The sequence below is a fragment of the Rubrobacter tropicus genome, assembly GCF_011492945.1.
Classification (GTDB): Bacteria; Actinomycetota; Rubrobacteria; order Rubrobacterales; family Rubrobacteraceae; genus Rubrobacter_D; species Rubrobacter_D tropicus.
Window position 1 is genome coordinate 57672 of sequence record NZ_CP045119.1, and the last position, 112066, is coordinate 169737.

Sequence of the window (112066 nt, forward strand, 5' to 3'; positions counted from 1 at the left end):
TCCTCCTCGCGGTCCTCGGCGCGGCCGATCTTGACGGTCCGGATCGCCCGTATCGCCCGCTCTAGCGCCGCGCCCAGGGTGCCCACCCTCTCCTGCGCCTCTTCCGTCGCCTCCCTGACTCTCGTGGCTACCACGAGGACCACCGCCGTCGCGACCGCGACGCAGGCCAGCGCCACGGCCAGCAACAGGGGATCTATCAAGGCCATCAAGAGGATCGCGCCAACGAAGACGACCACCCCGACCACGATGTTCGTCAGGCTCTGGGCGAGCGCGGCCTTGAGCAGGGTGGTATCGGTGCCCACGCGCGACAGCAGGTCTCCGGTTCGCCGCCTGTCGTGCTCGGCAACCGTCATCCTGAGCAGCCGGCCGACGAGCGCCCGCCGAACGCCAAAGACCACGCCCTCCCCGGTCCTGCCCATCAGGTAGCCCTGAAAACCCGAGAAGGCCGCGTCGAGGACGAAGAGGGCGACGAGCAACGCGGCCGGTTGGAATACCGACCCGCCGGTCCTCACCGACTTCAAGACCTCGCCCACGAGGAGCGGCTGGGCCAGCGCCGCCAGGGCGCCCACCAGGCCGAGCGCCGTCGCCAGGATTATGGTCCCCCTGTGCGGCCCTGCGAAGGAGAGCAAGTCCCTGAGCCCGGCGCCCCTCTCGCGTTCTTCAGGCACCGGCGTCCTCCTTTTCTCCGGCTTCGGCCCATTCGCCGATCAGGGCCATGACGCGCTGCTGGGCCGGGGACATGCTCGAGAGCATGAGCTCGATCATCGTCCGTCCTGTCGGATCGTCCGCCGTCCAAGGCGGATTCCCCAGGTACTCCGGCGGCGGGTACTTCTCGAAGTAGGCCACGAGTTCCTCAGCCACCTCCACTACCCTCGGGTCGTCTTCGGGCAGGTCCGCGAGCGAGGAGAGCCGTTCGCCGACGACGAGGAGGTCCCGGTACTCTCCGGGGTGATCCGCGTAGTATCTGAAGAGCCTTTCGTTGCCCTGGTCGTAGTCCTCGGGCCACTCGAAGGCATCGAGTATGGACCAGAGCTTCTTCTCCTGTTCGAGCGTCTTCTCGTCCAGGCCGACGAGGTGTTTCCCGAGAAGCTCCATCGCCCTCTCGAAGGTGGGGGAGGGGCCCGCGGTCTCCAACTCGTCGCGTGAGAGCATCTCGTCCAGGAGCCTCCGGCGTTCCTTCAGACTTCCTATCTCCGAGTCCACCCCTGCCCGCAGCGCTTTCAGAATGTCTCTGAGAGAGGCTTCGCTACGCCCTTCGCCGAGCACGGAGCCGACCTGGCGTAACGAGAGGCCGAGCGACTGCAGCTTCCTAACGCGTTGCAGGCGGAGCAGGTCGTCGGCCGAGTAGAGCCTGTAGCCTGACCCGGAGCGGTCGACCTCCTTCAGGAGCCCGATCTTTTCGTAGTAACGCACCGTCTTGGGCGTCACCCCGACAAGCCGGGCAACCTCCCCTATCCTTAACCGCTCTCTCAAGCCTCGACCTCCGACCCGAGTGTAAACGTTGCCGTAAGGACAGGGTCAAGCGTGTTTGGTCTCGCGCCAGGCAAGGTAAGGACGGCGAAGAACGGGAACCACCGGCACGGAGCGGTGTAGACTGTCGGAACGGGCCGCGAAGCCGGTCCCACTCAAAGCTCCACGACGAGGAGGCGGAAGTGAACGAGCGTTTGGGGAAGATGAGAGAGTTGGGGCAGGCGCCCTGGGTCGACGAGCTCTCCAGGGACGACACTAGAAACGGCGGCCTGCAGGCCATGATCGAAGACGGCATCGTCGGCGTCACTTCGAACCCGGCCATCTTCCAGAAGGCCGTTGGAAACTCGGACCTCTACGACGACCAGCTCCAGGAGCTCGCCGGTAACACCGACGATCCCAAAGAGATGTTCTGGGGCATCGCCGGAACCGACATCCAGGAGGCCTGCGACGTCCTGGCGCCCGTCTACGAGAGCTCCGGCGGCGTCGACGGTTTCGTCTCCCTCGAAGTCCAGCCCGACATCGCCTACGACACCCAGGCCACCATAGACGAGGCGGAGAAGCTGCACGGCATGGTCGACAGGCCAAACCTCTTCATCAAGATACCGGCTACGTTGCCAGGTCTCGTGGCGATAGAGGAGATGATCTCGCGCGGCAAGAGCATTAACGTCACCCTGATCTTCTCCCTGGAACGCTACCGCGAGGTGGCCCGCGCCTACGTCCGCGGCATACAGAGGCTGGTAGAGAACGGCGGCGACCCATCCGGTGTCCGCTCCGTGGCCAGCTTCTTCGTCTCCCGCATAGACGCCGAGGCCGACGACCGCCTCGAAAAGCTCGGCCGCGAAGACCTCAAGGGCAAGCTGGCCATCGCAAACGCCAAGCTCGCCTACAGGGTCTACGGCCAGATCTTCTCCGGCTCCCGCTGGCGCTCCCTCGAAGAACGGGGCGCCACCCGCCAACGCCTCCTCTGGGCCTCCACCTCGACAAAGAACCCCGACTACCCAGATACCGTCTACGTCGACAACCTGGTAGGCCCCGAGACCGTCAACACCATGCCCAAGAAGACCATAGAAGCCGTAAAAGACCACGGCGACATCCGGCCAACCCTCACAGAAGGCATAGAAGACGCAGTCCGCCTCCTGGACGACCTCCGCGAGGCCGGCCTCGACTACGAGGACGTAACCGACGTCCTGGAGCGCGAAGGCATCCAGAAATTCGCCGACCCCTTCAACGAGATGCTGGACGAGATAAAGAACAAAGGGAGACAGCTAGTCAGTTAGCTATCAGCGGTCAGCTTTTGGCTGATGGCTGATAGCTGAAAGCTGACAGCGCCGACCAAAGGGAGGCCAATGGACATCGGTATTTACGGCATGGGGCGCATGGGGTTCAACATGGTCCGCCGGTTGGTGGACAAGGGGGACCACCGTGTTGTCGCGGGCAACCGCTCGTCGGGGAAGGTGGACGATGCGGTCGCGGCCGGGGCCGAGGGGGCCTACAGCGTCGAGGAGTTCGTCTCGATGCAGGAGTCGCCGCGGGTGTTGTGGAGCATGTTGCCGGCGGGGGACACGACGGACGACATGATCCAGCAGTTCATGAAGCTCGCCGACGAGGGCGACATCATCGTCGACGGGGCGAACTCTTACTTCAGGGACTCGGTCGCCAGGGCCAGGGAGGTCAGGAACGCGGGCTTCAGGTGGCTGGACGCCGGGGTGTCGGGCGGCGTGTGGGGGTACGACGTCGGGTACTGCACCATGATCGGGGGCGATGCCGACGCCTTCGAGCACGTCGAGCCGGCCTTCCGGACGCTCGCGCCGGCCAACGGGTACGCCTACCTCGGGGACGCGGGGGCCGGGCACTTCGCCAAGATGGTCCACAACGGGGTCGAGTACGGGATGATGCAGGCCTACGCCGAGGGGTTCGAGATCCTCCAGAAGTCCCGCTACGACTACGACCTGCGCGCCCTGTCGAGCCTCTGGAACCAGGGCAGCGTCGTCAGGAGCTGGCTCCTCGAATTGGCCGAGAACGCCTTCGAGCAGGACGCGAACCTCGACAGCGTCAGGGGCTACGTCGAGGACTCCGGCGAGGGGCGCTGGACGGTGATGGAAGCCATAGACGAGAGCGTGCCGGCCAACGCCATAGCAGGCTCCCTCTTCGCCCGCTTCGCCTCCCGCCAGGACGACTCGTTCGCGATGAAGGTGCTCGCCGCGTTGCGGGGGCAGTTCGGCGGGCACGCGATACAGGAGGCGAGCACGAGATACCCGGAGCAGGAGCAGAAGTGAAGGAGGGGTTTCAGGCTTCAGGTTTCAGGTTTCAGGTAAACGGCCGCGGAGCTGATTACCTGGAGTCGGAGGTCTGGTGCGCGGGATTTCAGGAAGCTGAAAGTGTGGGAGAGGGGGCATCGTCTGACGCTGGACGTCTACGAGGTCACCGCCTCGTTTCCCCGAGAAGAGATGTACGGGCTTACTACGAGTCAGGCGCGACGTTCTTGCGCCGCCATCCCGGCCAATATCGCCTAAGGGTGCGGCAGAGGAAGCAACGCCGACCTCGCACGCTTCTTGCAGATTGCCCTCGGCTCCGCCAGCGAACTCGAGAACCATCTACTGCTGGCCCGGGAGCTCTCAATCCTTCAGCAAGCCGATTGCGCACGCTTGACGGGAGAAGTAACGGAACTCAAACGCATGCTCACCTCGTTCGTCAAGAACCTGGAGACCTTCGCCGACAAAACCCGAAACCTGTAACCTGTAACCTGAAGCCTCCCCGAAAGCCGAGCGCTGAATGCTGACGGCTGACAGCTTGAGGGATGAGCAACGGCTTCCGCGCGTGCCCGATCCGGGCGTCGTGGTCATCTTCGGGGCTTCCGGCGACCTGACCTCGCGCAAGCTCGTGCCCGCTTTGTACGAGCTCGCCTCGCAGCGGCGGTTGCCGATGGAGATCGCGGTGGTCGGCCTCTCCCGGACGGAGATGAGCCACGAGGAGTTCCGCAAGAAGCTGCGCGAGACGCTGGAGGAGCACGTCTCGGGCGGGGTCAGCGACGACGTGTGGGATTCCTTCGCCGGCGGCATCTTCTACCTGCCGGGCGACTCGAAGAAGCCGGAGACCTACGAGGAGTTGAAGGGCTTCCTGAAGAAGCTGGACGAGGAGCGGGGGACGCAGGGGAACCGGGCCTTCTACCTCTCCACCTCTCCTTCGCTCGTCCCAACCATCGTGGAGCGGCTCGGCGAGGCCGGGATGAACGAGGGGGAGAACGGCGGGTGGTCGCGGCTCGTGATCGAGAAGCCTTTTGGGCGGGACCTCGGGAGCGCAAAAGAGTTGAACGAGGAGATCCGGCGCCACTTCGACGAGGGCCAGATCTACCGCATAGACCACTACCTCGGCAAGGAGACGGTCCAGAACATCCTTGCCCTGCGCTTCGCTAACGGGATCTTCGAGCCGATCTGGAACCAGCACTACGTGGACCACGTCCAGATCACGGTCGCCGAGGACATAGGCGTCGGGACCCGCGGCGCCTTCTACGAGGAGGCCGGCGCCCTGCGCGACATCGTCCAGAACCACGTGATGCAGGTCCTCTGCCTCACCGCGATGGAGCCGCCGGTGTCCTTCGACGCCGAATCGCTGCGCGAGGAGAAGGTGAAGGTCCTGAAAGCGGTCCGTCCCATCCCCGATGAGGAGGCTGACGACTACGCCGTGCGCGGCCAGTACACCCGCGGCTGGGTCTTCGGCGAGGAGGTGATCGGCTACCGCGAGGAAGAGAACGTGGACCCCGACTCCGTCACCGAGACCTTCGTGGGCTTGAGGCTCTTCGTGGACAACTGGCGGTGGGCCGGGGTCCCGTTCTTTCTGCGGGCAGGGAAGAGGATGCCGAAGAAGGCGACGGAGGTCGCCATCCAGTTCCACTCCTCGCCCCACACGCCTTTCGCCCACGACGACACCGAGGGCCTGGAGCCGAACGTCCTCGTCGTCCGCGTCCAGCCGGAGGAGGGGTTGTCGCTGAAGATAGGCGCCAAGGTCCCCGGCTCCGGCTTCGAGGTGAGCTCCGTGAACATGGACCTCTTATACGGGACGGCGTTCCTAGAGGAGGCGCCCGACGCCTACCAGCGCCTGTTGCTCGACCTGATGCTAGGCGACCCCACGCTCTTTATCCGGGCCGACGAGGCGGAGGGGGCGTGGCGCATCCTCGACCCCGTGATGCGACACTGGGCGCGGAAGAAGGAGGTCTCTCCCTACCCGGCGGGGACCTGGGGGCCGGAGGACGCCGACGCGCTGCTCGAGCGGGACGGGCGGGAGTGGAGGAGGCCGTGAAGAAAGCTTTCAGCCTTCAGCTTTCGGCTTTCGGCGATGTAGGGCGGAGCGGCCCGTGATCGGGGAGGCCAGGCAGTCGCCGGGCGGCGGGGCCATGAGCGTCGCGGAGATAGAGCACGAGCTGGGAAAGCTGCGGGCCAACGACGACGGCACGCTCGCGCTCCGGTCCAGCGTCTTGAACCTGATCGTGGTGACCGACGAGGACTCGGCCCCGGACGTGACCCGCGCCGTCTCGAACCTGGCCGGCCGCCACCCGGCCCGTGCCATCGTCCTGATCTCCGACCCGGACGGCGAGAGGAACGTGGACGTCCGGATCTCCGCCTTCTGCAACGTTAGGGGCGGGGGCGCCCAGGTCTGCGCCGAGCAGATAACCGTCCACGCCGAAGGACCGCCAGCCAACCACCTCGAAAGCCTGGCCGGGCCGTTGCTCCTCCCCGACTTGCCCGTCTTTCTCTGGTATCCGGGCGCCTTCTCGCCCCTCTCCCCCGAGTTCGCCGCGATGGCGGACCTGGCCGACCGCGTGGTCGTGGACTCCGCGGCCCGCGAAGACCGAGAGGAGACCCTGCGCGAGATGGCGGCCATGGTGGGCGAGAAGGAGATGCCGGCCGTGGGCGACCTGCAGTGGGTGGGCCTCTCCCCCTGGCGCTCCCTGCTGGCCGACGCCTTCGGCTCTCCGGAGCGCTCGGACGAGTTGGAGAAGATAGAGAGCGTCGAGATCCTATACGCCCCCGGCGGCGAGTGCCGCGCCCTGCTCCTGCTTGGCTGGCTCGCCTCGACCCTCGGATGGAGCCCCGAGAACGCGACCCGCGACGGGAGCCACCGCCGGGTGGAGTTCTCCGGCCCGTCCGGGAAAGTCTCCGCAGAGCTCTCTCCCGATTCTCCCGACGCCAGGCTCAGGCGCGTCCGGCTCCGCTCGCCCGGCTACAGCTTCCAGGTCTCGCGCCACCGCGAACGCGCCGAAGTCCGCACCACCGTCCTGCGCGGCGAGGATCTTGCCGCGGAGCGGACCGTCCGCCTCGGCTCGTTCGACCTCGGCGTCCTGGTCGGGGAAGAGCTCCGCTACCGCGGTTGCGACGAGGCCTACGAAGCCGCCCTCCGCACGGCCGTCGAGGTACTGGACCTGTGAGCGTCAAGGTCTTTGATACCCCAGAAGACCTCGCCGCCGCCGCCGCCGGCGCCTTCGCGGAGAAGGCGGCCGAAGCGATAGCGCGGCGCGGGCGCTTCGCCGTCGCCCTCGCCGGCGGCTCGACCCCGAGGAGCACGTACGAGATCCTGGCCCGCGATTACGCGGGCGCCGTGGATTGGCCCCGCGTCCACGTCTTTTTCGGCGACGAGCGGACCGTGCCCCCTGACCACGAGGACTCCAACTACCGGACGGCCAGGGAGGCGCTCCTCGACCACGTCCCCGTGGGCTCCGTCCACCCCATGCGCGGAGAGCTGCCCCCGGAAGAAGCAGCCGCCCTCTACGTGCGGGACCTGCGAACTTTCTTCGAAGAAGAACTGCCGGCCTTCGACCTCATCATGCTCGGCATAGGGGGCGACGGCCACACGGCCAGCCTCTTCCCGGAGACCTCCGCGCTCGGAGTGACCGACCGCATGGTCGTCGCCAATCCCGTGCCCAAGCTCGACACCACCCGCATCACGCTGACGGCGCCGGTCCTGAACGCGGCGCGGGAGGTCTTATTCCTCGTCGCCGGGGAGGGCAAGGCAGAGGCCCTGAAGGAGATCCTGGAAGGCGACGCCGACCCGCGCGAGTACCCGGCGAAACTCGTCCAACCCCCCGGCGGACCAGGGTGGATGGCAGACCGCGCGGCGGCGAGCCGTATTAAAGAATCTTAAAAATCGTAACAAAAGGTTTACATCCGTGTAGGACCGGGTAGCCTTTCGGGGACGTGAAAGCGACCTCTCAGGAGGTACACAAGTGAAGAGCGAAGCTAGCTTCGCGCTGCCCGCGCGTGCCCTGGCGTTTCTGCTGGCGGCCGTGCTGATGGCGGTGACCCTGTTCGCGAGCGCGACGAGCGCCCAGGCCGCGAAGCCGGGTAGTGGTACGGGCTCCCTGCCTGTCAGCGGCACGCTGGCCGACGGCGGCACGTTCGAGGGTACGATCTCGAACCTGGATGCCTCGACCAACGGCGCGGGCGACCTGGTCGTCAGCGGTGTCCTCAACGGCACGGCCACCGACGCGGCCGGGGATGCCACCCGGATCACCGACCAGGCGTTCACGACCACCGCGGCCCTGCAGCCGGGCGGCGCGTGCGACATACTGTTCCTGGACATCGGGCCGATCTTCCTCGACCTGCTGGGTCTGCAGGTGGATCTCTCGCAAATCACGCTCGACATCAACGCCGTTCCGGGCGCCGGTAACCTGCTCGGCAACCTGCTCTGCGCGATCACCGGCCTGCTCGACAACCCGGGCAACCCGACAAACGCCATCGCCGGCCTGCTGGATAGGGTCTTCGCCCTTCTCGGCTAGGACGGCCTCGTAAGGCTCAAAGACAGAGGCGGGGGATTCTTTCCCCGCCTCTTTTCGTACGCCGCCATCCGGGAGGGGACCGTAACGAACCGGCATGGTGCCGGGTCATAAGGTGGCGGGCCGGTTGACGTGAAAGCAGCTGAAGAACGAAAAGTCGCAGCTCTGCCGGCCCGCCTTGCACATTTTACGCATATAACGTCTGGTGTGGATCACCCGTTTGGGCTAGATATGGGCAAAATTTGCTTCCTCGTGGGCACGGGGTGGTCTACGGGGGATCAGCGCCCCGCGAACCGCAAGTTCGACTATCGGGCTTCGGTCGCTAATCGGGACGGTGAGCCGATAGCCGAACGCGGAGAGGGTGTTCCTAGAAGAACCGTTTGAGCAGGCCGATGGCGCCCTGCTTCCACGGCACCCGGTGGGAGACGCCCGAGGCGTTCTCGAACTGCTTGAGGTTCGCCAGGTACCAGCGGAAGTTGCGGAGCAGGGCCTCCTTGTTGGAGAACTTGGGGGCGTAGCCGAGCTGCGCTTGCGCCTTCTCGATCGAGACGAAGGAGTCCTTGGAGGCGGTCTCGTAGACCCACTTGTAGAGGGGGGAAACGCCCAGCTTGTCGAGGACGCGGAGGCCGACGATGGCGGGGGCTGCGGGGAAGCCCCGGATCTTCTTTCCGTGTCCGGCCTCGTCGAGGACCGCCTGGTAGTCCTCCTTCATGGTGGTGAACTCGGCGGCACCGATGTTGAAGGTGTCGTCCACCTGCTCTTCCGGGAGGGTGAGGGTGAGGGCTATGGCGTCGCAGAGGTCCTCGACGTCAAGGAGCTGGTAGCGGTTGTTGCCCGAGCCGATCATCGGGAAGTCGTGCCCCGTGTGCGCCCAGTCGTAGAAGAGGGCGAAGACCCCGAGCCGCTCCGGTCCGACAAAGGACTTGGGGCGGATGATCGGGACCGTCAGGCCCCTGGCGCGGTACTCCAGGCAGACCATCTCGGCCTGGATCTTGGCCTGCCCGTAAGGACCCACGCCCTCCAGCTTGTCCGTCTCGTAGAGGGGATGGTGGTCCGGTATCCCGTAGACGGCCGTCGAGGAGACGTGGACGAAGCGCTTCACGCCGTGGCGTAAAGCGGCGTCCAGCATGTTGCGGGTGCCTTCGACGTCCGTCGTGTAGATGTCCTCTGCCGAGTAGAGGGGGAGGGCGGCGGCCGTGTGGACCACGAAGTCCGCGCCCTCGACGGCGCGGTCCACGAACGCCCTGTCCCTGATGTCGCCGGTTAGCTCCTCGACCTGGCCGCGTTCCGGGTAGTCGAAAGGTTCGAGGTCGAGGGAGGCCACCTCGTAGCCGCGGGAGAGCAAGTGTCTCGCGAGGTTGATACCGAGAAACCCGGCCCCGCCGGTGATAAGCACTTTCCCCTGTCGTTCCATAAGAATAGCTCCTTCGGATAAAAGGCGGAGTGGGCCGCGCCGGCCCCTAAACGGCGCGCATTGTAGCACGCGACGCCCCCGGCTTCGGCCCGGGAGACGGACCGGTCACGACATCCCCTTGCGGATTGTTGTAAAACACGATCCGGAAAGCAGAGACGCGTGGGCTTTTGCGGGTTGGCCGCACGCCCCGGAGGGAGGCATCCACTGTCCGGTACAGGCGGAGGTAACGAGCAGGGACGGGGGGCCGGGCGGCTGTGGCCGCTCTTCGTGGGGCTGCCCCTGATCGCGCTTCTGGCAGTCGGCGCTATCGTGCTGTCGGGAGGCGGTGGGGAGGACCCTCAGGCGGCATCGGACGACCGGCGACAGGCCCAGAAGGAGCCCGCCGGCGAAGGCCGGACCGCAAAGCTCGGGACCCCCACGCTCGGGTCCGCGGACGCGCCTGTGGTCCTTACCGAGTACTCGGACTATCAGTGACCGTTCTGCGGCAAGTTCGCCCGTGAGGTGGAACCGGAACTGTACGAAAAGTACGTGAAGAGCGGGACGTTGAGGCTGGAGTGGAAAGACTTTCCCTACCAGGGTCGGGAGTCCGTGGACGCGGCCATCGCCGCCAGGGCCGCCCAGGCCCAGGGAAAGTTCTGGGAGTACCACGACCTCGTGTACGAGAACCAGTCCTCGGGCAACAGCGGCGGCTACAACGACGAGAGCCTCACCGCGCTCGCCGAGGAAGCCGGCCTCGACACGCGGAGGTTCGAGGAAGACTTGAAGAGCGCCCGCTACGAGGGCGTGGTCCAGGCCGACTTCGAGGAGGGACAGGGGCTCGGCATCAGCGGCACGCCCACGTTCTTTATAAACGGCAAGGTGCTAGTCGGCCTGCAGCCGCTGGAGACTTTCGAGCGGGCTATAGAAGAGGCCGAGAGGGAGGCCGAGGGTGGTTGAGGTCTCCCTCCTCGCCTCTTTCCTTGGGGGACTTCTCTCGCTCTTGAGTCCTTGCAGCGCCTTGCTGTTGCCGGCGTTCTTCGCCTACGCCTTCCAGTCGCGCTTCGAGCTGGTGTGGAGGACCGGGGTCTTCTTCTGGGGGCTCGTGGTTACGCTCGTCCCTTTGGGTATGGGACTCGCGGCCGTAAGCCGGCTCGTCTACGGTTACAGGGGGACCCTGATCCTGGTCTCGGGGCTTATCATCATCGCCCTCGGCATACTCCAGATAGCGGGCCGCGGCTTCTCGTTCGTGCCTTCCCGGTTCGGAGGGGCCCACGGCGACTCCGTCATCTCCACCTTCGCCCTCGGGGCGGTCTACGGCTTCGCCGGCTTCTGCTCCGGGCCCATCCTTGGCGCGGTCCTTACCGTCGCCGCCTCATCCGGCTCGCCCATCTACGGCGCCGGGCTGCTCGCCACCTACGCGGCCGGCATGGCCGCCCCTCTGTTCGGGATAGCGCTTCTCTGGGACCGCTTCGACCTCGGGCGTCGCCGCTGGCTGCGGGGACGCGAGATAACGCTGCCGGGCGGGGTGGGCGTACACTCCACCAACCTCGTCTCCGGCGTCATGTTCATCCTGCTGGGGACCCTCTTTATAGCGTTTCAGGGGACTTCGGCGCTCGAAGGCTTCTACGCCGCCAACGGCGCCACCGACCTCGCCTTCGCCGCGGAGCGCTGGGTGAACGGCCTCGCCGAGAGCATACCCCTCGCGGTGATGCTGGCCCTCGCCGCCATACTCTTTGCCGCGGTCGTGCTCTACAAGGCCTTGCGCCGCCTGCCCCGCCGGGGCAAGAAGCGCCCCGCTGATCACAAAGGGTAGGGATTTGGACCTCCTGTTGCCTGGGCGCTTCCGGGACCCGGTGACGGCCTCGGGCTACTTTCGGACCGTCTTCGAGCAAGTCGCAGCCGGAGAGAGGCCCGCAACCGTCTCGATCACGCCCTCCACCCGCCACGTCGGCGTCACCCGCCGCGACACGTTCAGGCCCGGCTTCGAGAGCGCCGTGAAGGCGGCCAACGACGACGGGTACCCAGTCCTGGTAAGGTCCTCCGGCGGCGGCGCCACGGCCGCGGACGCGGGAACGTTCGGATTCTCCATAATCCGCCCGGCGCAAGAAGAGGTGGGCCGCGGCATCGGAGAACGTTACGACGAGGCGGCGGCGCTGGTCCTCGGCGCGTTCTCGCGCGTGGGGCTGCGAGACGCCGAGGTCGGCGAAGTGCGAGACGAGTTCTGCCCCGGCGACCACAGCATCCGCGTCGGCGGGTGGGAGGGCGGCATGAAGCTCTGCGGCATCGCCCAGCGGGTGACGCGCAGGGCGACGAGCGTCGGCGGCATCGTGCTGGTAGAGGGAGAAGAAGAGCTCGCCCGGGTCCTCGCGAAGTTCTACGGCGCCCTCGGTCTACCCTTCCGTCCAGAGAGCGTCGGCAGCGCCCGCCGCGCCGGAAACGGGGCCCCCGTCGAAGACTTCCTCGAAGCCTTCGCCGCCGAAGCCGAGGCCCGCTACGGGGCCGAGCGCGTTCCCCTCGACGACGAGACGCTCGCGTTGGCCCGGCAAAACGGGGCCGCGCACCTGGCCTGAGCCAGGGTACCAGCGGTGCGATCCTGGCCCCGGTGGCTAACAATCTTTAGCCGTTTCCCTATAGATTCCGCCCCGCCGGTTGGCGACAATGCGGGTGGCCTACGCCCTGGAGCAGATACCCGAAAGCGCAGCCGGAAACCGTGTTTGCGGGCCCGGTAGGGTCCGAGAGGGGTGTAGTCATGGGCAGAGGAGGGGGCAAGTAGTGTCGGCGAAGGTCTTGCGTGTGAAGTCGGGGGCGACGGTGTTTGCGGTCCTGGCGTTGATCCTGGCGGTCTGTATCGCCGCTCTAGCCGGGCCGGGAGCGGGGCGCGCCTCCTCCCAGGAGGCCTGCGACCCGGGGTACGACACGGGGCACATACTCGTCAGGATGGAGCCCGACGCGTCCGCAGAGGCGCTGGACGCCATGAAGGCCCTCAACGGCGAGGGCGGCGAGTACGAGAGCCGCGGCCTCGAGCGCCTCTGGATAGTGACCCTACCCGCCGGCCTAACCGTTCCCGAGGCGGTGGCGCTCTACGGGGCTTCGGAGGGCGTTGCCTACGCCGAGCCCGACCATAAGGTCTACCTGCCGGAGGATGACCCGGCCCAGGCTTGCCAGGAGACCGGGGCGGCGGTGAGGTTGACCCTCTCCGACCAGCCCGACCCCGTCTTCGTTGGGGGCACGCTCCTCTACGAGTCCACCGTGCGCAACGGTGGACCCGAAACCGCCAGGGACGTGGAGCTCACAACCGGCGTGGAAGCAGGCTCGACGTTCATCTCCGCCGGGTTCGTGAACGGTGACGCGAAGGGCTCCTGCGAACCGGGAACGGATCGCCTGATCCGCTGCTCTCTGGGCGAGGTGGCCGCGGGCAAGTCGGCCACCTTCACCCTGAAGGTCCGTCCGACCGAGGCCGGAATCCTGTCCGGCCTCGTCAGCGTTCATTCGAGCAACTCGGGGTACGCACCCGAGGTGCTCGCCTCGGCGAGAACCGGGGTCCTCCCGGCGCCGGAGACCTGGCTCGGGACCTGCACCATCTCGGGCACCGCGGGCAGGGACGTCATAAAAGGAACGTCGGGCCGGGACGTGATCTGCGGCTTCGGGGGAGACGATGTCCTCTCGGGCGAGGGCGGTAACGACGTGATCCTCGGCTTCGTCGGCAACGACACCCTCGCAGGGGGCGAAGGGGCCGACAAGCTCGTCGGCAACGCCGGCCTCGACACGCTTCGCGCCCGCGACGGCGTAAAGGGCAACGACTTTGCCCGCGGCGGTGACGGCGACGACGCGGTGTTCGCCGATCCCGGCGACGACATGATGGACTGACGATGGTCAAGTCAGGACCTGCAAAAAGCAATCGGGAGGCGCCTGTGCGACGGATGGGTTCGGCGTTGGCGGCGATGGCATTGGCGCTGCTACTCGCAAGCGGGGCGGCTTCTGCGGCCGTGTTCGATGGAACGGAAGGGAACGATACCCTCAAGGGCGCGGTCCTCGCGGACACGCTCCGCGGCTTCGGCGGGGACGACGCCATGTTCGGCCTCGGCGGGCCCGACCGGCTGGTCGGCGGCCCGGGGGTGGACACCATGAGGGGGAACGCCGCGGCGGACAGCATGTACGGCGGCGAAGACGGCGACTTCATGATCGGCGGCGCCGGACGCGACCACGTGTACGGCGGCCCGGGGGATGACTCCATCAGCACCATCAAAGACGACGCGGTTGACTTCGTCGATTGCGGGCCCGGCTTAGATTACTACGACCAGTCCCTGAGCGTAGGGGGCCCCGACCAGAATGACGTCTACGTCAACTGCGAGATAGAGATCTCCTAGAGCGGCCCGCGCTCTCGGCGGGCTCGATGGTGCGATCGAACGACCGGCAAGCCCGGTTCCCGAAAATCGGGTGCGTGAGTCTCCCGCGGCACGGGTGGAGTCGCTGTCGGAGATAATCGGGCTTCCCTCATTCGTCTACGGGATCCGAGTAGCGTCAAATGTTGCCGGGTTTGGACGCCCACACACGCGTAGAATGGGGGTGTGATCTCGTACCGGGAGAGCCGGGAAAGATGAAGCGGGGCGGTATGTTCGGGGCTTTGCGGAGGGCGCTGGGGCGCGGCGCGAGGACGCGTCCGGCCGCTGCGGAGCGTCCGACAGGGGGTGAGCCCACCCCGATCTACGTCTCGGCGCGGGTGCTCGTCGGTATCATCGCGCTGGCCGTCGTGGCGCTAGCGCTGGTGCTGTACGCGGCGCCCACCGTGCCCATCGTCGCGCTCGGGGGGATGGCGCTCGCCATCGTGCTCTCGTTCCCGGTGCGGGCGCTCTCCCACCTGATGCCCAGGCCGGCCGCGATCCTCGTGACCGTGCTCGGCCTGCTCGGCCTGTTCGCGCTCGGCCTGTTCTACCTGGTGCCGCTGCTGATCGAGCAGCTCAGGGAGCTCGTGGTCCGGGTGCCGACCATCGCCAACCAGGCCAACCGTCTCCTGCTCGACGTTATCGGTTTCCTGGACGAACGCCAGTTGCTCCCGAGCTCCAACCCGGAGGAGTTTGGCGAGAGGATCGTCAACGACCTCTTCGACCGCGTGCAGAGCCTCACGGAGAACGTGCTTCGGGGCCTGTTCGGCCTCATCCCGCGGGCCTTCGGCTTCGGGGTCGCCCTCTTCGGGGTGCTCTTCGTGGGGGTCTACCTGCTGGCCGACGTGCGCAAGGTGAAGGCCGCCTACCTGCGGGCCACCCCAAGGGCCTACAGGCGCGACTTCCGCGACCTTTGGAACGCCTTCGGCGAGTCGCTCTCGCGCTACCTCGGCGGGCTGGCGGTGGTCGTCGTCATCCAGGGCGCCCTCGCCTCGTTCGCCCTCTACATGCTCGACGTCCCCTACGCCATCCTGCTCGGCGCCTGGGTCTCGGCCACCGCGATCATCCCCTACCTCGGGGCTTTTCTGGGCGGAATACCGGCCGTTATAGTGGCCGCCGTCTTCGAAGACGCGACGCCCACTATAGAGTCGACGACGACGCGCGTGATCCTGGTGATAGTCGTCTACACCCTGATCCAGCAGCTAGAAGGCAACTTCCTTACCCCCCGCATCCAGGGCAACGCCCTCCACGTCCACCCCGTCCTCGTCCTCCTCGCCGTTATAGGCGGAGGCGAACTCGCGGGCCTGGCCGGCGTGGTCTTCGCAGTCCCGGCCGTAGCCGTCCTCCGCGTCTTCTTCGATTTCCTGAGAGTTCGTCTGAAGACGAACTAGCTTTCAGCCGTCAGCCGTCAGCAAAAACAGCGGCCGCCGAGCACCCACGCGGCAAGACGCGGCCCTGTGAGACGGACACCCGCCCGGACGAAGTGCTCCGCAGAGAAAAGCCAAAAGCCGACCGCTGATAGCCGAAAGCGGCGGTTCGCGTAGCGAACCGCCCTAACCCGCCGCCTCGCCCTGCTTGACTAGGCTCGACAACTCCTCCTGGAGGGCCGAGACGGCGTCTTCGGGGGACATTTCGCCCGCGAGGGAGGCGTTGAACTTCTCCGCCATCTCCAGCGAGACGTCCGAGTAGACGGGGGAGACGGGCCTCGGGCGGGAGTTCTGGATGATGACGTCCTTGCCGAGCCTGGCGACGGGGACTTTGTTCAGGATCTCCTGGTCCTCGTACAGCTCGCGCCGGACCGGCAGCCTGGAGCCTTCGAGGGCGTTCTTCTTGAGCTGCTCCGGCTGCGTCATCCACTGGATGAATTCCCAGGCCTGGTCCTGCTTCTCCGAGGCGGCGTTCACGAAGAAGTTCCAGCCTCCCAGGGCGCTCGCGCTCTGCCCGCCCGATACAGGCAGCGGGGCGACGCCCACCTGGCCTGGCTTGATCTCGGACTCGTCCGGGTTGGAGAGGAGGGCGTAGACGTAGGGCCAGTTGCGCAGGAACACGGAGTCCCCGCGCACGAAGGTGCCGTGGGACTCGTCCTCCTGGTACTGGAGCACGGCGCGGGTGGTGGCGCCGTCCTCGATCAGGCTCCGCTGGGTCGTGAGGCCGGCCACGGACTCGGGGCTGTCTACCACGACCTTGCTCGGGTCGTTCGGGTCGAGAACGTCGCCGCCGTGGGTCCAGATGTACTCCAGGCCGTTGCACACGCCGCCCTCGTACTCCCCGCCCTGGAAGACGAACCCGAACGGCAGGCCCTCGTCTTGCCGAGTCTTTTTGGCCTGCTCGACGAGCTCATCCCAACTCCCGGGCGGTTCGGAGAAGCCGCTCTTCTCAAGGAGGTCCTGGCGGTAGTAGAGGAGGCCCGCGTCGGTGTACCAGGGGACGCCGAAGATCCCGTCCTCGAACCTCATGGCCTCCATCGGGCCCGGCAGGAACTGGTCGCTGTCGGTGAAGCGGTCGGAGAGGTCGGCGATGTAGCCGTTGCCCGCGAACTGGGCTGGCCAGATGACGTCCCCCCCGATCACGTCTATGTCGCTTGCCCCGGCCTGGAACTGCGTTCTGAGCTGGTCGAAGTACTCGCCGGTGTCGGAAGGCATCTCCCGGTACTGGACCTTGAAGCCGCTGCTCTGCTTGTTGAACGCCTCGATCAGCTTCGGCAACACCCCCGTGTCGTCGGGACCCCAGGAGAAGACTATGTCGTCGCCGCCCGCCTCGGAACCGCCGCCGCAACCGGCCAGCGCCCCGCTCCCGAGCAACGCCGCACCCGCGAGCCCGGTCCCGCCCGCCTTCAGGAACTCCCTGCGGCTAAACCTCGTGCGTCTCATGCATCCCCCTTGCTATCGGTTTTCCCCGGAAGGAGTATATAGGCATCAGGCATCAGCTTTCAGGTCTGCGGTTCCGGTGCGTGGGCGCGGTGAGCGTGGCCCCCGGTGCGGGTCCGCGCACCTACCGTCGTGGCAAGGCGGCTTCTCCACTAGAAGCAAGGCGGCTCCCTGAAGCCTGATGCCTGTAGCCTGAAACCTCTAGCCGACGAACTTCTCCAGCCGACCGTAGCACGCTTCCAGCAACGGCAGCTCGGCGTGTTCGGCGTCCTGGTGGGCCTGGGAGGGCGAGCCGGGGCCGAAGTTGACGGCGGCGACGCCGCGTTCGGTGAAGCGGGCCACGTCCGTCCAGGCCTGCTTGGGACGCACTTCCAGGCCGGTCGAGATCAACTCCCGGAGGAGCGGGTTGTCCAGGTCGACAGAGCCGCTGGGGGCGAAGTCCGGGACCTCGTAGGTCGCCTCGTCGCCGAGCAGATCGTCGAAGAGGCGCCTTACGTCCTCTATGTCCTTGCCCGGGGCGAAGCGGTGGTTGACGTTGATCCAGAACGAGTCGGGGACGACGTTCTTGGCCCGCCCGCCTCTCGCCGTGGTCGGCGTGAGGACTTCGTAGAAGGGGAGGCCCTCCACCATCACCTCCTCGGCCGGCCTCTCGTGGAGCATCGCCAGGAACGCCCCTGCTTTCGTGATCGCGTTCTCCCCCTGCCAGGGCCTGGCAGCGTGCGAGGACTTGCCCCGGAACGTGACCTCGATCTGCGCCGTCCCGACGCTCCCGACTTCCAGGGCGCCGTCCGTCGGCTCCGGCACGATGGCGAGGTCCGCCTCCAGCACCCACGGGCTCCCCGCGAAGACGGCCTCTAGCCCGTTCTCGGCGTAGGGGCCCTCCTCCCGCTCGTAGAAGACGAACATCGGCTCGAACCGGGCCGCGCCCCAGTCCACGTCTTCCAGCAGCGCCAGCATCACGGCGTCCCCGGCCTTCATGTCCGACGCCCCCCTGCCGTAGACCCGGTCCCCCTCGACGCGGACCTCGATGGGCTCATCCGGCTGCGGCACGGTGTCGAGGTGGCCGGCGAAGACCACCTTCTGACGCGAGGCGTCCGGCTCCGGGCGGCGCACCATCAGGTTGTTGGAGATGCGCTGCACCTCCCAGCCCGGAGATTCCCGTATCCGCGCTTCGAGGTCGTCGCACAGGGCCTTCTCTTCACCGATCACGCTCGGGCGCTCCAGAAAGAAGAGGAGCGATTCGAGCAGCCGCTCCCTCAAGCGCCGACCCCGAACTCGCGCAGGGCCTCGTTCAGGGAGGTCTTCCTGTCGGTCGACTCGCGGCGCTGGCCGACGATCAGGGCCGTCTGGACCCCGTAGGACCCGGCGGGGAACTCGCGGGTGCGGGTGCCCGCGATGACCACCGAGCGGGCCGGGACGCGGCCCTTGTGGACCACCTCTTCCTCGCCCGTTACGTCTATGATCCTGGTGGAGCCCGTCAGGACCACGTTCGCCCCGAGCACGGCCCCCTCCTCGACCCGCACCCCCTCGACGACCACGCACCTCGAACCTATGAACGCGTCGTCCTCGACCACCACGGGCATCGCCCCCGGCGGCTCGAGAACGCCCCCTATCCCGACCCCGCCCGCGAGGTGCACGTTCCGGCCTATCTGGGCCCCAGAGCCGACAGTCGCCCACGTGTCGACCATCGTGCCGCTCCCCACGTAGGCCCCGATGTTGACGTAGCCTGGCATCACGACGACGCCCGGCTCCACGAAGGCCCCGTAGCGGACCGTCCCCGGCGGGACCACGCGGATGCCCGCCTCGTTCAGGTTCTTTTTCGTCGGGATCTTGTCGTGGTACTCGAACGGGCCCGCCTCCACGGTCTCCATCTCGGCGACCGTGAAGTACAGGTTGATCGCCTTCATCACCCAGGCGTTGGAGCTCCACTCGTCACCACGCTTCTCGGCGACCCGCAACTCCCCCCGGTCCAGCGCCGCGACCGTCCCGAAGACGGCCTCGCGGTGTTCCTCGTCTTTTAATAGGTCCCTGTCATCGAACGCGGCTTCTATCTTCTCTCTCATAGCCCGGCAGTTTAGCAAGGGGCGAAGAAAGGATTCTGCATGGAGCTTTCAGCGATCGGCTTTCGGCAAGAACAAGAAGCTGAACGCTGAAAGCTGAGGCGAAGCCGAAGCGTGCTGACGGCTGATAGCTCTAAACGGTCTTCGCGTCGTCGAGGACGAGGCCGAACTCGATGGCCCGGCGGGCGGCCTGGGTCCGATTCTCGACGCCGAGCTTGACGATGATGCTCGCCACGTGGGACCGGACCGTGTTGTAGCTGATAAAGAGCCTGTCCGAGATCTGGCGGCTCGTCTCGCCCCGCGCGAGGCGCAAAAGTACCTCCTTCTCCCGCAGCGTGAGCGAGCCGAGCGCGAGCTCGGCCTTCTTGCGCGCGTCTATGTCCTCCACGACGAGGATGAAGTAGGCGGGCCCGCCCGAATCGTCCCGCACCAGCGAGACGTTGGACTGGACCCATACGGGACTGCCGCTCTCTCGCAGGTACCGCACCTCCGCCGAGTAGTCCGGGGTTTCGCCCGCCGCCACGCGCAGGCGGCGTTCTTCGTCTCCGGGCGCGTCCTCGGGGTGGATGGTGTCGCGGAAGTCCTCGCCGACGAGTTCTCCGTCCCGGTGGCCCGTGATCGTGCAGAACCGGCGGTTTGCCCGCAGGTAGCGTCCTTCCGTGGAGAGGAGCGCTATGCCCGTCGCCGCGCCCTCGAAGGTGGCCCTGAACAGCTCCTCGTTCTCCTTGAGCTTCGTGACGGCTGCCTGGAGCTCAGCGGTGCGCTCGGCCACCCGCCGCTCCAGCTCCGAGTTAAGGCGCCTGACCTCCTCCTCGGCCCGCACGCGTTCGGTAACGTCCCTGATGATGACGACCACGCCGCCGACGCGCTCGTCTTCGAGGAGGTTGTTCATGGCGAACTCCAGGTGCGCCCAGGAGCCGTCCTTGCGCCTCAGGCGGAAGATAAAGGGCGGGGCTATGCCGGGGGAGTCCCAGATCTCGACGCTCTCGGCGACCACCATCTCGAGGTCCTCCGGGTGGATCACGTCGAGCATCACGAACCCCACGAGCTCCTCCGGCGCGTACCCGGTCAACCGCTCCAGCGCCGGGCTGACGTAGCGTAAAGACCCGTCGATCTCGAAGACCACCACGGCGTCCCCGACGTAGCTCGCTATCGAGAGGAACGTCTCCTCCGCGCCCCTGCTGACCTCCGGGTCGGGGCGTCTCTGCTCTTCTGTGTCGCGCACGACTATCACTAGCCGGTTCTCTCCCGCACCGTCCACGTACCCCGCCACCGTCACGGAGGCCTCGAACGTCCCGACCTCGCCGCCGGGGTGACCCCGCAGCACGCGCAGGTGGCCCCGGAAGGAGCCCGTCAGGTCTTGCTCCCCGCGGGCCGCCGCGAGCCGCGGGTCGGAGGGGTCGAAGATCTCACCTCCCCCCGGCGCCAGCAATTCCTCCCGCCCGCGCCCCAACAGCCGGCAAGCCTCCTCGTTGGCGTCCAGGATGCCGCCGCCCGCGTCCGCGAAGAGCACGCCGTCCGGCCCCGCCCGGAAGAAGGCCCGGTAAAGATGCTCCTCGCCCCCGAAGGACGACGCGCTGCGATCCCGTCCCCCCGTGAACCCGGCCTCTTCCGCTCTGTCCAAGCTTTCCTCTGGCTTCTTTTCGTCCCCGTCCATCGCGGGAAATTCTACAGTACGGTTCCGCCCCGAACGGGGATCATGCAGCGGTCCCGGCTACTGGAGCTCGGCAAGTACGGCCGTGACCGCGAGCGGGACGGCAACCGCGGCGAACACGATGCTCAGGACGCGCACGACCTTCCTGACCCGACTCGGGCCGTCCGGTCGGCCCGGGCGATAAAGAAACCCACCAATATACGAAGCGCCCGGCTAAGAGACGGAGCATCGCCTGGTCGGGGTTGCGCTCCACTATCGGAAGAGATCCGAGACGGCGCAACGGAAGCCGGGCAGGGCCTCGAACCCTTCCAGCACGCCCTCCTCTTCGTGCGTCCTCGCCAGGCCGTCCGGGGTGTGGGCGACCACCTCCCGCGTGCGCGGGTAGACGACCCACACGAGCGGGGTGCCCGCGGCCAGGTAGTCGCGAACCTTCTCGCGCACGTCGCCGGCCTTCTCTCCGGGCGAAACCACCTCGACCGCGAGGTCGGGCGCCACGTTCCAGAACGCTTCGGGAACGCCTGCGTCCGGCACATGGTCTGGTCTAACGTAGAAGATATCGGGTCCGCGCACCGTGGCCGGGTCCCGGCTGAGCACGAACCCCGATTCGACACCGACGGATCCCCCGGGACCTCTCTCGGACCATCGCTCCAGCCTGGAGCCCAACCTCAACGCCACTATCCCGTGCAGGCCTCCGGGCGGCATCTCCTCGACCACCTCACCCCGCACCAGGGAACGCCACTTGCCGTCGCCCGGCAAGTTCCAGAATTCCTCTACGGTCATCGGCCTCGACCTTAGAGCACCCAAAGCGCCTTCTCCTCGAAGAGACAATCGCCCGATAAAACCATGCTAGCACACCGCATATGCCCGGCAGAACGCGGAGTTTGCTTTAGACGGGGAGCTTCTCCCACCGCCCTATGGCACCCTTGCACTCTTCGAGTCCCGGCACGAGCGCGACCCTGACGTAGCCCTCGCCGCCGGCCCCGAACGAGCGGCCAGGGGCAACGACTATGCCCTCGTCGAGCAGGCGCATGGCGTAGGCTTCGTCGTCACCGGCGAACGCCTGGGGCACGGTCACCCAGAGGTAGAAGCTCGCGTCCGTGGGGAGGTACTGGAGACCGATCCTGTCGAAGAAGTCTTCGAAGAGCGCCCGCTTCTCGCCGAAGATTCTACGTCGCTTCTCCACGTGTTCATCGTCTCTCCACGCTGTGGTGGCGGCGTCTTGCACGAAAGACTGGGTGGCGACGCCGACGGAGGGACGGAGCTTCTTGAGGGCGGAGATCAACTCAGGGTCGCCGGCCATCATCGCAGAGCGGTAGCCGGTCATGCCGCTGCGTTTGGAGAGGGAGCAGAACGCCAGGGTTCGCTCCTTCGTGATCTCCAGAATAGAGGGCGGCGGTTCGCCCGAGTAGAGGTCGTTGTAGCACTCGTCCGAGAAGAGGAGGATGTCGTGCTCGCGGCAGAAGGCGGATACCTCTTCGAGGTAATCGTATGACGCTTTGGCTCCGGTCGGGTTGTGGGGGTGGTTGATCCAGATTATCCGGACCTTTTCCGGGTCCACGGATCTCGTCGGTAGCCGGAAGCCTTCTTCCCGCGTCAACTCCACGGGCGAAGCCTCGCCGCCGGCGAAGAGCGTCCCCCTCTCGTAGACCGGATAGCCCGGCGTGCCGTAGGCGACGCCGCGCCTCTCGTGCGAGGGGTGCAGGAAGGCGAGCGGGGCGTGGAAGATGGCCTCCTTGGAACCCGTGGCCGGCAGGACTTCCGTCTCGGGGTCGAGCGCTACGCCGTGGCGTCGTCCCATCCAGCCTGTGAAAGCCTCTCGCAGCTCCTTTTTTCCGGCCGTGGTCGGGTAGCGGCTGTTCTCGGTGACGCCGTCTTTCAGGGCCTGCCTTATAGGCGTGTCCGTCGGTTCGCGGGGGTCGCCGGTGCCGAAATCGAAGGTCTCCCGTCCGTTCTCTTCGAGCTCCTTGCGGCGTTCGTCGAGGCGCAGGAGGGGGTAGGCGCCCTGGCCCTCCAGGACGGGGTTCAGGAGCAGGGGGCGTGGTCTCCCGGTGGTCGAGGTATCTTCGGTCGGTGGTGTCGCGCGGGGTGTCGGCACGGGGTATATTCTCCCCTACGGCTCCGGTAACAGGAGCGAAGAATATAGCACTTCCACTGCGGAGCGAGGAGGAGGGTCTTGGACGACTTCTACTACGAGGGGGACGGCCTCCGCTGCGAGGGGGTCGCGCTCGAGGAGATCGCGCACGCGGTCGGAACACCTACCTACGTCTACAGCCACGCCGCCATCGAGAAAGCCTACAACGAACTCGACGAGGCCTTCTCGGGCCTCGACCACCTGGTCTGCTACGCGGTCAAGGCGAACGGGAACCTCGCGGTGCTGCGGGCTCTCGCCTCTCTCGGGGCCGGGGCGGACATAGTCTCTGGGGGGGAGCTCTACCGGGCGATGCGGGCCGGGTTCGACCCCAAGAAGGTGGTCTTCGCGGGCGTGGGCAAGACCGAGCAGGAGCTCATGGCCGGTCTCGGGGAGCGCATCCTGCTCTTCAACGTCGAGTCGGCCTCCGAGTTGGAGCGACTGGAGCAGATCGCGGCCCGCTTCGGCAAGCGCGCCCGCGTCTCGTTGCGGGTCAACCCCGACGTGGACGCCGGCAGCCACGACCACATCACGACAGGGAGGGAGCGAGACAAGTTCGGCATCCCGGTGGACCAGGCGCTGGCGCTCGCCGAGAGGGCCAAAGAGTACGGTTGCGTGGACATCATCGGGGTGCACCAGCACATAGGGTCCCAGATCACCAAGCTGGACCCCTTCAAGGACTCCGTCGAGAGGTCGGCCGGCCTGGTCGACGAGCTGAAAGCCCGTCACTTCGACATCCGGTACTTCAACATCGGGGGCGGCCTCGGCATCCGGTACAAGGACGAGGAGACGCCGACGCCCGGGGAGTTGGTCGAAGCCATCCGCCCGACGCTGGAGGCCTCGGGGACGAAGATCCTATGCGAGATGGGCCGCTTTATCTCGGGCGCCGCCGGCGTGTTGCTGACGGGCGTCGTCTACCGCAAGAAGAGCGGCGAGAAGGACTTCATAGTCGCCGACGCCGGGATGAACGACCTGTTGCGACCGAGCCTCTACGACGCCCACCACGAGATCCGGGCCGTAAAACAGAACGGCTCCGTGACGGGCGCCGACCTCGTGGGCCCCGTCTGCGAGTCCGGCGACTACCTGGCCCGCGACCGCGAGCTTCCCGATGCCCAAGAAGGCGACCTCCTCGCCGTCATGGGCGCCGGCGCCTACGGCTTCTCGATGGCCTCGAACTACAACTCCCGTCCCCGGCCGGCGGAGGTCATGGTAAGCGGCGACCGCTGGGCCGTGGTGAGGGAGCGCGAGCACTACGCGGACCTGGTAAAGGGCGAGCTGGTGCCGGCGTTTTTGTAGTTGTAGCTTGCCAGCCGGTCAGCATTTCAGCCTGTCGGCTTTGAGTTGGCGCGTCTATACGCTGGGGGAGAGGTCCGATCTCGAGGCGGCCGTCCGGTCTATGAGCTCGGCCGTGTTGCCCGAGTTCATGCACCACGACGCGGCGGTGAACCGTTGTTGGGGCAGGCTCTTCGCTGACTTCGCCGGGTTTCAGGTTGCGGTCTGCGATGACGATGACCACGTCGTCGCGGCCGGGAACTCTATTCCTTTTGTCTGGAATGGGCGCCTCTATGGGTTGCCTGGCGGGGTGGGGGAGACCGTTGGGCGGGGTGTGGGAGACCTCGAAGCGGGGCGGGGTCCGACGGTGGCTTCGACGCTGCTGGCCATGGTTACGCCCGGTCATCAGGGGCGGGGGTTGAGCGCGGTAGTCCTGCGCGCGATGAAGGAGGAGGCCGCCGGGCGGGGGCTCGCGGCGATGATCGCGCCGGTAAGGCCGACGTTGAAGGACCGTTACCCGCTCACCCCCATGGAGCGCTACGCCCGCTGGAAGCGGGACGATGGGTTGCCGTTCGACCCGTGGCTGCGGGTGCATCGGAGGCTCGGTGCTGAGATCCTGCGCGTCGCGCCCCGGGCCATGAGGATCTCGGGCACGGTGGGGGAGTGGGAAGCCTGGACGGGGATGCGGTTCCCTGAGAGCGGCCCCTATGTGGTGCCGGGTGCCCTCTGCCCCGTCCGGATGGACCTCGAACTGGACCTCGGCACCTACGAGGAGCCGAACGTCTGGATGCGACACCCGATCGGGACCAAAAGATAGTGCTGCGGGGAGAGAAGGTGACGCTCAGGGCCGTTACGCGGGACGACTTGCCCCGCCTGCTAGGGTTCGCGAACGACCTGGAGGTCGAGCTCGCGGGCGGCGACCCGCCGGTCCCGCGGACGCTCGAGGGTTTGCAGAAGGACTTCGAGAGGGAGGCCTCGGACCCGCCGCGCGACAGGACCAACTTCGTCATCGAGGCCGACGGTGGGTGCATCGGCACCTGCGGCCTCTTCAACATCGACGCGAACGCCAGGCACGCCGAGCTCGGCATCGGTATTGGAGATAAAGAGTACTGGGGGCGGGGTTACGGGCGGGAGGCCGTGGGCCTGCTGCTTGGCTACGCTTTTCGGTTGAGGAACTTGAGGCGGGTCTGGCTCGAGGTCCATGCCGCGAACGGGCGCGCGATCCGCTCCTATCGCTCCTGTGGTTTCGTGGAGGAGGGCAGGATGAGGGAGCACGTCTGGCTCGGCGGGCGGTACGTGGACAACGTCATCATGGGCGTGCTGCGCGAGGAGTGGGAAGGGTAGTAGTTAAAGAAGGCCGCACGCCCGCATCGTCTTATCCCGGAGGGAGAACCCCGCTCTCTGGCATACTCCGGGCTAGAGCTTTGCCAGGGAGTCGAGGTGCCCGGCCAGTTCCCCTGGTGCGGCGAAGAACGGCAGGTGGCCCGTCGCCATCGAGACTACCTTCTCGCAGGGCAACTCGGTGTACATCTTCTCCTGGGCGGCGGGGCTGACGGCCCTATCCTGGGTGGTGCGTACGTAGGTTCTCCGCACGCTCCCGAAGCTACCCTCCGTCACTTCCACAGGTGTTGCCAACGGGGCGAGTGGTTGGGGGGTGATCAGACGCCGGGCCCGCTCGAAGTCTTCCTCCGGACAGTCGTGGTAGAGGGCCTTTCTCATCCCCTCTTCGGACAGGATGATCCGGCCCCGGTCCTCGTCCACCTCGGCGCTCTGCAGCACCACCGAATCGCCATCTTCCTGCGACGCCTCTATGGCGCTCTTTCCACCGGGCAGCAGCAACGCGCACAGGTAGACGAGCTTCCCTATCTTCTCGGGGCGCCGCTCGGCGGCCTGGCTGATGACGGTGCCGCTCAAGCTGTGCCCCACGAGCACCCCGGGCCCGGACAGGGCATCGAGCGCCTCGACGACGCGATCCGTGTAGCCCTCCAACGTGACCTCCGCGGCCGGGGTCCGGTCCTCGCCGTGTCCCGGCAGATCGAACCTCACGACCTCGTGACCGGACCGCTCCAGAAGGGGGGCGACCCCATCCCAGCACCACGCGCCGTGCCACGCGCCGTGGATCAATACGAATGTACTCATTCCTGAACCTTTCCTGGCTTGCCCTCGTCAGAGTTCCCCCGGGATCATACGTGCTCCTCGTTCGTCTTATCGTAAAGCCTTTCGCCCGTGCCCCCGGCCTGCCCGGGCGCCGTGATGGACACCAGGCCGGGGTCGGTTTACGAAACGGGGAGGGACGGCCCGGCAACCTTTGGGACCGTTTTTCGTAACGTCTGGATAGCCGCTCCGTAAACCGCTCTGTAAAACGACCACCCCGCACGGCGTGGGTTAGAATCGGCGGGAGATGAAGGTCAGGGTCCATTTTCCTCTAGCCTCAGAAGGCCACCTCGGGCGGGCAGCCGCCGCGGCGGCCGGCCACGCCTCGTACGGGGTCTCGGGGACGAACGGCCGGGCGCGGGTCTCCGTCGAGCTCGACCTGCCGGCCGATTGGCGGCTGCTAGACGACTTCGCCGGCCTCCTGCGCGGCGAGAGAGAGGCCGGGTACGCGGCGGACGGCGCCCCGATCTCGGGCGAGGAGCTCTTCGCGGGGATGCGGTGTTTCTTGCGCAAGCAGCGATCCGGGGCGGCGGCCAGGGAGTGGTGCACGCCCAGGCACCTTGAGGACAAGCAGCTCTTCCCTTGCCGTCAGATCCACCTCTACGACAACGACCACCTGACGAACAACTCCTGGTACGCCTACGGGCGGATGGAAGAGGACGCCGTCTTCCGGGTGGACAAGGAAGCCATAACGGACCGAGTCCTCTCCGACCTCGGCCCGTGCGTCCACTGCCCCATCCTCGACCTCGACGCGACGGCCGAGCTCGTCGCCCGCCTCCCCGAGAAGATCGAACCCGGCAAAGATAGCGCCTGGTCTTACCGCGAGAAGGGCCCCCTATCAGAATGGAAGGTCGCGAAGACGCGCGAAGGCCGCGACCCGGCCAGGGCGCCCATTTCAGAGGATAGGGAGGGCATCTTCGAGCGGCTGGCGCGGAGCGTGAGGAGCGGCGGGGCGAACGTGGCGGCGGCGAGCGGGGCGGCGCCCGGTAGCCGCAACGTGCCGCCCACCCGCTACGAGGACGTCGGCGGGATGCGCGAGACCATAGAGATGGTCAGGGAGGCCGTCGAGCTCCCCATAACGCACCCCGAGATCTTCAAGAAGATGGGCATCAGGCCGCACAAGGGCATCCTGTTTTATGGTCCTCCGGGGACGGGGAAGACGTTGCTCGCCCGGGCCGTCGCGCACGAGAGCGGGGCGCACTTCATAGCGGTCTCGGGGCCCGAGATCCTCAACAAGTTCTGGGGCCAGAGCGAGGCGAAGCTCCGCTCCATCTTCGGCGAGGCCCGCGCCAAGGCGCCGGCGATAGTCCTCTTCGACGAGATCGACTCCTTCGCCTCGTCCCGCGACGCGATGAGCGAGAGCTTCGAGGCCACCCTCGTCTCCCAACTCCTCTCGCTGATGGACGGCCTCAACGACCTCGGGAGGGTCTGCGTCATAGCGACCACCAACCGCCCGTCCGCCCTCGACTCGGCCCTCAGGCGCCCCGGCCGCTTCGACCACGAGATAGAGGTCGGCCTGCCAGACGCTGAAGCGCGATTGCACATCCTCAAGATCCATGCCAGAGGAATGCCCACGGACCCGGATCTCGACCTGGAGCAGATCGCCCGGGCGACGGGCGGCTACTCGGGCGCCGACCTCGAAGCCCTCTGTCGGGAGGCCGCCCTCGTCTGCATGAGGCGCACCATAAACCTCCGCGACTTCGAGAAGCGCATAGCCCCGCACCAGCTCTCCGCCCTCTCCGTTACCACCTACGACTTCCGCACCGCCACCAAACGCGTCGGCGCCTCCATCCGGCGCTAGGCCGGAACTTCTAGCCCATTTGGGTGAGCCTTTTCGGGCTACCCAAAGATCCCCCATGCAAGCGAAGTAACGATTCAGGCGATGGTCGATCATGCCCTCATTGCGAAAGACGACCGAGGAGATCGCGATGGAGCAACACGTTTTTGGCAGGATCGTCACGCTTAGGGCGTCGGTCATGGTGGTTGTAGGACTGTTGTTGGCTTTAATGGCCGTGGCCCCGCAGGTTGGGGCGCAGACGGCTCCCCCGGATCAGAGGGCCGTCTCGGCCGAGGAAGAGGCCAACGGCTTCCCGGTCTCCTACACGGACGCCAAGGGCAAGAACGCGTTCCAGTGCCTCGGGGACCAGGAGCTGTGCGCCATAGAGGACCCGGCCAACATACAAGAGGTGGTCTACTGGTCCGCCGAGGCGAACATGCCGGTGGGCCGGCCCGACGCCCAGGGACGGCGGGGTCAGGCCAGCCTTCTTATGTCCGTCGAGGGCGCTTTTGATCCCGACGCCGGGAACGCCCCGACCACCGCGGGCCTCATCCTGATCCAGGCCGACGGCCTCAGGCCCAACACGGCATACACGGTGATCTTCCCGTACGGTAAGTTCCGGGTCACCACCGACGACAGGGGACAGTTCCCGAGGAACGCCCAGACGCTCCGCGAGGCCGGTTGCGACCTCGAGCCGGGCGAGACTTGCGACTTCTCGCTCGCCCTCAGGAGCCAGGTCTTCAACAACTTCCTGAGGTGGGACCCCGCGGTCGCCCCCGCGGCACCGGCCGGCTACCACGGCAACCCCGACGTGCTCCACACGGTCGTGGGAAGCCTGATCCGGGACTCCAGGGGTAACTTCCAGAACTACTTCAGGATAGAGGGTCCGAACGCCGGCAACACGAGGCCCGCCGCGCAGGCGAACAGGTTCTCCGTCATCGGCCAGAGGACCAGGGACACCCAGACCGACCCCGCCCCCCCGGAGCTGGCAGGCCTCGCCCGCTAAACCAAAAAACGGGGAGAAGACTCCCCAAACCACCGTTCACCTGCCCCCTTCCGCCATGGAAGGGGGCAGGTGCCGTTACGTGCCCCGACGGTCTCGTATGCTGGCGGATCGAACGCCCGTCGAGTACGCTGCGCCCCAGGATGCGAAAGACTCTGCCGTGGATCGCCGTCGTCGCGGTGCTGGCCGGCACCACGTACCTGCTCCGCAGCCAGGGGCGCCTGTGGGTGTGCTCCTGCGACTACGTCCTCCTGTGGTCTGGCGACGCGTGGAGCTCGGACAACTCGCAGCACCTGCTTGACCCTTACAGCTTCACGCACGTGCTGCACGGCTTCGTCTTGTGCGGTCTGCTGGCGCTCGTCGTCCCGCGTGTGCCGGCGGTCTGGCGGCTCTGGCTCGCGGTCTCGGTCGAGGCCTTGTGGGAGGTGGTGGAGAACTCGGAGTTCGTCATCAGGCGCTACCGCGAGGAGACGGCCGCGCTTGGATACACCGGCGATACCGTACTGAACTCGCTCGCCGACATCGTCCTTTGCGGGATCGGGTTCGCGCTTGCCGATCGCCTGGGGTTTCGTCTCACGGCCGCGCTCTTCGTGTTGACGGAGGCCGTTTTGGCGGTCTGGATCAGGGACGGCCTGATCCTCAATATCATCATGCTGATTCACCCGATAGAAGCCGTTAGAGAGTGGCAGGCCGCGGGCCACTAGGGCGGTTTGCAAAGAGGTTGGGCCTCTTTGGAGGGCTTTCAGCTATCAGCTTTCAGCAAGAACAAAAAAGCCGACCGCTGAAAGCGTAGGCGAAGCCGGAGCGGGCTGACTGCCGACCGCGCGGATTGCGGTGGCTCAATGCTGCCGCAATCCGCTTCAGGGCGGTCGGATCACTTCGCGCGCGGGGCCGTTTGGGAGACCCGCCAGCGCAGGCCTTCGACGAGCCAGCGGTGGGCCTCGGCGAGGGACGGATCGTACTCGATGTCCTTCAGGGTGGAGATCAGGTGCCAGTAGCGCTCCATGCGCGGGTCCGACGTTTCGTCGTAGTGGCGCAGGAGCCAGCCCTCGAAGTCCGGGTCACCGGCCCTGTTCAGGGCGCGCGCGTTCGCGTCGATCAGGCCTTGCACCACGCGCTGCCCGCGTTCGCCTGTCGGCGGATGGCCCTCTCGCACGGCCTCGGCCGCTTCGCGAAAGGTCTCGTTCGTCGCCCGGCCGAACTCGGCCCGATCCAGGCGTCCTCCCGCCGCTTCCCAGAAGGGACCCGTCTGCTCCCGCAGCTTCCGGATAAAGCCGTCGTCGGAGGCCAGCTCCGAGAGCTCGACCCAGGACGCGAGTTGCTCGTCCGTGAGGTCTTCCGGAAGGTCCTCGACCATCATCCGCCTGAACCACTCCTTCGTTTCCGGGTCCACGGGAATGCCTTCGAGCCCGCGCTCGAAATGTTCTTCGAGGAACGCCCTTCTCTCCCGGGCCGTCAGCACGGCCAGGGCGCGTGCCCGATCCGGGTACCTCAGGGCCGCGCCCTCACCTTTTTCCCGGGTCGCCCGCAGCAGAGCTCGCTGGCGTTCGAGCGTCCGTAGTTGGAGGTTCACCGCCTCCAACTGGAGTTCGACGGCCTCCGAGGGACGCACCTCGCGCGAGAAGAGGCGCTTTATCGTCGGGAGCCCGAAACCGGCGGCCCGGAAGGTCCGGATCATCTCCAGCCGCGAGCGGTCGGCCTCGGAGTACATTCGGTAGCCCGCGTCGCTGAACGCGGAAGGCGGCAGCACGCCGAAGTCGGAGTAGTGCCGGATCGTCTTTACCGGCACCCCGCTCCGTCGCGCCATCTCCCCGATGGTGAGTAGCTTATCCCCCAAAACCCCTTGACCCTCCAGCAACAGGAGACATTACCGTATCCCGGCAGTGGTCTTCGATCAAGGAGTTTCGAGATGGGAAGAGGCAGGAAGAGGGAGATCCGGACGGTCAAGCTGGAGCTCGAAGCGGGCCGGGCGACGCCGGCGCCGCCGGTTGGCCGGGATCTCGGGCCGCACGGGGTCAACCTCGCGGAGTTTTGCGGGAGGTACAACGAAGCGACGGCGGGACAGGCGGGCAGGGTCGTGCCGGTCCTGGTGAGGATCTTCGAGGACCGCTCGTTCTCCATAGTACTCAAGACGCCCCTGACCTCGGCCCTTCTGCGAGAGGCTGCCGGCATCGAGAAGGGCTCCGGCTCGCCAAACGGACGGCCGGTTGGGACCGTCTCCCGAGAGCAGTTGCGTCAGATAGCCGAGACCAAGATGCCCGACCTGAACGCCGCTTGCGTGGAAGGGGCCATGAAGATCGTCGAGGGCACGGCGAGGAGCATGGGCGTGAAGGTGGTCGGTTAGGTCGGCCCGGCCCGTCGCACGGAGGTATCCTCACAAACCGGAGAGAACCGAAAGGATCGCGTCGCGGCCGGCCGTTCGTGTCCCGTTCCGGGAGCCGCAAACGCCGCCGCCATCCTTGCCCGTAAAAATGGGTACAATCGTACAGGCGGAATTGCCCAAATGGGCTGTCCCCAATGGTCGTGCCGGTCGAACAGCGTAGAAGAGGAGCGTAACTTGGGCGTGAGAAGATCGCTCTACGTATGGTTATCCGTCTTGATTGCCGTGTCGCCGTTGCTGCTCGCCTTGCCTCCCCGGGAGGCCGAGGCCGCCGTGGGGGCCCAGATCGTCGGCCCGACCTACGCCTCCGGGGTGCGCTACTCAGGACAGGCCGCAGCCTCGACCCTGCAGGTCAAGAACTCCGGCACCGCGGCCGACACCCTCTGGGTGAGGTATACGGTGACCGACAAGGCCGGGAAGGAGCGCAACCTGCCGGCGGTCTCGGTCTCGTTGGGCGCGGGGCAGCTCTCGGGGACTATCACGAGGACGTGGACGGTGCCCGATCCCGTAGACCCCTCGGTGCTCACGACCGGCTTCTACGCGGCCGGTTTCTCCGTCTACGACGCGAACCCGGACACCAACGCCGCCGCCAGGCTGCTCGACAGCGACGAGCAGCCGAACGCCTTCCGGGCCTTCAATTTTCTCGACCAGTTCTCCACCTTCGACACGACCAGATGGTTCAGGGGCGACCACGGCCTGGGCTTTATACGGGAGCAGGGGCCGGATGAGCCGGGCTGCGGCACCATAGGACCGGCCACGAACGTCCTTTACGCCAGCTACCTCAACCCCGCCAACGTCGCCCTGAGCGGCACCGGGCAGCTGCAAATGAGGCTCCCGGCCGGGCCGTCGAGCAACCCGTGCGCGAACGTTGAGGGCGCCGAGATCGAGTCTGCCGACTACTACAGGTACGGGACGTACGAGATCCGGATGCAACTGCCGGACGCCCCCTCCTCCATAACGGGCTTCTTCCTCTACGGGGGCGACGGCGTCGCCGAGATAGACATAGAGGCGTTCAACGAGAAGACCACCGACCCCGACACGGGCGCCCAGAAGGGCAAGGTCATGTTCACCACCTACTCCAAGAACCCCGACGGCTCGCCCAACTACACTCCGACCCACACGACCAACGGCGAGCCGGGCAACGAGCCGCCCCTGTCGCTCCCCTTCGACCCGACGGCGGGGATGCACATCTACCGCTTCGACCTCTACCCGGGGAGCGTCAGGTTCTACGTCGACGGGGTGATGATGAAGGAGTGGACCGACGGCCTGCCCTCGGACAAGATGAAGCTGCTCCTCAACTCCTGGTACCCGCGCTGGATGTCCCAGACCGCCCCGCCCGAGGACCGCTTCCTGAACGTGGAGTGGATCAGGCACTAGAGCGGGTTTCGGAAGCTGATTGCTTCCGAAACCCGCGCCGTCAGCGATCAGCCCGCTTGGCCTTCGGCCATCGCTTTCAGCTGTCAGCTCTTTGTCTTTGGCCGAGGGCTGACGGCCGATGGCCTTACGAACGGGTTCACCCTCTTTGTGAATCGCCTTGGCCCCGCCGTCGGCGGAGCGTCGATCGCGTACCCGGGCGTTTTTTCCGGGCGGCACGGGTACAGGGTTACGGGAGAGGCACGATACTCGGCGAAGGGAGATCGATAACGTATATGGCATACTTGTACGCGATCGCGGCGGCGCATTCCGAGGTGGTCCTCTACGCCCTATCGGTCCTTACCGGCGCCCTGCCGAGGGTGCTCGCGCTGCTTCAGAGGAGGGGCTTCGGCAGGGGATTCAGTGGCAGGAGGCGCAGGCGGGGCGGCATCTTCGGGGCGCTCGGCACGCTGCTCTTCCTCCTCGTGCTCGGCCCCATAGTCCTCCTGGCCCTGGTCGCCTACTTCGTCTACGGGATGCTCGCGGGGCGGCGCCGGCGGTAATTCGGTGCTTCCCGCCGTCTTGGTTGATCGGGGCCCCCTGGTTACGTCTGGCCCCGATCCTCCCTCATGAGGCGCCGGCGGGCCGTCTCCCTCCCTCCGATGGCGGGGACGCGCTCGGTGGCCTTTGCCAGCCCGAACTCGGGCATGTTGGCGTAGATCGCCTCGTACGCCCCCGGCTCCACGAGGTAGGTCTCGTGCCAGATGCCGACGGCCCCGCTGCTCCTGGCCTCCCGGTTGAACCTCTGCCACGCCGGCATGTGAGGATCGTCGGGATTCCGGGCGAACCTCTCCAGGTCCTCGAACGATCGCCAGTACTGGACCAGCGCCGGTCCCCGACCGTAGAAGAAGAACTCGCCGCCCAAGAACCCCTTCTCCGGGTGCTTGTATAGTTCTCTTAGCATCGGCCCCATGGCGCGTGCCGTCGGGAGCCACTTCCCGATGGCCAGGGGCCGGTTTATGCGCATCCCTATAAGGAAGACGACGAAGGGGTCGTCCATCTTGGCGGTGAACCTGCCGTTGATCACGCCCATAGGTTCAGGCTCCTTCCGTCTCTACCGGGCTTACTTCCAGGGTCACCTGTCCGACGTTTCTGGGGCCGAAGATCCGGAACAGCGTGAGCCCCAGCCCGTACTTTTCGCGCAGGGCCGTCTCCGCCCCCTCTGGCGCCGCGCCGTCGATGACGCGGGCCTTGCCCCCGACGCCCGCGCCAAGCGTTCTGCCCCGGGCGTTGGACGGGGCCAGCACGACCCGAGGGTCGTTACGGATTCGCTTCATCTTGCCCGAGTCCGGAGGGGTCGTGGCGTAGATGTTGTCGCCGACCCGGACGAACCAGATGGTCGTCGTCACAGCCTCGCCGCCCCGGCGGAAGGTCGTCAGGTTGACGTATCTGTGGCCGTCCAGGACCTCGAAGGGACGCGGGGCGCTCCGTTGCTCCTCGACGACGAGCTCGCGGACCCGCAGGCGGCCTACCTCCAGATCTTCTATGGAGAGGTGGCCGATCTTGCCGCGCCTTATGGCGAGGCGGCGTATCGCCAGCGCCCCGATCGCGACGGCCCCGAACGCCCCGGCCCCCACCGCCGCCGCCCCCAGGCTCGCGCTTCCGAGGGCCGTAGCCCCCCGCGCTGATGCCGCCCGCGCCTCGAAGGGCGTCTTTATAGTCTTCCTCATCGATTACCTCCCGTCGTCGTGCCGGAGACCAGGGCCGCGAAGCACGAGGCGACTATCCTGGCCGGCTTGATCGCGCCGGGCCCGCAAGCGCTCCGATGGCCTCGTCCTCTCCGGCGCCGGATGCACCGCCGCCCGCGTCCCGATCTTCCCATACACCACGGCTCATCCTCCTTCCGCGGCCCGGTACTTCGCCCTGACCGTCGCCAGGGCGACGGCCGCGAGCGCCGCCACGTTTGCTATCAACCCGACCAGTATGCCGAGCGCGAGCAGCCCGGCCGACGTGCTGCCGTAAGCCGCGTAGATGTCCCCGATCGGCGCCTCGTGGCCTCCCACCGGCACGAAATGGACGAAGCCTATGAGCGCCAATCCCCCGACCGCGACGAACAGGTGGTAGCCGGCCACGTCATGCCCGCGGGCCGTCAGGTAGATCGCCGGCAGGATGAGCGCGTAGATCAGCAAACTGTACGTGAACGGCGTGACCTCCGCCTCGAACGGCCATCCCGAGTGGCTCCCCCGTATGACGTGGTCCGCGTGGTGCAGAATGCTGAAAACTAACGCGGCCGACGCAAAGATCAGCAAAAGCCGCCGCCCGTCCCGAACGGCCAGGCCCATCGCGCCTCCGGTCCCCGCGCTCATCGCACGCCCTCGATCTGTCGCCCTTCGGCCTCCCAAAGCGCGTAAAAGAGGCCGCCGCCCCGCACCCGCATCTCCAGGTGCCCGGCCTCAGCAAGCCCCCTGAGCCTCCGGTCGGCCTCGTCAACGGAGAGCGAGGTCTCCGCCGCGACCCCGGCGGCCGTCATCTCGCCGTGGGAGAGAAGCGCCACGAGCAGATCCCTCTCAGGATCACCGGCCGCGGCTTGCCCCACCCGTTCGACCCGCTCACCACCCATCCCCGCAAGGCCGCTACCGAGCAGCCCGAGGGCGGGGAAGGCGACCCAGAAGTACGTGGTGAAGATCCACCACAGACCCGGAACGAACAGCACCAGAAAGACCCCGGACAGGGCCACGGGCGACAACACGGCCAGCGCCACCCCGACCTTCGCCCTCGGCCCGAGCCCCTCCGCGTCGATCCCAAAAAACTCCGCGTGATGATGCCGCCTCTTGTGAAACCCAGCCCCCCGTACCATAACCGACCTTCCGCACATCTCCAGCCCCTTCCGTCGTTCCTTTATGTAAATCACGACATATGGCACTCTACGATCTGCTAACCTATATGTCAAGAGTGACATAAAAAAATTGGAGGAAGATGACGACGTTGGGGTTTGCGATCCTGGGTTTGTTGGCGCGGGAGTCGCTGAGTGGGTACGACGTGACGCAGAGGATGAAGGGGAGGGTCGGGTTTTTCTGGGGGGCCGGGCACAGCCAGGTCTATCCGGAGCTCGCGCGGCTCGAAGGGGGCGGCTTCGTGGCGCACAGCGTCGTCGAGCAGCGCGAGCGTCCGGACAAGAAGGTGTACGAGATCACGGCCGCGGGCCTCGATGCTTTGAAGGAGTGGGTGACGCAGCCGCCGCCGCGGAAGCCGCCCAAGGACGAGTTGACCTTGAAGGCGTACTCCGTCTGGCTCGCGGACGGGGAGGATGCGGCGCGGCTCTTCCGGGAGGAGGGGCGCCGATACGAAGAACAGCTTGCCCGGTACGAGGAGATAAGGGCCTGGATGGAAGAAGAGTGGGCCGAGCATCTCGGCCGGCCGGAGACGCCGCAGTTTGCCTCCTACGCGACGCTGCGCCGCGGCATCCTGTACGAGCAGGGAAACGCGGAGTGGTGCCGCTGGCTGGCCGGGGCCGTCGAAGGAAAGCCCGAGGGCGCGGGCAAGCCCAAGAGAGCCAAAAAGAAAGGGAAGGAGAAAAAGGGCAAGAAAAAGAAGGGGGCCTGATTCCGCCGGGTCACTTCCGTTAGAATCCTGGTCGGAGGCGAGGGTTCGGAGGTCCATGAAGCTACGCGCTTACCAGGACGGAGACGGCGGGACGCTCAGGCGGCTCCTTTGGATGGCATTCGGGGACGACATGTCGGGGACCTGGGACTATTACGATCCGCGGCAGAACCCGCGGCTGGACCCGGAGCAGGTGCACGTGATCGAGGAGGACGGCGAAGCCCGCGCGAGCGCCACCGTGCTGCCGATGGAGGTCTTCGTGGACGGGAAGCCGGCGGCGATGGGGGGTGTTGCCGCCGTCATGGTCCACCCGGCTTACAGAAGGAGGCGCTACGCCGGGGAGTTGATGAAGGCCGCCCTGTACGATCTGCGCGACCGCGGCGTCGGCCTGTCCATGCTCTCGCCCTTCGCGCACGCCTTCTACCGGTCCTTCGGCTACGAGCTCGCCAGCGAGGCCGTCGAGTACACGCTAAAGCCGACTGACCTTCCCACGGATCCCGGTCAGGCCAACCTGCGGGCGTACCGCGAAGGGGACCTGCCCCGGATGATGGAGTTGCATGAGGCGGAGGCGCGGGAGCACCAGCTCTGCGCGCTCAGGAGCGAGGCGTTCTGGCGCAGAGTACTCGGCCGCAAGGACTTCGAGGCCGCCGTCCACGACGCGGGGGACGGGGTGGACGGGTACATGATCTACAAGATGACCGGATACAGGGAGGGTCGCGAGCCCGAACGCCGCCTCGAAGTGCAGGAACTCGTGGTCGCCACGCCCGAGGCGCGGCGGGCCCTCCTCTCCTTCCTCGGCGCCCTCGACCCCGACGCCTTCGACATCAGGCACTGGACCAGCCGCGAAGACCCGCTCCACCCGTACCTGCGAAGCTCCTACGTCGAAGCCAAAGTAGAGCCCGACCAGATGCTGCGCCTGGTGGACGTCGAAGGCTCTTTAGGCCACCTGAACAGAGAGGCGGGCCCCCTCGTCCTCGAAGTCTCCGACGACGCGATCCCCGAGAACGCGGGCGAGTACACCATCGTGGGCGGCGAGGTCGTGCGGGGGGCCGAGGCCGAAGATCGGGTGGCGTTGGACGTGCGCCAGTTGGCGCAGCTCTACGCTGGATACCTTCCCGTCCGCCGGCTGGCCCGGCACGGTCTCGTCAAAGCCAGTTCGTCCGCGGCCCTAGATCTCCTCGAACAATCCTTCCCGACAGGAGATCCCATGCTCTTCGCGCCGGATCATTTTTAGCTTTCAGCGGTCGGCTATCAGCCTTCAGCTTCCGGGTCTTGGGCCAAACTCCTTCGCGGACTCGAACCTTCAACCGATGCGCGGCTGTAAACTACGAACGACTTGGCGCAAAGCACTCGATCCGAGGAAAAAAGCTGACCGCTGAAAGCTGACCGCTGAAAGCGGCCGACCAAAGGGAGGCCACATGAAAACCACGGGCACCGTAGGCTACGCGGCGATGTTCGAGCAGTTCCATCCGACGGACCTGTTGAAGTGGTGCAAGACGGCGGAGGATTCGGGTTTCTCGTCCGTGATGGCCTCGGACCACTTCCACCCGTGGACGCCCGAGCAGGGCGAGAGCGCCTTCGTGTGGAGCTGGATGGGCGCCCTGGGTGCTACGACGAACCTGCGCTTCGGGACGGGCGTTACGCCACCGGGCTTCCGCTACCACCCGGCCATCATCGCCCAGGGCGCGGCGACGCTCGAGGCGATGTACCCGGGGCGTTTCTGGCTCGGGCTCGGGGCCGGCGAGGCGCTCAACGAGCACGTCGTCGGCGAGTACTGGCCCGAGGCGCCTACAAGGCTGCGCATCCTCATGGAGTCGATCGAGGTCATAAGAAGGCTGTTCACGGGCAAGGTCGTTAAGTACCGGGGGGATCACATCCGGCTGGAGAGCGCGAGGCTCTACACCATGCCCCAGACGCCGCCCCCGATCTACGTCGCAACCGCGGGCCCCTTGCAGAGCCGCAGGACGGGCGAGTTCTGCGACGGGATCATCACCGTGGGCGCCGCGGACGAGAAGATAAAGATGCTCATGGAGAAGTTCGAGGAGGGTGCCCGCCGGGCGGACAAGGATCCGTCCACGATGCCGCGCATGATCCAACTCCACGTCTCCTGGGCCGACAGCCAGCGGGAGGCCGAAGACCAGGCCGTGAAGGAATGGCCCAACGGCGGGATGCCCTTCCCCAAAGGCGACATCCGCAACCCCGAGGACTTCGCCGCGATGGCCAAGCAGGTCTCCATCGAGAACTTCAAGAACCGCGTCTTGACATCGGCCGACCTCGACGAGCACCTCGACCACGTCCAGCACTACGTGGACCTGGGCTTCGACGAGGTCTACGTCCACAACGTCGGGCGCAACCAGGACGAGTTCATCCGGGCCTACGGCGAGCGCGTCATCCCCAAGCTGCGCTGGCCTGAATAGGAGTCCAGCCCCACGAGCCGTTGCTTTTTGGCTTGCTGACAGCTGACAGCTGAAAGCTGACCGCTCTAATCAGGCAGGTGACGCTTGGGGCATCGGGCCACGAGGGAGTAGACGGTGTCGACCATGTTGCCCACGTAGAGTTCGCCGACCTGGGTGAGCAGCTGGTAGGCGTCGAACTTCTCGAAACCGTGGTCTTCTGTGAGCCACCCGACCAGCTCCGCGTAGGCTATGCGGGCGGCGTCCTCCATGGGGCGGGCGCTGCCCACGGTCATTATGTGCTCGTCGGACTCGATGCGCGGCCAGAGGATGTCCCTTCCTTTTATGATCCGGAAGGTGACCGTGACCTTCGCCGAGACTTCGAGGGCGACGCCGCAGAGCTCGCCCTGGCCCTGGGCCACGTGGCAGTCGCCGGTGTAGAACAGGGCGCCGTCGGCCCGCACCGGCAGGTAGACCGTGTTGCCTGGCCTGGTGTCCGGCACGTCCATGTTGCCACCGTGGTCGCCGGGGGAGAGGGCCGAGCGCGCCTCGATGGCCGGCGCGGTGCCGATGGTCCCTACGAAGGGGCGGACCGGTATCTCCCAGTCGCCCTTGCGGGCCACGTCGCCGTCTATCTGGTACTTCCACACCCTCTCCGGCAGCGGCTCCTGCAGGGTGGCGGTGAGGTTCGTGGAGGTGAGGCCGCCGAAGAAGGGCACGAGGCAGCTCGCCGCCCAGTCGCGGGTGAATTCTATGTCCTCTATCTTGACGGCCAAAGTGTCGCCGGGCTCGGCGCCCTCGACGAAGATCGGGCCCGTCTGCGGGTTGAGGTAAGGCCCGAGAGATTCGCTCGGAACGTCGTCCTCTGAGGTGATGGAGCCGCCGAAGGCGTCCTCGGTATATATGGTTACCGTCTCCCCGTCCGCGACCCTCGCCACGGGCTCGGCGTAAGGGCCCATCGTGAACTGGTGGTCGCCCTCCTGGACTATCTCCCGAATCTCCGCCATGAGTTCTCCCCTCTCGCAGGCCAGCCCCGGGACTCTAGCAAGACGAAACCCCACGCTCAACGGGGGAGACGAGGTCGCCCCGCGGGGCTTCGTGGGCGAGGGTGGGAAGGGGCCCTCGCCCGCGCAGAAGGCAACGGGGAGAAATTCTGGAAATTTATGCGTTTTTGCTATGGCTTAACGCGCCACCGTCTGCCAATATGTGGCACTTTTTGTGGAGATCCGAGACGAAGGGAGAACGGGCTTGGAGGGTAGTAACGAGGGAGGGTTGAGGGGCGGGGCCCTCTCCACGCTGGAGGCGATGGTCGTCTCGATGGGTTTCATGGCGCCTTCGGTGGCGATGTTCTTCAACACGCCGTTCATAGCCGGGTTCGCGGGTGCCGCGATGCCGCTTGCCATGCTGTTCTCGTTCGCGGCGGTCTTTCTCGTCGCCCTGGGGTTCTCGCAGCTCGCCAGCAGGACGGCGTCCGCGGGGAGCGTCTACGCGTTCGTCTCCAACGCCATAAACCCGAAGACGGGCTTCATGGGGATGTGGTTCTTCATAATCGGGTACGGCATCTTCGAGGCGGCGACGTACTCTATCTTCGCCTCCTTCACCAGCGAGCTCATGGAGCGCACCTTCGGCCTCGCGGTGCCCTGGATCATCCCCTTCCTCGTCATCGCCGGGCTGGTCTACACGCTCTCGGTGCTCGGCGTCACGCAGTCCGTGCGGGGGGGACTCGTCTTTCTGGTGTACGAGATCGTCATCGTCACTATCTTGCTGCTCGCGGTGATCTTCCAGGGCGGAGCCGAGGGGAACACGCTCGCGGTCTTCAACCCGGCGACGGGCAGCGGGATCGGCGGCGTCTTTCTTGGCATGATCTTCGGGATAATGTCCTTTGTCGGGTGGAAGGCCGCGGCCTCTCTGGGCGAGGAGACGCGCGACCCGCACACGAGCATCCCGCGGGCCCTTCTCGGGGCGGTGGCCGTGATCGGGCTCTACTACGTCTTCGTTACCTACGCGGCTACCATCGGCTTCGGCCCCACCAACATGGACCGCTTCGCCGGGGACACCGCCTGGTTCGACACCCTGACCCGCGAGTACCTGGGGGCCGGTTGGGCGCCTTTCGTCGGCATCGCCGCCCTCACCGGCGCGATAGCCTCGGCTATAGGCATCCACAACTCCACGGTCAGGCTCATCTACTCCCTCGGGCGCGACGGGGTGCTGCCGCGGGCGCTCGCGAAGGTGCACCCGACCCGCCAGTCGCCCTACGTGGCCGCTTCGGTCCAGGCCGGTTTCTCCGTGGTGCTCGGCATAGTCTTCAGCGCCTTCATCTTTCCGGATCCGGCGACCACCTACGGGTACTTCGGGGGGCTGGGGACGCTGGCCGTGCTCTTCGTCTATATCTTCATAAACGCCTCGGTCTTCCTGTACTTCTTCAGGAAGGAGCGCGAGAACTTCTCGGTGTTGCGTCACGCGGTCATACCGCTCGTCGCGACGGCGGCGGTGTGCTTGCCGATCTACGGGCTCATCTATCCCGTGCCCGACCCGCCGTTCAACCTGTGGCCGTACCTGATCGCGCTCTGGGCCCTGATCGGCCTACTCTTCCTGTTCGTCATCTCCCGCCGCCGCCCCCAGCTGGTCGAGGTCATGGGCCGCGCCTTCTCGGAGTCCGGCGACGAGCCGGATACGGCGCAGGAGGACGTACTCGGGGCCAGGGAACGCCGGGAGCGGCCCGCCGCGGACCCCGCGGACAGGTGAGGGAGGCTCGGGCGTATGTATGACCTGATCTTGCGCGGGGCCCGGCTCGACGGCGACCTCGTGGACGTCGCTGTTACCGGGGGACGGATCGAGCGCGTGGCGCCAGGCATCGGCGGGACCGCGGCGCGCGAAATAGACGCAGGGGGCCGGCTCCTCTCGCCGCCGTTCGTCGAGTCGCACGTGCATCTGGACACCACGCTCACGGCCGGGCAGCCGCGGTGGAACGGTTCGGGGACGCTCTTCGAGGGGATCCAGATCTGGTCCGAGCGCAAGAAGGAGATCTCGCGCGAGGACGTGATCGGGCGCGCCACCCAACTTCTCCGCTGGCAGGCGGCCCAGGGCGTCCTCCACGTCCGCACCCACGCCGACGTAACCGACCCGGAGCTCACAGGCCTGAAGGCGCTTCTGGAGCTGCGCGAGCAGGTCAGATCCTGGATCGAGGTCCAGGTCGTCGCCTTTCCGCAGGAGGGACTCCTCTCCTACCCGAAGGGGGCGGAGCTCATGGAGGAGGCGATGAAGCTCGGGGCCGACGCCGTCGGGGGCATCCCGCATTTCGAGCACACCCGCGAGATGGGCGCCGAGTCCGTCAAGGAGACCTTCCGCCTCGCCGAAAAATACGACAGGCCCGTGGACGTCCACTGCGACGAGACCGACGACCCCGAGTCCCGCTTTCTCGAAGTGATGGCGGCGGAGGCCATAAGGACCGGGATGGGTGACCGCGTCACCGCGAGCCACACGACGGCGTTCGGCTCATACGACAACGCCTACGCCTTCAAGCTGATGGGTTTCCTGGTGAAGGGCGGGATTAACTTCGTCGCGAACCCGCTCATCAACATAACCCTGCAGGGGCGCTACGACGCCTACCCGAAGCGGCGCGGCATCACCCGCGTCAAGGAACTCTGGCAGAACGGCCTGAACGTCTCTTTGGGCTACGACGACGTGATGGACCCGTGGTACCCGCTCGGCACCGGCGGGATGCTGCAGCCGGCCCACATGGCCGTCCACGCCTGCCACATGACGGCCCGCGAGGAGGTCGTCGCCTGCTTCGACATGGTGACCGAAGGCGGCGCGAGGACGCTGGGCCTGGAAGGGTACGGGCTCGCGGAGGGAAGCCCGGCCGACTTCGTCCTCGTGGACGCGCCCGGGAAGTGGGAGGCGGTGAGGCGGCTCGCCGCGACGACGCTGGTGGTCAGGGGGGGAGAAGTAATCTCCGAGACCCGACCGGCCGAGACGCGGCTCATGGGCGAGGTCGTGGACTTCGAGCGAAGGGGAGGACAGGGATGAGCGGCGGACCGATGGACGGGCGCGGGGAGCTGGCGGAGGCGACGCACCTTGAGCGGCACAACGCCGTAACGCCCGTCCCTGAGGGGCAGAAGGACGCGACGGCGCTCGACCAGTTCTGGATCTGGGCCGGGGCGAACATAGCCCCGATCAACTGGGTCCTCGGGGCGCTCGGGATCGTGCTGGGGCTCGGGTTCCGGGACACCGTGATCGTGCTCGCCGTCGGTAACGCCATCGGCGTGACCATCTTCGGCCTCTTCGTCCTCATGGGCCAGCGGACGGGCGTAACACAGATGGTCCTGAGCCGGAGCGCGTTCGGACGCCGGGGGGCTTACCTGCCTACCGTCTTCCAGATGGTCATAGCGACCGGCTGGATCGCCATAAACACCTGGATCATCCTCGACCTCACCGCCGCCCTGCTCGAAAGACTCGGCATCCCCGGCACGCCGGTAACAAAGGTGGTTCTGGTCCTCCTGATCATGGCCGTCCAGGTCGGCCTCGCCACCCTCGGCTTCTATGCGATCCGCACGTTCGAGAAGTTCACGGTGCCCGTTACGCTCGTCATCCTGGTCGTGATGTCCATAGTCGCGTGGACGGGCGGCGACATCCGGTGGGGCTACGCCGGGGAGGTCACCGGCGCCGAGCGCTGGACCGCGATGAGCCAGGTAATGACGGCCATCGGTATCGGCTGGGGCATCACCTGGCTTGCCTACGCCTCCGACTACTCTCGCTTCGTACCGCGCTCGGTGCCCCGGGGCCGCCTCTTCTGGGCCGGCGCTCTGGGGCAGTTCGTGCCCGTGCTGTGGCTCGGTATCCTCGGGGCCTCTATCGCGACGACGGGTACCGGGGCCGACCCGGCCGTCATCATCGTGCAGACTTTCGGGGCGCTGGCGGTGCCGGTCTTGTTGCTCGTTATCCACGGGCCCATCGCCACGAACATCCTGAACGTCTACTCGATGTCGGTCTCGGCGCTTGCGCTGGACATCAAGATCCCGCGCCACGTGTTGACGGTCATCGTCGGTGTTCTCGCGACGGCGTTTACCATCTATTTGGTCTTCGCCGGCAGCGTCGCCGAGCAGCTCGACGCGTGGCTGGTGGGCGTCGTGGCGTGGGTGAGCCCGTGGGCGGCGATCATGCTGGTCCACTTCTACGCGATCCGGCGCGAGAACATAGACATAGAGGCCCTCTACCAAAACCCAAACGAGTCCCGCGTGGGCGACGTGAACTGGGCGGCGATGGGCTCGCTGCTCGTCGGGCTGGTGATGACGTGGCTCTTTCTGTACGGGCTGATCCCGCCCCTGCAAGGGGCCGCCGCCCGGGCCCTGAACGGCCTCGACCTCTCCTGGCTGGCCGGGATGCTCTCGGCGGGCCTACTCTACTACGCCCTCTACAAACTCGGATTCGTGACCCGCGGAAGCACCGCCGGGCCGTCGCGGGCCGGGGGCACAGGAGCTTAGGAGGCCGGCGACCTCTTCTTCCGCCACAGGCACAGCCCGTACCTGGGGCTATTCGTAAGGGGTCGGGTCGTCCGCACGCTGGTCCGGGGATCACGGTCCTCGGAAGATAGCGTCCGCGCCGGTCGGAAGGCCCTTGCGGCCTGCCGGGTAGGGGAACGTCGGGGCCCGTTCGTCGCCGCGGATCTTTCGATTGACGGGGAGCCGCGGGGTGTGCGAGAGTAGGCGTACACGCGGTCGCTTAGGGAGAGGAGAGCACTATGGGCGAGCTGCTTTTTACCGGGGGAACGGTCGTCACGGCCGAGGGCAGCTACCGCGCCGACGTGCTCGTCGAGAACGGCAGCATCTCGGCGGTCGGCGCGAGCATCGGCTCCGACGGGATCGAAACGGTGGACGCCTCGGGGTTGATGATCATGCCCGGCTTCATCGACGCCCACACCCACATGGACATGCCCTTCGGCGGCACCATGACCGCCGATGACTGGGCCACGGGCACCGAGGCCGCAGCAGCGGGCGGAACGACGACGATCATTGACTTCGCCCTCCAGGAAGAGGGCGGCACCCTGGCCGGCGCCTTCGACGCCTGGACGGAGAAGGCCAGGGATAGGGCCGTAATAGACTACGGCTTCCACGTCGCCATCACGGACCTGCGGGACGACATAAAGGCGGAGCTTCCGAGCCTGGCCGCGAAGGGCGTGGCCTCCGTCAAGATCTTCATGGCCTACAAGGGAACCCCGCTCTACACCGAGGACGACGACCTCTTCGAGACTTTGCAGCTCTCTAAAGACGCCGGCGTCCTCGTCCTGGTCCACGCCGAGAACGGCGACGCCATAGCCAAGTTGCAACAGCAGGCGCTCGCCCGTGGGGACACGGCGCCGAAGTTCCACGCGCTCACCCGGCCCGAGGCCGTCGAGGCGGAGGCGACCAACAGGGCTATCCGGCTCGCCGAGGTCGCCGGAGCACCGATACTGGTGGTCCACGTCTCATGCGCCCCGGCGCTCGAGGCCATCCACCTGGCCCACGAGCGCGGCCAGACCGTCTACGCCGAGACCTGCCCCCAGTACTTCGCCTTCGAGTACGAGGACCTCGCCAGGGAAGGCTTCGAGGGCGCCAAGTACGTGTGCTCCCCGCCCCTGCGCGACCCGTCCAACCGGCCGGCGCTCTGGAACGGGCTCAAGACGGGCGACCTGCAAATATTCGGCTCCGACCACTGCGCGTTCAACTACGAGGGCCAGAAGGAGCTGGGCAAGGACGACTTCACCCTGATCCCAAACGGCATCCCCGGCGCCGAGGAGCGCGCCATGACCCTCTGGACGCTCGGCGTGCGTGAAGGGAAGCTCTCTGAGAACCAGTTCGTCGCCGCTCTCTCGACCAACCAGGCCCGCATCTACGGCGCCTACCCCAGGAAGGGGACCCTCGCCCCCGGCGCGGACGCGGACATCGTCCTGTGGGACCCCGAGCTCTCGACGACGGCGACCGTGGACAACCGGCACGGCAACGTGGACTACACGCCCTACGAGGGCAGGTCGTTCACCGGGGGGCCGGCGGCGGTGTACGTGCGCGGGAACCTGGTCTACAAGGACGGCGAGGTGGTCGGCGAGCGTGGTTCGGGCCGGTTTGTGGAGCGGAAGTTCACCGCTACAAAGGGATTGGAGGTTCGAGTATGACGAGCCCTGAGGAGTTGCTCAAGAGGCACAAGGCCGTGATGCCTGGTTGGATCTCGCTCTACTACGACGAGCCAATGGAGATCTCCCACGGCGAAGGCTTCAAGGTCTGGGACTCGGAAGGCAACGAGTACCTGGACTTTTTCGGCGGGATCGTCACGACCATAAGCGGCCACAACATCCCCGAGATCGTCGAGGCCGTGCGCGAGCAGGCCGGCAAGGTCATGCACTCCTCGACGCTCTACCTCATAGAGAACCAGGTGAAGCTGGCCGAGAAGCTGATCGAGCTTTCACCCATCTCCGGCGACCAGAAGGTCTTCTTCGTGAGCAGCGGCTCGGAGGCGAACGAGGCGGCGCTCCTCTTCGCGACCCAGCACCGCCGCTCCAGCGAGGTCCTCGCGATGCGCGGCTCCTACCACGGCGGCTCCTTCGGAACGATGGGCATCACGGGCCAGAGCACCTGGCGCCCGACGAGCCGCTCCGCCCTGGACGTGACCTACGCGATGCCCCCCCACCACTCCTACTCCTCGCTCTACGGCCGCTACGAGAAGGACGATCCGGAATTTGCAAAAGCGTGCGCCGACGACCTGCGCAACCTCATCCGAACCGCGACGACGGGCCACGTCGCGGCCCTCATAGCCGAGCCCGTGCAGGGAGTAGGTGGCTTCATAGAGCTGCCGCCGGAGTACATAAGGGGGGTAAAGGAAGTCCTCGACGAGACGGGCATCCTGTACATCTCCGATGAGGTCCAGACGGCGTTTGGCAGGACGGGATCCCACTTCTGGGGCATAGAGGAGTCCGGGATAGAGCCCGACATGATCACGCTGGCAAAGGGCCTCGGCAACGGCCTCGCCATCGGCGCCGTGGTGGGCCGGGCCGAGATCGTAGACTCCATGTCCGGCAAGCTCCATCTCGCCACCTTCGGCGGCAACCACATAAGTACCGCCGGCGCCCTGGCGAACCTGAACTACATCCTGGACAACGACCTCCAGAAGAACGCGGACGAGGTCGGCGGCTACCTGAAAGACCGTCTCGTAAACATGGCGAAGGAGAGCCCCCTCGTCGGCGAGGTCCGGGGCCGCGGCCTGATGCTGGCCCTGGAGATGGTCGGCCCCGACGGCGAACCGAACCCGGCCGCCGCCGTCCGCTTCCTGCAGGCCTGCCGCGAACGGGGCGTCCTCGTCGGCAAGGGCGGCATCGGCGCGAACGCCGTCCGCATCTCGCCGCCCCTCACCATCACGCGCGAGGCCGCCGAAGAGGCCGCACGCGCCTTCGAGGAAGCCCTGGCCGTCACCGGCGAAGCCGCAAAGGTCGGCTAGTGCGAACCGGAGGCGTGGACGCCCGCCGCGCCGTCGAGGGGCTAAAAGAACTGGCCGAGCTGACGGGCGGCCCCGAAGGCGCCCGCCGCGTAGCCTGGACGGACGAGTGGACGAAGGCCCGCGAGTGGTTCCGGGGCAAGCTCGAAGAGGTAGACGGCATAACCGAGATAGAGACCGACGAGGCCGGCAACGTCTGGGCGACCGCCCCCGGCGACTCCGAGAGGGCCGTCGTCCTCGGCGGCCACATAGACTCCGTCCCGAACGGCGGCTGGCTCGACGGCGCCCTCAACGTCGTCGGCGCCCTCGAAGTCATGCGCGCCCTCGCCCCGCAAAAACGCCCCGTGACTTTACGCCTCGTCGATTGGGCCGACGAAGAAGGGGCCCGCTTCGGCCGGAGCCTCTTCGGCTCGGGCTCCGCCGCCGGCGCCCTCAAACCCGACGACGTCCGAAACCTCAAGGACAAGGACGGCGTGGCCCTCCCCGACGCCCTGCGCGAGCACGGCGTCGACCTCGACCGGGCAAACGAAGCAGGAAAGCAGCTAGAGAACGCCGTGGCTTACCTCGAGCTCCACATAGAGCAAGGCCCCGTCCTCGAAAGGATGGATCTGCCTTTGGGCGTCGTGCTCGGCACGTTCGGCGTGGAGCGCCACGCCGTCCGCTTCACGGGCCAGCACGCCCACTCCGGCTCGACCCCGATGGACGTGAGGCGCGACGCCTTTATCGCCGCGGCCCGGTCTGCGATAGCCTTCAGGGACGACGCCGCGGCGCGCGACGACGTGCGGGCCACCACCGGGTTCGTAAACGTCAGCCCCGCCATAGTCACGGCGTTCAACGGCTGGTGCGAGACGTCCCTCGACCAGCGCGCCCTCGACCCCGACGTGCTCGCCGACATGCTCCGGAAGGCGAAGGAGGCGAGCGAGAACGTCGCGCAGGAAGAAGGCGTCTCGGTCGAGTGGGAGAGGCTGTGGCAGATAGAGCCCATCCCCTTCGACGACCACCTGATAGAGCTCGCCGACGAGGCCGTAAACGAGGTCGCAGGCGTCTCCCACCGCTTGCCGAGCGGGCCGCTCCACGACGCCGCCGAGATGGCCCGCCTCATGCCGACGGTCATGATCTTCGTGAAAAGCTTGCGGGGCCTGAGCCACACCAAAGACGAGGACACGCCGGAAGAGGACATCGAACTGTCGGTGCGGGCGCTGCACCGGCTGACGGAGAAGACGATGGAGAAGCTGGTCAGCTAGTCAGCACGCTTCGCCCTGCTCCGCAGGCCTCGCTCTCAGCTTGTCAGCCAAAAAGCTGAGGTGCTGGCAAGCTGAAATGCTGACAGGCTGGCGACGACCGAAGGAAGGAGCGGCACGTGGAACGCGAGCGCTACGGGGATTTCGGCTTTCACGACCCGGCAGAGCTGTCCAGGATCAAGGCCGAGGTCATGTCGTCCAGCCTTTACAACGAGGACCTCGCGCCGACGGGACCCGAAGACCGGACGTGGACCACGTACAACATAGCGGCGCTCTGGATCGGGATGGCCATAGTCATCACCACGTACACTCTCGCCTCGGGCCTGATGGCCGCCGGGATGCTCTGGTGGCAGGCGCTGCTGACGATCTCGCTCGGGAACGTCCTCGTGCTCATACCGATGCTCCTGAACGCCCACGCGGGGACGAAGTGGGGGGTGCCTTTCCCGGTCTTCGTGCGGGCGTCTTTCGGGGTGCGGGGGGCCAACTTCGCGGCGATAGCCAGGGCGCTGGTCGCCTGCGGGTGGTTCGGGATACAGACCTGGATCGGGGGGTTGGCCTTGAGCTCCTTGATGGGGGCCATCTGGGGCGGGTGGGGCGACGTGCCGGGGAACACGGCGATAACCTTCATGGTGTTCTGGGCGATACAGGTCGTGATCATCTGGTTCGGCGTCGAGGGCGTGAAGTGGTTCGAGGCCTTCTCCGCGCCGCTCCTGATCGCCGGCAGCCTGGCGCTCCTGGCCTGGGGCATCTCGGCGGGCGGCGGGTTCGGGAACGTGCTCTCGTCCTCCACGGAGCTCCGGACCGGCAGCACCCCGTTCTGGACGCTTTTCTGGCCCTCGCTGGCGGCGAACGTGGGGTACTGGATCACGGTTTCCCTCAACATCCCGGACTTTACCCGCTACTCCCAGAGCCAGCGCTCGCAGGTCGTCGGCCAGGCCATAGGCCTCCCGCTCACGATGACGGCGTTCTCGTTTATAGGGATAGCGGTCACGGCGGCCACCATCGTCGTGTTCGACGAGGCGATCTGGGACCCCGTCCAGCTAATCACCCGCCTTCTGACCGACCTTCCCGTAGTCCTCATAATCGCCATGGTCATCATCGCCATAGCCCAGATCTCGACCAACATGGCGGCGAACGTCGTCTCGCCCTCGTTCGACTTCTCCAACCTGGCGCCGAAGTACATCTCGTTCAGGATGGGCGGGCTCATCACGGCGCTGCTCGGCATAGTCTCTTTCCCGTGGGTGCTCTTCAACAACGTCGGGGCCTACATCTTCACGTGGCTCGTCGGCTACGGGAGCCTGCTCGGGGCGATAGGGGCCGTGATGATCGTGGACTACTGGATACTTCGCAAGAGGCACCTCGACCTCGCCGACCTCTACAAGCACGAAGGCCGCTACGCCTACTCCGGCGGCTGGAACTGGCGCGCGATCCTCGCCGTCCTCGTCGGCGTCGTCCCGGTGGTCCCCGGCTTCCTGAAGGCGGCGTCCACCCCCGGCGGCATCGTCGAGAACCCGACCTTCATAGACAGCCTCTACACCTACGGCCTCTTCTTCACCTTCCTGGTCGCCGGGATCGTGTACCTGGTCCTCTCCCTCGCCACCGGCGGCGCCACCGAACCGGCCCGGGAGCCCGAGACGGCGTAAGGAGCAACGGATGCCAGACGCGACCACCTACGGCCTCTTCGTCCTCGCCTCGCTGGCGCTGACGCTCGTGCCGGGCCCCGCGGTCCTCTACATCGTCGCCCGCAGCGTCGAGGGAGGACGGCCCGCCGGCCTGGTCTCCGTCCTCGGAATAACTACGGGGGGTTTGCTGCACACCGCCTTCGCCGCCGTCGGGCTCTCGGCGATCCTGGCCTCCTCAGCTACCGCTTTCGCGGTCGTGAAATGGGTGGGCGTGGCGTACCTCGTCTACCTCGGCTTGCGGCGCATCCTCACCCCCGACGCCACCACCCACGAGAACGCGCCCCGTGCGGCCGAGCCGGAGCCGCCTCTACGTATCTTCTGGCAGGCCGTGCTCGTGGACCTCTTGAATCCGAAAGTCGCGCTGTTCTTCCTCGCCTTCCTGCCGCAGTTCGTGGACCCTTCACAAGGGGCGGCGTGGGCCCAGATCCTGGCCCTCGGCCTGACGTTCGCGGCGGTCGGCCTCTGCACCGACGGCCTCTACGCCTTGCTCTCCGGCACCGCCGCCGACTGGCTGAAGCGGAGAATGAGCGGCAACGCGGGCTTCCGGCGGTTGCAACGCTACCTTTCCGGCAGCGTCTACCTCGCGCTCGGTGCGGGCGCAGCCATCTCCGGCTCGGGAAAGGATTGACGGTATGGACTTCGCCGTAACCCTCCAGACGAACCCGCCCGCCTCGCGTGTCATTGAGTTAACACAAAGAGCCGAACGGCACGGCTTCACCCACGCCTGGACCTTCGACTCGCACATCCTCTGGCAGGAGCCCTACGTCATCCACTCCCAGATGCTCTCGGCCACCGAGCGTATAGTCGTCGGCCCCTTCGTAACCAACCCGGTAAGCCGCGACCCTTCGGTGACGGCCTCCACTTTCGCCACCCTCAACGACATGTTCGGCAATCGCACCATCTGCGGCATCGGCCGCGGCGACTCCGTGGTCCGCGTCCTCGGCCGCAAGCCGACCACGCTGCGCCAGCTAGAAGAGGCGATGCGAGTCATAAAAGACCTCGCCGAGGGCCGGGAGACGGAGTACTCCGGCGTGAACGTCAAGATCCCGTGGGTCGAGGACGGCAAGCTCGACGTGTGGATGGCCGGCTACGGCCCCAGGGCCCTGAGCCTCGTCGGTCGCAAGGCCGACGGCTTCATCCTCCAGCTCGCCGACCCCGTCATCCTGGAGTGGACCATGAAGCACGTCCACGACGCCGCCAGAGAAGCGGGCCGGGATCCTGAGGAAGTCAAGATCTGCGTGGCGGCCCCGGCCTACGTCGGAGAAGACCTCGCCCACCAGCGCGACCAGTGCCGCTGGTTCGGGGGCATGGTCGGAAACCACGTGGCGGATCTCGTGTCACGGTACGGCGAGGACGGCGACGTCCCGCACGCCCTGACCGACTACATAAAGGCCCGCCAGGGCTACGACTACAGCCACCACGGCCAGGCCGGCAATCCCACCACCGACTTCGTCCCGGACAATATCGTGGACCGTTTCTGCGTCCTCGGCACCGTCGAAGACCACCTGCAAAAGCTGGCCGAGCTAAAAGACCTCGGCGTCGACCAGTTCAACGTCTACCTCATGCACGACGCGATGGACGAGACGCTGGATGTTTACGGGCGGGAGATCATGCCGTCGGTGGGCGCAAAGCGGGCGGTCTGATTGGGGTCGGATTCTATCGTCCGAGACCCGTCCCTCGCCCCTGACGGGCATCGAAAGATCGACTGGGCCGCCGAACATTCGCCCGTCCTGAACCGGGTGCGCGACGAGTACCTGAAGGACGGCACCTTCGAGGGCCTCGGCGTCGGCGTCGCCCTCCCCATCGAGGCAAAGACGGCCTACCTGACGATCGTGCTGGCCGAGGCCGGCGCCGACGTCTCCGTGGCGAGCCCTGGCCCGTTCTTCGTGCAGGACGACGTGGCGGCGGCCCTCGCCGAACGCGGCGTGACGGTCTACGCCTCTTCGGAGGCAGATCCCCTCGAAGCCGACCGCGAGTTGGAGCGGGTCCTCGACCGGGTGGCAGGCGGCCGGGACGCCGTCCTCATAGACGACCGGGCCGGCCTGACCCGCCTCGCGCACACGACGCGTAAAGGGTTGCTCCCGCGCATCCGGGGGTCGTCCGAGGAGACGACGAGCGGGGTCGCGAAGTTCAGGGCGATGGAGCGGGAGGGTGTCCTGGAGTTCCCGACGCTCGCGGCGAACGACGCCCGCTGCAAGTACCTCTTCGACAACCGCTACGGCACGGGCCAGTCGGCCATCACCGCCATCATGCAGAACACGAACCTCATGATGGGCGGCAAGCGCCTCGTCGTGCTCGGGTACGGCTGGTGCGGCAAGGGCATAGCCCGCTATGCGGCCGGGCTCGGCGCCCGCGTCTCCGTCTGCGAGGTCGACCCCGTGCGTGGCCTCGAAGCCTACGCCGACGGCTTCGACGTGCTGCCGGCGTTAGACGCGTGCGAGCGGGGCGAGATCTTCGTAACCGCCACCGGCAGCACGGACGTATTGACGCGCGAGCACTTCGAGAGGATGCGGGATGGCGCCATTCTGGCGAACGCCGGCGGGGTGGACGTCGAGATAGACGTGGATGGCTTGAGAGAAGCCTCCTCCGGCTCGCGCGAGGTGCGGCGCAACGTCGAGGAGTTCGACCTCGAGGGACGCAAGATCTACCTGGTCGGAAGGGGCCTGGTCGTCAATTTGACGGCCGGGGACGGGCACCCGGTCGAGATCATGGACCTCACCTTCGCCATCCAGGCCCTCTGCGCCCACCATTTGGCGAACAACGGCCACGCGCTCGAAAACCGGGTCCACCTGCTACCCAAGGAGATAGACGATGAGGTGGCCCGCATAAAGCTCGACGCCGTCGGCATGGGCGTAGACTCCCTGACCTCCGAACAGGAGGAGTTCCTGGCCGGCTGGCGGGAGTAAGGGGGGCTTCGCGCGGCTTTCAGCCGTCAGCTTTAAGCTGCAGCACGACCAAAGGGCTGACGGCTGATCGCACGGTAATCGGAAGCATCGGCTTCCGATTACCGCCTTACCGCCGCGACTCCCGGTCCAGGACCTTGACGGTATCTTTGTAGAATTGTAGGGCTTTCTCGTGGCTGTCGCCGATGCAGACGGTGCCGAGCTTGCCGTACTGGGAGAGGGCGCCTATGAGGTGGAAGATGACGCCCTGCTGGCTGGCGGAATCGAAGTGGAGGCCGTTGTTGACCGCGATGTCTATGAGGTCGTCTGGGGTCAGGCCCTTGTAGTGCGGGCTCTGGAGGTTGTCCGAGGCGTAGTAGTAGCAGGGCCGGGCGCTTGGGGTGCAGTAGGTGCCGCTCTCGGGGTCGTAGACGCCGTCCGTGAGGAAGCGCAGGATCAAGTACGGGTGCGTGGTCCCGCCTTTTCTAAGGTTGATCTCGATGGCCGCGTGCTCCCACCCGTCCCCCCGCCTCATCGAGATGAAGTCGATGGCGAAACGCCCCATGGCCCCGCGCTTCTTGAGCACCTCCCCGACTTTCTCCCCGGCCTCCTTGAGGTCCCTGCAGTAGGCCTCGTCGGCGGGGAAGGTGCTTCCGAGGAAGATCTGGCCGGAAGGCCCGCCGAGCACCTGGTCGTGGGTCGACACGACCGAGGCTTCCCCGATGGGGTTTATGCGGCACTGCACCGAGGGCGAACGTACCTCGTCCCCCTCCATCCAGCACTCGACGATCCCACCCATCTCCCGGAACTTTCCCTCGTAATGCTCCCAGCTCTCCCCGTTGGCCTCGAACCTCGTGCGCCTTGGCAACTCCTTTCCCACCCACCCCGCGAGGTCTTTGCCACCCGGCGCGCCATCGTAGGAGAAGACGGCGTTCCCCTCGCCGGAGAAGCCCTCGTCCAGCTTTATGGCGACGCGGCCTAAAGTCGGGTCCCTGCGCTTGAGCTCGACGACGGCCTCGTGGATGTCGTCCCCGTCGCGCAGGTTCTCGAAGCCGTCCGGCAGTGGGACGCCGGCCTCCCTGAAGAGCTGGCGGCTGCCGCTCTTGGTGCCGAGGGAGTTGAGGGCGGGGTCGTTGCCGTAGAGGGGGATGCCTAGCTGGACGGCCAGAGTCCTCTCCAGGCCCGTGCTGTTGAAGCAGGTGACGTGGGCCGAGTGGGGGTCCGGGATGGCCTCGCGGATGCGGTCCATCAGGCGCGGCCTGTCCAGGATCTTCTGCGTCAGCGGCACGTCCGAGGCGTCGTGGCAGGAGAGGAGGGTGAGCCGGCTGCGGGCGTGGCGCAGGGGCACGCCCGGCAAGAGGTGCAGGTAGTAGTCGATAACGGCGGTCGCCACGTGCTGGCTGGTGACGAAGATCACGTTGGTGCGCGGCCTGCGCAGCAGCATCAGCATGCACAAGAGCCGCTCCTCGTAGTGGTGGACGCCCGAGATCTTGGCGAGCTCCTCGGAATCTAGCGAGAGGCTCGGCACCACGACGACGGTCTGGGGCGCCCGCGGGTCGGCGGCGAGCTTCCGGGCCAGCGGTTCGAGCCTCTCCTGCAACCGGGCAAAACGCCTGAGCTCTTCCCCCGAGCCCGGCTCAGTCGCCTGTTCTATCGTCGCGCGCTCCTCCGTCAGGCTCACTGTGTAACCTCCGGTAAGGCCCGGCGCAAAAGCCGCCGGGAACTCTCTAGCTGCTCTCCTGACCCCCATTCTGCCATGTTACGTCTTTCCGGGCGGAAGAGGTCCATGGGGACGATGCGTATACTGGCCCAAAAAGCTGGGAGGGCTATGAGCGAGAGAGGACCGTCCGGGCCACTGGTCGGCGTGGTGATGGGCAGCGCGTCGGACTGGGAGACGATGCGGCACGCGGCCGAGACGCTGGAGCGCTTCGGGATACCGCACGAACGTCGCGTGGTCTCGGCCCACAGGACGCCCGACCTGATGGCGGCCTACGCAAAGGAGGCCGAAGGGCGCGGCCTGGAGGCGATCGTGGCCGGCGCGGGCGGCGCGGCGCACCTGCCCGGCATGATCGCCGCCCACACCACCGTCCCCGTGCTGGGCGTCCCGGTCGAGAGCCGGGCCCTCAAGGGCCTGGACTCCCTCCTCTCCATAGCCCAGATGCCCGCCGGCGTCCCCGTCGGCACCCTCGCCATAGGCCGCGCCGGCGCCACGAACGCCGCCCTCCTCGCCGCCGCCATCCTCGCCAACGCCCGCCCGCCTTTGCGCGAAGCCCTCCGCCGCTTCCGCGAGGAGCAGGCCGAGAAGGCGGAAGGCTCCGAATTGCCGGGTCCGGCTTGAGCGGCCCGCTACTGCCGGGCGCCACCATCGGCGTGCTCGGGAGCGGCCAGCTAGGGCGGATGCTCGCGCTCGCGGCCCGCAGGATGGGCTACAAGGTCCACGTCCTCTCCCCCGACACGGACAGCCCGGCGGGCCGGATCTCCAACCGCGAGTGGGCCTCCCCCTACGAAGACCTCGAGACTGCACGAAACTTCGCCCGCTCCGTGGACGCCGTTACTTTTGAGTTCGAGAACATCCCCCCCGAGACGGTCGAGGAACTGTCCTCCATCGTGCCGGTGAGACCGGGCCTGCGGGCGCTCACGACCACGCAGAACCGGCTCAGGGAGAAGGAGTTCCTGCGGGGCGCGGGCTTCCCCGTGGCCCCGTTCCGGGCCGTACCCGACCGGGCCTCCCTCGACACCGCTATAGAAGCTGTGGGCGTCCCGGCCGTGCTCAAGACGGCGGGCTTCGGCTACGACGGCAAGGGGCAGACGAGGATCTCCACGCCGGAAGACGCCGACGCCGCCTGGAACGGCCTCGCGGGCGAGGCCGTGCTGGAGGCGTGGGTGGACTTCGAAGCGGAACTCTCCGTCGTCGCCACCCGCGGCCTCGACGGCTCCTTCGCCCACTACGGGGCCGTGCGCAACACCCACGACCGTCACATCCTCGACCTCACCGTCGCGCCCGCCGGCATCCCGGCCGAGGTCGAAGACGAGGCGGTAAGCACGACCTTGGGCATCTTCGAAGAGCTCGAGATAGTCGGCACGTCGTGCGTCGAGTTCTTCCTGACGGGCGGGGGCAAGCTGCTCGTCAACGAAGTCGCGCCCAGGCCCCACAACTCGGGCCACTGGACCATCGAGGGCGCGGCAACCTCCCAGTTCGAGCAGCAACTCCGCGCCGTCTGCGGCCTCCCGCTCGGCGACACCCACCGCCCCGAACCGGCCGCCATGGCGAACCTCCTCGGCGACCTCTGGGCGCGCGGCGAACCAGACTGGCCCGCCGCCCTCGCCGTCCCCGGCGCCTCCCTCCACCTCTACGGCAAAAAAGAGCCCCGCCCCGGCCGCAAAATGGGTCACATAACTACCCGAGCACGAACACCCGAAGAGGCAACCCGAAGGGCCACAGAAGCAAGAGAATCGCTGACCGGGAGCTGAAACCTGATGCCCGAAGCCTCCCAATTGTGAACGTTTGACGCTTACGGTTTGCGGGATGTATTAGAATCAGGAGCGTTGTAACTTTCATACAAAGGGAGCGTGCAGGATGCCGGAGAAGTCATACGACGTCGTCATAATCGGTTCGGGGCCGGCCGGGTACACGGCGGCCCTCTACGCCGCGCGGGCGAACCTCGGGACTCTCGTCTTCCAGGGCTTCGAGAGCGGTGGGCAGCTCATGCTCACCTCCGACGTGGAGAACTACCCCGGCTACAAGGACGGCGTGCAGGGGCCCGAGATGATGGACGAGTTCGAGGAGCAGGCCGCCCGCTTCGGCGCCGAGATGCGCCCGGACAACGTCGAGAAGGTCGACTTCTCGGAGCGCCCGTTCAAGCTGTGGGCCGAGGGCGAAGAGGAGCCCGTCCTGGCGAACACCGTGGTCATCGCGACGGGCGCCCAGGCGAAGTGGCTCGGTCTCGAGAGCGAGGAGCGGCTCTTCGGCAAGGGCGTGAGCGGGTGCGCGACGTGCGACGCGTTCTTCTTCAGGGGCAAGAAGGTGGCCGTCGTCGGCGGGGGGGACACGGCGATGGAAGAGGCCGGCGTCTTGGCCAAGTTCGCCGACGAGGTGTTCCTCATACATCGGCGCGACGAGTTCAGGGCGTCCAAGATCATGCTAGAGAGGGCCGAGAAGAACGAGAAGATCACCTTCATCACCGACACGACGGTCGAGGAGATCCTGGGCGACACCACCGTCGAGGGCGTCCGCCTCAAGAACACCAAGACCGGCGAGGAGACCACCCTGGCCGTGAACGGCTTCTTCGCGGCCATCGGCCACTCGCCGGCGACCTCGCTCTTCGTGGGCCAGTTGGAGATGGACGACTCGGGCTACCTGCTCCAGAAGGAGCACACCATGACCAGCGTCCCGGGCGTCTTCGCCGCCGGCGACGTCTCCGACACCCGCTACCGGCAGGCCGTGACGGCCGCCGCCGACGGCTGCCGGGCCGCCATCGACGCCGAGCGCTGGCTCGAGGAGCAGAACGAGGCCCCCGAAGGCGCCGAAGACCCGGGCGTATGGACGGCCGAGAAGGACGTCGAGGAGAGCGTGGCCCGCTAAGATCGGCGCCGGCCAGACGAGTTACCGAGAGGGCCCCCGACGTTTTCGCCGGGGGCCCTCTCGCGGCTGGCGAAAGCCCTCCCTTGACCGCTATAATTTGCCGCTGGTTGAAGGAGCGGGAGGGCAAGGCGTGGGCGAGAAGAACATACTGCTCGTTGAGGACGACGAGGACCAGGTGATCCTGGCGATGCGCGCCCTCCGCAAGCATGGCATCGTCGCCGAGGTGGACGAGGTGGTCGTCTCGGAGACCGGCGAAGACGCCCTCGACTACATGTTCGGCACCGGTCCCTACGACGGCCGCGACGCGAACACCACCCCCGAGTTCGTACTGCTCGACGTGCACCTGCCGAAGCTGAACGGCTTGCAGGTCCTCGAACGTCTCCGGGACGACGCACGCACGCAACTCGTCCCCGTCATCCTCTTCTCCTCCTCAAACGAGCACCGGGACGTCGTCAAGGGCTACGAGCTCGGCGCCAACTCCTACGTCACCAAACCCGCAAACTTCGAGAAGTTCTCGGAGGCCATGCAGTACCTCGGCTGGTACTGGCTCAACTTCAACGAAACTCCATAGGAGTTTCGGCACGCTGCTCCCTTCGGTCGCGCTTGTCAGCCCGGCGCTTCGCGCCTTTCAGCACGCTTCGGGCCTTCGGCCCTCGCTCTCAGCCCGTCAGCTTCTTGCCGCTCAGAGCCCGACCGGGCAGCGCGCGGCGTTTCGGGTGTCGGGAGGCGTACCGCATACAGACGACCGGCTGACAGGCTGAAAGCGGAGCCCGAAGGGCGCAGCGTGCCGACTGCTACGACGAAGTTAGTCTCAAGCCCACGACGCCGGCCACGATCAGGGCAAGCGAGAGTACCTGGAGCACGTTCGCGGACTCGCCGAGGAGAAGGATGCCTATTATCGCGGTGCCGGCGGCGCCGATGCCGGTCCAGACGGCGTAGGCGGTGCCTGCCGGGAGGGATTTCATGGCGGTCGAGAGGAGGTAGAAGCTGAGGGCTCCGGCCGCCAGCATCCCGAGGGTGGGCCACAGGCGCGAGAAGCCTTCGGAGTACTTGAGGCCGAGCGCGAAGCCGATCTCGAAGACGCCGGCGATGAACAGGAGGACCCAGGTCATTGGGGCCCTTTCCCGGCTTTGAGGTACTTCTCGAATTCGTTCCACGGCATGCAGTTTATGACCCTGTCTTTCTCCACCCACGCGCGCCGGGCCTGGGAGACGCCGTATTTTATGAGGGAGAGGGCGCCCTCGTCGTGGGCGTCGGTGTCTATGGAGATCTTTACTCCGGCCTCTATCGCCTGCCTCACGTACGGGACGGAGAGGTCGAGGCGGTCGGGGTAGGAGTTGAGCTCAAGGACCGTGTCCGTGGCGGCGGCCTCCGTGATGAGGCGCGAGACGTCGACCGCGTACGGGTCGCGGCGCTCCAGGATGCGGCCCGTGGGGTGTCCTATGACCCTGACGTGGGGGTTGTTCATGGCGCGCACGATGCGCCGGGTCATCGCCTCCTCGCCGACGCCGAAGGAGGTGTGGACGGAGGCGACCACGAAGTCCAACTCCGCGAGGAGGTCGTCCTCGTAATCCAGGGTGCCGTCTTTCAGGATATCCACCTCGGAGCCGCAGAGGAGGTGGATCTCACCGTACTTCTCGTCCGCCTCCCTTACGGCCCGCATCTTTTTCTTTAGCCGATCCGGGGAGAGGCCGTTCGCCACGCGGAGGCTCTGGGAGTGGTCGCAGAAGATCAGGTACTCGTAACCCAGGGCGATGGCCGCCTCGGCCATGCTCTCTATGGTGCCCTTGCCGTCCGAGTAGTTGGTGTGGACGTGAAGGTCGCCCCGGATGTCTCCGGTCTCGATCAGGTCTGGGAGCCCGCCCTTCTCGCCAGCTTCGATCTCGCCGGCGTCCTCCCGAAGCTCGGGCGGGATGTAAGGAAGGCCGAGCCGCGAGTAGAGGTCCTCTTCCGTCGCCACGGGCTCGTACTCGCCGGTGCCGGCCGCGGCCAGGCCGTACTCGGAGATGTTTATGCCCATCTTCACGGCCCGCTCGCGCAGCACGATGTTGTGCGCCTGGCCGCCGGTGAAGTGGTGCAGCAGGGAGCCGTAGGCCTCAGGCTCCACGATGCGGAGGTCTACCTCGATCCCGTTCGTGACTATGTAGACTTTCTTCGGGCCGTGCGCGAGGACCTCGTCGGCGAACGGGGCGTCCGCGAAGGCGTCCGCGAGCGAGTCCGGGTCCGTGCTCGCGGCCACGATGTCGAGGTCGCCGATGGTCTCCTTCATGCGGCGCAGGGAGCCGGCGAGCTCCGCCTTCTCCGTGGCCGGATGAGAGCGGACGAAGTCGAGGATTCGGTTCCCGAGGGCGGTCGCCTCGTCGAGGAGCATGCGCCGCTCGTGCGAGTCGTACTTTTTGGCGGCCGAGAGGATTCGTTCCTCGCTCTTCTTGCCGAAGCCCTTCAGGGAGGAGAGACGGCCGGGCTCCAGGCTTGCAATCTCCTCCACGCTCGTCACGTCGAGCTCCCGCCAGAGGCGGCCGGCCGTGCGCGGGCCGACGCCGGGCAGGCGGGTCACTTCGACCAGGCCCGTCGGGATCTCCCCGGAGAGTTCGGCCAGGATCTCGGGCGTGCGGTCCTCGGCGAGGTCCCGGATCACCTCCGCCGTCGTACCGCCGACGTGGGGGAGCGTCGTCAGGTCCTCGACTTCCCGTACGGGACGGCCCAAAGCCCCCACCGACTCGGCGGCCCGCTGGTAGGCGAGGACCCTGTAGTACGACTCGTCCTTGATCTCCATGAGCGCGACGATGGTTTCGAGCGCCCGTACCACCTCGTTGTTCTGCAACCCGCGGACCCTCCTAGTAAGGCGTGTGTGGGGATTATACGTCGGGGAGGCGCTCCAACCGCTACGAATATCGTCCTTTTGTATGATGCCGGGGGCGGTCCGCGCTGCGAGAATAGTACCGTCGAGAGAAGGAGAGGCGGGAATGAAGCGTATCTTTTTGGCGGAAGACCACGCGGCTTTTCGCAAGGCGCTCGCCTTCATGCTGGAGCGGGAACCGCATTACGAGGTGACGGCGCAGGCCGGGACCGTGGCCGAGGCGCGCGCCTCCGACGCCGCCGCCTGTGACGTCGCCGTGATCGACCTGCTGCTCCCCGACGGGGATGGGACGGAGGTCATACGCGAGCTGCGGGCCACGAACCCCGATGCCCGGATCCTCTCCCTGAGCGTGTCGCGGGACCCTGGCCGGGCGCTCGACGCCGGGGCCGACGAGGTGCTCGGAAAGGACGCCAGCCTCTCGAGCGTCGTCGCCACCGTGCGGCGGCTCGCGGAGAACTGAACCGTACATAGCTTAAATAGACTAGGAAAAGATCGCCCGTACCCGGGACGCAGCTAGCGCCAGCCGACGATAATCTTCTCGTCATGAGAAGAAGGCACGGCACACGATGAGGCCCCGGGTCCTGCTGGCCAACGAGCCACGCTCCTACCGTCAGGCCATCGCGGGCGCCCTGCAGGCGCTGAGGCCCGACGTCGAGTTCGAGGAGATCGAACCCGAGACCCTCGACGCAGAGGTGGTCCGCCGCGGCCCCCAGCTCGTCATCTGCAGCCGCGCGACCCGCGCCGTGCAGGCCGCCGCGCCGTCCTGGGTCGAGCTCTACGCGGATTACGGGACCATCTCCTCGGTGAGCATACATCTGGAGAGAACCACGGTCGAAGGGATGGAGATCTCCGACCTGTTGCAGATCGTGGACCGCGCCGTGGCTTCCGTGATGGTGGAGGCCTCGGAGAACGGGTTTCGGGCGGCGGGAGGGTAGGAACTCTTCGAGGCGCTTCGCCCCGTCCCAGATCCCCGGGTGGTACTAGAATCCTCTAGTGCTCGGAGCTTCGACAAGGGCTTTCAGAGAGTTGCGGCGGGTGGCGGCCGACCGGCTGACGGTTGCCGCGGCCGTCTGGCTGGTCGTGGGGCTCTCGGTCTCGGCGTTCGTGGTGTGGGGCTTCGCGGAGATCACGGAAGAGGTCATAGAGGGGGAGAGCCGCGCCTTCGACCGGGCGGTCCTTCTCTGGATCGAGGCGAACGTCCCGGCCTGGCTGGACGGCCCGATGCGCGCCGTAACGACCCTGGGCTACTACCGGATCGTGCTCCCCCTCCTCGCCGTTACGGCCGCGCTGTTTTACTTCGTCAGGTGGAGGCTCTCGGCCGTGCTGCTCCTCGTCTCGACCGCCGGCGGCATCTTTCTGACCACCGTGCTCAAGGGCGTCTTCAGGCGGGCGCGGCCCGAGATCATAGACTCGGGTTACACGGCCGGCTTCTACTCGTTCCCGAGCGGCCACGCGACGGTCGCCGTCGGTTTCTACGGGGCGCTTACCCTGATCCTGGCCTACAGGTCGCGCGGCCTGGCCCGCTGGGCCGTGGTCTCCCTCGGGATCGTGCTCGTTCTGTCTATCGGGTTCTCCAGGCTCTACCTCGGCGTCCACTACCCGACGGACGTGATCGCGGGCTTCCTCGCGGCCCCCCTCTGGCTCGTCAGCGTCGGCACGGTCTACGTCTTGTGGCTCTCGGCGCGCAGGCTCCGGGCCGCGGAATGGCGGAGGGAGGGTTAGCCGGCGGTGGAAATCGGGCCGATGAGGTGTTAGCGTCCCCCCGTGCTCGAAGCGATCCTCGCACCGCTCATACACTTCGTAACGGAGACCATCGGCGGCTACGGCGTGCCGGCGGTCTTCGTTCTGATGCTGCTGGAGAGCATGGGGATCCTGATCCCCTCAGAGGCCATCTCACCCTTCGCCGGCTACCTGGTCTCCGAGGGCCGCATGACGCTCTTCGCCGCCGTCACGGCCGGGGTGCTCGGGAACCTGGTCGGCTCGTGGGTCGCGTACTTTATAGGGCTGTGGGGCGGTCGCGAGCTGTGGTTCCGCTACGGCAGGTACGTCGGCGTGCGGGCGCACCACCTGGACGTAGCCGAGAAGTGGTTCGACCGCTACGGCGAGCTCACGGTCTTCGTCTCCCGCTGCCTGCCCGTCGTGCGCACGTTCATCTCCTTCCCGGCCGGGACCGCGAAGATGAACCTCACGAAGTTCTCCGTCTACACGCTGCTCGGCTGTATCCCGTGGGTCTTCGCGCTGACGTACCTCGGGTACGTGCTCGGGGAGAACTGGGAGAGGATCGGGGACTTCCTCCACTACCTGGACTACGCGGTCGCCGTCGCGTTCATCGTCGGCGTGGTCTACGTCATCTGGCGCTGGCGCTCCTCGCGGAAATAGCTGTCAGCTGTCAGCCTTCAGCTATCAGCTGGTGCAAAGGCCTGACGCCGGGGACGATCCCTCCGCGAGACGTATGAGCAATCGGCCCGCCCTTTCGTGGCGCTCCGCGATCCCTGCAAAAGCCGAAAGCTGACAGCTAAAGGCTGACAGCTATTTCTTCAACCTCCGCTAGAATGTGGCGGTGGACTCTCTCCAGCAAATCCTCGCCGACCTCGATTACGTGGAGTACGCGGCCCTCGGCGTCATAGGCGTCGTCGGCGGCATCCTCTCCGGGCTGGTAGGGGTGGGTGGCGGGATCGTGTTCGTGCCTGGGCTCGTGTACGCGGCGGGGTGGGAGATCCAGGAGGCCGTCGCCGCGAGCCTGGTCATAATCGTCTTCAGCTCCCTCTCGGGCACCATCCGCAACGCCAAAAGCGACGACCCCGTCGACTGGAGGACCGCCGGTATCCTGTCTTTGACCGTGGCGCCCTCGTCCCTGATCGGGGTGGCGATAAGCCGCGTCTCGCCGGAGACGGTAGTCCAGATCTCCTTCGCAGTCCTCCTGATAGCGCTCGCGTACCCCACGGCCAAAGGCAGGGGAGACCTGAATCCCGGCAAGAGGGTGGCGCTTCCCCTGGTCTTTCTCGCGGGGATCTTTATAGGGGCCCTGTCCGGGCTGGTGGGGGTCGGGGGCGGGGTCATGATGGTACCCCTCATGGTGCTCGGGATGGGGCTCGGCACGAAGAGGGCGGTCTCGACGAGCCTCGCGGTCGTGATGACCACGGGCATCATCGGGGCGGCGGGGTACATCGCGACGGGTTTCAGGGACCCTGAGCAACTTTTGAGCCTGCCGCCGCTCATCGTCGGGTCGATGATCGGGGCGCCCCTGGGCGTGCGTCTTCGGGACTGGATGCCCGAGGCCAAGCTGCGGGCCGGGTTCGGGGTCTTCATGGTGATCGTGGCCCTTCGACTCTTTTCCGAGGCGTTCGGCCTGTTCTAGAGCGGCTTGCAGAACGATCGAACCCATCGCGAGTATATAGGGTTCTCAGGCTTTCAGGTTCTTAGGCTCTTAGGGATGGAGGGTCGAGGCTTGCCCGGGGTTTCGTGACGCACCCCTTACAGCGGCTTGCGTGAAGGCTTCAGGCTACAGGAAAACCCGGAAGCCTAGCAGCGGTTTGCATTAGGACTGGGCCTTGAGGTTTTTGGGTTCTTGGGGATGGGTCTTGCCTTGGGTTTCGTGGCGCGCCCCTTTAAACCTAGGTGCCTCGAAGCCTTACGAACATCGAGGTTCTTTCCTTCTGCGAGCCGCTGTAGTTCGACGGTTTACGCCGGCGTGCGTTATTCTTAGTTCTCATGCCCGAAACGCCTTACTACGAAGACGATCATTTCCGGACCTCGGAAGGCGAACGCCCGAGCCGCAAGAAAAAGGGCGGCGGCGTCATCGAGTACCTGGTCATCCTGCTCGTCTCCTTCGCGCTCGTCTTCGGTTTCGTGCGGCCTTTCGTGGTCGAGGCGTTCTGGATACCTTCGGGGAGCATGATCCCGACGCTCGAGATCAACGACAGGGTCCTCGTAAACAAGTTCATCTACCGCTTCACCGAACCGAAACCGGGAGACATCGTCGTCTTCCAGAGCGTCGACGACAAGGACACGGACCTGATAAAGCGCGTGGTCGCCGTCGCCGGCGACAGGGTGTCGGTTCGAAACGGCCGCCTCTTCGTCGACGGCAAACCCCGGGAAGAACCCTTCACGAACAAGAAGTTCCCCGACAGGAGCTTCTTCGCCCCGGTAACGGTACCCAAAGGCCACGTCTTCGTGATGGGGGACAACAGGGCCAACTCGTCCGACTCCCGCGTCTTCGGGCCGCTCCCGAAAAAGAACATAGAGGGCGAGGCCTTCCTACGCTTCTGGCCGCTGGACAGGATCGGGCCGCTCTAGCTTGAACGGGGAGCGAGAGGCCCGAACCCGCCGGATCAACCCGACGCTAAAAGCCCTCCTCGAGATCCCGGCAATAGCCCTGATCTCCTTCGCGCTCGTCTTCGGCTTCGTCCGCCCCGTCGTCGCCGCCCCCTTCTACGTGGGCTCCGCGAGCATGGAGCCCACGCTGCACGGTTGCAAGGGATGCGCCAACGACCGGCTGCTCATAAACAAGCTCGCCTACGACGTAAGGGCCCCGAAACGGGGCGACATAGCCCTCTTCGAGGACCAGCAGGGAGGCGAAGACCCCCTGATAAAACGTGTAGTCGGCCTCCCCGGAGACAGACTGCGACTGCGAGAAGGAGAGCTCTACATAAACGGCGACCCCCTCGAAGAACCGTACGTAAAGAACGACCCCTGCAAGCCCGGCTACCCGAAGACCTGCTCCTTCGGCCCCGTAACCGTCCCCGAGAACCACTACTTCATGATGGGCGACAACCGGACGAACTCGATCGACTCCCGCTTCTTCGGCCCCGTCCCAGAAGAAGACGTCATCGGCGAAGCCCTCGTCCGCTTCTGGCCGCCCGCCAGGGCCGGGGGCCCTGGCAGCTAGTCAGCCGGTCAGCACTTCAGCCTGTCAGCCAGGTCGTCTGTGAGCGATACGTCTTCCGACAACCCAAACGCTGCGTCAAGCGCGGCCCGGTAGGACCGTGAGCGGCAAGAAGCTGACGGGCTGAAAGCGAGGGCCGCGGAGCGGGCCGATGCGTGCTGAGAGCGGAAGCCGAAGGCTGAAGCGTGCTGAAAGCCCGCGAAGCGGGCGTGCTTAACGAACCACCTGGTTCGTTACGGTGCGGGGGTCGAAGTAGGCGCGGAAGCGGCTTACCTTGCCGTCCTCTATCTCCAGGAGGCTGACGCCGTCGTAGGAGACGTCCCTGCCGTTGGCGTCGCCCGAGGTGGTCCATTCGAGGGCGGCGTGACCGTCTTCGTCGGCGAAGACGTTGCGGAACTCGCTCTTCATGCTGCCGAAGGTGTCGCGGTAGCTCGTCCAGAACTCGCGCAGGCCGTCGTGGCCCGAGAAGGTCTTGGGGACCGCCACGTTGCCGACGTCGCAGTCCTCGGTGTGGACCTCGACGAGGGCTCCGACGTCCCTGTCTTCTTCGAGCTTCCACAGGGCTTCCACGAATTTATCCGCGACTTCCTTGGACATGCGACTCCCCTCGTGCGGGTTACGGTCTGCGACGAGGGTAGCGCTTACCCGTGGGCGCGGGCTGTAAATCCGCACCCACAGGCAAAGCTACAAAACGGCTGCAAAGAGTCGAGCCCACTGAACGGGACACCGACGAGGCCAAAAAGCTGAAAGCCGATCGCTGAAAGCCGCCGGCGCGGTTCGTCGCGCGAACCGCCCTAGCCCTTCGGCACTTCTTCGATCTCGACGCGCTCGACGGTCTCGCCCGGCTCCCGGTCGCGCTGGGGGTCGCGCTCCTTTATGGAGTTCACGACTTCCATCCCTTCGACGACCTCGCCGAAGACGGCGTGCCGACCGTCTAGCCAGGGCGTCGCCACGTGCGTTATGAAGAACTGCGAGCCGCCCGTGTTCGGGCCGGCGTTCGCCATCGAGAGGACGCCGGGCTTGTCGTGACGAAGCTCGGGGTGGAACTCGTCCGGGATCCTGTACCCCGGACCGCCGGTGCCAGTCCCCGTCGGGTCCCCGCCCTGGACCATGAAGTCCTTTATGACCCGGTGGAACGTCGTCCCGTCGAAGTACCCGTCTTGGGCCAGGAAGACGAAGTTGTTGACCGTCTCGGGGGCCTCCTCGGCGAAGAGGCGTACCCTCACGGTTCCGTTGCCCGTGGCGAAGATCGCGTGGTAGTCGTAGCCCGGCTTGAGCGCCATCTCGGGCGGCCGGTCGTAGCTCTTCTCGGTCATCCTGCCTCCTCGGTCAGTTGGAACCACACATGCTACCCGAAGTCCGCCCGATAACCAGCCGGGCCGCCGATTGACGGGTTCTGGCGAGGATGCCATACTGCGCGCCGGATCGTTGGGAGAAGGAGGGGAGCGGTGGATCGGCTAACCATTATCGCCAAGCTGAAGGCCAAAAGCGGCGCCGAGGACCGGCTCTTCGAGGAGTGCCGCAAGCTCGTCGGGCCTACCCTGGCCGAGGAGGGATGCATGAACTATGACATGCACCGCTCCGTCGAGGACCCGGGACTGATCATGTTCTACGAGAACTGGACGAACCGGCCCCTGTGGGAGAAGCACATGGAGTCCCCGCACCTGCAGGAGTTCTCGGCCAACACCGACGGCATAGTCGAGGTGTGGGAGCTCTTCCAGGGCGAGAAGGTGGAGGGCGCCTGATCTCCGTCTTCGGGCCCCCGTAACGCCGCGATGATCCCAACGGAAGGACGCCAGTGAAGATCACGTTCTACGCCCACGCCAGCTTCCGCCTGGAGGCCGACGGGCTCTCCGTCGTAACAGACCCCTACACGCCGGGTCCCGGGGGCTCGAATTTCGACCCGATAGACGAGCCGGCGGACCTCGTGATCATGTCCTCGGCCACCGACTCCTTCCACTCCGACCCGGGCCACGTGCGCGGCGACCCCACGGTCGTGAACGCGCTGGAGTTGCCCCCGGAAGGAAAAGAAGTGCTTGGCCTCCATATCCGCCCGTTCCCCGCCATGGAGAGCATGACCTTCGACTTCGGGCGCGACCCCGACGCGAACGCCCTGTACCTGTTCACGCTAGGGGGCCTGCGCGTGCTTCACATGGGCGACATCGGGAACCCCGTCCCGGAGGCGCACCTCGACGCGCTGGCCGGGAACGTGGACGTGCTCTTCGCGCTCACCGGCGCCCACGCGACGATCTCGCTCGAAGACCTCGACGCGGCCATAGCCGCCATCGGCCCGCGCGTGGTGATCCCGATGCACTACTTCAGCCCACGGGGCGTGCTCGAGATCGAGCCCGTCGAGACCTTCCTCGAACGCTGCCCGGCCGACGCCGTGACCAGGGTCGGCGGACCCGAGCTCGAACTGACGCCCGAGACCCTGCCCGACTCGCTCCACGTCTACGTGCTTGAGCAATCGCGCTGATCTAGCCGTAGCTCCCCCTGTTGGCGTCTCAGGCGGTGGTCAAAACTCCCCCGACTCCCGCCCGCCGGTCTTCTACAGCGCGTAGTCTCCCGTGTGGGCCTCTTCGAGGTAGCGGGCGAGGAGCGTTATGGCGGCCTGGACGTCTTCGGCGTTGACCATCTCGTTCGGGGTGTGGACGTAGCGACAGGGGATGGAGAGGGTGATGGCCGGGATGCCGCCGTGCAGGCGCTGGACGCCGCCCGCGTCGGTGCCGCCGAAGGGGAGTATCTCCATCTGGTGCGGGATGTTCTCGCGCTCCGCTATGGCGCGGAAGTGCTCGACGAGCTTCGGGTGGCTTATGGAGTAGCCGTCCATGATCTTGAGCGCCACGCCCTTGCCTAGAGCGCTGATCTCGTTCTCGTTCCCCCCGCCCGGTATGTCCATCGCGAGCGTCACGTCGAGCGCCACGACGACCGTGGGCCGGAGCGCCGACCCGCTGGCCGCGGCCCCGCGCAGTCCCACCTCCTCCTGGGAAGTCGCTGCGGCGTACACGGTCGCCTCGTGGTCGCCGAGCGCCCTCATCGCCTCGTACATGACGAAGACGCCGATCCGGTCGTCCATCGCCTTGCCGATGTAGTTGGCCCCGACCTTCTCGAGGGTCCTGTCCATGACCGCGTAATCCCCGACGCGAACCTTCTCCTTCACCTCGTCGGCCTCCATCCCGAGGTCGACGAAGAACTCGTCGGCCGTGGGCGGCTTCTTGTCGACCTCGGTCGCGATGTGGGGCGGTTTGCGCTGGGGCTGGAGGGCGCCCTTCAAAGCCTCGCCGCCCGCGGTGGTCACGACGACGCGCTGGGAGACCATGTTCGACGGGTCGTGGCCGCCGAGGGTCTGGAGCCTCAGGAAGCCCTTGTCGTCTATGTGCTTGACCAGGAAGCCGATCTCATCGGTGTGGGCGGCGACCATGACACGAACGTCGTCGCTGCCTTTCTTCGTGCCGATCACACTCCCCATAAGGTCCGTGCGGACCTCGTCTGCGAGCGCGCCCAGCTCCTCGCGGGAGATGGCCCGCTGCTGCTCCTCCCGCCCCGACACCCCCGGCGTCTCGATCAACCGCCTCAACAGAGTTTCGTTCAAAGCCATGACTGCTGCCTCCGTTCTCCTCGACAAACATCGGAAAGCCTACCAGCTAGTCAGCACGCTACGGGTCTGCTTCGCAGCCCCTCGCTCTCAGCCTGTCAGCTTTCAGCCGTGCGGGGCGCAACCGGGCTGCGCCACGCGCGGCGGTTCGGGCGTCGAGAGAGGCAACGCCACGAGACGACTTTAGCTGAGAGCCTCCGAGGGAGGCGTGCTGAGAGCGAGGCCTGCGGAGCAGGCCGAAGCACGCTGACGAGGCGCGAAGCGCCGGGCTGAAAGCGGAGGCGTAAGTTGGAGCGTGCGCGACGACCGAAGGGAGGAGCTACCCTTCCGGTTGTTCCTCCAGGCGACGGGCTTCGAGCATCTTGGCCGAGAGGTAGAGGCTGAGGCCGAAGTAGTAGAAGAGGTAGACGACGGAGAAGGCCAGGATGAGGGGGTTCGGGTCGGGCATCTGCCACAGGATGGCCGCGTAGCTTGCGAGCCAGAGCGCGGTGAGGGTCAGCGAGATCCTGCGGAAGATCACGGTCCGCGTCGGGTACACGTAGCGGATCGGAACGAAGACCAGGAAGGAGCACACGACGAGCACGGCCGCCAGCGTCCCCGGGCTCGGCCCGAACACGATGGCGTAGAAGGCCACGACGTTGAAGTAGCTCGGGAAACCCAAAAAGAAGTGGTCGTCGGTCTTGGCGTCCACCCGGCAGAACTGGTAGCTCGACGCCAAAAGCGGCAGCGAGGCGAGCACGATGCCGGCGTTGCCCTCCGGCAGGTAGCCCTCGCTCCAAAGGAGCACCATCGGGGCGAGGACGTAGGTCATGTAGTCGACGATGTTGTCCAGCAGCGCCCCGTCGATGGAGGGTAGCGCCTCGCTCACCCGAAAGCGGCGGGCCAGCAGGCCGTCGGTGGAGTCTATGAGGAGGGAGAAGAACATCAGCCAGAGCGCCTTTACGGCCTCGCCCTGGAAGGCCGCGACGAGCATGAGGAGCGCGAGCACGGCGCCGCTGGCCGTGTACAGGTGCACGAACACGGCTTTCATCCTGAACCACGGCGGCGTGGTGGTGTCGTCCCTTCCGGACTCTTCGATACCGGGCTCGCTCATCCGTCCTTCCCTGATCTCTCCGCAGATACCCGTAATGATAACAGCCCGCGCCCCCTGCTACGCCCCCGGATCCGCCCTCAAGGACCTGACGCGGTTGACCGCCGCCGCCAACTCCTGCGCCCGCGGCAAACTCATCTCACCCGGATGCCCCCTAAACTGGCTCAGGGCGTCAAGCCCCTCCCTGGCGACATCGGCCAACGCCTGCTCGGCCATCTCTTTCGTTCCCGCGTCCCCGCCCGCCGCGAACCGCCCGATGATGCGGGCCGCGGCCTCTGTCTGGCCGGCCTCGGCGAGTTGCTCCACCGAGGAGAGGTCGACCCGCTCCCGGCCCAGCTCTATCGCTTCGAGGCCCCTGCCCCTGGCCGTCTCCCGCTTCCCGCGCCGGAGGTCCAGGTAGCCCGCCCGCAGGCGGCGTGGCCCCGGCGGGTTCATCTCCCGCCCATCGAGGGTGGCGCGGGGCGGGTAGCGCCCGACGACCTCGCGGGCCTTCTCCGTGGCGTCCGAGGCGGCGTAGTCTTCGAGCAGGATCACGCGGTCAGCCACGTCCAGGTAGTCTCCGACCCCGCCGACGACCACCACCGTCGAGACGTCCAAGGAGCGGTGGAGCGGGCGGACCAGGTCGATAAACGGCGTGATGGGCTCGCGGCGGACGAGCTCGCGCATCCTCTCGTCCCGGATCATGAAGTTGGTGGCGCTGGTGTCCTCGTCCACCAGGAGCAGGGATGTGCCCACTTCCAGGGCCTCCGCGATGTTCGCGGCCTGCGAGGTCGAGCCCGAGGCGTTCGGGGTGGAGAAGCTGCCTGTGGACCTCCCGCCCGGGAGGTCCCCGATCATGGCCGAGATGTCCACCCCCGCCACGCTCCGCCCATCCTCGGCCCTCACCTTGACCGCGTCCCCGCGCGCCACCACGAGCTCCCGCCCGTCCCCGGGCACGTGGTCGTAGACTCCCCACGCCAGCGCCGAGAGCAGCGTGCTCTTCCCGTGAAATCCACCCCCCGCAACAAGCGTAACGCCCTCCGGAATCCCCATTCCCGCAACCGCGCCCCGGTTCGGCAACCCCACGTCGACCCGGAACTCGTCCGGGCTCTCGAAAGGCACCGCGCCCTCGCCAAGAGGCCGGTCGCTCGCCCCGCTCTCCCGCGGCAGCACCGACCCATCGGCCACGAACGCCACGAGGCCGAGGGAGGGGAGTAGATCCCTCAAATACTCCGCGTCCTCCACCGTCTCGACGTGTAGCCTGGCCCTCTCCCCGTTTAGGCTCTCCGGCTTCAGCGCAAGGCCGACGATCTCCGGCAGCTCCTCGAGAAGCACGGCGCGGGCCGCGCGGCCGTCGACGCTCCGTCCCCGGGCCGGGAGGCCGACGGCCATCCGCGCCTCGACGTAGTCCCGTTCGGCCACCATCGAGGTACGGAGAAGGACTTTCTGGGATGGGCGTTGGATCTCGACCCTCCCGCTCCCGCCCGAACCGCGGTTGCCCCGCACGACCCTCCGGATCGCCCGGTCCACACCCCGCGTCAGGAAATCCTCGAAAGCCATCCGGCGGACAGGATTGCCGAAGAGTCTCTGGTCGAAGCGGTTGTCCTTGGTCCTGATCCTGACCAGGGAAGGCGGGGCGAACGGGTCGCGCTGGACCCTGTCGACAAACAGCGTGAAGCCGTCGAACTCGAAGGAGCCGGAGAGGTCCTTGTAAGCGCCGTAGCCTTTGCGGTCTATGCGGTCGAGCGTGGTCCTGAGGCGTCGCATCTGTCCCCCGGCGCTTGAAGGCCTGCAAGATCTTCCGCAGTATAGCCATCAGCGGAAGAATGGAGAGCTGACGGCGGATGGCTGACGGTTGGCAGCCCGCTTTGGGTCTTGAGGTGTCGGGGACTTGGTGCGGCCCTCGTGCCTCAAGGTCCTACGATTTTTGGTGGGTGTCCTTCGTGGGCCGGTCCGTCAGGGGTTCGAGCCACGAGCGCATGGCGCGCGTGACGGCTTCCGGTCGTTCCAGGGTCGAGAGGTGGCCGCAGTCGTCGACCTGGCGGAAGCGCGCCCCCGGTATTCCGTCGGCGAGTTCTTCGTGCAGGTGCGGGGGCGTGAGGGCGTCGTCCCGCCCGCAGAGGACGAGGACCGGACAGGAGATGCCAGGCAGGTCGCCGCGGCTGTCCGGGCGGCCTATGATCGCCCGCTCCTGCCGCTCGAAACCTCCCGGACCGACGGCGTGGGCCATCTGCCGCACGGTGGAGCGGAGCCCGGGGTCTTCGGCCCTGTCGGGGTGGACTATCTTCGGGAGGAGCGTGCGCCACACTTCGTCGAACCGGCCGGCCCGGGCGAGCTCGATGAGCGCGAGCCGCGCCGCCGTCTGCTCCCGGGTGTCGGGCCTGGCCGAGGTGTCGAGCAGGGCGAGGGCCTCGACGCGTTCGGGCGCCTGCCGCACGATCTCCAGGGAGACGTAGCCCCCCATCGAGAGGCCCGCGAGCGCGAACCGCTCTGGCGCAGTCCTCAGGATGCTGCCCGCCATCCCCGCCACGGAGTCCTGGCCGGTCACGTTGGGAATAAGGACCCGGCCCGCGAGGTCCGCCAGGCCCCCGGCCTGATGGCGCCACAGCCGTTCGTCGCACAGGAGCCCCGGCACGAGGACGAGCGCGGGGGGCGTCACGGCCGTGCGAGCACCCGGCCCGTCCCCTTTCGGTCCACTAGTCCAGGCCCATCCTGGTCCAGGCGTAGCGCAGGGTCGGTCGGGCGACCTTGCGGGCCCTCTCGGCGCCGGATTCGAGGAGGTCGTCGAGCTCCTTCGGGTCGTCGAGGAGTTCCAGCGCCCGTTCGCGGATGGGGGCCAGGGTCTCGACGACGACCTCGCCGAGGTCCTTCTTGAAGTCGCCGTAGCCCTTGCCCTCGTACCGGGCTTCTATCTCGGAGACGGGGCGGCCCGTGGCGGCGGCGTAGACGTCCAGGAGGTTGGTGATGGCGGGTTTGTCCGGGGAGGCGGTTATCTCCGAGCCCGAGTCGGTCTTTGCGCGCCGGATCTTGCGCCGCACCGTGTCGGGGTCGTCGAGGATCGCCACGTAGCTGCCCGGCGCGGAACTGCTCTTGCTCATCTTGGACGTGGGATCGTCCAGCGCCATGACCCGCGCTCCGCTCTTCGGGACAAAGATCTCCGGCACGACGAACGTCTCGCCGTACAGGTTGTTGAACCTGCGCGCGAGCGTCCGCATGAGCTCCAGGTGCTGGCGCTGATCCTCCCCGACGGGCACGAGGTGCGCGTTGTACAGGAGCACGTCCGCGGCCTGGAGCACGGGGTAGTCGAAGAGCCCCCCGCTCGCCGAGTCGGCGCCGCCCTTCTGGGCCTTGTCCTTGAACTGGGTCATGCGCGAGAGCTCCCCGACCTTCGCTATGCAGTTAAGGAGCCAGGCGAGCTCGGCGTGCTCGGAGACGCGGCTCTGGCGGAAGACCACGGACTTCTCCGGGTCGATGCCCGAGGCAAAGTAGATCGCGGCCGCCTCCCGGATCTTCTGCCGCAAAACCTTCGGGTCCTGCGGCACGGTGAGCACGTGCAAATCAACGACGCAGAAGTAGTTCTCGTAGTCGTCCTGAATCGCAACCCAGTTTTTCAAAGCCCCGAGGTAGTTGCCGATGGTCAGGTTGCCACTGGGCTGTATGCCGCTGAATACTCTCTGTCTGCTTTGCATAGCCCGATTCTAGCAAATAAGCATTTCAGCTAGTCAGCACTTCAGCCGGTCAGCCCGCTCCGGCTTGGCCTACGCTCTCAGCTTTTCGGCTGACCGGCTCTACTCGTCGCGGGCGAAGAGGGTGACGGCGCCCTGGCGCACGGGCCTGACGTCGAGGCGGTCCACGTTTACGTGCGGGGGGAGGGTGACGGCCCAGCGCACGCACTCGGCGACGTCTTCCGGGGTGAGAGGGGTAATCCCCTTGTACGGCGCTTCGGCCTTCTCCTCGTCGCCCTCGAACCGCACGAGGCCGAACTCGGTGCGCACAGCCCCTGGCATGACCTCCGTGACCCGCACGTCTTCGCCCAGAAGCTCGAGCCTCAGGCTGCCGAAGACGGCGTGGGCCCCGAACTTGGCCGCGGCGTAGCCGGCGCCCCCGGCGTACGTCTCCGTCCCGGCCGCGGAGCCGATGATGACCACGTGGCCGTTGCCGGAGCGGCGGATCTGGGGCAGGAGCGCTTTCGTCATCATCGCGAGCCCGAGCACGTTCACCTCGTACATCCAGCGCCAGCGGTCCTCGCGCATCTCCGCTACGGGCTCCAGCCCCTTCGCCCCGCCCGCGTTGTTGACCAGCACCGAAGCCCCGCCCAACTCCTCCGTCCACGCGGCGAAGTCTTCCACCGAGTTCGAGTCGGCAACGTCCAGCTCCCTGGCGTGGCCCCCGATCTCTTCCGCCAGGGCGTCGATGCGCTTTTTGCGCCTCGCGCCGAGGGCCACCTCGAAGCCGCCCTTCGCCAGCGCCCGGGCCGTCGCAGCCCCGATCCCGGACGACGCCCCCGTGACGACCGCAAGCCTCGCGTCGGACATCTGCTTCCTCCCTCTCGGTAACCTTCGCCGGGCGCAATTCTATACGGGTGCGGGATGTCCTGTGGGTGTATGCTTGCGGCCTGTGGCGGAGAGGAGGGCTCGCGTGGGACACGAAAGAGGGATCGGCGGCGCGGGTGCCTGAACTCGTCCTCGGACCCGTGTTGCGCTACGCCGGACCGTCCGAGGCAACGGTCTGGGTCGAGACGGATGCAGCCTGCGAGGTCGAGGTCCTGGGCTGCTCCTCGCCCACGTTTCGCGTGGGCGGCCATCACTACGCCCTGGTCCACGTAACGGGCCTACAGCCAGGCGAAACGTACGAGTACGAGGTCAGGCTCGACGGCGAGCCGGTCTGGCCCGAGACCGGCTCGCCTTTCCCCCCGAGCGTCGTGCGCGCGGCGCGCGAGGGCGAAGCCGTCAGGCTCGTCTTCGGCTCGTGCCGCATCTCGGCCCCCCACGAGGAGCCTTACACCCTGGACCTTTCGGAGGACGCGAGGGGGCTCGGCGTGGACGCCCTGTACGCGACGGCGATGAGGCTCGGGGGCAAGCCGTCCGGAGAGTTGCCGCACGCGTTGGTGCTCCTGGGGGACCAGATCTACGCGCACAAACCCCCCTTCGAAACCCTCGAGTTCATCCGTTCGCGCCGCGACACCGGCGACGCCCCGGGCGAGGTCGTGGCGGACTTCGAGGAGTACGCCCGCATCTACCGCGACGCCTGGGGGGACCCCGCGATCCGCTGGCTCCTCTCCACGGTTCCCTCGGCCATGATCTTCGACGACCACGAGGTCGGCGACGACTGGAACGTATCTGCCGCCTGGGTCGAGGAGATGCGCCACCGGCCCTACTGGAACGACCAGATAGCCGGCGGCCACGTCTCGTATCTGATCTACCAGCACCTCGGAAATCTCTCCCCCGAAGAACTGAAAGACAACGACCTCTACGCCGACATTAGAACCGCCGACGACGCCTGGCCCCTCCTCCGGGAGGCGGCCTACCGATCCCACCGGGACTCCACGGTGGCGCGCTGGAGCTTCTGCCGCGACCTCGGCAAAGTCCGCCTGCTCGCGATCGACTCCAGGGGAGGAAGGGTGCTGGACGAGGGCAGCCGCTCCATGGTTGACGACGAAGAGTGGTCCTGGATAGAGGACAAGGCCGCCGGCGACTTCGACCACCTCCTCCTCGCGACTTCACTCCCCCTGATGCTCGGCCCCGGCATGCACCACCTCCAGGCCTGGAACGAGAGGCTCTGCTCCGGCGCCTGGGGCAAACGCGCCGCGAAGTGGTCAGAGAACCTCCGCCGCTCCCAGGACCTCGACCACTGGGCCTCGTTTCACGGCTCCTTCACGCAGATGGCCGACCTTATAAAGGGCGTCGCCACAGGCCGGAAGGGGGGCCCGCCCTCGACGGTCCTCGTCCTCTCCGGCGACGTCCACCACGGCTACCTCGCCGAGGCGGACTTCCGGGACGCGGAACCCGCCAGCCGGATCTACCAGGCCGTCTGCTCGCCCTTACGCAACGCCCTCCCCGAAGAAAAGTCTTTTCTGCAAGAGAAGGCCTGGAACCGGATAGTCGCCGTACTCGCGCGCCTGCTCGCCCGCCTGGCCGGCGTAAGGCCCGAAAACCTCACCTGGAGCCTCACCCACGAAGACCCCTTCTTCGCCAATCAGGTCGCCACGCTCGAACTCGACGGCCCGAACGCGGCCATTACCTTCGAGAAAGTTGTCCTCGACGCCTCGAACGAGCCGGACCTGAAGAGGCTGTACTCGCGCGGGCTGGCATAGGAGGAGCCGGGGCAACGACGGCCCCGGCTCCGGCCTTCTCTAAAGCGGTTTGCAGAGAGGTAGAACCTCCCTGCAAAGCTGTCAGCCATCAGCGGTCAGCTTTCAGCAAGAGCAAAGAAGCTGACCGCTGAAAGCGGAGGCGAAGCCGGAGCGGGCTGACTGCTGACCGCTTTAGTGGGTGGGGGAGATACGGCGTCCGGTGGCCTGCGGAGCGAAGCCGAGGTAGGCCGCGAACGCGCCAACGACGAGATGTAGCAGGTTGTCCGCCAGGTTCACGGCGAAGATGCCAAGCAACTTCTCGCCGAATACGAGCGCCGGGATAAAGCCGAGGATGCCCACCGCCAGATAAACCACGCCCAGCACCTGGCAATATAGCCTCGCCCGATCCCAATAAAAGGCGGCGAGACCCAGAGCGCCGACCAGCAGGTGGATCAGGTTGTGCGTGGCGTCGACGGCGAAGATGCCTAACAGGTACTCCCCGCCACCCGTGGTCAGGCCGGGTATGAACCCGAGGATGCCCACCACCAGAAAAACGATACCGACCACGAGTGCGAAAGTGCGAACCATCGGACCTCCTCTAAAGACTCGACCACGAACTGATGCCCGAACCCGCCCACCCGGCCTCGCAAGGCGCCTCCTCCGGAGACGTGTGGCTTCCGGAAGGCGTGAAGAAAGGACGGGAAGGCGCGCGCCGGTTCGGCGGAGATCGAACAGAGAACCCCTTTCGGCTTCGGCCGATCATCATCGAATGCCGTCTTGGGCGAACCTTGCGCGCTTCGTGTCCCACACCATCACCAGCTTCCCAAACATATAGTTTTTTCGAGGGAGATTGGTGAACGATGCGTTAAGAGTATTGTTACGAAAATTATTTGTTGTAAAGAGCTTCTATCCGGCGCGCCGCCTCCACCACGAGGTGCGACAGCCGCCGGCCCGGCCGGTCGCCCAGGCGCGAGATAGGACCGCTAGCGCAGACGGCGGCTCTTAGCTTCCCGTCGGAGTCGAAGACCGGCGCGCTCACGCTCGCCACGCCGGCCTCCCGCTCGGCCACGCTCTCGGCCCAGCCTCGGGCCCGGACCTCCGCCAGTTCCCCCGCCTCGTGGTCGGTCTCTTCCGACCACGCCAGGAGCACCTTGCCCCCGGAACCGTGTCCCAGCGGCAGCACGGCGCCCACGGGCACCGCATCCCTCAGCCCTCCGCCCGTCCGCTCCACGGAGGCCACGCACACCCGGCGATCCCCCTCCCTCACGTAGAGCTGCGTGCTCTCCCCGGTCCCGTCCCTGAGCCCCTCCAGAACCGGCGTGGCGACCCCGACCAGATCCGACCCCACCGTCCCACCCCCCCAACTCAACAACCGCGGCCCGAGCAGGTAACGGCCTTCTTCCCGCGCCACCAGCCCGTGCGCCTCCAAAGCCGCCAACAACCTGTACGCCGTCGGACGCGCCAACCCGGTCCCCTTCACCACCCCGGCCAGGCTCGCGGGCCCGTCCTCGGCCAGAAAGGATAGAATCCCAACCGCCTTGTCCAGGACCCCGACCCCGCTCTTGCCCCCGACGCCCGTCTCTCTTATACTGTCCATATGTCAAACATTGTGTCTCACATGTTGAAACAAAGCAAGGGGCGTCCGTAGCTTGGCGCGGGAGTGGAACGCGGTCGCTTACGAGGGGCTCTCCTCGCCGCAGACGCGGTGGGGGGCGGTGTTCCTGGACCGTCTGGAGTTGGGGGGCGACGAGGATGCCATCGACGCCGGGTGCGGGACGGGGAAGGTGACGGCGCTTCTTCTGGAGAAGTTGCCGCGGGGGACGGTGTTGGCGGTAGACGGGTCGCGGGCCATGGTCGAGGCGGCGGGGGAGAGGTTCGCCGGGGAGCCGCGGGTGCGGGTCGAGCACCAGGACCTGCTGGAGCTTACGGTCGAGGAGCCCGTGGACCTCGTCTTCTCCACCGCGACGTTTCACTGGATCGGGGACCACCGGCGCCTCTTCGACCGCCTCGCGGGCGTCCTGAAGCCGGGCGGGCGGCTGGCGGCCCAGTGCGGCGGCGAGGGGAACATCTCCAGGGCGACGCGCGCGACGCGGGAGGTCATGGGGCGGGACCGTTTCCGCGGGTACTTCGAGGGCTGGGACGACGACAAGAACTACGCCGGGGCGGGCGAGACGAAAGAACGTCTGGAGGCCGCCGGGTTCGAGGGTGTCGAGACCTGGCTGCACGAGGAGTTGACCGGGTTCGGGTCCGTCGGGGAGCTGACGCGCTTTCTGGCGGCGGTCGTGTTGGGCGGGCACCTGGAGCGGTTGCCCGAGGAAGAACGCGAGCCCTTCGCCGCCGCGGTGGCCGGGGAGATCGTGGCCGAAGACGGAGAGACGCTCCTCGACTACGTAAGGCTCAACATGATGGCGACCCGTTCCGGGAGGACCGGGTGACCGTCGGGGCGCTCTTCGATGAGGCGGCCGGCGGGTACGACGAGGCCCGCCGCAGGCTCGTGCCTGGCCTCGACGAGCTTTACGGGGCCGTGTTGGGGAGCATCCCTTTCGGGGTGGATCGACCAATAAAGGTGCTGGACCTCGGGGCCGGGACCGGGTTGTTGAGCGCCGTGGTCGCGGACCGTTTCCCGCGGGCCAGGGTTACGCTCGTCGACCTCTCCGTCGAGATGTTGCGCGTCGCGCGCCGGCGCTTCGCGCCCGAGACGAACCGCTTCGAGTTTCGCGTCATGGACTTCGCCCGCAAGGAGCTTCCCGCGGGCTACGACCTCGTCGTCTCGGCGCTCTCCATCCACCACCTCACGGACGGGGATAAGCGGGAGACGTTCGAGAAGGTCCACGGCTCGCTCGTCTTGGGCGGGTGCTTCGTCAACCTGGACCAGGTACGGGGCGAGACGCCGGAGGAGGAGGCGCGCTACGAGGAGTGGTGGCAGAGGAGCGCGCGCGAGGCAGGCGCCACCGAGGAGGATCTTGCCTCCGCGTTCAGGCGAATGAGGGCCGATAAGAACGCGACCCTCAAAGACCAGCTCCGGTGGCTGGAGGACGCCGGGTTCGGGGACGTACGGAGCCGGCACGACGGCAACCGTTTCGCGGTCTACGCGGGCCGCAAGAAGGCAGAGTATTCGTACAACGGAAAGGAACGCGATGGCTAGTCCGAAGACGCTCGTAGAGAAAGTGTGGGAGAAGCACGTCGTGAGGAGCGCCGAGGGCGAGCCCGACCTCCTCTACGTGGACCTGCACCTCGTCCACGAGGTGACGAGCCCGCAGGCTTTCGAGGGCCTGAGGCTCGCGGGCCGCAAGGTACGCCGCCCCGACCTCACCTACGCCACCATGGACCACAACGTGCCGACCACGCCCGTGGGCATGCCCATCAAGGACGAGGTCTCCAAAAAGCAGATGGAGGCGCTGGAGACGAACTGCGAGGAGTTCGGGATCGAGCTCAACAAGTGGGGCGCCATCGGCCAGGGCATCGTCCACATCATAGGCCCGGAGACGGGATTGACCCAGCCCGGCCTCGTCATCGTCTGCGGCGACTCCCACACGGCTACCCACGGCGCCTTCGGGGCGCTCGCCTTCGGCATCGGCACGAGCGAGGTCGAGCACGTGCTTGCGACCCAGACCCTTCCCCAGAGCCGGCCGAAGACGATGGCCGTCACCGTGGAGGGCGAGTTGCCCGCGGACGTGACGGCCAAGGACCTGATGCTCGGCATCCTGAATAGGATTGGCACGGGCGGCGGCGTGGGCCACGTCATCGAGTACAGGGGCGAGGCTGTCCGTTCCCTCTCGATGGAGGGCCGCATGACCATCTGCAACATGTCCATAGAGGGCGGCGCCAGGGCGGGCCTCATAGCCCCCGACGAGACGACCTTCGAGTACCTCAAAGGCCGCGAGTACGCCCCGAAGGGCGGGGAGTGGGACCGGGCCGTCGAGGAGTGGAAGGCGCTGCGCAGCGACGACGGGGCCGAGTACGACAAGGAAGTCGTAATCCACGCAGAAGACCTCGTCCCCTACGTCTCCTGGGGGACCACGCCGGCCCAGACCGTGGGCCTCGACGACGTCGTCCCCGAGCCCGAGAACGACGGCCACAGGCGCGCCTTGAAGTACATGGACCTGGAACCGGGGACGCCCATCCGGGAGATCGAGGTGGACACCGTCTTTCTCGGCTCCTGCACCAACGCCCGCATCGAGGATTTGCGGGCCGCCGCGAAGGTGCTCGAAGGCCAGAAGGTGAAAGAGGGCATAAGGGCGATGGTCGTGCCGGGCTCCATGCGCGTCAAGAAGCAGGCCGAAGAAGAGGGCCTCATGGAGATCTTCACGGAGGCCGGCTTCGACTGGCGCAACGCGGGGTGTTCGATGTGCCTCGGCATGAACCCGGACATCCTGCAGCCCGGCGAGCGCTGCGCCTCTACATCCAACCGCAACTTCGAGGGGCGCCAGGGCAAGGGCGGCAGGACGCACCTGGTCAGCCCCGCCGTGGCGGCCGCGACTGCCGTGATGGGAAGGTTCGCCTCTCCAAGCGAACTCGGCGTACCCGTGGAGGTGCTCTAGTGGAAGCCGTAAAGACCGTAGAAGGAAAAGCCCTCCCGCTCGGGTGGGACGACGTGGACACGGACCAGATCGTGCCCTCCGACGCCCTCAAGCGCATAGAGCGGACGGGCTTCGGCCAGTTCCTCTTCTCGGCCTGGCGCGAGGACCCGGACTTCGTCCTCAACAAGCCCGAGCACGAGGGTGCCGTGGTGCTCCTCGCGGGCCAGAACTTCGGGAGCGGGTCCAGCAGGGAGCACGCGCCCTGGGCGATCCAGGACTACGGCTTCGGCGCCGTCATAGCCCCGTCCTTCGCCGACATTTTCAAGAACAACTGCGCCAAGATAGGGCTCCTGGCCGTGGAGCTGTCCGAAGAGGCGGTGGAGAAGCTCCTCGAAATGGTCCGCGAGGACCCGGAGACCGTCGTCTCCGTGGACCTCGAAGGCCGCGTCGTAAAAGCCCCGGGCTTCGAGGAGCCCTTCGCCTTCGACAACTTCGCCCGCTACCGCCTCCTCAACGGCCTCGACGACATCGCCCTGACGCTGACGCACGAGGACGACCTCGAAGCCTTCGAGAAGACCCGTCCCTCACACCTGCCGAGCGTGCTGTAGCCCCGGCGCGCCGGCTGTGTCATCCTTCGGGGGGTTGCCGATCTATGAAAGGCGGTTGAGGGCGTGGCGAAAAAGACGGACAAGGCCGTAAAGGATCTCGCCAAAGAAGTAAAGAAGCTTCGCAAGGAGAACGAGAAGCTCGCCAAGAGCATCGAAAAGACACGCGAAGACCAGGCCGAATCGCACCGGGAGATCCTCGCCCTCCTCAACGAGCGTCCGACCGCGGGAGAAGCCGGCGCGGACGAGGTCGAAGAACACCCCGATCACGACGAAAACGGGGGCTTCGTGACCGCCGAGACGGAGGAGGATGGCGGCGACGTCCCGGAAGTCTCGGCGGAAGCCCAGCAAGACCACCAGGAAGAACCGGAGGTTACTGACGCCGCCAAACGCCGGGCGAAAGAACTCGGTGTGGACCCGACGAGCGTGAAGGGCACGGGCTCCGGCGGGCGCGTCCTGGTAAAGGACGTGGAGGCCGCGGCGAGCTAGAGACAACCGGGGAGCGTCTACACCGAGGCTTCGCGCTCGAAATCTGGGACCACGGCGAGATGCTTTCGGTGGTATGCAAGGTGTCGAAGACTGATGTGATGGTGTCTGTGAACGGTGAGGTCGTCCTTATCGGCCCCGATCAGGGATAGATCCTTGGCGACAGAGATGGCGCCGTTGTCGAAGAGCACGTGGTGGTTTGGACACAGGCACAGAATGTTGTCTTCAGTGTCTGGGCCATCATGCGGAGCACCAAGCGGACGAATGTGCGCGGCCTCTGAGTATGGCCCTGCGGGGCATGATAGGCGGGTTCCACATATTTGACACCTGTGCTTGTAGAGCGCTTTGATCTTCCTCGCCTTCGCCGAGTCTCTTACGATCCGTGACACCCGCATTTCTTGGCGTCGGGCAACCGAGTACTCGGCCGGATCTTCGCGAACCCCCTGACCGGCTGTTACCTTCTGCGGGATCTTCACCAAACGGAAGCGCCAGATCTCGAAGCCAGATCTGCCTGGTTCGTGCCAGAACCCTTCGACCGCGTAGAGCCCGTCGTAGCTGTAGCCGAAGGGCGGCGAGTAGCGCGAATCGTGTTTGGAGCCGCGGATAACGCGAACCGGCAGGCCGTTCTGCTTGCTAAGCGCGAGGGCCCTGTTTCCATGGGAGAAAGGCTGGTCGTGGTCTTGCCGGCCAGTGCTCTGGTTTCTTCCTCCGTAGCCGGTATAGATAATCAGGTCTCCGTCATCGGCATCGTCTTCGTATCCGCCGGAGAGAACTATAGATTCTGCGCCCTCCGTCTGGCTTCCGGATATGCCGGCTTGGATCGGCCGATGCACCCCGCTCTCGCGGAGTTCGGCACGACTCTCGAACAGGCTTCCTTCGGGGTACCCAGGAATATGTCCGAAGATTCGTTCCGCCACGCCGAGACCTACCGACTCATGCTTTTCTTAGGATCTCGGTACCCAGGGAAGCCACGATGGGCATTATATTCATTGGCCACACCACAGGCTAGAATCCAATGCGTCGTCTCTTTATGTGGGGTAACGGATGATCGAAGTCGCCATAATGATCGAGGGTCAGTACGGCATCAACTGGGAGCGCTGGAAGCGTCTGGGCCGGACCGTCGAGGACCTGGGGTACGCCGGTTTGTACCGTTCCGACCACTTTACGGAGCCGGAAGGCCCGCTCGAGGACGCCCTTGAGTTGTGGACGTCGCTTGCGTGGCTGGCTGATAACACGGAGAGGATCGAGTTCGGGCCGCTCGTCTCGCCGGTCTCTTTCCGCCACCCGGTGATCACGGCCTGGCAGGCCTCGGCGGTGGACAACCTCGCTGGCGGACGCCTCAGGCTCGGCGTCGGGGCGGGCTGGCAAAAGCGGGAACACGACGCCTTCGGCTTCGACCTGCTCGACACCGACCGCCGCTTCGCCCGCTTCGAGGAGGGGTTGGAGGTCATCACCCGGCTCGTCCGTAGTGAGAGACCGGTCTCTTTTGCCGGCGAGTTCTACCGGCTCGAAGATGCCGTGCTGACGGTGCGCTCGCCGAGGCCTGGCGGGATTCCGGTGGTCATCGGTGGCAACGGCCCGCGCCGGACGCTGCCACTGACGGCACGATACGCCGACGAGTGGAACGCGGTCTTCCTGACGGCCGGGAAGTTCGCGGACCTCAACGCCGGGCTGGACGGGCTGTTGCGGGAGGCCGGGCGTCAGCCGGAGGAGGTGCACCGGACCCTGATGACGCGGGGCGTCTTCGGCCGCACGGAAGCTGAGGTGGACGGCAAGCTGGGCGGCGTCCCGCGCGAAGACCTGGACGCCGCCGTCATCGTCGGGACGGCGGACGAGTTCGTCGACAGGCTCGGTCGTCTGGAAGAGGCCGGGGTGCGGCGGGTGATGCTGCAGTGGCTGGAGGCGGACGACGTCGACGGCCTGGAGGCGATGGCGGGGTCCGTTCTGCCCCAGCTTTGAGGTTCGGCCTGGTGGCGGCACATGCCCGAGAGTAGGATAATCCGGGCATGGAAGAGCGCGCCAGGCTGGTCGGGTTCAACCACGTCGCCGTCGAGGTCGACGACGTGGACGAGGCGCTTGATTTCTACGGACGCATCTTCGATTTCGAGCTGCGCGGGCGTGGGCCGAAGATGGCGTTCATCGATGCCGGGGACCAGTTCATCGCCATCGCCGGGGACAGGACGCAGCCGCCCGATGGGCACAGGCACGTCGGGATCGTGGTGGACGACAGGAAGGCCGTGCGGCGGGCGCTGAGGGAGATGGGAGTGGACATACTCCCGGGACGCGGCCTCGACTTTCTCGACCCGTGGGGCAACCGCTGGCAGGTCGTGGAGTACCGGAACGTCCAGTTCACCAAAGCCCCCGAGGTGCTCCGCGGCATGGGACTCGACGGTCTCGAGAAGTCGTCGCAGGCTCAGGAAGAGTTGCGGAAGAAGGGCCTCGCGCCGTAGTAGAGCTGTCAGCTATCAGCCGTCGGCTTTCAGCTACTGGTTCTGATCGCTTCGGGCCGTGGTTGATCTGGCCTCTTGTTCCGGCCGCTGTATGAGGATGAATTCTTCGACCTCCTCGCCGCGGGCGTTGGAGAACCCTCCGTCCTCTCCGGAGATGGTGAACCCGCACTTCTCGAGGACCCGGATGGAGGGGAGGTTGTCTTTGGCGGCGCGGGCGTAGAGGGGGCGCGTCTCCGTCTGGTTCAGGAACTCCGAGAGGGCCCTGGTGGCGATGCCCCTGTTCCAGAACTCCTTGCCGATCCAGTAGCTCACCTCGCGCCCGCCGAATTGCTCGAAGCCAAGGACGTTGCCCGCCACCAGCCCGTCGAAGAGGACGGTCTTCTTCACGATGGTTTCGTCACCCAGAATCCTGGACCAGTGAGCCGCGAAAGCATCCCTGTCGGCCGGGTTCCTGGAGGTAAAGGCGGCCATCCTGTTCGCCTCCGGGTCGAGTTGCTGGTCGAAGAACGTGGTGAGATCGCCTTCGTCCACGTCCCGCAGCCGAACCTGGCCCGTCGGCGGCCGCGGCCCACCGCCGGTCACCGGCTATCTACGGTCTGTTCCGTTCGCGCCACCAGCATTCAACTCGTTACAGTTCTTGCTGAAAGCTGATGGCTGACAGCTACTCACGACCACTGCGTCCGGGGCTTCTTCTGCCGCTCGCCGTCCACTTCGAGGTCCACCTTCTCGTTGAAGAAGCAGAGGTGGTCCACGATGCCGGCCACCGCCGGTATGGGCTCGGGGTAGTACCAGACGATGTCTTCGAGAAGCTCTCCGCCGGCCTCCACGGAGTAGTAGGAAGCGACGCCCTTGTAGGGGCACCGCGTCTCCTTCTCGCTGGGCCGTAGCGCCTCCCGGCGCACGTCCTCCGGCGGGATGTAGTAGCGCGGCGGCAGCCCGGTCTCGAACAGGACCTTCGGGCGGTCCGTCTCGGCCAACACCTCGCCGCTTACGGAGACCTTTACGCGCCGCGAGCTTTCCAGCACGTCCACCCTGTGGTACGGGTCGCGGGGATGGACGAAGACCTCCTCTTCCTCCTCGAACCAGGCGTCCATCGCCTTCCAGTAGAACGCCACGAGCCCTTTCAGGGGCGGGGCCGAGTCGAGCGGCTCCGGGTATCCCCAGACCGCGTTCTCGGCCACCCTGTCGCCGACCTTCACCGACCAGTAGGAGGCGTCGCCCTTGAAGGGACAGTGGGTCGTGTGGTCCGTCTCTTCCAGCAGGTCGCGGCGGACGTCCTCCTCCGGGAAGTAGTAGACGGGGAGGTGGTTCTTCTCGTGCAAGAGCTTCACGGAGCGGCTGTCCGCGACGGTCTCGCCGGCGAAGACGACCCGCACCCGGCGCGGGGAATCCTCCAGATACAGGGGATGGTTGCGGGGGGCCGTAACCTCGAAGTTGAAAGTGCCCGTGCTCTGGTCCCCGAAGGGTCCGGTCCCGATCGTCAGGGTCATGGCGCTCTCCTCTCTCATGGCCTTCCAGGCCAGATGTTACACCCGGTTCGAAATCCGATAGCGCCTGAAGGACGAGGACCGTATACTGGCCTCGTATCACCGGTCTGCCGGTGCGTCTCCAGACGAATATTTTCCCCTACAGCGCAGGATCTACCGCCACTTCGACCGGGCGCGCACGCCGCCGGTCGAGAAAGGGGAGCCGATGCCCCGAACCACAGGAACGGCCGAAACCAACGGCGCCACGCTCTACTACGAGATCTCCGGAAGCGGCGAGCCGCTCGTGCTCGTACACGCCGGCATAGCTGACGGCAGGATGTGGGGCCCCCAGATGGACGCCTTCTCCAGTCACTACCGGACCATCCGCCACGACATGCGGGGCTTCGGCCGTTCCCGCATGGTGGAAGGCCCTTACTCCCACCACGCCGACCTGTGCGCCCTCCTTGACGCTCTGAACGTCGGCCGCGCTTCCTTCGTTGGCTGCTCTCAGGGCGGCGGCGCGGTCATAGACTTCGCCCTCGAGAACCCTGAGAGGGTCGAAGCCCTCGTCCTGGTGGGCCCGGCCGTAAGCGGCTTCGAGTTCGACGAAGGGCCTCCCGAGGAGTGGGACGAGCTGGTCGCCGCAGACGAGGCCGGCGACCTCCAACGGGTCTCCGAGCTGGAGGTCAGGATGTGGGTCGACGGCCCCCGCCGCGGCCCCGACGTAGTCGACCCTGCCGTGCGCGACCTCGTCAGGGAGATGAACGAGATCGCCCTCAAGAACGAAGCCCTGGAAATAGGCGAGGAACTGCCCCTCAAGCCACCCGCGGCAACCCGCCTGTCGCAAATACAAGCGCCCACCCTAGTCCTCATCGGCGACGAGGACCGGCCCAGACCCCTCGCAGCCGCCGACCTGCTAACGAAGAACCTGCCGAACGCGCGAAAAGCCGTGCTCCCCGGCACGGCCCACCTCCCGAACATGGAAACCCCGGACGAATTCAACACCCTGGTACTAGACTTCCTAAAAAGCTGAAAGCCTCCAAAGGAGGCGTGCCGAAAGCGTAGGCGAAGCCGGAGCGTGCTGAAAGGCGCGATAGCGCCGGGCTGAAAGCGGAGCCCTGCGAAGCAGGGCGAAGCAGGGCGAAGCGTGCGCGACGACCGAAGGGAGGAGCCTAGGGCTTCTCGTCCACCACGACCCTTACGGGCGCCGTGCCTGGGCCCAGAAGCCCGATCTCACGCGCCGCGGCGAGCGAGAGGTCCAGGTCGTGACCGGGCGCGTAGGGACCGCGGTCGTTTACGACGACCCTGACGGACTCGTCTTCGTGGCTGACGTGTAGCTCCGTCCCCATCGCCAGGGTCCTGTGGGCCGCCGTGTATTTCTCGGGGTCGTAGGCTTCCCCGCTGGCCGTCGGGTTGCCCTCCAGCACGCTCGCGTAGTAGGAGGCGACCATGGTCCGCCCGTCCACCGACTCGGGGGCGCCGGAGACGTCAGAGCTCCTGACGGCCGTCACCTCGCTCACGACGACTTCCGTGTCGTCTCTCAGCAAGAACAGCCCAAGCGCGGCGGACAACAAACCCAGGAACGCCACCGCCAGGAGTCTTCTTAAGAAGAATTCAGACAAGCCAAGAATGTAGCATGGTGCGGCGGCGTTGCAACCCGGAACTCTCGCGCGGCGTTCGCGTAGTATTGGGCTCTGTCTCTACAGGAGGAAAAGCGTGACCGACGACGGGCTCTTTCAGATGGACCTCAATTTGCACCCGAACGAGGCTTCCGGGCTGCTGGTAATGGAGGACACGGCCTTGCTTGGGGCCCAGGGGTGGGACCTCGGGTTCTGGGCTGTTCTCGACGAGGGTGAGATCGAGGACTGCGTCGCCGCCATCGGCCACCGGAGCGGCTCCGCGCAGGACGAGGGCTGGGAGATAGAGCGGCTGCACGCCCGCGTGAGCGGGGACGCGGGCAAGACCGAGGACGCGGAGGCGATCACGCGCGACCACGTAAGCGGAATGGTCTACATCCTGGGCTCCCACTTCGGCAGCAAGTCAGGACCGCTGCAGCCCAAGAGGGGCTTCGTCGCCCGCTTCCGGGAGGCCGAGGTCGGGCACGTCACCGAAGACCCGGCGATGAACCTGGAGGTCGCCCGCCGCTCCTTCGCCCTCCACCGCGCCGTCAACGACGCCTTCGAGGAGCACGGGATAGACCTGATCCCGCTAGGAAAACAGGCCCGCGAAGCCTTTATCGACGCGACCATAAAACGCGGCAAGAAGGAGAAGAAGAAGTGGTCCGGCCTCGTGCGCGAGGACGACTACCCCATCAACATAGAAGGCGCGGCCTTCCGCCAGGACGGGTCGCTGCTCCTCGGTCTCCGCTTCCCGACCGCCGCCGACGGAAACCCCCTGCTAGTCGAGATCAGGGGCATAGACCGCCTCTTCGACGAGGACGGCCTGCCCGAGGTCCGCGGTTTCTGGACCGTCGATGCCGTCGGCAAGGGTGGCGACATCGCGGGCGTGCGCGACCTCGCCCTCCATCTCACCGGGAACGGCGAGGAGCTACACGTAGTAACGGGCAACGTAGACAGCCGGGACAAGGGGAGCGTCCTGATCCAGGACTACCCCGGCGGCAGGGAGACCGTCGCAACCCACTTCCGCTGCGCCATGCCCGCCGACGCCCACTCCGGCCACCTGGAAGGCGAGTTCGTCCGCGAGTTCCCGAACCTGCCGCGCGTCGAGGGCCTCGCCGTCGCAGACAACGACCGCGCCTACTACGTCACAGACGAGGACGAGGGCGTGCATCTGCGCCTGACCCGGTTTCTGGAGGGCAGCGCCAGAGCCTGAGTACGTTCGGGCGTCAGTCCGGCTCGCGCCACTGGACGTCGAGCTTCCGGAAATCTTTGTCGAAGGAAGCTACACCGCCGCCTTGAGAACGGGCCGTTCCTGCGAGCAGCGCATCTGCGAAGTCTACGTTGCTGGAAGTCATGGTTTCTAGTGCCCGGATCACGTCCCCGGCACTTTCGGGTCTCAGCGCACGATGCTCCAGAAGGGGGATGAGAGCGCCGGAGATCTCACCCTTCGAGCGCCCGTAGAAGGACTGAAGCACCCAAACTATCTCCGCCACCACCACGGAATGCACTCGAAGCGGAACCTTGTCTCGCTCCGCTTTCTCCAGCAACCTGGACGCCCGCTCTGCGAGCTCTGGAGGATCGTTCGTCAGAAAGCGTAACAACACGTTCGCGTCGACCCACCAGGAAGCTTCTTCGCTCATGGTCCTTCGAGAGTCTTACGAACGAGATACTGGCGTGCTGCTTCCCGTTCGGCCTCTTTGCCCGGATACGGACGGGTGGCGGGCAGACTACCCATAAGCTCCCCCAGGCCCTTGCGACGCTCGACCCTGAGACGCACGAAGTCATCCTCGAACTCGAACACAACCCGGTCCCCGCTTTTCAAACCCAAACGATCCCGCACGTCCTTGGGGATCGTTAATTGTCCCTTACTCGTCAAGGTTGCCCTTATCAAAACCGCACTCCTTACTTCAATGACGCATCTTACCACGGGAAGATGCGGCGAATGACGCGGCGCGAAACGTTCTGGAAGGTCTTCGCCAAGAGGTTCGGGAATTTACGCCCTGACCGGCGCCTGCTCCAGGTAGGGCACGGTCATGGGACCTTCGGGGAGGACGGCTATGGGAGCGTCCTGGCCTACGCTCTCCAGCTCCCGGGCGATGCGGGCCGCTATGTCCTCTACGGGTTCGAGGTGGACGTTGCGGACGTCTTCGGGCCCTATCTCGCTGTGGAGGGCGACGCGGGCCTTTTGCAGGATGTGGGCGAAGAGCTGGACCTGCCACTGGTCGTACTTCTGGAAGCCTGGGGCGTAGATGGTTTCGAGCATGGCCTCGGGGGAGTCGTGCTCTAAGAGCATGTCGCGGAAGTTGCCGTGGGCCGGGAAGCCGTCGTTGCAGCGGGCGACGGAGATGATGAGGCCGCCGTCCGAGACGATCTGGGCGGCGGCGGACATGCCTTTTACGGCCTGGTAGAGATTCTGGTCGAGGGGGTAGCCGCCGTTGGTGGTTACGACGATGGGATACTCGTGCTCGCAGGGGACCATGACGGAGGATTTGCTCGCCTCGCAGCCCTTCTCGTGGGCGGTTATGGGGTCGCCGCAGTAGAAGCCCGTGATCTCGCGTTCCCGGTTCAGGGTCACGTTTATGCAGAAGTCGAGCGGCAGGAGGGAGCCGTTGGCGCGGATCTGGTCCTGCGTCGGGTTGTCCTCCATGACGCCCCAGGTGCTCCGTTCGTGCCCGATGACCGCGGCCCTGTGGTAGTGCATGATCGAACCCACGTCGGCCACGGCGGGGAAGATGCCCTTGTACCCGCCGCTGAACCCGGCCATGAAGTGCGGCTCGATGAAACCGAGCACGACGCGCCGGTCGGCCTCGACGTACTCGCGGTTCATGTAGACGTCCCGCCCCTCCGGCGTCTTCCCGGCAAGGGCGAGCGTGTTCGGGTCGTGGGCGTCGTGGTTGACGACTCGGTAGGTCTCGTAGACGTCTTTTCCGACCATCGCTACCAACTCCTCTTCGGTGTTGGCGCGGTGGGAGCCCGTGCCGTTGACGATGGTGACGTTCTCCGGCGGGACGTGGGAGAGCTCCTCGAAGAGCCAGGGCAGGAGGCGTTCTCGGGGCAGGGCGCGGGTGATGTCCGGGATCACGACGGCGAGTCGCTCGCCGGCGCCGACGAGCTCCTTCAGCGGGGCCGAGTCGATGGGTTCCCGCGCCGCCTCCCTGAAGGCCGCCGCCTCGTCCGGCAGCCCCGCCTCCGGCCTGGGCGCGAGCACCGTTACGTTGGAGGACGGGATCTCTACTTCCAGGTTACCCGTCCCGTACTGCAATTGCGCTTCCACCGTCGGCTACCTCCCCCTCCCGCGAACGTCCTCCGGTCCCACAGATCCGCCCATTCTACAGGCGAACCGGCATCTGAGGATTGGGTGCGTGGCTGGCCCGGTTCCTACCTGCGGGTGCGCTTGAAGACCCTGACGTTCCTGTCGCCCTGGATCTCCACGTCGTCGCGCGTCTCTCCTTCCGTGCGCGTCGCCGCGTCGGCGTCGAACGGGTCCGTGGAGCCCGTGGGCGTACCCGCGGGCTCCTCCCCGGGCGGCACCGCCGTAGACCCGGTGTCCCCGAGCGGCACGTCGATGTTGCCGCCGCCCGTCGGGGCGGTCTCGGCCGGACGCCCCGACGGCTCCGCGCGCTCGCCGTATTCGGTGTCCACCGAGCGGCGCAGGTCCTCTTCCCGCGCGGCGTCCTCCACGGGCGAGTCGTAGTAACTGCCGTAGCCGGTGCTGGACTGCATGTGCGGCGGGCGTTCTAGGCCGAAGTAGCCGTGGACCCGGTCCTCGTATTCCGGCGTTATGTCGTTGTCGTCGTCGAAGGTCGGGGCGTGCTTTATGGTCTCTTCGTCCGCCGCGACCTCCACGAGCTTGCGGCGGTCGTTTACGCGGACGATCTCTATCGGGATCAGGGTCGAATGCATGCCCAGGAAACCGGTCTTTACGCCGATGTACTCGGGCTGGTCGTTCGCGTCGACAAAGATGTCGTCCACTTTGCCGATCTTCTCGTAGTGCTGGTCGTAGACGGTGTACTCGCTATACCGCTGCTCTAACTGCTGGAATCCGTCTCCGCCGCTTCCTGCGCTCATCTCGACCTCCTGCTGCTGATTTTCGTCTGCTCTATCGGGTTCTTACCCCGGCAGCCGGAAAATAGCCTTCAGCTGTCGGCTGTCAGCGATCAGCTTTCAGCTCTTGGCTCTTGCTGATCGCTGAAAGCGGAGGCGGAGCCGAAGCGGGCTGAAAGCTGACAGCGCGATCTGCTTCGCAGATCGCCTCAGATCGAGTCCGCGTCCGAGAGGATCTCGTCGGCGTGGGTCTCGGGGGAGACCTCAGGGTAGACCTTCGCGACGTTGCCGTCGGGGGAGAGCAGGAAGGTGACGCGGCTCGCGTAGCCCTTGTCCTCGTTCATGATGCCCAAAGCCTCGGCTGCGCGGCCGTCCTCGTCCGTGAGGAGCGGGAAGTTCAAACTGTACTTCTCCCTGAACTCGCGGTGGGATTCGGGGGAGTCGAGGGAGACGCCGTAGACTTTTATGCCGGCCTCGCCGTAGTCGGCCATGCGGTCGCGGAAGGCGCAGGCCTCCTTGGTGCAGCCCGGGGTGTCGTCTTTGGGGTAGAAGTAGAGGACGGTCCTCTGACCCGTGAGGTCGTCCGGGCCGACGCTGCTCCCGTCTTCGGCGACGAGGTCCATCGGGGGGAGGGGCTGGCCCTGTTGGGGTAGGTTCGCCATCGTTGGGCTCCTTTTCGAGTGTCCGTCAGGGTAAGTCTACGGGATTCGAGGCCGCTTGCGGCAGGGGTGGATCATACCGCCGGAAGGGAAAATCAGTCCTCAGGTCCTATGCGCCCGCGGGTATGATCTGTGATATTGGAGCGAGGTCGGAAAGGGGACGCGCCCCCGCGCCCGTCCCGGTCGAGAGGAGAGGTCTTTTGAGGAAGCTTCTGGTTTTGCTGGCGCTCGCGGCGACGGCGGCGCTCGCCGGCGCGTGCTCGTCCCCCGAGGACGGGGAGGGCGGCGCCAGGAAGGCGCCGGAGAGGGCTGAGAGGCCCACGGCCGTCGAGACGGTGCAGGTAGCCTACAAGGAGACGGCCGCCGAGCAGACGGCGAAGACCTCCTTCGAAATAACGACGACGGGCCCGCCCATGGACCCGAACGAGTCGGGTCAGTCGGCCCCGATGGAGATGACCATAACGGGGCAGGGCATCATGGACTTCTCCGGCGCCGCGTCGAGCCTGACGATGGAAATGTTCGGGATGGGCAACTTCGAGATGCGCCAGATCGGGAACACGGTCTACATGAAGATGCCGGAGGGGGGCCCGGCGCAGATGCCCGGGGCCAGGCCCTGGATAAGGGTCGACCTGGACGACGCCTACGAGCGTGAGTACGGTGCGAACCCGGCCCAGATGCCGGGCGGCGCGGCGGGAGACCCCACGCGCCAGCTGGAATACCTGCGCGGCGTCTCCGACTCCGTCGAAAAGGTCGGAACCGAGAAGGTGCGCGGCGTACAGACGACCCGCTACGAGGCCATCTTGGACCTCAGGAAAGAGGCGGCCGGGCGGGGGGCCGAGGTGAGAGAGGCGCAGGAGGAGATTATCGAGCAGATCGGCACGAGCAAGCTTCCCGTCGAGGTGTGGCTCGACGACCAGAACCGCGTCCGCCGCTACGCCATGGACGTGGCCGTGCCGGTACCCGAGAACGCCTCGGCCCCTGGGATGCCGGAGGGCGGCAAGATGCGGACGAGCATGGTCGCCGAGTACTACGACTTCGGCACGCCGGTCGAGGTTCAGGCGCCGCCGCAGGAGCAGACCACGGACGGCTCGAAGATGTTCTCCCGGCAGCCGGTCGCGCGGTAGGCAGGGCCCCCAGACGGCGGATTTTACTAACGCCGCGGGATGTTCTAACCTGACCGGAGGCTGTCGAGGGAAATCTACTCTGATGGGGAGTGGGATGAGGTCGTCTTTCGGATCGCGGGTAAAGAGCAGGGGTTTGTGGGCGTGGCGGCGGGCCTCGGCCCGGTATCCGAAGCTGGCCGTCCTCAGGCGCCGGCTGGCCGCGGCGTCGATCAGGCCCGGGCGTTCGCGGGTGGCCGCGCCGGAGGTGGCCGGGGACGGTTTGGACCCGGCCAATATCGTCTGGATCTTCTGCGTGGCAAGGAGCGGCAGCACGTGGCTGGCCTCCATGATGGGCGAGATGGAGGGGACCGAGGTCTGGAAGGAGCCGCGGGTGGGCCACCTCTTCGGGGAGTTCTACGAGAACACCCCGAGGGCGAAGGCCGAATCGGCGAACTTCATAATGGGCACCCCGACCCGGGAGGCCTGGATCTCCTCGATAAGGCACTTCGTCCTGACCGGCGCCCGGTACGCCTTCCCGACCCTCGGCCCGAAAGACTACCTGGTAGTGAAAGAGCCGGGCGGGGGCGTCGGCGCCCCATTCCTCATGGACGCGCTGCCGGAGAGCCGCATGATCCTGCTGGTCCGGGACCCCAGGGACGTCGTCTCATCCTCCCTCGACGCCACGCGGGAGGGCAGCTGGCAGAAGGAGCAGCGCCGGGCCGCCGGCTCCGGCCGCAAGTCCCTCACGGCCAGGTCGCCCGACGCCGTTGTGAAAAGGTCCGCCAAAAAATACCTGCGGAACATGGAGAGGGCCATGCAGGCCTTCGACGCCCACGAAGGCCCGAAGTCGCTCGTCCGCTACGAGGACCTGAGATCCGACACCGCCGCCGTCATGGGGCGCATCTACTCGGAGCTCGGGATGGAGACGGGCGGGGACGCGCTGACCCGGGCCGTCGAGAAGCACTCGTGGGAGGCGATCCCCGAGGACATGAAGGGCCAGGGGAAGTTCTACCGGAAGGCCTCTCCAGGGGGGTGGGAGGACGACCTCACGCCCGGGCAGGCGGAGATAGTCGAGGAGATCAGCGCCCCCCTAATAGAAAAGTTCTACCCCCGCTAAAGCGGGTTGCGGAGGTACCGCCTCCGCTATCGTGCATAAGCTTTATTGCTCGTGCTGAAAGCTGACCGCTGAAAGCTGACAGCTTTCTAAGAATCGTCTGTGTGGCGCGCGACTATCTCCAGAACGTCGAGGTTTGGGTCGAGGGTGCGGGTGATCCCATCCAGCAAGCCTATGGCGCGCCCCACGAGGAGCAGCCTGGGCGGAAGGTCCCCCACGCTCGCCCCGAGCCCGCGGCCAAGCTCCCCGAGTTCGGGCCTGGCCTCTTCGCGCCCGCCGCCTAGCAGGACGCCGACCACGGCGAGCAGGGTCTCGACGTCGGTCTGCGGCCCCACGGGGAGCCCCGCCTCCCCGAGCGAGCCCGCGAGCGCTTCGAGGTCGCCGTCTCTCATGGCCCCGACCATCCCCTTCAGGGTGGCGACGAACGAGCCTTCCAACTCCAGCGTGAGGCCGTGGTCGAGCAGGATCAGGCGGGGACCATCCGGGCCGGGCTGGACCAGGAGGTTGCCCGGGTGCGGGTCGGCGTGGAGGACGCCGTGCCGGAAGAGGCCCTCCGCGAAGGCGTCGTTGAGCCTCTCCGCGACCGCGGCGGGGTCTATGTCGGCCGCGTCGAGCGCTTCGCGGTCGGAGATGCCGATCCCCTCCACGAAGTCCATGACGAGCAAACGTTCCGTGTTGAAGCCTTCGACGACACCCGGCACGACCACGTCCGTCCGGTGCGAGAGCGTGCGCTTGAGGGTCTTCATGGCCCGTGCTTCGCGGCGGAAGTCGAGCTCGAGGGGGAGCGTCCAGCGGAGGTAGTCGGCTATGGGCCCGAGCCTGACGTCCGGCTCCAGGCGGGCGATGGCCTCGAAGATGGCTTCGAGCGCTTCGAGGTCCGCCTCGATGAGGCCCGCGACGTCGGGGTACTGGACCTTGACCGCGACCGCGTGGCCGCCGCGCAGCCTCGCCCGGTGGACCTGGGCTATGGAGGCCGCCGCGACTGGCTCGCGGTCGAAGGTGGAGAAGACCTCGTCCACCGGTCGCCCGAGCTCGCGGACGACGGCGGCTTCTATGGCCTCGTAGGGTCGGGGCGGGACGCGGTCCTGGAGCGAGGAGAGCTCTTCTGTGTAGGCGGCGGGGAGGAGGTCGGGGCGGGATGAGGCGAACTGGCCCGCCTTTATGAGGGTGCCGCCGAGGGTCTCGGCCGCGTCCAGAAGACGCCCGGCCCCCCTGCGGTGTGCGAGATCCCAGTCCCCGTCCCCGACGGTCGCGGGAAGCCACCGGGCTCGCTCCCTGAGCGTCGTGTACCCCAGGTACAGGTCCGCGGCAAGCGTGGCGAGCACGAGGGTGCGCGGCGAGGGCACGCCGTGGGGCATCCCGGGACCGGGCCGGCCCGCCCGTTCCGTTGCCGCCAGGTTGGCGCCCGTCCACAGGAACCACTGCGCCCGGGAGAGGTCGCCCAGGCGGAAGGGTGCCGCGGGGTCCGTGATTCCGGCGGCCACGGCTTCGCGCGTCTCGGCGGCGGAGCGGCGGGCCGCCTTCAGCAGCACCTCGCGGACCCCGAGGGCCGCGTCGCCCCAAGGGCCCAGCGTCATGTGTTCTCTCCGGTCACGGTCGCAGAGTATACGGGTTGAAGCGGGGCGGTCGCGCCGACGCCGCTTTGTCTAGACGAAACGGACGTTTAACCGGCAGTTATCAAGGTCGTAACAAAGGGGTCTACTGGCTGTTGTACCGTCGGGAAGGCGTTACCCGTTTACCTTTGGAGGTCGGAGTATGGTCGAGAGGTTTGTACCCCGTGGTGCCGGAGCGGTCGCGTCAGCGGTCGCGTCGCGGGCGGTCAGCCGGGGAGATTTTTTGAGGCTCGGCGGGTTCGGTGTAGCGGGTGCTGCCCTGCTGCCGCTCGCCGGGTGCGGCGGGTCCGGAGAGGCGCAGGGGGACTCCGGAGGCATACCGGACCCGCTCAACATCGGGGTAATACCGGCCGAGGACACCGAGCAGGTCGCCGCGACCTTCGAGCCCATAGCGAAGTACGTCGGCGAGGAGGTCGGGGTCGAGACGAAGCTCTACACCGCCACCGACTACTCCGGCATCATCGAGGCCATGCGCTCGGGTGAGGCGGAGGTCGCCTGGCTCGGACCCCTCTCCTACGTGCTGGCCGCCCAGCGGGCGAACGCGGAGGCGGTGGCCGTCCAGCTAACCGAGGAGGGGACCAAGGACCCGACCTACCGCAGCTTCATAATCACCCGGAAAGACAGCGGCGTGCGGAGCCTGGAGGACCTCAAGGGCAAGAACTTCGCCTTCGTCGACCCGGCCTCGACCTCGGGCAACCTCTTCCCGCGGCAGGCCTTCAAGGAGGCCGGCATGGACCCGGACAAGGACCTCGCCGAGGCCACCTTCGCCGGCGGGCACGACGCCTCGGCGCTCGCCGCCGCCAACGGCGACGTGGACGCCGGCGCCGTAGCGAGCACTACCTTCGAGAGCATGATCGCCGAGGGCATCTTGAACGAGAACGACGTCAGGAAGATCTGGGAGTCCGACCCGATCCCCGAGAGCCCCATCGCCGTGCGCGGCGACCTGAGCCCCGGGGCCAAAGAAAAGATCAAGCAAGCCTTCGTCGGGATGAGGCCAGAGGACGTGGGCGAGGAGGAGATCAGCCCCGACGGCGCCGTCGGCTACGTGGCCGCCAGGGACTCCGACTACGACGTGATACGTAAGCTCGCCAGGTCCCTGAACCTCGACGCCGAGACCCTGGCGAGCTAGGGAGCCTGATGGCCGCCTACGTCGAAGTGAAGTCCTTGAGCAAGACCTACCCGAACGGGACGAGGGCGCTGCGCGACGTCTCGTTCTCGATGGACCACGGCGAGTTCGCCGTGATCGTCGGCAAGAGCGGCGCGGGTAAATCGACCCTGCTCCGCTGCATGAACAGCCTGACCGAGCCGTCGGGCGGCGGGGTCGAGGTGGACGGCCGCAGCGTGACGGGCCTCTCGGGCAGGGCCCTCCGCTCCGCCCGCAAGGAGATGGGCTTCGTCTTCCAGCAGTTCAACCTCGTCAAACGGATCTCCGCCCTCAACAACGTGCTCTGCGGGATGCTCTCCGAGATGCCGACGATGAGGAGCGTGTTTCGGCGCTTTACTGACGAAGAGAGGCTCCACGCCCTGGACTGCCTGGACAAGGTCGGGCTCGCGGACAGGGCCCACCAGCGGGCGGACACCCTCTCGGGCGGCCAGCAGCAGCGGGTCGCCATCGCGCGAGCCCTCGCCCAGGGGCCGAAGGTGGTGCTCGCCGACGAGCCGGTAGCATCCCTCGACCCCGAGTCGGCCCGCACGGTCATGGACGCCCTGCGCTACCTCGCCACCGAGGAGGGGATGGCGGTCTTCTGCAACCTCCACCAGGTCAACCTGGCGGGCCGTTACGCCGACCGGATCCTGGGCATGCGCGATGGCGAGCTCGTGCTCGACCGCCGCTCCGGCCGGCTGGAGCGGGACGAGGTCCGGGCCGTCTACGGGGCCGAGATGCAGGAGGCGTTCGCGTGAGCGCCGGGGTCCCCGAACTCACCAGAGGCGGCGGCGCCGTAAGGCGGGCGTTCGGGTTCGTGGGCCTTCTGCTCATCGTCGTGTTCTTTCTCTGGAGCTTCGTGGCAGTGGAGTTCAGCCCCGTCAAGTTCGCCCAGGGGACGCCAGACCTCGTCGCCCTGATCTCGGACATGTTCCCGCCCGCTGTGGCGACCCTGCCCGAGGTCGCGCTCGCCGCCCTGGAGACGCTCCAGATGGCGCTCGTGGGGACCGCGCTCGCCGCCCTCGTCTCCGTGCCGCTCGCCTTCCTGGCGGCCAGGAACGTCACCCCGAACGTGGTCCTCTACCACGCTACCCGGGCCTTCGTCGTCTTCACGCGCGCGGTGCCGGACCTGGTCTTCGCCCTGATCTTCGTCGCGGCCGTCGGCCTCGGCCCGTTCCCCGGCACTCTTGCCCTCGCGATCCACTCCATAGGGATGCTCGGCAAGCTCTACGCCGAGACGATAGAGGAGATCGACGCCGGCCAGGTCGAGGCGCTGAAGTCCACCGGAGCCGGACCCTTGCAGGTCCTCGCCTTCGGGGTGGTGCCGCAGGTCTTGCCCTCGTTCGTCGGCCTCACGCTCTACCGCTGGGACATAAACATCCGTTCCTCCGTCGTGCTCGGCCTCGTCGGGGCCGGTGGTATCGGGTTCTTGCTGACGAACGCGATGCGGCTCTTCAAGTACCAGGAGGTGCTAACCATCCTGCTCTTCGTCTTCGTCATAGTCCTCATCGTCGAACAGACCTCCTCCTACATCCGCGCGAAGTTCATCTAGGTGGGCGTGCCGCTGTCTAGACAAACCCCTTCTCGAACCCGTCCGGACGGGGGATGATGGGTTACACGAAAGCGACGGGGGAGGCCCGATGACCGAAGACAGGCCGAGGTTCACGTATAGCCGGGTCTACACGGGGCCGGTCAGGGCTGTCGTCTTCGACTGGGCCGGGACCACGGTGGATTACGGGAGCCTGGCGCCGGTCGCGGCCTTCGCCGAGGTGTTTCGCCGGAGGGGGGTGGAGCTTTCGGCGGGTCAGATCAGGGGTCCCATGGGGACGGCCAAGCGCGACCACATCCTGTCGCTGACGAGGCTCGAAGCCGTGAGAGAAGCCTGGATCTCGGCTAACGGATCTTCTCCCTCCGAAGACGACGTGGACGAGATGTTCGGCGAGTTCGAGCCGCTCCTCGTCGAGAGCGCGGCGGCCCACGCGGGTCTCATACCGGGCACCCTGGAGACGGTGGCGTGGTGCCGGGAGCGGGACATCCGGGTCGGATCCTCGAGCGGTTACGGGCGTGGGATCTTGGGCGAGATCCTACCCATCGCCCGCGATCAGGGCTACAAGCCGGATACCCTCGTCTGCCCCGAGGACGTCCCGGCCGGACGCCCCTACCCCTGGGCGATGTACAGGGCCGCGATGGACCTGGACGTGTACCCGATGGCAGCCATCGTCAAAGTAGGGGACACGGTGGCCGACGTGGAGGAGGGCCTGAACGCGGGCTCCTGGACCGTCGGCCTCGCCAGAAGTGGCAACGAACTCGGCCTCGGCGAAGACGAGGTCGAAGCCCTCGACGGGGAGACCCTCGCCGCGAAGCTCGAAGCCGTCTACGACCGGCTGCGCGGGGCCGGGGCCCACTACGTCGTCGACACCATCGCCGACGTTCCCGGGGCGCTCGAAGATATCTCCGCGAGGCTGCGCACCGGAGAATGCCCTTGAGCGAGGCCCGGGCTGACGTCGCGGTCGTCGGGGCCGGGATCGTGGGGCTCGCCCACGCGCTCGCCGCGGCAAAGCAGGGTCTGAAAGTTGTTGTTTTCGAGAGGTCGGGTTGGGCCGTCGGGGCCTCCGTTCGGAACTTCGGGCTCGTATGGCCCGTCGGGCAGCCGGGCGGGCATCTGTACGAAAGGGCGCTCAGGAGCCGTGGGATCTGGCGCGAAGTCGCCGCCGCGTCGGGCATCTGGTGCGCCGGGGCCGGCTCCCTCCACCTCGCCTACCACGAAGACGAACTGGCCGTGCTCGAGGAGTACCTCGAGACCACGCCGTCCGCGCGGGATGGGGGATGTGAGCTCGTCTCCCGGAACGAAGTCGCAGAGAAGAGCCCCGCGGCCAGGACTGAAGGCCTGCGCGGCGCGCTGTGGAGCCCGACGGAGTTGAACGTGGACCCGCGCCAGGCGATACCGGCCATAGCGTCACTCCTGGCGAGTGACTACGGCGTCGAGTTTCGTTTCGGGACGGCGGTCCGCGGCATCGAAATGCCCGTGGTGGAGACCACGGCCGGCGACTGGACCGCGGACCGGGTCTTCGTGTGCGGCGGCGAGGACTTCGAGACGCTTTACCCCGAGGTGTTCGCGGGGAGCGGCATCACCCGCTGCAGGCTCCAGATGCTGCGCACCGTGCCCCAGCCGGGCGGCTGGCGGCTCGGTCCCGCGCTGTGCTCAGGACTCACCCTGCTCCACTACGACGCCTTCGAGCACTGCGAGGGCCTGGAGGCGCTGCGGCGGCGTTTCGACGAAGAGATGCCCTTTGCCCGCGAGAAAGGCGTCCACGTGCTCCTGTCGCAGACAGCCAGGGGGGAGCTGACCATCGGGGACAGCCACGATTACGGGCTCACGCACGATCCTTTCGCCAGCGAGAAGGTGGACCGTGAGATCATGAACTACCTGGAGACCTTCGCAAGTGTCCCGAGCCTGGAGATCTCCGAGCGCTGGCAGGGAACGTACCCCCATCTGGAGGACGGTTCCGAGCTGGTCTCCCATCCCGAGCCCGGCGTGACGGTCGTCAACGGCCTGGGCGGTGCCGGTATGACGCTCTCCTTCGGCCTGGCGGAAGAGAACCTGAGATCTCTTGTCGGCCAGGAACGGTCGGTCTAGGAATGGAAGCTTCCGAAGCGAACCAGAAGATCCTGGCCGCGCTCAGGGCCGCCGAGCACCTCCCCTACGACGGCGAGGCCGTCGGCCAGCTCCAGCACGCCCTCCAGTGCGCCGACCTGGCCCGCTGCTGCGGCCACGGCCCCGAGGTCGTGGTCGCCGCCCTGCTGCACGACGTCGGACGTTCACCCGTGGCCCTCAGAGACCTCCGCGCCGCCGGTGTAACGGGCGGGGAACACGGCGCCCTGGCCGGCGCCTGGCTCCGACCCCTCGTGGGTGAGCGCGTGGCCTGGCTGGCAGAGCAACACGTCCCGGCCAAGCGCTACCTCGTCGCCACCGACCCCTCCTACGAGAGGAGCCTCTCGGGCACCTCCCGCCGCACCCTGGAAGTCCAGGGAGGGCCGATGAGCCCGGAGGAAGTCGCCGGGTTCGAGGGCAACCCGGGGTGGAGGGACGCCGCCGAACTCAGGCGCTGGGACGACCTCGCCAAAGACCCGGACGCGGAGACGCCACCTCTGGAAGATTTCGAGGAGGAGTTGTGGTTCGTGGTGTCTGAGCACTTCGGCGGGCGGCGGTTGTCTGGACAAAGCGGTATCGGTTACGGGACCGAGGATGCACAATGACGGTCGTGGGTTTGAGGAGGGCAGGCCGCGTCCCGATCTACGTCCAGGTCGCGGAGGACCTGGAGGGCGCGATGCTGCGCGGCGAGTACGGTGTGGGCGACCGCCTGCCGACGGAGCACGCCCTGGCCGGGGAGTACGGCATCAACCGCCACACGGCGGGGCAGGCCCTGAACCACCTCCAGGGCAAGGGCCTCGTCGTGCGCGTGCGGGGGCGGGGCACGTTCGTGCGTCCGGGACGGGTCGACTACCGGGTGGCCGAGAAGATGAGCTTTACGGACTCGGTCTCAAGGGTCGGGCTGAACCCTTCGCGCAAGATAATAGGCGTCAGGGCGGTGCGGGCTTTCGGGCGGATACCGGAGGCGATGAAGGTGCCGGCCGGGGAGCCGCTGGTGGCGCGGGAGAGCGTGAGCTTCGCCGGGGAGATCCCCCTGGACCACTCCGTCAAGCACTTCCGCGAGAGCCTCTTCCCCGGAATAGACGATCTGTTGACCAGACCGCTCTCCTCCCGCGCCCTCGTAAAGGCTCACTACGGCGTGGAGGTCTACCGGGCGCGTTCGGCCTTCGAGATGGAGCCCGCCGACGCGGAGATGTCCCGCCACCTCGGCGTCCAACCTGGGGCGGCCCTGCTCCGCGTCGAGAGCCTGGACACTTTAGAGGACGGTACGCCGGCCGAGTGGGGCGTCACGTACTTCCGGGGGGACGCGACGAGGGTGCTCGTCTCTTTACGCGAGATCAAGGAGGAGAAGGATTGAACCCGCAAGAGGTCCAGGAGGCGATAGCCCACGCCCCTACAGGACGCCTCAAGGAGCTCGCCGACCGTTGCCTGCTGGACGCGGAGGCCGAGGTCGTCTCCCGGCCCCGCCAGGCCCTTGTGATGGCGCGGGTAAAGGAGACGGTCGACGGCGAAGTCTTCAACCTCGGCGAGGTGCTCGTCACGGGCTGCGAGGTCTCGCTGGGAGGCGAGCCGGGGTGGGCTATGGTGCTGGATCACGACCCCGAGCGCGCCCTGTGCGCCGCTGTGGTGGACGCCGCCAGCCGCCGCGGGGGGGACGGGGTACAGGCCGAACTCGAAGGGCTGCTCGCCGAAGCCCGCGGTGCGCGAAAGGCGCGATGGGCCGGGGTCCAGCCGACGCGCGTCTCGTTCGAGGAGATGTCGTGAGCGCCGGCGTGAGGACGTTCGACCCCGTCTTCGACTCGCAGCGCGTCTTCCGGTGCGTCCTGCAGGCCACGGCCCAGCCCGGCAAGCTCTTCGCCCTGCCCCCGACGGGCGTCGCCCCCCGGGAGGCCGTCGCGCGCACGCTGCTAGACCACGAGGTCACTCTCTGCGCTCTCGGTGACCGGGCGGAGGAGGCGGAACGCATCTCGGGCCTCACCGGCTCCAGGATCGTCCCGGTCAATGAGGCGGACTTCGTCCTCGTCTCGACCGGCTCCGGGGCCGGGGTCTCCTCCCTCAAGCGCGGCACCCTGGAGCGGCCCGAGACGGGCGCCACCGCGATCTTCGCGGTCCGCCGCCTCTCGAACACGGGCACGCTCACCTTGAAGCTCTCAGGACCCGGTATCCGGGGTGGGCGGTCACTCGGAGCCGAAGGACTCTCCGCAGAAGTGGCAGAAGCGATCCGGGAAAGCAGGCAAGGTTACCCGCTCGGGGTCGATGTGTACCTCGTGGACGAGGCCGGGCAGGTCGCGGGATTGCCCCGCTCGACGAGCTTGGAGGTGGCCTAGTGGCGTACACGGCCGTCAAGGGTGGGGAGGAGGCGATCAAGGCCGCCGAGAAGCTGGAGCACGCCTCCGTCGAAGGGTCCGGACTCACACCGGAGGCCGTGCTGAGGGGGATGCGCTACGCGGTGGACCAGGTAATGGGAGAGGCCGGACTCTACGCCCCGCGTCTCGCGGCCCGCGCCGTCGTCCAGGCGCAGGGCGACCTCGCCGAGGCCGCGTTCCTGCTGCGGGCCTACCGCTCCACGCTGCCCAGGGAGGGCTATACGGTCCCCGCCGATACGGACGATGCGCGCCTCGTGCGGCGTGTCTCCTCCGCTTTCAAGGACGTGCCGGGGGGGCAGGTTCTCGGCCCGACCCGCGACTACTCCCAGCGCCTCCTCGGCCTCAAGCGCGAGGAAGAACCGTCAGGGAACGGCGCGGGCGACGTGGGCGGGGAGGGCAACCTGCCCCGGGTCACGGACGTGCTGCGCGAGGCCGGGCTGGTTGCGAAGCGGAAGCCCGAAGAGACGGGCGAGCCGTTCGATCTGACGCGCGAGGCGTTGACCGTGCCGGCGCCGCGCTCGGGGCGGCTTCAGAGCCTGGCGCGCGGGGAGGCCGGCGCGATGACGGCGCTCGCGTACAGCTCGCTGCGCGGTTTCGGGGCCGTCCACCCGACGCTGGCCGAGTTCAGGGTCGGGTACCTGCCGCTCCAGGTGGAGCACCCCGTTCTCGGGGAGAAGGTGGAGATAGGCGAGGTCCTGTGCACGGAGGTGGAGGCCGTCGGGCGCGAGATGGGTTACGGGGGGGAGGACCACGACGGAGAGAAGGCCATGTCTTTAGGCTACGGGCTGGTGTTCGGGAGGAACGAGCGCAAGGGGATAGCCATGGCCGTGCTGGACGCCGCCATCCGGGCCGGGGGGGAGCGGGAGCAGGGCCCTGCAGGCCCAGCCGAGGACGAGGAGTTCGTCCTCTACCACGCCGACGGCATAGAGGGTACCGGCTTCGTCGAGCACCTGAAGCTGCCCCACTACGTCACCTTCCAGTCCTCCCTGGACCGCCTGCGCGAAGTCCAGAGAAGGGGGAACGACGTTGACGGTTGACGAGCTGCTGAAGGACGGCGGCGCCTCCGGGGGTCCCTCGTACAACTACGCCTTCCTGGACGAACAGACCAAGAGGGAGCTCAGGCGCAAGGCGCTCAAGGCCGTTTCGATTCCGGGCCATCAGGTCCCGTTCGGGAGCCGCGAGATGCCGCTGGCGAGGGGCTGGGGGACGGGGGGGCTGCAACTCTCGCTCGCGCTCGTAGGTCCCGGGGACGTGTACAAGGCCATAGACCAGGGCGCCGACGACTCGGTCAACGCCGTCAACATGCGCAGCCTGGTCAGGCGGATGGCCGAGGTCGAGACGACGGAGGATACGCGGGAGGCGACCATCATCCAGACGAGGCACCGGATACCGGAGGAGCCGCTGCGCGGGGACCAGACCATGGTCTTCCAGGTGCCGATACCCGAGCCGCTAGAGAGGGTGGAGCCGAGGATCTCGAGGGCCCGCAAGATGCACGCGGAGAAGGACTACTCCAAGATGTGGTTGTACCTCTACGAGAGCATCGCGCTTCACGGGGAGATCACGGTGGGGGCCCGCTACCCCGTCCTCGTCAACGGCACGTACCTGATGGACCCGTCCCCGATCCCCCGCTGGGACGTCCCGAAGCTCGACGGGGCATCGTTCCTGTCCCTCTTCGGCGCGGGCCGCGAGAAGCGCATCTACGCCATCCCCCCGCACACGAACGTCGAGCCCCTTGAGTTCGAGGACCACCCCTTCCGCGTCGAGCGCTTCGATGAGCCCTGCGGGCGCTGCGGCTCCGCGGACACCTTCCTGGACGAGATGACGGACGAGACCACCGGCGAGAGGTACTTCCGCTGCTCGGACACGAGCTTCTGCGACGGGCGTCTGGGGGAGAAGTGAGGGTGAGGGAGGCCCGCCCCGGCGACCTGGGCCGGCTCCTGGAGCTCTACGCCCTCCTCGAAAGGCCGGAAGGACACCTTGCGCCGCTCGCGAGCGGCGCGGCGGAGGACCTCTTTACCCGGGTTCTGCTCGACCCGAACCAGCGCACGCTCGTCGCCGAGACCTACGGCGAAGTCGTGGGCACGCTGGTTCTCGTAACGGTCCCGAACCTGGCCCACGGCGGGTCGCCCTACGCCCTGGTCGAGAACGTCGTCGTGGACGAGGAGTACAGGGGCGAGGGCGTGGGCAGGGCGCTCATGAGAGAGGCGGTGCGGCGGGCGCGCGAGGCCGGCGCCTACAAGCTCGCCCTGTGCTCGAACACCGGGCGGTCGGAGGCGCACGAGTTCTACCGCTCGATGGGTTTCGAGGAGACCCACGTCGGCTTCGAGGTGCGGCCGTGAACGGGCTCGTGCTCGAGGTCGAGGACCTCAAGAGGGTCTACGGCCGCGGCTGCGAGCGGTGCGTCGAGAACACCGGACCCGGGGCGCGGACGAACACCTGCTCCGCTTGCGGCTCGGTCGTCGCCTGCGCGGGCGTCTCCCTGGAGGTCGGGCCCGGAGAAGTGCTCGGCATCGTGGGCGAGTCGGGATCGGGCAAGAGCACGGTCGCGGCCTGCCTCGCCTTCGACGTCGAACCCACGGACGGCGTTGCGCGTTTCTCCGGGTTTGGGGGCTCCGACATCTTCGGGGCCGACGCGGCCCAGAGGCGAAAGCTCCGCGACTTCGACATAGGCATCGTCTACCAGACCCCGCAGCAGGGGCTCGACCTCGACACGACCGCCGGCGGCAACGTAGTCGAGCGGCTGCTCGCCGCCGATTGGCGCCACGTCGGCGGGATGCGGGGGAGGGCAAGGGAACTCCTCTCCCGCACAGAGACCCCGGTCGGACGGATGGACGAGGCGCCCAGGCACTTCTCGGGGGGAATGCGCCAACGGGTCCAGCTCGCGAAGGCGCTCGCCAACAGGCCGAGCCTTCTAATTCTGGACGAGCCGACGACGGGGCTCGACGTCTCGGTGCAGGCGCGGATTCTGGACCTGATCCGGGACATACAAAGGGAGACGGGGGTCGCCACCCTCGTCATCTCGCACGACCTCGGCGTGATCCGCCTGCTCACCGAGCGCACCCTCGTGATGCGCCACGGCCGCGTGGTCGAGGCCGGCCTCACCGACCAGATCCTTGAAGACCCCCAGGCTCCCTACACCCAGCTCCTCGTAAACTCAGCCCTGTAACGAGAAGGAGGGCCGTGCCCCACCTGGAAGTAAAGAACCTCTCCAAGAGCTTCACGCTCCACATGCTCGGCGGCCGGCGCCTCGTCGCCCTGGAGGACGTGAGCTTCTCTGTGGAACGCGGCGAGTTCCTCGGCGTGGTCGGGAGGTCCGGCTCAGGCAAGTCCTCCCTCCTGCGCTGCGTCTACCGCCGCTACCTGCCGACCGCCGGGAGCATCGTCTACTCGTCGGACGACGGAGAGATCGACCTCTCGACCGCCCCAGACCGGGGGGTGTTGCGGCTGCGCGGGGGGGAGATCGGGTACGTCTCCCAGTTTTTGCGCGCCATCCCCCGCACCCCGGCCCGGGACGTGGTCGCCGAGCCCCTGATCTCCCGCGGCGCCGACGGTGACGAGGCCCGCGAACGGGCCGCCGCGATGCTCGACGCCCTTGGCATCCCGGACGGCATGGCCGACGCTTTCCCGGCGACGATGAGCGGCGGGGAGCAGCAGCGGGTCAACCTCGCCCGGGCGTTGGTGGGCGCACCCCGGCTCCTCCTCCTCGACGAGCCGACGAGCGCTCTGGACCCCGAGACCCGCCTGCTCGCGATGGAGGCCATCAAGGGTCTGAAAAACGGTGGCACGACGATGGTCGGCATCTTCCACGAGATGGAGAGCCTCGAGACGCTGTCAGACCGGGTGCTCGCCCTCGAAGCCGGCCGCGTCCGGTGGACCGGCCCTGCCCGGGAGGCCGCCGGATTGCTGGCGGGCGTCTAGCGTGGGGCGAGAAGTGCGGGCCATCAACGACGCGAGGGTAGTGACGCCTGACGGTATCCTAGAAGGTGCCTCCATCGTGTTGGAGGATGGTCGGATATCCGGGATCACGGCCCGCGCGGAGCGGTCCGGCGAGGCCATCGACGCCGCCGGCCGGTACGTCCTGCCGGGGATGGTAGATCTGCACTGCGACGCCATCGAGAAGCAGCTCGCGCCCCGCCCGGGCGTGGAGGTTCCCGAGGAGCTGGCCTTCATGGAGATGGACCGGCTCTTCGCCGGGTGCGGCGTTACGACGGGCTTTCACGGCGTCTCTATCATGGCCGGACGCTCGCGCGGCGTAGAGCGGGGCCGGAGGCTCTGCGCGCTCGTCTCCCGCCTCGCCGGAGAGGGCCTCGTGCGCCACGAGCTCCACCTCCGCTGCGAGCTCCCGCAGGAAGAGTCCGTGAGGGCGGTCGAGGAGGTCCTGGGTCGCGGCTTCGCGCGGCTCGTCTCGGTCATGGACCACACGCCGGGGCAGGGCCAGTTCCGGGATCTCGAGTGGTTCAGGCGTTACTGGTCAGGTGACGGGGCCGACGAGGCCCAGATCTCCGCCGCCCTCGCCGAGGCCGAGCGCTCCGAATACACCATCGCCCTGGATCGCGTCGGGCGGATCGCGAGCGCCGCGAAGAAGCACGGCGCCACCCTCGCCTCCCACGACGACGACACGGTCGAGAGGGTAGAGGTCCTCGCCGGGCACGGGGTCGATATCTCGGAGTTCCCCGTAAACGCGGCCTCGGCCCGCCGCGCCCGCGAGCTCGGCCACGCCGTCTGCATGGGAGCCCCGAACGCCCTGCGCGGCGTCTCCTCCGGCGGCAACCTCTCCGCCCTCGAAGCGGTGGAAGCGGGCCTGGTCGACGCCCTTGTCTCGGACTACCATCCCCCGAGCATGCTCCAGGCCGCCTTCAAGCTCGCCCGCGAAGACGTCCTCCCGTTGCCGGAGTCCGTCGCCCTCGTAACCGGAGGACCCGCCCGCGCCGCGGGTCTCTCCGACCGGGGCGGGATCGCGAGAGGCGCGAAAGCCGACCTCATCATCGTCGGCGGGCGCGCCGGCATCCCCACCGTGACCCATACGATCGTCAACGGCGAGTCCCGCCATGCTGCGGGGTAACAACCCACCCCACAACGTGGGGCCGGTTCGAAACCCGCCCGGGCCAAAAAGGAACCGCGAACCCATGAACGGAACGGTTACGGCGGTCAGCCGCAGCGCGACGCACACGTTCGAGAAATCCGCCGGCGAGAGCATCCGACTCCTTGCCGGGCTGGGGATCGAAGGAGACGCGCACCTGGGCAAAACGGTCAAGCACCGCTCCCGCGTCAGGCAGGACCCGGCCCAACCTGAGGCAGGTACACCTCATCCACGCGGAGCTCCACGACGAGCTGAACGCCTCCGGCTTCTCCGTCTCAGCCGGACAGATGGGCGAGAACGTTACCACCCGCGGCATCGACCTTCTCGGCCTTCCGACCGGAACCACGCTGCGCCTCGGCGAGACGGCCACCGTCGAGGTGACGGGCCTTCGCAATCCGTGCAGGCAGCTAAACGACTTCCAGCCGGGCCTGATGGAGGCCGTGCTCGGCCGCGACGAGCACGGGAACCTCACTCGCAAGGCGGGCATAATGGGCGTCGTACTCGTCGGCGGCGAGGTGCGGCCCGGGGACGGAGTCCGGGTCGAGTTGCCCGCGGAGCCGCACGGGCCGCTCGAACGGGTCTGACGGCGACGCGCGACGCCCGACCCGGTTATGGAGTGCACCCGCGGTCCTCCCGAAGAGCGCGCGCTCCCCGAGCAGATGGACCGGCTAGACAGGTGCGCCAGGGTTCTTGTCTCCGCGTCGCCCCTCTCGCCGCTCGCGGCCTGAGGTTCATCCGGCGCCGACCGCTCTCCGCGGAAAGAAGCGCCCGGTTTCGTCGAAGTGGCGGACGACGGGGCGCTCCTCGTACCAGGTCATAGGGGCGACAACCGCGTAGGTTCCCGCGCAACGTGGTGGAGAACCCGGACCGCTTCGCCGGGAGCCTCGCGCTTCCGGGTGCCGGCATGATGCTCGCCCACACCGGGGGCGGGGTAAACGCCGCCGAGTACGACGCCCGCGCCGGAGAAGGAGCCCCGGGAACCCTCTACCGAAGGCGCCGCATATAGACAGGGACCTGGCCCCGTAGCATAGTTAACGGCGGTCGGATCGTCTCCGGCGGGAGAGGCTTTGCGGGTTCGGAGGGAGAAAAAGTTCAGGCGCAGGCGCAGGCTCGCGCTCTTGCTCGTGCTCCTGGCGATGCTCCTGGGCATCCTGTTCGTCTTCTGGTCGTGGGTCGATGCGCAGGCGCGGGCGGTCGTCGTGGTCTCCTCCGTCGTCGACGCCGCGGTCATCACGCCCGTCGCGGAGGCCGTTAGCGGCGAGCCCCGGTTCTCAGATGAGACCGTGGCCGGGAACCCGGCCCTCGTCGCGAGGCCCGCGGGGGAGGGGCCGTGGCCCGCGGTGTTCTTCGTGAACGGTACGGTGCCGGAGGGCCGGAAGCTGCCCGAGGCGCGGCGGCTGGCGGAGGGGTTCGCCAGGGCCGGTTACCTGGTCGTGCTGCCCGACCTTCCGGGGTTGACTCGGGACAGGATCACACCCGAGACCGTCGCCGAGACCGCGGAGGCGGCCCGCGCCATATCGGAGCACCGGGACGCGGCCGATAACAGGGTGGCCCTGGTCGGCATCTCGACCGGCTCTACCCTGGCCCTCCTCGCCGCCGGGGAGCCCGCGACCAAAGACCGGGTCTCCGTGGTGGCCGGGGTCGCCCCCTATTCCGACATAAAGACCGTGGTGAACGTCGCCACCACGGGCAGCTACGAGGGGAGAGACGGAGATTTCGTCCGCCACAGGGCCGATCCCTTCCTCTCCTACGTCGTCGCCCGCTCGCTGGTGGCCGCGCTCCCCCCCGGCGACGACCGGCAGGCCCTCTCGTCGGAGATAGAGAACGTTGGCCGCGAACATCCCAACCCCCTCGGCGGCCTCCGCCTGCGCCGGACGGAGGACCTCGGTCCGGAGGCGCGGGCCGTCGTTGCGTTGCTCGCCAACAGGGACCCGAACCGCTTCGCGGGCCTCTACGCGGCGCTGCCGAACGGCGTCAAAAAGGACCTCGAAGCCTTCTCGCCCCTCGCCGCGCCGGGGCGCATAATGGCCCCCGTCCAGATCGCAACGGGCCCGCAAGACAAGTACTTCCCGGCCTCCGAGTCCCGGAACCTTGGCGGCATCGCGCCCGACCTCAGGGTTACGGTCACGCCCGCCCTCGACCACGCCGAGCTCGACGCCTCCGTGGGCGACGTGCCGGCCCTCGCCGGGTTCAACGCCTTCGTGGTCCGCTCTTTGCGGGATGCAAGGGTCGAAGAATAGGCCGTTCGCGCAGGGGCGTTTCGCGAAACGCCCCTACAGGCGCTTGAGGGATTCGTACAGCAGGTCGAAGAAACCTTCCCTGTCCAGTTCGAGGCCGACCTCGGCGTTCGGCGGTTTGCCGGTTACGCCGTGGAAGTCGCAGACCGTCTCGCCGCGGGTGAGGTCGCTCTCGCACTCGACTTGCACGTTCATCGGCCGCGTCTTTAGCAGGCCCGGTTCCAGGACGGCGGCGACGGCGACCGGGTCGTGCAGGGGCGGGGCTTCGAAGCCGAAGATCCGTTCGTAGGTCGTGGCGAAGAAGTCCAGAAAGCCCGCCACCACCCCGCCGACCTCCCCGATATCCCGCAGGCGGTCGCGTTCGGATTTGCCGGCGCCGGCCTGGTGGGTGACGTTCAGGCCGCTCATGGTGATCCGGAGGCCGGATTCGAAGACCTCGCGGGCCGCCTCGGGGTCCACGTAGATATTGAACTCGGCGGCAGGCGTCGTGTTGCCCAGGCCCATGCTCCCGCCCATGATCGAGACGTGCGAGATCTTCTCCTTCAGGTCCGGGCGCGCCCTCAAGAACGCGGCGACGTTGGTGAGCGGCCCTACCGGGATCAGGGCGACGGGCTCGGGGGACTCCCCGAGCGTGTCGGCGATGAGCTCGACGGCGCCGCGCCCGTCCGGCTTGAAGGCCGCCTCCGGGATCTGTGGTCCGTCCATCCCGCTCTCGCCGTGGATGTCCTCGGCCGTGCGGAGCTCGCGTTCCATGGGTTTCGAGGCGCCGGCCGCGACGGGTATCCCCGTGCGGCCGATCAGGGACAGGATGCGGAGCGCGTTGCGGGTCGTCTTCGGGAGCGTCGCGTTGCCGGCCACGGTCGTCACCGCCAGGACATCCAGGTCCAGAGCGCCACAGGCCATCATGATCGCCACGGCGTCGTCGTGACCGGGGTCCACGTCTAGTATCACCGGCTTCGGGCTCACAGGATCCTCCAGTGCTCAGTCTACGACGAGGGATCGCTCCCCAGACCGACCCCGACGCGCATTCTAGAGCAGATCGCGGGGAGGTCCGACCTCCCCGCGATCGCCGTCGGCTTTCGGCCATCGGCTCCCTTGGCCGATGGCTGACGGCCGATAGCTGATAGCGCGGGTTGCAGGAGTATCGGGACCGTTGCGAGAAGGCCAAGGGCTGAAGGGTTGGGGTTTGCTTGAGGTTTCGTGGCGCACCCTCGATACCCCTACGCCTCACGAACATCGATGGTCATCCCTCGTGGAAGCCGCCGCAATCGTGGCCCGGCCTGCCGGCTACGAACTATTCCGAGAGGAGGCCGAGTTTGCGGGCCCGGGCCACGGCTTCGAGTTGGGAGCGGGCATCGAGGGCGTGTTTTATAGCCCGGATGTGGTTACGGACGGTCGCCTCTGAGCGGTAGAGCTCCTGGGAGATCTGGCGCGCCGACTTTCCGTCGCCGAGCAGGCGCAGGACCTCTAGCTGGCGCCGGGTGAGGTTCAGACCCTCGACGACGGCCCGCAAGTCCTCGCGCCTCGCGGAGGGGTCGGCCCAATTCTCGGAAGGCCCATCGGGGACGAAGTGAAGCGTGCTGTCGAGGGCGAGGGCCGTGCAGTGGGCCAGGCCCTCGCAGAGCGTCAGGTCGTCCCCGTCGTAGGCCGTCCCCCACGGCGAGAAGAAGCCCATAGTCCCGAGGGTTCTCTGGCTGACGCGCAGCGG

116 protein-coding genes and 3 pseudogenes (2 of these 119 only partly in view) are annotated in these 112066 nt (G+C 66.9%); 78 read left to right on the plus strand and 41 right to left on the minus strand.

What is annotated here, in order from left to right; all coding sequences use genetic code 11:
- Positions 1 to 668, minus strand: the 5' end (the start) of a protein-coding gene (locus GBA63_RS00305; RefSeq protein WP_166172392.1) for an ABC transporter ATP-binding protein. The gene continues 1105 nt to the left of window position 1, outside the view; 668 of the gene's 1773 nt are visible here — the first part of the coding sequence; the start codon lies at positions 666 to 668; the stop codon falls past the left edge of the window.
- A complete protein-coding gene (locus tag GBA63_RS00310) occupies positions 661 to 1473 on the minus strand; it encodes a MerR family transcriptional regulator (protein ID WP_166172394.1) in 813 nt (270 codons plus the stop codon). The genes GBA63_RS00305 and GBA63_RS00310 overlap by 8 nt, the downstream gene beginning before the upstream one ends.
- Before the next feature lie 179 nt (positions 1474 to 1652).
- Here GBA63_RS00310 and tal point away from each other — a divergent pair, with 179 nt between their 5' ends.
- From tal to GBA63_RS00345, 7 genes and pseudogenes are all read left to right on the plus strand, one after another.
- Positions 1653 to 2747, plus strand: a complete 1095-nt coding sequence (gene tal, locus GBA63_RS00315) for a transaldolase (protein ID WP_166172396.1) — start codon at positions 1653 to 1655, stop codon at positions 2745 to 2747.
- 69 nt (positions 2748 to 2816) lie between these two features.
- Entirely contained in the window at positions 2817 to 3746 is a 930-nt protein-coding gene (gene gnd / locus GBA63_RS00320; protein WP_166172398.1) for a phosphogluconate dehydrogenase (NAD(+)-dependent, decarboxylating), read from the plus strand.
- Between the two features lie 102 nt (positions 3747 to 3848).
- Positions 3849 to 4205: pseudogene (locus GBA63_RS24220) on the plus strand (four helix bundle protein).
- An 82-nt stretch (positions 4206 to 4287) separates the two neighbouring features.
- Positions 4288 to 5766: a glucose-6-phosphate dehydrogenase gene (zwf, locus tag GBA63_RS00330; RefSeq protein ID WP_228282244.1), complete on the plus strand. Its 1479-nt coding sequence runs from the start codon at positions 4288 to 4290 to the stop codon at positions 5764 to 5766.
- Between the two features lie 55 nt (positions 5767 to 5821).
- Complete coding sequence (locus GBA63_RS00335; protein ID WP_166172402.1) at positions 5822 to 6892, plus strand: glucose-6-phosphate dehydrogenase assembly protein OpcA; 1071 nt, start codon at positions 5822 to 5824, stop codon at positions 6890 to 6892.
- Positions 6889 to 7605, plus strand: a complete 717-nt coding sequence (gene pgl, locus GBA63_RS00340; protein WP_166172404.1) for a 6-phosphogluconolactonase — start codon at positions 6889 to 6891, stop codon at positions 7603 to 7605. The genes GBA63_RS00335 and pgl overlap by 4 nt, the downstream gene beginning before the upstream one ends.
- 82 nt (positions 7606 to 7687) lie before the next feature.
- Positions 7688 to 8239 carry an ABC transporter substrate-binding protein gene (locus GBA63_RS00345; protein WP_166172406.1) on the plus strand — a complete coding sequence of 184 codons (552 nt, stop codon included), beginning with the start codon at positions 7688 to 7690 and terminating at the stop codon, positions 8237 to 8239.
- Between the two features lie 364 nt (positions 8240 to 8603).
- Here GBA63_RS00345 and GBA63_RS00350 read toward each other — a convergent pair whose 3' ends face one another.
- The gene (locus GBA63_RS00350) at positions 8604 to 9650 is read right to left on the minus strand and encodes an NAD-dependent epimerase/dehydratase family protein (RefSeq protein ID WP_166172408.1); all 1047 of its coding nucleotides are present in this window, start codon (positions 9648 to 9650) and stop codon (positions 8604 to 8606) included.
- Positions 9651 to 10136: 486 nt separating this feature from the next.
- On the opposite strand from GBA63_RS00350, the pseudogene GBA63_RS23050 reads away from it, so the two are divergent.
- From GBA63_RS23050 to GBA63_RS00380, 6 genes and pseudogenes are all read left to right on the plus strand, one after another.
- A pseudogene (locus GBA63_RS23050) lies at positions 10137 to 10586 on the plus strand (DsbA family protein); the annotation flags it as partial.
- Positions 10579 to 11442 (plus strand): cytochrome c biogenesis CcdA family protein, encoded by an 864-nt coding sequence (locus GBA63_RS00360; protein ID WP_166172410.1) that lies wholly within the window; start codon positions 10579 to 10581, stop codon positions 11440 to 11442. The pseudogene GBA63_RS23050 and the gene GBA63_RS00360, both read left to right, overlap by 8 nt.
- Positions 11443 to 11446: 4 nt before the next feature.
- Positions 11447 to 12199: a lipoyl protein ligase domain-containing protein gene (locus GBA63_RS00365; RefSeq protein ID WP_166172412.1), complete on the plus strand. Its 753-nt coding sequence runs from the start codon at positions 11447 to 11449 to the stop codon at positions 12197 to 12199.
- 202 nt (positions 12200 to 12401) lie between these two features.
- A complete protein-coding gene (locus GBA63_RS00370; RefSeq protein WP_166172414.1) occupies positions 12402 to 13496 on the plus strand; it encodes a S8 family serine peptidase in 1095 nt (364 codons plus the stop codon).
- Between the two features lie 53 nt (positions 13497 to 13549).
- Positions 13550 to 13996, plus strand: coding sequence for a calcium-binding protein (locus GBA63_RS00375; RefSeq protein ID WP_207956994.1), 447 nt, complete (start codon positions 13550 to 13552; stop codon positions 13994 to 13996).
- A 230-nt stretch (positions 13997 to 14226) separates the two neighbouring features.
- Entirely contained in the window at positions 14227 to 15402 is a 1176-nt protein-coding gene (locus tag GBA63_RS00380; RefSeq protein WP_166172418.1) for an AI-2E family transporter, read from the plus strand.
- A 162-nt stretch (positions 15403 to 15564) separates the two neighbouring features.
- Here GBA63_RS00380 and GBA63_RS00385 read toward each other — a convergent pair whose 3' ends face one another.
- The 6 genes from GBA63_RS00385 to dapC form a co-directional block, all read right to left on the minus strand.
- Entirely contained in the window at positions 15565 to 16881 is a 1317-nt protein-coding gene (locus GBA63_RS00385) for an ABC transporter substrate-binding protein (RefSeq protein ID WP_166172420.1), read from the minus strand.
- Between the two features lie 198 nt (positions 16882 to 17079).
- On the minus strand, positions 17080 to 18138 hold the full coding sequence (dapE, locus tag GBA63_RS00390; protein ID WP_166172422.1) for a succinyl-diaminopimelate desuccinylase: 1059 nt from the start codon (positions 18136 to 18138) through the stop codon (positions 17080 to 17082).
- A complete protein-coding gene (locus GBA63_RS00395) occupies positions 18135 to 18941 on the minus strand; it encodes a 2,3,4,5-tetrahydropyridine-2,6-dicarboxylate N-succinyltransferase (RefSeq protein ID WP_166172424.1) in 807 nt (268 codons plus the stop codon). Before GBA63_RS00395 ends, dapE begins: the two co-directional genes overlap by 4 nt.
- A 130-nt stretch (positions 18942 to 19071) precedes the next feature.
- Positions 19072 to 20562 (minus strand): helix-turn-helix transcriptional regulator, encoded by a 1491-nt coding sequence (locus tag GBA63_RS00400; RefSeq protein ID WP_166172426.1) that lies wholly within the window; start codon positions 20560 to 20562, stop codon positions 19072 to 19074.
- 282 nt (positions 20563 to 20844) lie between these two features.
- Complete coding sequence (locus GBA63_RS00405; protein WP_166172428.1) at positions 20845 to 21372, minus strand: Uma2 family endonuclease; 528 nt, start codon at positions 21370 to 21372, stop codon at positions 20845 to 20847.
- Between the two features lie 106 nt (positions 21373 to 21478).
- Positions 21479 to 22687: a succinyldiaminopimelate transaminase gene (dapC, locus tag GBA63_RS00410; RefSeq protein ID WP_228282245.1), complete on the minus strand. Its 1209-nt coding sequence runs from the start codon at positions 22685 to 22687 to the stop codon at positions 21479 to 21481.
- Between the two features lie 78 nt (positions 22688 to 22765).
- Here dapC and lysA point away from each other — a divergent pair, with 78 nt between their 5' ends.
- The 3 genes from lysA to GBA63_RS00425 all read left to right on the plus strand — a co-directional run bounded on the left by lysA (position 22766) and on the right by GBA63_RS00425 (position 25336).
- Complete coding sequence (gene lysA, locus GBA63_RS00415; RefSeq protein ID WP_166172430.1) at positions 22766 to 24016, plus strand: diaminopimelate decarboxylase; 1251 nt, start codon at positions 22766 to 22768, stop codon at positions 24014 to 24016.
- A 100-nt stretch (positions 24017 to 24116) separates the two neighbouring features.
- Positions 24117 to 24809, plus strand: coding sequence for a GNAT family N-acetyltransferase (locus GBA63_RS00420; RefSeq protein ID WP_166172432.1), 693 nt, complete (start codon positions 24117 to 24119; stop codon positions 24807 to 24809).
- Between the two features lie 17 nt (positions 24810 to 24826).
- Entirely contained in the window at positions 24827 to 25336 is a 510-nt protein-coding gene (locus GBA63_RS00425; protein ID WP_166172434.1) for a GNAT family N-acetyltransferase, read from the plus strand.
- 72 nt (positions 25337 to 25408) lie between these two features.
- On the opposite strand, the gene GBA63_RS00430 is transcribed toward GBA63_RS00425, so the two are convergent.
- The gene (locus GBA63_RS00430) at positions 25409 to 26131 is read right to left on the minus strand and encodes an alpha/beta fold hydrolase (RefSeq protein WP_166172436.1); all 723 of its coding nucleotides are present in this window, start codon (positions 26129 to 26131) and stop codon (positions 25409 to 25411) included.
- Between the two features lie 262 nt (positions 26132 to 26393).
- Here GBA63_RS00430 and GBA63_RS00435 point away from each other — a divergent pair, with 262 nt between their 5' ends.
- From GBA63_RS00435 to GBA63_RS00445, 3 genes are all read left to right on the plus strand, one after another.
- Entirely contained in the window at positions 26394 to 27947 is a 1554-nt protein-coding gene (locus tag GBA63_RS00435; RefSeq protein WP_207956995.1) for an ATP-binding protein, read from the plus strand.
- 127 nt (positions 27948 to 28074) lie between these two features.
- Positions 28075 to 28929 carry a hypothetical protein gene (locus GBA63_RS00440; protein WP_166172438.1) on the plus strand — a complete coding sequence of 285 codons (855 nt, stop codon included), beginning with the start codon at positions 28075 to 28077 and terminating at the stop codon, positions 28927 to 28929.
- A 140-nt stretch (positions 28930 to 29069) separates the two neighbouring features.
- Positions 29070 to 29630 (plus strand): DUF2585 family protein, encoded by a 561-nt coding sequence (locus tag GBA63_RS00445; protein WP_166172440.1) that lies wholly within the window; start codon positions 29070 to 29072, stop codon positions 29628 to 29630.
- Positions 29631 to 29800: 170 nt separating this feature from the next.
- On the opposite strand, the gene GBA63_RS00450 is transcribed toward GBA63_RS00445, so the two are convergent.
- Complete coding sequence (locus GBA63_RS00450; RefSeq protein WP_166172442.1) at positions 29801 to 30763, minus strand: helix-turn-helix domain-containing protein; 963 nt, start codon at positions 30761 to 30763, stop codon at positions 29801 to 29803.
- Between the two features lie 72 nt (positions 30764 to 30835).
- Between GBA63_RS00450 and rplK the strand changes: the two genes are divergently transcribed.
- From rplK to GBA63_RS00465, 3 genes are all read left to right on the plus strand, one after another.
- Positions 30836 to 31270: a 50S ribosomal protein L11 gene (gene rplK, locus GBA63_RS00455; protein ID WP_166172444.1), complete on the plus strand. Its 435-nt coding sequence runs from the start codon at positions 30836 to 30838 to the stop codon at positions 31268 to 31270.
- A gap of 219 nt (positions 31271 to 31489) precedes the next feature.
- Positions 31490 to 32683: a glycoside hydrolase family 16 protein gene (locus GBA63_RS00460; protein WP_228282422.1), complete on the plus strand. Its 1194-nt coding sequence runs from the start codon at positions 31490 to 31492 to the stop codon at positions 32681 to 32683.
- Between the two features lie 272 nt (positions 32684 to 32955).
- Positions 32956 to 33222, plus strand: coding sequence for a hypothetical protein (locus GBA63_RS00465; RefSeq protein WP_166172448.1), 267 nt, complete (start codon positions 32956 to 32958; stop codon positions 33220 to 33222).
- Positions 33223 to 33263: 41 nt separating this feature from the next.
- Here the strand turns inward: GBA63_RS00465 and GBA63_RS00470 are convergent, their stop codons facing one another.
- The 4 genes from GBA63_RS00470 to GBA63_RS00485 all read right to left on the minus strand — a co-directional run bounded on the left by GBA63_RS00470 (position 33264) and on the right by GBA63_RS00485 (position 35516).
- Positions 33264 to 33752 carry a DUF4188 domain-containing protein gene (locus GBA63_RS00470; protein WP_166172450.1) on the minus strand — a complete coding sequence of 163 codons (489 nt, stop codon included), beginning with the start codon at positions 33750 to 33752 and terminating at the stop codon, positions 33264 to 33266.
- Between the two features lie 4 nt (positions 33753 to 33756).
- Positions 33757 to 34389, minus strand: a complete 633-nt coding sequence (locus GBA63_RS00475; RefSeq protein WP_166172452.1) for a PPOX class F420-dependent oxidoreductase — start codon at positions 34387 to 34389, stop codon at positions 33757 to 33759.
- A 162-nt stretch (positions 34390 to 34551) separates the two neighbouring features.
- Entirely contained in the window at positions 34552 to 35025 is a 474-nt protein-coding gene (locus GBA63_RS00480) for a hypothetical protein (RefSeq protein WP_166172454.1), read from the minus strand.
- Entirely contained in the window at positions 35022 to 35516 is a 495-nt protein-coding gene (locus GBA63_RS00485) for a helix-turn-helix domain-containing protein (protein ID WP_166172456.1), read from the minus strand. The genes GBA63_RS00480 and GBA63_RS00485 overlap by 4 nt, the downstream gene beginning before the upstream one ends.
- Positions 35517 to 35635: 119 nt before the next feature.
- Between GBA63_RS00485 and GBA63_RS00490 the strand changes: the two genes are divergently transcribed.
- From GBA63_RS00490 to GBA63_RS00500, 3 genes are all read left to right on the plus strand, one after another.
- Positions 35636 to 36262, plus strand: a complete 627-nt coding sequence (locus tag GBA63_RS00490) for a PadR family transcriptional regulator (protein WP_166172458.1) — start codon at positions 35636 to 35638, stop codon at positions 36260 to 36262.
- Positions 36263 to 36317: 55 nt separating this feature from the next.
- Positions 36318 to 37493, plus strand: coding sequence for a GNAT family N-acetyltransferase (locus tag GBA63_RS00495; protein ID WP_166172460.1), 1176 nt, complete (start codon positions 36318 to 36320; stop codon positions 37491 to 37493).
- A gap of 184 nt (positions 37494 to 37677) precedes the next feature.
- Positions 37678 to 38676, plus strand: a complete 999-nt coding sequence (locus tag GBA63_RS00500; RefSeq protein WP_166172462.1) for a TIGR03557 family F420-dependent LLM class oxidoreductase — start codon at positions 37678 to 37680, stop codon at positions 38674 to 38676.
- Positions 38677 to 38741: 65 nt separating this feature from the next.
- On the opposite strand, the gene GBA63_RS00505 is transcribed toward GBA63_RS00500, so the two are convergent.
- Complete coding sequence (locus GBA63_RS00505) at positions 38742 to 39659, minus strand: acetamidase/formamidase family protein (protein WP_166172464.1); 918 nt, start codon at positions 39657 to 39659, stop codon at positions 38742 to 38744.
- 241 nt (positions 39660 to 39900) lie between these two features.
- On the opposite strand from GBA63_RS00505, the gene GBA63_RS00510 reads away from it, so the two are divergent.
- From GBA63_RS00510 to GBA63_RS00555, 10 genes are all read left to right on the plus strand, one after another.
- A complete protein-coding gene (locus GBA63_RS00510; RefSeq protein ID WP_166172466.1) occupies positions 39901 to 41397 on the plus strand; it encodes an APC family permease in 1497 nt (498 codons plus the stop codon).
- Positions 41398 to 41412: 15 nt separating this feature from the next.
- Positions 41413 to 42681 (plus strand): cytosine deaminase, encoded by a 1269-nt coding sequence (gene codA / locus GBA63_RS00515; protein ID WP_166172468.1) that lies wholly within the window; start codon positions 41413 to 41415, stop codon positions 42679 to 42681.
- Positions 42678 to 44135, plus strand: coding sequence for a purine-cytosine permease family protein (locus GBA63_RS00520; RefSeq protein WP_207956996.1), 1458 nt, complete (start codon positions 42678 to 42680; stop codon positions 44133 to 44135). Before codA ends, GBA63_RS00520 begins: the two co-directional genes overlap by 4 nt.
- Before the next feature lie 257 nt (positions 44136 to 44392).
- On the plus strand, positions 44393 to 45799 hold the full coding sequence (gene hydA / locus GBA63_RS00525; protein ID WP_166172470.1) for a dihydropyrimidinase: 1407 nt from the start codon (positions 44393 to 44395) through the stop codon (positions 45797 to 45799).
- Positions 45796 to 47115 carry an aspartate aminotransferase family protein gene (locus GBA63_RS00530; RefSeq protein WP_166172472.1) on the plus strand — a complete coding sequence of 440 codons (1320 nt, stop codon included), beginning with the start codon at positions 45796 to 45798 and terminating at the stop codon, positions 47113 to 47115. The genes hydA and GBA63_RS00530 overlap by 4 nt, the downstream gene beginning before the upstream one ends.
- Positions 47115 to 48356 (plus strand): Zn-dependent hydrolase, encoded by a 1242-nt coding sequence (locus GBA63_RS00535; RefSeq protein WP_207956997.1) that lies wholly within the window; start codon positions 47115 to 47117, stop codon positions 48354 to 48356. The genes GBA63_RS00530 and GBA63_RS00535 overlap by 1 nt, the downstream gene beginning before the upstream one ends.
- A gap of 116 nt (positions 48357 to 48472) precedes the next feature.
- Positions 48473 to 49996 carry an NCS1 family nucleobase:cation symporter-1 gene (locus tag GBA63_RS00540; protein WP_207956998.1) on the plus strand — a complete coding sequence of 508 codons (1524 nt, stop codon included), beginning with the start codon at positions 48473 to 48475 and terminating at the stop codon, positions 49994 to 49996.
- A gap of 10 nt (positions 49997 to 50006) precedes the next feature.
- Positions 50007 to 50663 (plus strand): LysE family translocator, encoded by a 657-nt coding sequence (locus tag GBA63_RS00545; protein WP_166172474.1) that lies wholly within the window; start codon positions 50007 to 50009, stop codon positions 50661 to 50663.
- Positions 50664 to 50667: 4 nt separating this feature from the next.
- Entirely contained in the window at positions 50668 to 51678 is a 1011-nt protein-coding gene (locus GBA63_RS00550) for a TIGR03842 family LLM class F420-dependent oxidoreductase (protein WP_166172476.1), read from the plus strand.
- Positions 51679 to 52941: an adenosylhomocysteinase gene (locus GBA63_RS00555; protein ID WP_166172478.1), complete on the plus strand. Its 1263-nt coding sequence runs from the start codon at positions 51679 to 51681 to the stop codon at positions 52939 to 52941.
- A gap of 106 nt (positions 52942 to 53047) precedes the next feature.
- Here GBA63_RS00555 and GBA63_RS00560 read toward each other — a convergent pair whose 3' ends face one another.
- On the minus strand, positions 53048 to 54598 hold the full coding sequence (locus tag GBA63_RS00560) for a peptide ligase PGM1-related protein (protein ID WP_207956999.1): 1551 nt from the start codon (positions 54596 to 54598) through the stop codon (positions 53048 to 53050).
- Between the two features lie 147 nt (positions 54599 to 54745).
- Here GBA63_RS00560 and purE point away from each other — a divergent pair, with 147 nt between their 5' ends.
- From purE to GBA63_RS00580, 4 genes are all read left to right on the plus strand, one after another.
- On the plus strand, positions 54746 to 55255 hold the full coding sequence (gene purE / locus GBA63_RS00565) for a 5-(carboxyamino)imidazole ribonucleotide mutase (RefSeq protein WP_166172482.1): 510 nt from the start codon (positions 54746 to 54748) through the stop codon (positions 55253 to 55255).
- On the plus strand, positions 55252 to 56388 hold the full coding sequence (locus GBA63_RS00570; RefSeq protein WP_166172484.1) for a 5-(carboxyamino)imidazole ribonucleotide synthase: 1137 nt from the start codon (positions 55252 to 55254) through the stop codon (positions 56386 to 56388). Before purE ends, GBA63_RS00570 begins: the two co-directional genes overlap by 4 nt.
- A 106-nt stretch (positions 56389 to 56494) precedes the next feature.
- A complete protein-coding gene (gene trxB, locus GBA63_RS00575; protein ID WP_166172486.1) occupies positions 56495 to 57499 on the plus strand; it encodes a thioredoxin-disulfide reductase in 1005 nt (334 codons plus the stop codon).
- Positions 57500 to 57629: 130 nt separating this feature from the next.
- Positions 57630 to 58070 (plus strand): response regulator, encoded by a 441-nt coding sequence (locus GBA63_RS00580; RefSeq protein WP_166172488.1) that lies wholly within the window; start codon positions 57630 to 57632, stop codon positions 58068 to 58070.
- Between the two features lie 223 nt (positions 58071 to 58293).
- Here GBA63_RS00580 and sugE read toward each other — a convergent pair whose 3' ends face one another.
- Together sugE and polX are read right to left on the minus strand one after the other, a co-directional pair.
- Complete coding sequence (gene sugE / locus GBA63_RS00585; protein ID WP_166172490.1) at positions 58294 to 58611, minus strand: quaternary ammonium compound efflux SMR transporter SugE; 318 nt, start codon at positions 58609 to 58611, stop codon at positions 58294 to 58296.
- Positions 58608 to 60323: a DNA polymerase/3'-5' exonuclease PolX gene (gene polX, locus GBA63_RS00590; RefSeq protein WP_166172492.1), complete on the minus strand. Its 1716-nt coding sequence runs from the start codon at positions 60321 to 60323 to the stop codon at positions 58608 to 58610. The genes sugE and polX overlap by 4 nt, the downstream gene beginning before the upstream one ends.
- 142 nt (positions 60324 to 60465) lie before the next feature.
- Here polX and GBA63_RS00595 point away from each other — a divergent pair, with 142 nt between their 5' ends.
- From GBA63_RS00595 to lepB (GBA63_RS00625), 7 genes are all read left to right on the plus strand, one after another.
- Entirely contained in the window at positions 60466 to 60819 is a 354-nt protein-coding gene (locus tag GBA63_RS00595) for a response regulator (RefSeq protein ID WP_166172494.1), read from the plus strand.
- Between the two features lie 106 nt (positions 60820 to 60925).
- Complete coding sequence (locus GBA63_RS00600) at positions 60926 to 61294, plus strand: hypothetical protein (protein WP_166172496.1); 369 nt, start codon at positions 60926 to 60928, stop codon at positions 61292 to 61294.
- Between the two features lie 58 nt (positions 61295 to 61352).
- A complete protein-coding gene (locus GBA63_RS00605) occupies positions 61353 to 62081 on the plus strand; it encodes a phosphatase PAP2 family protein (protein ID WP_207957000.1) in 729 nt (242 codons plus the stop codon).
- A gap of 42 nt (positions 62082 to 62123) precedes the next feature.
- Complete coding sequence (locus tag GBA63_RS00610) at positions 62124 to 62738, plus strand: DedA family protein (protein ID WP_166172500.1); 615 nt, start codon at positions 62124 to 62126, stop codon at positions 62736 to 62738.
- 181 nt (positions 62739 to 62919) lie between these two features.
- Positions 62920 to 63717, plus strand: coding sequence for a sulfite exporter TauE/SafE family protein (locus GBA63_RS00615; protein ID WP_228282246.1), 798 nt, complete (start codon positions 62920 to 62922; stop codon positions 63715 to 63717).
- A 353-nt stretch (positions 63718 to 64070) separates the two neighbouring features.
- Positions 64071 to 64655 carry a signal peptidase I gene (lepB, locus tag GBA63_RS00620; protein ID WP_166172504.1) on the plus strand — a complete coding sequence of 195 codons (585 nt, stop codon included), beginning with the start codon at positions 64071 to 64073 and terminating at the stop codon, positions 64653 to 64655.
- A 1-nt stretch (position 64656) separates the two neighbouring features.
- Positions 64657 to 65247, plus strand: coding sequence for a signal peptidase I (lepB, locus tag GBA63_RS00625; RefSeq protein WP_166172506.1), 591 nt, complete (start codon positions 64657 to 64659; stop codon positions 65245 to 65247).
- 210 nt (positions 65248 to 65457) lie between these two features.
- Here the strand turns inward: lepB (GBA63_RS00625) and GBA63_RS00630 are convergent, their stop codons facing one another.
- Positions 65458 to 65841 (minus strand): nuclear transport factor 2 family protein, encoded by a 384-nt coding sequence (locus GBA63_RS00630; RefSeq protein ID WP_166172508.1) that lies wholly within the window; start codon positions 65839 to 65841, stop codon positions 65458 to 65460.
- Between the two features lie 197 nt (positions 65842 to 66038).
- A complete protein-coding gene (locus GBA63_RS00635) occupies positions 66039 to 66527 on the minus strand; it encodes a peptidylprolyl isomerase (protein ID WP_166179679.1) in 489 nt (162 codons plus the stop codon).
- A 165-nt stretch (positions 66528 to 66692) separates the two neighbouring features.
- Here GBA63_RS00635 and GBA63_RS00640 point away from each other — a divergent pair, with 165 nt between their 5' ends.
- Together GBA63_RS00640 and GBA63_RS00645 are read left to right on the plus strand one after the other, a co-directional pair.
- Positions 66693 to 66989: a putative quinol monooxygenase gene (locus GBA63_RS00640; RefSeq protein ID WP_166172510.1), complete on the plus strand. Its 297-nt coding sequence runs from the start codon at positions 66693 to 66695 to the stop codon at positions 66987 to 66989.
- 53 nt (positions 66990 to 67042) lie between these two features.
- A complete protein-coding gene (locus tag GBA63_RS00645) occupies positions 67043 to 67720 on the plus strand; it encodes an MBL fold metallo-hydrolase (protein ID WP_166172512.1) in 678 nt (225 codons plus the stop codon).
- A gap of 72 nt (positions 67721 to 67792) precedes the next feature.
- Here GBA63_RS00645 and GBA63_RS00650 read toward each other — a convergent pair whose 3' ends face one another.
- The 6 genes from GBA63_RS00650 to GBA63_RS00675 form a co-directional block, all read right to left on the minus strand.
- Entirely contained in the window at positions 67793 to 68842 is a 1050-nt protein-coding gene (locus GBA63_RS00650; protein WP_166172514.1) for a M42 family metallopeptidase, read from the minus strand.
- 316 nt (positions 68843 to 69158) lie between these two features.
- Positions 69159 to 69932: a CDP-alcohol phosphatidyltransferase family protein gene (locus GBA63_RS00655; RefSeq protein WP_166172516.1), complete on the minus strand. Its 774-nt coding sequence runs from the start codon at positions 69930 to 69932 to the stop codon at positions 69159 to 69161.
- A gap of 57 nt (positions 69933 to 69989) precedes the next feature.
- On the minus strand, positions 69990 to 71675 hold the full coding sequence (locus GBA63_RS00660; RefSeq protein WP_166172518.1) for an ABC-ATPase domain-containing protein: 1686 nt from the start codon (positions 71673 to 71675) through the stop codon (positions 69990 to 69992).
- Between the two features lie 151 nt (positions 71676 to 71826).
- Positions 71827 to 72567, minus strand: coding sequence for an alpha/beta fold hydrolase (locus tag GBA63_RS00665; protein WP_166172520.1), 741 nt, complete (start codon positions 72565 to 72567; stop codon positions 71827 to 71829).
- A 37-nt stretch (positions 72568 to 72604) separates the two neighbouring features.
- Positions 72605 to 73597 (minus strand): tryptophan--tRNA ligase, encoded by a 993-nt coding sequence (gene trpS / locus GBA63_RS00670; protein WP_166172522.1) that lies wholly within the window; start codon positions 73595 to 73597, stop codon positions 72605 to 72607.
- A 99-nt stretch (positions 73598 to 73696) separates the two neighbouring features.
- A complete protein-coding gene (locus GBA63_RS00675) occupies positions 73697 to 74443 on the minus strand; it encodes an SDR family oxidoreductase (RefSeq protein WP_166172524.1) in 747 nt (248 codons plus the stop codon).
- Positions 74444 to 74577: 134 nt separating this feature from the next.
- Between GBA63_RS00675 and GBA63_RS00680 the strand changes: the two genes are divergently transcribed.
- Complete coding sequence (locus tag GBA63_RS00680) at positions 74578 to 76221, plus strand: DUF7800 domain-containing protein (RefSeq protein ID WP_166172526.1); 1644 nt, start codon at positions 74578 to 74580, stop codon at positions 76219 to 76221.
- Between the two features lie 171 nt (positions 76222 to 76392).
- Here GBA63_RS00680 and GBA63_RS00685 read toward each other — a convergent pair whose 3' ends face one another.
- The gene (locus tag GBA63_RS00685; RefSeq protein ID WP_166172528.1) at positions 76393 to 76788 is read right to left on the minus strand and encodes a DUF4383 domain-containing protein; all 396 of its coding nucleotides are present in this window, start codon (positions 76786 to 76788) and stop codon (positions 76393 to 76395) included.
- A gap of 298 nt (positions 76789 to 77086) precedes the next feature.
- Positions 77087 to 77797 (minus strand): IclR family transcriptional regulator, encoded by a 711-nt coding sequence (locus GBA63_RS00690; RefSeq protein ID WP_166172530.1) that lies wholly within the window; start codon positions 77795 to 77797, stop codon positions 77087 to 77089.
- A 52-nt stretch (positions 77798 to 77849) separates the two neighbouring features.
- On the opposite strand from GBA63_RS00690, the gene GBA63_RS00695 reads away from it, so the two are divergent.
- From GBA63_RS00695 to GBA63_RS00715, 5 genes are all read left to right on the plus strand, one after another.
- The gene (locus GBA63_RS00695; protein WP_166172532.1) at positions 77850 to 78635 is read left to right on the plus strand and encodes a class I SAM-dependent methyltransferase; all 786 of its coding nucleotides are present in this window, start codon (positions 77850 to 77852) and stop codon (positions 78633 to 78635) included.
- Complete coding sequence (locus tag GBA63_RS00700; protein WP_166172534.1) at positions 78632 to 79345, plus strand: class I SAM-dependent methyltransferase; 714 nt, start codon at positions 78632 to 78634, stop codon at positions 79343 to 79345. The genes GBA63_RS00695 and GBA63_RS00700 overlap by 4 nt, the downstream gene beginning before the upstream one ends.
- Positions 79338 to 80741 (plus strand): 3-isopropylmalate dehydratase large subunit, encoded by a 1404-nt coding sequence (gene leuC / locus GBA63_RS00705; protein WP_166172536.1) that lies wholly within the window; start codon positions 79338 to 79340, stop codon positions 80739 to 80741. The genes GBA63_RS00700 and leuC overlap by 8 nt, the downstream gene beginning before the upstream one ends.
- Positions 80741 to 81328 carry a 3-isopropylmalate dehydratase small subunit gene (leuD, locus tag GBA63_RS00710; protein WP_166172538.1) on the plus strand — a complete coding sequence of 196 codons (588 nt, stop codon included), beginning with the start codon at positions 80741 to 80743 and terminating at the stop codon, positions 81326 to 81328. Before leuC ends, leuD begins: the two co-directional genes overlap by 1 nt.
- A 63-nt stretch (positions 81329 to 81391) precedes the next feature.
- A complete protein-coding gene (locus GBA63_RS00715; RefSeq protein WP_166172540.1) occupies positions 81392 to 81814 on the plus strand; it encodes an E3 binding domain-containing protein in 423 nt (140 codons plus the stop codon).
- Positions 81815 to 81831: 17 nt separating this feature from the next.
- Here GBA63_RS00715 and GBA63_RS00720 read toward each other — a convergent pair whose 3' ends face one another.
- Positions 81832 to 82728 carry a YDG/SRA domain-containing protein gene (locus GBA63_RS00720; RefSeq protein ID WP_166172542.1) on the minus strand — a complete coding sequence of 299 codons (897 nt, stop codon included), beginning with the start codon at positions 82726 to 82728 and terminating at the stop codon, positions 81832 to 81834.
- A 127-nt stretch (positions 82729 to 82855) separates the two neighbouring features.
- Here GBA63_RS00720 and GBA63_RS00725 point away from each other — a divergent pair, with 127 nt between their 5' ends.
- Positions 82856 to 83770: a TIGR03560 family F420-dependent LLM class oxidoreductase gene (locus GBA63_RS00725; protein WP_166172544.1), complete on the plus strand. Its 915-nt coding sequence runs from the start codon at positions 82856 to 82858 to the stop codon at positions 83768 to 83770.
- Between the two features lie 47 nt (positions 83771 to 83817).
- Complete coding sequence (locus GBA63_RS00730) at positions 83818 to 84261, plus strand: VOC family protein (RefSeq protein ID WP_166172546.1); 444 nt, start codon at positions 83818 to 83820, stop codon at positions 84259 to 84261.
- Positions 84262 to 84294: 33 nt separating this feature from the next.
- Here GBA63_RS00730 and GBA63_RS00735 read toward each other — a convergent pair whose 3' ends face one another.
- Both GBA63_RS00735 and GBA63_RS00740 read right to left on the minus strand, forming a co-directional pair.
- A complete protein-coding gene (locus GBA63_RS00735; protein WP_166172548.1) occupies positions 84295 to 84843 on the minus strand; it encodes a GNAT family N-acetyltransferase in 549 nt (182 codons plus the stop codon).
- A gap of 83 nt (positions 84844 to 84926) precedes the next feature.
- The gene (locus tag GBA63_RS00740) at positions 84927 to 85769 is read right to left on the minus strand and encodes a DUF427 domain-containing protein (RefSeq protein WP_228282251.1); all 843 of its coding nucleotides are present in this window, start codon (positions 85767 to 85769) and stop codon (positions 84927 to 84929) included.
- A 184-nt stretch (positions 85770 to 85953) separates the two neighbouring features.
- Here GBA63_RS00740 and GBA63_RS00745 point away from each other — a divergent pair, with 184 nt between their 5' ends.
- Positions 85954 to 86760 (plus strand): alpha/beta fold hydrolase, encoded by an 807-nt coding sequence (locus GBA63_RS00745; protein WP_166172550.1) that lies wholly within the window; start codon positions 85954 to 85956, stop codon positions 86758 to 86760.
- A gap of 139 nt (positions 86761 to 86899) precedes the next feature.
- Here GBA63_RS00745 and GBA63_RS00750 read toward each other — a convergent pair whose 3' ends face one another.
- On the minus strand, positions 86900 to 87316 hold the full coding sequence (locus GBA63_RS00750; protein WP_166172552.1) for a septal ring lytic transglycosylase RlpA family protein: 417 nt from the start codon (positions 87314 to 87316) through the stop codon (positions 86900 to 86902).
- Positions 87317 to 87443: 127 nt separating this feature from the next.
- Between GBA63_RS00750 and GBA63_RS00755 the strand changes: the two genes are divergently transcribed.
- On the plus strand, positions 87444 to 88559 hold the full coding sequence (locus GBA63_RS00755) for a hypothetical protein (RefSeq protein ID WP_166172554.1): 1116 nt from the start codon (positions 87444 to 87446) through the stop codon (positions 88557 to 88559).
- A 13-nt stretch (positions 88560 to 88572) separates the two neighbouring features.
- On the opposite strand, the gene GBA63_RS00760 is transcribed toward GBA63_RS00755, so the two are convergent.
- The 5 genes from GBA63_RS00760 to GBA63_RS00780 all read right to left on the minus strand — a co-directional run bounded on the left by GBA63_RS00760 (position 88573) and on the right by GBA63_RS00780 (position 92052).
- Positions 88573 to 88986 (minus strand): PIN domain-containing protein, encoded by a 414-nt coding sequence (locus tag GBA63_RS00760; RefSeq protein ID WP_166172556.1) that lies wholly within the window; start codon positions 88984 to 88986, stop codon positions 88573 to 88575.
- Positions 88983 to 89273, minus strand: a complete 291-nt coding sequence (locus GBA63_RS24225) for an AbrB/MazE/SpoVT family DNA-binding domain-containing protein (RefSeq protein ID WP_407690823.1) — start codon at positions 89271 to 89273, stop codon at positions 88983 to 88985. Before GBA63_RS24225 ends, GBA63_RS00760 begins: the two co-directional genes overlap by 4 nt.
- Before the next feature lie 66 nt (positions 89274 to 89339).
- The gene (gene larA, locus GBA63_RS00770; protein ID WP_166172558.1) at positions 89340 to 90620 is read right to left on the minus strand and encodes a nickel-dependent lactate racemase; all 1281 of its coding nucleotides are present in this window, start codon (positions 90618 to 90620) and stop codon (positions 89340 to 89342) included.
- A gap of 104 nt (positions 90621 to 90724) precedes the next feature.
- A complete protein-coding gene (locus GBA63_RS00775) occupies positions 90725 to 91414 on the minus strand; it encodes a PRC-barrel domain-containing protein (protein ID WP_166172560.1) in 690 nt (229 codons plus the stop codon).
- Between the two features lie 185 nt (positions 91415 to 91599).
- A complete protein-coding gene (locus tag GBA63_RS00780; protein ID WP_166172562.1) occupies positions 91600 to 92052 on the minus strand; it encodes a peroxiredoxin in 453 nt (150 codons plus the stop codon).
- Positions 92053 to 92249: 197 nt separating this feature from the next.
- On the opposite strand from GBA63_RS00780, the gene GBA63_RS00785 reads away from it, so the two are divergent.
- Both GBA63_RS00785 and GBA63_RS00790 read left to right on the plus strand, forming a co-directional pair.
- Complete coding sequence (locus GBA63_RS00785; protein WP_166172564.1) at positions 92250 to 93173, plus strand: LolA-like protein; 924 nt, start codon at positions 92250 to 92252, stop codon at positions 93171 to 93173.
- A 94-nt stretch (positions 93174 to 93267) separates the two neighbouring features.
- The gene (locus tag GBA63_RS00790; RefSeq protein ID WP_166172566.1) at positions 93268 to 94269 is read left to right on the plus strand and encodes a sulfotransferase family protein; all 1002 of its coding nucleotides are present in this window, start codon (positions 93268 to 93270) and stop codon (positions 94267 to 94269) included.
- Positions 94270 to 94355: 86 nt separating this feature from the next.
- Here the strand turns inward: GBA63_RS00790 and GBA63_RS00795 are convergent, their stop codons facing one another.
- Positions 94356 to 95843, minus strand: coding sequence for an ABC1 kinase family protein (locus GBA63_RS00795; RefSeq protein WP_166172568.1), 1488 nt, complete (start codon positions 95841 to 95843; stop codon positions 94356 to 94358).
- A gap of 178 nt (positions 95844 to 96021) precedes the next feature.
- On the opposite strand from GBA63_RS00795, the gene phnD reads away from it, so the two are divergent.
- The 18 genes and pseudogenes from phnD (at position 96022) to GBA63_RS00885 (ending at position 110361) form a co-directional block, all read left to right on the plus strand.
- Complete coding sequence (gene phnD, locus GBA63_RS00800; RefSeq protein ID WP_166172570.1) at positions 96022 to 97008, plus strand: phosphonate ABC transporter substrate-binding protein; 987 nt, start codon at positions 96022 to 96024, stop codon at positions 97006 to 97008.
- 8 nt (positions 97009 to 97016) lie between these two features.
- Positions 97017 to 97781 (plus strand): phosphonate ABC transporter ATP-binding protein, encoded by a 765-nt coding sequence (gene phnC / locus GBA63_RS00805; protein ID WP_166172572.1) that lies wholly within the window; start codon positions 97017 to 97019, stop codon positions 97779 to 97781.
- Positions 97778 to 98575, plus strand: coding sequence for a phosphonate ABC transporter, permease protein PhnE (gene phnE / locus GBA63_RS00810; protein WP_166172574.1), 798 nt, complete (start codon positions 97778 to 97780; stop codon positions 98573 to 98575). The genes phnC and phnE overlap by 4 nt, the downstream gene beginning before the upstream one ends.
- Positions 98576 to 98663: 88 nt before the next feature.
- The gene (gene phnX / locus GBA63_RS00815; protein ID WP_166172576.1) at positions 98664 to 99509 is read left to right on the plus strand and encodes a phosphonoacetaldehyde hydrolase; all 846 of its coding nucleotides are present in this window, start codon (positions 98664 to 98666) and stop codon (positions 99507 to 99509) included.
- Positions 99500 to 100660 (plus strand): TIGR03364 family FAD-dependent oxidoreductase, encoded by a 1161-nt coding sequence (locus GBA63_RS00820; protein ID WP_166172578.1) that lies wholly within the window; start codon positions 99500 to 99502, stop codon positions 100658 to 100660. The genes phnX and GBA63_RS00820 overlap by 10 nt, the downstream gene beginning before the upstream one ends.
- A 2-nt stretch (positions 100661 to 100662) precedes the next feature.
- Entirely contained in the window at positions 100663 to 101280 is a 618-nt protein-coding gene (locus tag GBA63_RS00825; protein ID WP_207957003.1) for an HD domain-containing protein, read from the plus strand.
- Entirely contained in the window at positions 101277 to 102032 is a 756-nt protein-coding gene (locus GBA63_RS00830; RefSeq protein WP_166172580.1) for a GntR family transcriptional regulator, read from the plus strand. The genes GBA63_RS00825 and GBA63_RS00830 overlap by 4 nt, the downstream gene beginning before the upstream one ends.
- Positions 102029 to 102439, plus strand: coding sequence for a phosphonate C-P lyase system protein PhnG (phnG, locus tag GBA63_RS00835; RefSeq protein ID WP_166172582.1), 411 nt, complete (start codon positions 102029 to 102031; stop codon positions 102437 to 102439). Before GBA63_RS00830 ends, phnG begins: the two co-directional genes overlap by 4 nt.
- The gene (gene phnH, locus GBA63_RS00840) at positions 102436 to 103002 is read left to right on the plus strand and encodes a phosphonate C-P lyase system protein PhnH (RefSeq protein ID WP_166172584.1); all 567 of its coding nucleotides are present in this window, start codon (positions 102436 to 102438) and stop codon (positions 103000 to 103002) included. The genes phnG and phnH overlap by 4 nt, the downstream gene beginning before the upstream one ends.
- A complete protein-coding gene (locus GBA63_RS00845; protein ID WP_166172586.1) occupies positions 103002 to 104078 on the plus strand; it encodes a carbon-phosphorus lyase complex subunit PhnI in 1077 nt (358 codons plus the stop codon). Before phnH ends, GBA63_RS00845 begins: the two co-directional genes overlap by 1 nt.
- On the plus strand, positions 104068 to 104940 hold the full coding sequence (locus tag GBA63_RS00850; RefSeq protein WP_166172588.1) for an alpha-D-ribose 1-methylphosphonate 5-phosphate C-P-lyase PhnJ: 873 nt from the start codon (positions 104068 to 104070) through the stop codon (positions 104938 to 104940). Before GBA63_RS00845 ends, GBA63_RS00850 begins: the two co-directional genes overlap by 11 nt.
- A gap of 2 nt (positions 104941 to 104942) precedes the next feature.
- Positions 104943 to 105380: a GNAT family N-acetyltransferase gene (locus GBA63_RS00855; RefSeq protein WP_207957004.1), complete on the plus strand. Its 438-nt coding sequence runs from the start codon at positions 104943 to 104945 to the stop codon at positions 105378 to 105380.
- Positions 105377 to 106207 carry an ATP-binding cassette domain-containing protein gene (locus GBA63_RS00860; RefSeq protein ID WP_166172590.1) on the plus strand — a complete coding sequence of 277 codons (831 nt, stop codon included), beginning with the start codon at positions 105377 to 105379 and terminating at the stop codon, positions 106205 to 106207. The genes GBA63_RS00855 and GBA63_RS00860 overlap by 4 nt, the downstream gene beginning before the upstream one ends.
- 14 nt (positions 106208 to 106221) lie before the next feature.
- Positions 106222 to 106959, plus strand: coding sequence for a phosphonate C-P lyase system protein PhnL (locus GBA63_RS00865; protein ID WP_207957005.1), 738 nt, complete (start codon positions 106222 to 106224; stop codon positions 106957 to 106959).
- Between the two features lies 1 nt (position 106960).
- Positions 106961 to 108103 carry an alpha-D-ribose 1-methylphosphonate 5-triphosphate diphosphatase gene (locus GBA63_RS00870; RefSeq protein ID WP_166172592.1) on the plus strand — a complete coding sequence of 381 codons (1143 nt, stop codon included), beginning with the start codon at positions 106961 to 106963 and terminating at the stop codon, positions 108101 to 108103.
- Positions 108104 to 108246: 143 nt separating this feature from the next.
- A pseudogene (locus tag GBA63_RS00875) lies at positions 108247 to 108600 on the plus strand (MOSC domain-containing protein); the annotation flags it as partial.
- 371 nt (positions 108601 to 108971) lie between these two features.
- On the plus strand, positions 108972 to 109127 hold the full coding sequence (locus GBA63_RS00880; RefSeq protein ID WP_166172594.1) for a hypothetical protein: 156 nt from the start codon (positions 108972 to 108974) through the stop codon (positions 109125 to 109127).
- Between the two features lie 61 nt (positions 109128 to 109188).
- Positions 109189 to 110361: an alpha/beta hydrolase gene (locus GBA63_RS00885; RefSeq protein ID WP_166172596.1), complete on the plus strand. Its 1173-nt coding sequence runs from the start codon at positions 109189 to 109191 to the stop codon at positions 110359 to 110361.
- A 33-nt stretch (positions 110362 to 110394) separates the two neighbouring features.
- Here GBA63_RS00885 and GBA63_RS00890 read toward each other — a convergent pair whose 3' ends face one another.
- A complete protein-coding gene (locus GBA63_RS00890) occupies positions 110395 to 111324 on the minus strand; it encodes a nucleoside hydrolase (RefSeq protein ID WP_166172598.1) in 930 nt (309 codons plus the stop codon).
- A 328-nt stretch (positions 111325 to 111652) separates the two neighbouring features.
- On the minus strand, positions 111653 to 112066 hold the end of the coding sequence (locus tag GBA63_RS00895) for a helix-turn-helix transcriptional regulator (RefSeq protein ID WP_166172600.1). Its footprint extends 969 nt past the window's final position; 414 of the gene's 1383 nt are visible here — the last part of the coding sequence; its start codon lies beyond the right edge, outside the window; it ends in the stop codon at positions 111653 to 111655.

Coding starts and splice junctions, on each gene's coding strand:
- GBA63_RS00825 (WP_207957003.1), top strand. CDS start 100,663: ATGGAAGCTTCCGAAGCGAACCAGAAGATCCTGGCCGCGCTCAGGGCC.
- GBA63_RS00635 (WP_166179679.1), bottom strand. CDS start 66,527: ATGGCGCTCAAGCCGGGCTACGACTACCACGCGATCTTCGCCACGGGC.
- purE (WP_166172482.1), top strand. CDS start 54,746: ATGAGCGAGAGAGGACCGTCCGGGCCACTGGTCGGCGTGGTGATGGGC.
- GBA63_RS00465 (WP_166172448.1), top strand. CDS start 32,956: ATGGCATACTTGTACGCGATCGCGGCGGCGCATTCCGAGGTGGTCCTC.
- lepB (WP_166172504.1), top strand. CDS start 64,071: ATGCCCGAAACGCCTTACTACGAAGACGATCATTTCCGGACCTCGGAA.
- rplK (WP_166172444.1), top strand. CDS start 30,836: ATGGGAAGAGGCAGGAAGAGGGAGATCCGGACGGTCAAGCTGGAGCTC.
- GBA63_RS00480 (WP_166172454.1), bottom strand. CDS start 35,025: ATGAGCGCGGGGACCGGAGGCGCGATGGGCCTGGCCGTTCGGGACGGG.
- GBA63_RS00790 (WP_166172566.1), top strand. CDS start 93,268: ATGAGGTCGTCTTTCGGATCGCGGGTAAAGAGCAGGGGTTTGTGGGCG.
- GBA63_RS00655 (WP_166172516.1), bottom strand. CDS start 69,932: ATGAGCGAGCCCGGTATCGAAGAGTCCGGAAGGGACGACACCACCACG.
- GBA63_RS00740 (WP_228282251.1), bottom strand. CDS start 85,769: ATGAGAGAGGAGAGCGCCATGACCCTGACGATCGGGACCGGACCCTTC.
- GBA63_RS00475 (WP_166172452.1), bottom strand. CDS start 34,389: ATGAGGAAGACTATAAAGACGCCCTTCGAGGCGCGGGCGGCATCAGCG.
- codA (WP_166172468.1), top strand. CDS start 41,413: ATGTATGACCTGATCTTGCGCGGGGCCCGGCTCGACGGCGACCTCGTG.
- GBA63_RS00530 (WP_166172472.1), top strand. CDS start 45,796: ATGACGAGCCCTGAGGAGTTGCTCAAGAGGCACAAGGCCGTGATGCCT.
- GBA63_RS00725 (WP_166172544.1), top strand. CDS start 82,856: ATGATCGAAGTCGCCATAATGATCGAGGGTCAGTACGGCATCAACTGG.
- GBA63_RS00545 (WP_166172474.1), top strand. CDS start 50,007: ATGCCAGACGCGACCACCTACGGCCTCTTCGTCCTCGCCTCGCTGGCG.
- GBA63_RS00675 (WP_166172524.1), bottom strand. CDS start 74,443: ATGTCCGACGCGAGGCTTGCGGTCGTCACGGGGGCGTCGTCCGGGATC.
- phnC (WP_166172572.1), top strand. CDS start 97,017: ATGGCCGCCTACGTCGAAGTGAAGTCCTTGAGCAAGACCTACCCGAAC.
- GBA63_RS00395 (WP_166172424.1), bottom strand. CDS start 18,941: ATGAGAGAGAAGATAGAAGCCGCGTTCGATGACAGGGACCTATTAAAA.
- hydA (WP_166172470.1), top strand. CDS start 44,393: ATGGGCGAGCTGCTTTTTACCGGGGGAACGGTCGTCACGGCCGAGGGC.
- GBA63_RS00405 (WP_166172428.1), bottom strand. CDS start 21,372: ATGACCGTAGAGGAATTCTGGAACTTGCCGGGCGACGGCAAGTGGCGT.
- GBA63_RS00780 (WP_166172562.1), bottom strand. CDS start 92,052: ATGGCGAACCTACCCCAACAGGGCCAGCCCCTCCCCCCGATGGACCTC.
- gnd (WP_166172398.1), top strand. CDS start 2,817: ATGGACATCGGTATTTACGGCATGGGGCGCATGGGGTTCAACATGGTC.
- GBA63_RS00745 (WP_166172550.1), top strand. CDS start 85,954: ATGCCCCGAACCACAGGAACGGCCGAAACCAACGGCGCCACGCTCTAC.
- GBA63_RS00775 (WP_166172560.1), bottom strand. CDS start 91,414: ATGAGCGCAGGAAGCGGCGGAGACGGATTCCAGCAGTTAGAGCAGCGG.
- GBA63_RS00490 (WP_166172458.1), top strand. CDS start 35,636: ATGACGACGTTGGGGTTTGCGATCCTGGGTTTGTTGGCGCGGGAGTCG.
- GBA63_RS00550 (WP_166172476.1), top strand. CDS start 50,668: ATGGACTTCGCCGTAACCCTCCAGACGAACCCGCCCGCCTCGCGTGTC.
- GBA63_RS00430 (WP_166172436.1), bottom strand. CDS start 26,131: ATGAGTACATTCGTATTGATCCACGGCGCGTGGCACGGCGCGTGGTGC.
- GBA63_RS00760 (WP_166172556.1), bottom strand. CDS start 88,986: ATGAGCGAAGAAGCTTCCTGGTGGGTCGACGCGAACGTGTTGTTACGC.
- GBA63_RS00420 (WP_166172432.1), top strand. CDS start 24,117: ATGAGCTCGGCCGTGTTGCCCGAGTTCATGCACCACGACGCGGCGGTG.
- GBA63_RS00820 (WP_166172578.1), top strand. CDS start 99,500: ATGCCCTTGAGCGAGGCCCGGGCTGACGTCGCGGTCGTCGGGGCCGGG.
- GBA63_RS00380 (WP_166172418.1), top strand. CDS start 14,227: ATGAAGCGGGGCGGTATGTTCGGGGCTTTGCGGAGGGCGCTGGGGCGC.
- GBA63_RS00520 (WP_207956996.1), top strand. CDS start 42,678: ATGAGCGGCGGACCGATGGACGGGCGCGGGGAGCTGGCGGAGGCGACG.
- GBA63_RS00600 (WP_166172496.1), top strand. CDS start 60,926: ATGAGGCCCCGGGTCCTGCTGGCCAACGAGCCACGCTCCTACCGTCAG.
- GBA63_RS00830 (WP_166172580.1), top strand. CDS start 101,277: ATGACGGTCGTGGGTTTGAGGAGGGCAGGCCGCGTCCCGATCTACGTC.
- phnX (WP_166172576.1), top strand. CDS start 98,664: ATGACCGAAGACAGGCCGAGGTTCACGTATAGCCGGGTCTACACGGGG.
- GBA63_RS00650 (WP_166172514.1), bottom strand. CDS start 68,842: ATGGCTTTGAACGAAACTCTGTTGAGGCGGTTGATCGAGACGCCGGGG.
- GBA63_RS00690 (WP_166172530.1), bottom strand. CDS start 77,797: ATGGACAGTATAAGAGAGACGGGCGTCGGGGGCAAGAGCGGGGTCGGG.
- GBA63_RS00435 (WP_207956995.1), top strand. CDS start 26,394: ATGAAGGTCAGGGTCCATTTTCCTCTAGCCTCAGAAGGCCACCTCGGG.
- GBA63_RS00685 (WP_166172528.1), bottom strand. CDS start 76,788: ATGGTTCGCACTTTCGCACTCGTGGTCGGTATCGTTTTTCTGGTGGTG.
- GBA63_RS00440 (WP_166172438.1), top strand. CDS start 28,075: ATGGAGCAACACGTTTTTGGCAGGATCGTCACGCTTAGGGCGTCGGTC.
- trxB (WP_166172486.1), top strand. CDS start 56,495: ATGCCGGAGAAGTCATACGACGTCGTCATAATCGGTTCGGGGCCGGCC.
- GBA63_RS00595 (WP_166172494.1), top strand. CDS start 60,466: ATGAAGCGTATCTTTTTGGCGGAAGACCACGCGGCTTTTCGCAAGGCG.
- GBA63_RS00505 (WP_166172464.1), bottom strand. CDS start 39,659: ATGGCGGAGATTCGGGAGATAGTCCAGGAGGGCGACCACCAGTTCACG.
- GBA63_RS00445 (WP_166172440.1), top strand. CDS start 29,070: ATGCGAAAGACTCTGCCGTGGATCGCCGTCGTCGCGGTGCTGGCCGGC.
- GBA63_RS00375 (WP_207956994.1), top strand. CDS start 13,550: ATGGGTTCGGCGTTGGCGGCGATGGCATTGGCGCTGCTACTCGCAAGC.
- GBA63_RS00730 (WP_166172546.1), top strand. CDS start 83,818: ATGGAAGAGCGCGCCAGGCTGGTCGGGTTCAACCACGTCGCCGTCGAG.
- GBA63_RS00795 (WP_166172568.1), bottom strand. CDS start 95,843: ATGACGCTGGGCCCTTGGGGCGACGCGGCCCTCGGGGTCCGCGAGGTG.
- GBA63_RS00500 (WP_166172462.1), top strand. CDS start 37,678: ATGAAAACCACGGGCACCGTAGGCTACGCGGCGATGTTCGAGCAGTTC.
- GBA63_RS00495 (WP_166172460.1), top strand. CDS start 36,318: ATGAAGCTACGCGCTTACCAGGACGGAGACGGCGGGACGCTCAGGCGG.
- GBA63_RS00470 (WP_166172450.1), bottom strand. CDS start 33,752: ATGGGCGTGATCAACGGCAGGTTCACCGCCAAGATGGACGACCCCTTC.
- phnD (WP_166172570.1), top strand. CDS start 96,022: ATGGTCGAGAGGTTTGTACCCCGTGGTGCCGGAGCGGTCGCGTCAGCG.
- GBA63_RS00660 (WP_166172518.1), bottom strand. CDS start 71,675: ATGCGACGCCTCAGGACCACGCTCGACCGCATAGACCGCAAAGGCTAC.
- GBA63_RS00385 (WP_166172420.1), bottom strand. CDS start 16,881: ATGAGACGCACGAGGTTTAGCCGCAGGGAGTTCCTGAAGGCGGGCGGG.
- GBA63_RS00485 (WP_166172456.1), bottom strand. CDS start 35,516: ATGGTACGGGGGGCTGGGTTTCACAAGAGGCGGCATCATCACGCGGAG.
- GBA63_RS00630 (WP_166172508.1), bottom strand. CDS start 65,841: ATGTCCAAGGAAGTCGCGGATAAATTCGTGGAAGCCCTGTGGAAGCTC.
- sugE (WP_166172490.1), bottom strand. CDS start 58,611: ATGACCTGGGTCCTCCTGTTCATCGCCGGCGTCTTCGAGATCGGCTTC.
- leuC (WP_166172536.1), top strand. CDS start 79,338: ATGGCTAGTCCGAAGACGCTCGTAGAGAAAGTGTGGGAGAAGCACGTC.
- GBA63_RS00350 (WP_166172408.1), bottom strand. CDS start 9,650: ATGGAACGACAGGGGAAAGTGCTTATCACCGGCGGGGCCGGGTTTCTC.
- trpS (WP_166172522.1), bottom strand. CDS start 73,597: ATGCAAAGCAGACAGAGAGTATTCAGCGGCATACAGCCCAGTGGCAAC.